This is a genomic window from Pseudomonas sp. 9_2_1 (genome assembly GCF_059295275.1).
In genome coordinates this window covers 3,138,986-3,253,314 of record NZ_CM181239.1, presented here as the reverse complement: position 1 = coordinate 3,253,314, position 114,329 = coordinate 3,138,986, and the positions used below count along the sequence as shown (strand labels likewise).

Sequence of the window (114,329 nt, the reverse complement as noted above, 5' to 3'; positions counted from 1 at the left end):
CTGCTGGCAGCCTGGGCCTACCGCTTCAGTGCCCAGGTCAGCCTGCATTACCCACGGGCGCTGTTGCTAGAGGTGGGCTCCAGCCTGCAACTGTTCGGGCCCTGGCCCTCGTTCGAGGCCCAATTGCGGCAGGAACTCGCAGAGTTGGGCCTGCGTCAGCGCATCGTCCTGGCCAGCAACCCGGTGGCGGCACGCATGCTCGCCAATGGTCACGACGGCCTGGCCGTGCCCGATGCTGACGACACCCGGGCGGCGCTCCTGGGCATGCCGATCGAGCGTGTCGGCTTGCCGGCCGACGCCGCGGATGCCTTCGCTCGCATGGGGCTGCGGCAACTGGGCCAGGTGCTGGCCTTGCCGCGCGACACACTGGCGAAACGCTTTCCTGCCCAGGTGCAGTTGCACCTTGACCAATTGCTTGGCCTGCGCAATTTCGGCCTGGATTTCTACCAGCCGCCGGACCGCTTCGAAGCCCGTCTTGAGCTGAATTTCGACGTCGAATCACACCAGGCCCTGCTGTTCCCGCTGCGGCGCATGCTCAATGACCTGGCCGCCTTCCTGGCTGGGCGCGACTGTGGTGTTCAGCGGTTCTGCCTGCACCTGGAACACGTCGAAGGGCCGGACACCTTGCTTAAGGTGGGGCTGCTGGCGGCCGAGCGGGATGCCGCAAGGCTGTTCGAGCTGGCCCGGGGGCGCCTGGAGCCGCTACGCATTACCGCCCCGGTGCGCAACCTGCGGCTGGTTGCCGAAGACCTGCCAGCCTTTGTGCCGCAGCACCATGCGTTGTTCGACCCACGAGCACAACAGGCGCAACCTTGGGAGCAATTGCGCGAGCGCCTGCGCGCCCGGCTGGGGGATGAGGCAGTCAAGGGCCTGAGCGCCGCAGCCGATCATCGCCCCGAGTGCGCCTGGCAAGCGCGAGAGCAGGGCGCCCAGGGCAGCATGCCGGTCGCCCCCGGTAGCCGCCCTGGCTGGTTGTTTGCCGCGCCTATGGCGCTGGACGAAGCCGGCTACCAGGTGCAGGGGCAGGCCGAACGCATCGAATCGGGTTGGTGGGATGGCGCTGACGTGCGCCGCGACTACTACCGCATCGAAACCCGTGACGGCCTGCGCGGCTGGGCCTACCGCGACCTGAGCCAGGCCGGGCCGCTGTGGCTGCAGGGCTGGTTCGCATGAACACCCAGGGTTATGCCGAGCTGCACTGCCTGTCCAATTTCAGCTTTCAGCGCGGTGCCTCCAGCGCTGACGAGTTGTTCCGGCGTGCGCGTGAGCAAGGCTATCAGGCCCTGGCGATCACTGACGAATGCACCCTGGCGGGCATCGTCAGGGCCTGGCAGGCCGCCAAGGAGCATCAGATGCAACTGATCGTGGGCAGCGAGGTGCAATTGCAGGACGGCCCCAAGCTGGTGCTGCTGGTGGAGAACCTGGTCGGCTATCAAAACCTCTGCGCCCTGATCACCCGGGCCCGGCGGCGGGCGCCAAAGGGTGAGTACCAATTATTCCGTGACGACGTGCTGCACCATCATCAAGGCTTGCTTGCCCTGTGGGTGGCCGATGACAGCGGCGATACCGCTGCTGGCCAGTGGCTGCGCAGCGTGTTCGATAACCGCCTGTGGCTGGCCGTGCACCTGCACCGGGGCAGTGACGATGCCTTGCGCCTGCAGCATTCGCTCGCCATGGCGACCAGGCTGGGTATCGGCGCGGTGGCCTGCGGCGACGTGCACATGCATGTGCGTGGCCGGCGTGCGCTGCAGGACTGCATGGCTGCCATCCGCCAGCATTGTCAGGTGGCCGAGGCCGGGCGCTTTCTGTTTGCCAATGGCGAGCGGCATCTGCGCAGCCAGGCACAACTGGGCGAGCTGTACCCCGGCGACCTGCTGGCCGAGACGCTCGCCATCGCCGAGCGCTGCCGGTTCGACCTGAGCGAGTTGCACTACCAGTACCCGCGCGAATTGGTGCCTCAAGGCCATACACCAGCGACCTGGCTGAGTGAGTTGTGCGAACAAGGCTTGCCGTTACGCTGGCCGGGCGGGCCAAGCCGCAAAGTGCGGGATGTGCTGGCCAAGGAGCTGGCGCTGATCGAAGAGCTGGGCTACGAGAGTTATTTTCTGACCGTGCACGACATCGTCGCCTTCGCGCGCAGGGAGGGCATCCTGTGCCAGGGGCGTGGTTCGGCGGCCAACTCGGTGGTGTGTTTCGTGCTGGGCATCACCGAACTCGACCCCATGGAGCACCGCCTGCTGTTCGAGCGCTTCCTGTCACGCGAGCGCAACGAGCCGCCCGATATCGATGTGGACTTCGAGCATGACCGGCGCGAAGAAGTGATCCAGTACGTGTTCCGCCGTTATGGCCGACACCGCGCGGCGCTCACTGCGGTGGTGAACACTTATCATGCTGCGGGTGCTGTGCGGGATGTGGCGCGGGTGCTGGGGTTGCCCGCCGACCAGGTGGATGCCCTGGCCAAATGCTGTGGCCGCTGGAGCGACCGTATTCCCGATGCGCAGCGCCTGGCTGAAGCCGGTTTCGAGGCCGGCAGCCCTTCGCTGCGGCGGGTGCTGGTGCTGGCCGGTGAGCTGATCGGCTTCCCCCGGCACCTGTCGCAGCACCCGGGTGGTTTTGTCATCTCGCAGCAACCGCTGGACCAGCTGGTGCCGGTTGAAAATGCCGCGATGGCAGAGCGCACGGTCATCCAGTGGGACAAGGATGACCTGGACATGGTCGGCCTGCTCAAGGTCGATGTGCTGGCGCTGGGCATCCTCAGCGCCCTGCGCCGTTGCTTCGACCTGCTCCAGCGCCACCGCGGTCGGCACCTGACCCTGGCCACCATCCCCAGCGAAGACCCGGCCACCTACGCCATGATCAGCCGCGCCGAAACCATGGGCGTGTTCCAGATCGAGTCACGCGCGCAGATGGCCATGCTGCCCCGGCTGCAGCCCAACACGTTCTACGACCTGGTCATCGAGGTGGCCATCGTCCGCCCGGGGCCGATTCAGGGTGACATGGTGCACCCGTACCTGCGCCGGCGTCTCAAACAGGAGCCGGTGACGTACCCTTCGCCGCAGCTCAAGGAAGTCTTCGAGCGGACCCTGGGGGTGCCGCTGTTTCAGGAACAGGTGATGGAACTGGCAATGGTCGCAGCCGACTACAGCCCCGGTGAAGCCGACCAGCTGCGCCGCAGCATGGCGGCCTGGAAGCGTCACGGCGGCCTGGAACCGCACCGCGAGCGGTTGGTGCAGGGCATGCTGCGCAATGGTTACGACCTGGCGTTTGCCGAGCGCATCTTCGAACAGATCAAGGGCTTTGGCAGCTATGGCTTCCCGGAGTCCCACGCCGCCAGCTTTGCCTTGCTGTGTTATGCCAGCAGCTGGCTGAAGTGCCATGAGCCGGCGATATTCACCTGTGCGCTGGTCAATAGCTGGCCGATGGGTTTCTACAGCCCCGACCAGTTGCTGCAAGAAGCGCGACGGCAAGGCATCGAGGTTCGGCCGGTTGATGTCTGCCACAGTGAGTGGGACTGCACCCTCGAGCCGGATACCCAAGGCGTCCTGGCCATTCGCATGGGCATGCGCCTGGTGCGAGGGCTGGCTGAGGCCGATGCCAGGCGCCTGGAGCAGGCGAGGGCGCAGCGACCCTGGCGCGATGTCGAAGACCTGTGCCGGCGCGCGCGGCTTGATTCGCGTTCCCGTGCACGCCTGGCCGATGGCGGGGCACTGCGTGCCTTGGCCAGCGACCGCCACCAGGCACGCTGGCAGGTGGCAGCGGTGCAGGCACAACTGCCTTTGTTCGCCGAGGTTGAGGCCTTGCCTGAAACGCCAGTGCAGCTGCCAGTGCCCTCGCTGGCCGAGGACCTGGTGGCCGATTACCAGGCCTTGGGTACCACGCTGGGGCCGCACCCGTTGGCCTTGCTGCGCACACGGCTGCGGGCGCTGGGCTGTCGCAGTTCGAGTGAGCTGGAGGGTGTCGAGCATGGCGACAGCATTGCCGTGGCCGGGCTGGTGGTCGGCCGGCAGCGGCCGCAGACTGCCAGTGGCGTGACATTTGTCACGCTTGAAGATGAGCACGGGATGATCAACGTGGTGGTGTGGCGCGACCTGGCCGAGCGGCAGCGGCGGGCGCTGGTAGGGTCACAGTTGCTCAAGGTCAGCGGGCGGCTGGAGCAGGAAAATGGCGTGCGTCACCTGATTGCCCGGCGGCTGGAGGATGTGACTTTGCTGTTGCAGGGGCTGGATGTGCGCAGTCGGGATTTTCATTGAGTATGTCCGCTTGCACAGGGATCGCATCAAGGCTGACAGGCGCTGAAAATGCTGTGGCGAAAACTGCCAGCCCTGATGCAACCAGCCAAAGCTCATAGAATCTCCCCCAGATCACACCATCGCCAGCCGCTGCTTGCGCGTCGGCGCCGGAAACGCCCGGTCGATCGCCCGCAGGTCTTCGCTGGTCAAACTCAGCGCACCCGCCGCCGCATTCAGGCGCACATGCTCGGGCGTGACAGCCTTGGGAATGGCGATCACCCCGCTATGACGGGTTACCCAGGCCAGGCTGACCTGGGCCGGTGTCGCACCATGGCGCTCGGCAATCTGCGTCAGCACCGGGCTTTGCAACAAGCGCCCGGCCTGCGCCAGCGGGCAGTAGGCCATGGTCGGCAGCGCGCGCTTTTCGCACCACGGCAGCAGGTCGAACTCGATGCCGCGCTCGGCCGGGTTGTACAGCACCTGGTTGGTAGCGCAATCGAGATTGTCCAGCTCACGCAGGTCATCGACATCGAAATTGGACACCCCCCAGCGCCTGATCTTGCCTTGCTCGCGCAAGCGCTCGAAGGCCTCGACGGTTTCATCCAGCGGGTGCTGGCCACGCCAGTGCAACAGGTACAGGTCGATGCAGTCGGTGCCCAGGCGCTTCAGGCTGCGCTCGCAGGCGGCCGCCATGCCGCTGCGGCTGGCATTGTGCGGGTAGACCTTGCTGACCAGGAACACCTGGTCGCGGCGCCCGGCAATGGCCTGGCCAACCACGGTTTCTGCACCGCCTTCGGCATACATTTCGGCGGTGTCGATCAAGGTCAGCCCCAGCTCGATGCCCTGCTGCAGGGCCGCCACCTCGGCAGCCTCGCGGCCTGGGTCTTCGCCCATGTACCAGGTGCCTTGACCGATAACCGGAACGTTCGAACCTGCCAGTTTCACGTAACGCATGTCACCTCCGGGATGTGGGTATTGGAAAGCAGTACTTCAAGCAATGCTTGCGCTGCAGTGGACAGCTTGTGCTCGCTGAGGGCGATCACGCCGATACGCCGCTCGACGGTGGGCTCGACCAAGGTCACGCAGCGTGCGCCCAGCTCCTGCATCTGGTTGATGCACAGCGCGGGCACGGCACTGACCCCCAGGCCGCTGGCAACCATGCGGCCGATGGTCGCCAACTGATGGCTCTCGAACGCTACCGTGAGCTTGCCGTGGCAGGCAGCCACGTTCTGCTCCATCAGCAAGCGTACGGCTGATGGGCGCTGCAACGCCACAAAGTCTTCGGCCATCAGCTGCGTCCAGCTGACCTGGGGCAGCAGCGCCAACGGTGAATCGGCGGGCACCACGGCGACGAAGCGGTCCATGTACAACGGATAGAAGCTCAGCCCGTCGATGTTGTCCGGCTCGAAGCCGATGCCCAGTTCGACGCGGCGATGGCGCACCAGTTCCTGTACCTGTTCGTTGATCACGTCATGCACGGTGACATTGACCTTGGGGTAGCGTTGCCGAAACACCTTCAGTGATTGCGGCAGCAAGTTGCCAGCAAAGGCCGGCATGGCCGCTACCGACACCCGGCCCAGCTGCAGGGTGAAACGCTGGCGCAGCATTTCTTCGGTGTCGTCCCAGTCGGCCAGCAGGCGCCTGGCCAGTGGCAGCAGCACTTCGCCTTCGGCGGTCAGGCTGACGCTGCGCGTGGTACGGCTGAGCAGGGCGCCGCCAAGGTTTTCTTCCAGTGCCTTGATGGTCAGGCTCAAGGCCGGTTGGGAGACATGCAGGTGCTCACCCGCCTGGGCGAAGCTCTGGTACTTGGCCACGGTGACAAAGGCACGCAGTTGCTTGACGTTCATGACAGGCCTACAGTTTGTTTTGTAAAAGTTATCAATCGATGATTAAAACAAAATTAACAAATCAGTCGCTTGCGGTGAAGATGTCTACGCACGCTCACCGACAGCATCGTCGGTTCAACACCTACAAAAGGCGGATCAGCATGGCCGGACTGGACAAGCGCGTTGCAACCTACGAACAGGCCCTCGAAGGCTTGACCGACAACATGACGGTACTGGCCGGTGGCTTCGGCCTGTGCGGCATTCCGGAAAACCTCATCAGTGAAATCAGGCGGCGTGGCGTCAAGGGCCTTACGGTGGTTTCCAACAACTGCGGCGTCGACGGCTTTGGCCTCGGTGTGCTGCTGGAGGACCGGCAGATCCGCAAGATGGTGGCGTCCTATGTGGGCGAAAACGCCGAGTTCGAACGCCAGCTGCTCAGCGGTGAACTGGAAGTCGAGCTGACCCCGCAGGGCACCCTCGCCGAGAAGATGCGCGCCGGCGGTGCCGGTATCCCGGCCTTCTATACGGCCACCGGTTACGGCACCCCGGTTGCCGATGGCAAGGAAGTGCGCGAGTTCAAGGGCCGCAAGTACATCCTCGAAGAATCCATCACCGGTGACTTCGCCATCGTCAAGGGCTGGAAGGCCGACCATTACGGCAACGTGGTGTACCGCAACACCGCGCAAAACTTCAACCCGCTGGCGGCCACCGCCGGCAAGATCACCGTGGTCGAAGTGGAAGAGATCGTCGAACCCGGCGTGCTGCTGCCCAGCGAAATCCATACCCCGGGCATCTTCGTCGACCGCGTCATCGTCGGCACCTTCGAAAAGCGTATCGAAAAGCGCACCGTCAAGGCCTGAGCGCCATCACCAGAACAACAAAGAGATCCTGACCATGGCACTGACCCGCGAACAGATGGCACAACGCGTTGCCCGTGAACTGAAGGACGGCTACTACGTCAACCTGGGCATCGGCATTCCGACCCTGGTGGCCAACTACGTGCCCGCCGACATGGATGTAATGCTGCAATCTGAAAACGGCCTGCTCGGCATGGGCGAGTTCCCTACCGAAAGCACGCTCGACCCCGACATGATCAACGCCGGCAAGCAGACCGTCACTGCCCGCCGTGGCGCCTCGATCTTCGATTCGGCGCAGTCGTTCGCCATGATTCGTGGCGGCCACGTCGACCTCACCGTGCTGGGCGCTTTCGAGGTGGACGTGCAAGGCAACATCGCCTCGTGGATGATCCCCGGCAAGCTGGTCAAGGGCATGGGCGGTGCCATGGACCTGGTCGCTGGCGCCGACAACATCATCGTCACCATGACCCACGCCTCGAAAGACGGCGAGTCCAAGTTGCTGGCGCAGTGCAGCCTGCCGCTGACCGGTGCCGGCTGCATCCGCAAGGTGTTGACCGACCTGGCCTACCTGGAAATCGAAGACGGCGCCTTCATCCTGCGCGAGACCGCACCTGGGGTGAGCGTCGAGGAAATCATCGAGAAAACCGCCGGCAAGCTGATCGTGCCGGATGATGTCAAGGAAATGACCTTCTAAGCATCACCTCAATCCCTGTGGGAGCGGGTTTACCCGCGAATGCGGCGGTGAATTTACCGAAGCATTCGCGGGTGAACCCGCTCCCACAGGGATTTTGCGTTATTCGGCAAAACTGCCCCCTCATAAAACCAATAAAAGGAATTGCCCTGTGGCCGCTGAAATCCAAGACAGCCGTTCCGCCCGCTTTGCCTTGCGCTGTTCCAACTGGGCCGAACGCTGGTTCCCCGATTCCTGGGTGTTCGCCGCATTGGCGGTACTGCTGGTGTGCCTCGGTGCCCTGGCAATGGGCGCCAAACCCACCGACACGGCCAAGGCCTTCGGCGATGGCTTCTGGAGCCTGATCCCGTTCACCATGCAGATGGCCTTTGTGGTCATCGGCGGCTATGTGGTGGCCAGCTCGCCGCCCGCCGCGCGGCTTATCGACCGCTTGGCGCGCATCCCCGGCAATGGTCGCTCGGCCGTATGCTGGGTGGCGCTGATCTCGATGCTGGCGTCGCTGCTCAACTGGGGCTTGTCGCTGGTATTCGGCGGGCTGCTGGTACGCGCCCTGGCGCGGCGCACCGAGCTGAAAATGGACTACCGTGCCGCCGGTGCGGCAGCCTACCTGGGCCTGGGCGCCGTATGGGCGCTGGGGCTGTCATCCTCGGCGGCGCAGCTGCAGGCCAACCCGGCCAGCCTGCCACCGTCGATCCTGTCGATCACCGGGGTCATTCCCTTTACCGAAACCATCTTCCTGTGGCAGTCGGGCGTCATGCTGGCAGCGCTGATCGTGGTCTCGCTGGTGATTGCCTATGCCACGGCGCCAGGCCCGAACAGTGCGCGCAGCGCCGAGGACTGCGGTATCGACCCCAGCTTCACCGCGCCTCCTGCGCCCCAGCGCACCCGCCCGGGTGAGTGGCTGGAGCACAGCCCGATCCTGATCCTGTTGCTGGTGGCACTGGCTGCGGGCTGGCTGTACCAGGAGTTCGCGACCAAGCCGGCGATTACTGCGATTTCCGGGCTGAACACCTACAACCTGTTGTTCATCATGCTTGGTGCCTTGCTGCACTGGCGCCCGCGCAGTTTTCTTGACGCTGTGGCGCGTGCGGTGCCGACCACAACGGGCGTATTGATCCAGTTCCCGTTGTATGGCTCGATCGCTGCCATCCTCACCCAGGTGAAGGGCGTCGATGAACAGACCCTGGCCCATCACATCTCGCTGTTCTTCACCCAGATTGCCACCCATGACACCTATGCCTTGTTGATGGGCGTGTACTCGGCGGTGCTGGGCTTCTTCATCCCTTCGGGCGGCGGCAAGTGGATCATCGAGGCGCCTTACGTGATGCTGGTGGCCAATGACCTGCAGTATCACCTGGGCTGGGCGGTGCAGATCTACAACGCTGCCGAAGCCTTGCCGAACCTGATCAACCCGTTCTACATGCTGCCGCTGCTGGGCGTGCTGGGGCTCAAGGCGCGTGACCTGATCGGGTTTTCGTTCGTGCAGTTGCTGGTGCATGCGCCATTGGTGCTGGTGTTGCTGTGGGCCTTGGGCACGACGCTGCAGTATGCGCCACCGGTAATGCCGTAACCGCTGCGCGGTTGAGCCCGCGCCCAAGGTTTGGCGCCGGGCTCAACACGCGTATCATGGCTGCCTTCGCCTGGGAGCCCCGCGCCACATGTCTATCCGATTGAAACTGCTGCGAAAGAAACTGGGCATGACCCTGGAACTGCTGGCCGAGAAAACCGGCATGACCAAAAGCTACCTGTCCAAGGTCGAGCGCGGCCTGAACACGCCGTCGATCGCCGCCGCCTTGAAGTTGGCGCGGGCGCTGAACGTCAACGTCGAAGAACTGTTCGCCGAAGAACAGCACCGCCAGAGCCGTTACAGCCTGGTGCGCAGTGGCCAGCGCCAGGCCCTGGTCGGGGATGGGCAGGGCCCCGGCTACGCGGCGCTCACCAACCAGGTGGGGCAGCGCAGCCTGTTGCCGTTCCTGATCCAGCCACCGTCAGAATTCAGTGACCCCACGTTCAAGGAGCACCAGGGCGAGGAGTTTCTGTTCGTGCACGCCGGTCAGGTGGAGGTGGACTTCATGAACGAGCGGGTGCTGCTGGAGCAGGGCGATGCCCTGCATTTCGACGCGCAAACACCGCACCGCCTACGCTCGGTGGGGGCGCTGCCGGCACAGTTGCTGGTCGTGGTACACCACGGGGAAGCATAAAATGCCGGGGGGTCGCAGTGCGGCCTCAGCGCCAGTGCCGGCTATCTCATCGGTGAAACGCTACAGCGAACATCCCCACCCGCCTGCGCATATTCTGCATGTCGATATTTTGACGAACTCGCCTATCACCCATTGAATTTTATTATGGTGTCGGATCATTGACGTAGTGTCACTGTGCCCATAAGCTCAATTCAACAGCAATACAACTCCCGCCACACCGCGCCAATAACTCATTGATTTTCCTCTTTAAAGGAAGGGCGTATGCGCACGACTCTGATTATCAAATCGATGTTTCTGATGGTGCTTCTGAGTGGCGCGGCTCGCGCGGCGGACTCGTATATAAACCAAAACAGTATCATTCCTGTTTCAACCGCAGTCTGGTTCTTTGCTTTTGCAGTTGTCGGTTTTGTGGCCGTGGCCAACCGTAGAAAGATCTGAACCTGATTGCACGCTGGAGGGTTGATCACCCCGCCGTCGGCTTGTCAATTCCCCAACCGTTGCTATATTCCCTGTAGCCCGTGAACGTCCACGGTTGCAGGCAGCGCAGGGTAGCTGCGCAGCGTCAAGGTAAGGGCCTGCAGAAAGGTCCAGGCCATCGCGGCAGCAGTCCGTCGCGAAGCGGAGCGAGAGTTGGTGTGTTGTTCTCATTCAGTGCTCTTTGTCGGGCCATTTGGCCGGAGGGACCCTCATGATGCGTTCAATGTTTGCCGCGTTCTGCATGCTGGCGGCGTGGTCTGGTGTGACCAATGCCGATCAGTCCGGTGCTACCTACCTGCTCAGCCCTGGCGATGTGGTGATGGTTTCGGTATGGCAGGAAGACAGCCTGCGTCAAGAAGCCACCGTACTTCCCGATGGCAGCATCACCTTCCCACTGGCCGGGCGCATCAATGTCGCCGGGCTGGATGTGACCGCAGTTGAAAAACAAGTTGCCAGCAAACTCGAAAAATTCCTCCCCGACCCGAATGTCAGCGTTGTCGTCAAGAGCATTGCCGGCAACCTGGTGTATGTCCAAGGCAAAGTGATCAAGCCCGGACCGGTACAAATGGCAGGCCCGACCGCCGTGCTGCAGGCCCTGAGCATGTCGGGCGGCCTGGACAAGTTTGCTGACGAAAGCGATATCAAGGTGGTCCGCGGCACTGGCACTTCCCAAAAGATCCTGCCCGTGCGATATAAGGACCTGGTGTCTGGGCGGGACATGTCCACCAACATCCAACTTCAGGCTGGCGATACGCTGGTCGTTCCTTGATCTTGCCTTTAATAAGAACACTTAATGCCTCTTCTAAGAACAACTCGCATTGCGACGGCAATCCTGGTATTGCCGTTCACGGACGCGGTCCTGGCGGCAAATTGGCAGTCTACGGTGGTGGTACCGACATCCGTTGAATACGACAGCAACCCGTTGTTGCTGTCGTCGGGGGAGAAAGGTGTAACGCGCACGATCATCGCGCCCGATTACACCCTGATCGGCACCTTCGACCGTGACGAATTGAGGTTGGGGCTGGGCATGCATGTATTGCGCTCATCCGACACGGATATCGTCGATGACCGTGAAGACCCCGACATCAGCCTGGGCTGGCAACGCACCACCGAACGCGGGCGTTTCGGCCTGCTGGCGCGTTACAACGAGAGCTCGACGCTGTCGGGGACGGTGCTGGACACGGGGGTGATCACCACCGACGGTACGCAGAAGCTGTACACGCTGACCGGCAACTGGAGCCAGGCAGTCACTGAGCGCAGCACCCTGAGCAACGAAACCACCTACAACCGTGCCCGTTACGACATCAGTACCCTGACGGGCTACGAAGAACTGGCAAACGTATTCACCTGGACCTATGCCTGGAGCGAGCGCGCCGATGTGTATGCCCGCTTTGGCGCCCGGCGCTACGAGCCCGAGCAGGACCTGACCGCGACGGCCTCCAACAGCTACACGCCCGCAGTTGGCATCAAGTACCAGCTGGCTGCAGGCTTGAGTGCCGATGCCCACGTTGGCGTCAATGAAGTGTCGGGTGACGACGGCGGGCGGCGCGGGGAGGGCGGGGTTTCGCTGCTGTACACCGGTGTGCGCTCCGATGCCAGCTTCACGGCTGAGCGCAGCACGGTGGCCAGCGCCGAAGGCGGCTTCGCCGAGCTGGACCAGGTACGCGGTGTGTGGAGTTACGCGGTGGGCGAGCTGACCCGGGTGGGCGCGGACGCCGCCTGGCAAGACAGCAAGGGGCAGTCGCCCAACACGCTACAGACGTACAGCGTATGGGCCAGCCGCCAGTTTTCGCCGTACTGGGACCTGCGCCTGTCGCTGATGTACAAGGAACGGCAGCAGGACCACGAAGCCGATGCAACCGCGACGATCGTTGGTCTGACGTTGACGTACAGGTATCCCGACATCTGAACTTCAGGCAGGTGGCCCCATGAAGTCTGACTACGAACTCTCGATCAGAGATTACATCGCCATTATCAAGGACAGGGCCCTGGTGTTAGGGGTGAGTGCCGTAGTCATTCTTGCCGCGACCGTGGCGGTCGCGTTGATGGTGCCGCCGATCTACCAGTCAACCGGCACCATCCTGGTGGAATCACAGCAGATTTCGCCCGAGCTGGTGTCGACCAACACCACCAGTTTTGCCGATGAGCGCATCGAGGTGATTCGCCAGCGGGTGATGACCCGCGAAAACCTGCTGCGCATCATCGACAAGTACAGCCTGTTCGCCGACAAGCGCCTCAGCGAAAGCGACAAGATCGACCAGATGCGCAATGCCATCGTGGTCGAAACCCTCACCACCTTTGTGCGCGGGCGCGGCGAAGCGACCGTTGCCTTCAATGTGTCCTTCGAGCACAAGCAGGCGCAAGTGGCCAAGGAAGTCGCCGACGAGCTGGTGACACTGTTCCTTAACGAAAACCTCAAGCAGCGCACCGAACGGGCCAACGAAACCACCGAATTCCTTACCCAGGAGGCGAACAAGCTGGGCGCCGAACTGGCCAGCCTGGAAAACCAGCTGGCCGATTTCAAGCAGGCCCATGCCAACGCCTTGCCGGAGCACCAGACCCTGCGCATGAACATGCTGTCGCGCTCGGAGCTGGAGTTCCGCGAGGTCGACCGTGACTACAAGGCGGCCCAGGAAGAACTGCGTTACCTGGAGCTGGAACTGTCTGCCGCCAACGCCGGGCTAGGCACCAAGGCCACAGAAGGCAGCAAGCCTGCCAGTGCCGACCAGCCGCAGGACCTGCCCAGCCTGAAGGCCGAATACGCGCGGCTGCTGAGCCGCTACAAGGACGCCCACCCGGACGTGGTCGCGGTCAAGCGCAAGATCGATGCATTTCAGGCCACCGGTGGCCGCACTGCAGTGGCCTCCACGGTCAGCCTCGACGTCGCCCGGGTACGTGCCAAGATGAGCGCTGCCCAGGAGCGGATCAGTTCGCTGGCCGAGCAGAAGCGCGAATTGACCCGCAAGATGGAAGGCTACGAGGCCGAGATCCTCGAGGCGCCGCAAGTGGAGCGTGGCCTGGTGACCTTGATGCGTGACCATGACAACGCCCGCAAGAAGTACGAAGAAATCCGCGCCAAGGAAATGGGCGCGAAGATTACCGAAAGCCTGGAACAGGAGAACAAGGCTGAACGCTTTGTACTGCTGGAGCCACCGCTGATGCCCGAGAAACCGATCAAGCCGAACCGCAAGAAGATCGCCGCACTGGGCCTGGTGCTGGCACCGGCCGGTGGCGGCGCACTGGTGATGCTGCTGGAAATGCTCAACCAGCGCGTGCGCGGCGTCGGGGCCCTGGAAAGCCTGCTGGGCAAGCGGGTGCTGGTAGCGCTGCCCTACATCGATACCCGCGCCGACGTGGCCAGGCGCAAGCGCTGGCGCAACTGGCTGATTCTGGCGGCACTGGCGCTGGCGGCTATCATGATAGTGCTGGTACACATGTTCTACATGCCACTGGATGTGCTGTTGTTCAAGGCCATGTCTCGGTTTGCATAGGGAAAGCAGTGATGGACAGGATCAAGCCGGTTGTAGGCAACACGATTCACCAGGTTACCCCGGGCACTCCCCAGGTTGTCTCAGCCCCCTCCGGCACGGCCCTGGCCGAGGTGCCTGGCCAGTTCGACTACGTGAACACCAAGGTGGTGTCGCTGCGCGCAGACCACCTGGAGCGCAACCGCATCGTCGCCTATAACAAGAACTCCAACATGAACGGGCCGATCGACCTGCTGCGCACGCAGGTGCTCAGGATCATGGAGGAGAACGGTTGGCGTACCCTGGGCATCACCTCGCCAACCCCTGAGGCGGGCAAGACGGTGCTGGCAATCAACCTGGCCATGAGCATCGCCCACTACACCACCAGGACCGCATTGCTGGTGGACTTCGACCTGCGTCGGCCCAAGGTTGGCAGCACGCTGGGCCTGCCGATGGAGCAGGCACTGAACGAGTTTCTGAGCGACAAGGCTGACTTGCAGGATTGCCTGGTCAACCCGACCCTGCCGCGTTTTGTGGTGCTGCCGACGCGGGTGCCGGTGCCGTTGTCGACCGAGATGCTGTCCTCGCCGAAAGTGCACAACCTGATCGGCGACTTGCGCAACCGTTACGAGTCGCGCATCTGCATTTTCGATTTGCCACCGTTGCTCAGCTCGGACGATGCGATCACCGTGATACCCAAGTTCGATTGTGTATTGCTGGTGGTCGCCAACGGCATGAACAACAAGAAGGAAATCGAGGACTGCCTGCATCACCTGGCCACGGTGAACCTGGTCGGTACGGTGTTGAACAAGGCCGACGAGCAGCCGCGCACCTATTACTGAGGCTTCCTCCATCGCCGGCAAGCCAGCTCCCACCCAGACCGCATCGAATTCAAGCCATGCGCCGTACTCGTGGGAGCCTGGCTTGCCGGCGATGGGCCGCAAAGCGGCCCCAATTGCTTACTGACTGGCATTGCGCAAAGCGCCCCCAAAATGTCAGCCCTGGCACTTGCTCCACGGATACTGCAATTCCCACTCCCAGGCATGGCGCACAATTTCCTCCAGTGATGCAAACTCCGGCCGCCAACCCAGCACATCGATTGCCTTGCTCGCATCTGCCACCAACCGCGGCGGGTCGCCGGCGCGACGCGGCGCGTCGAGGGTATTGATCTGCCGGCCAGTCACCGACCGGGCGGTATCGATCACCTGCTGCACCGAGAACCCCAGGCCATTGCCCAGGTTGAACGCGGCCCGTTCACCGCCCGCCAGCAGGTAATCCACCGCCAGCGCATGCGCCGCGGCAAGGTCAGCCACATGCACGTAGTCGCGTATGCAGGTGCCATCTGCGGTGTCGTAGTCGCGGCCGAACACCGTCACCGCCTCGCGGCGGCCTGATGCGGCCTGCAGTATAAGCGGGATCAGGTGGGTCTCCGGATCGTGACGCTCCCCGAGCTGGCCTTCCGGGTCGGCACCCGCTGCATTGAAGTAGCGCAGGCAAACCGACTTCAGGCCATAGGCCCGGTCGAAGTCCTCGAGGATCTGCTCGACCATCCATTTGCTCAGCCCGTAAGGGTTGATCGGCCCCTTGGCGTGCGCTTCGTCGATGGGGACATACTGCGGGTTGCCGTAAACGGCGGCACTCGAAGAAAACACCAGATGCCTGATGCCGGCATTGACCATGGCCTGCAACAGAGAGAGGGTGGCCGCCACGTTGTTCTGGTAGTACTTGCCTGGCGCGCTCACCGACTCGCCCACCTGGATGAACGAGGCAAAGTGAAACACGGCGTCGAAGCGGCAGACGCCAAACAGCACATCCAGTGCGGGTTCGTCGGCAATGTCGAGTTTGGCCCACTGGATGCCCGGGCCGGGTGATACCAGGTCCGCCACCACCACCTCATGGCCGCTGCCCAGCAGGTGCTTGACCATGTGCGAGCCAATGTAGCCCGCGCCACCCACTACCAGAAACTTCATCCGCACCTCCTGTGTTCTGCTGTGTTGTACAGACGCAGTGAACCGTCCCTGAAACGTGCAGGTGGGATGATCAGCTACCGGTGACCTGAGCGTAGATGGCCATATGCTCTATTTCAAGAACAGCCAGTTGGACATGTAGTTGCCATCGAAAGTGACGGTGTAATGCCCATCCTTGTAGGCTGCCGGCAGGGCCTTCAGTTGCGCCTGTGCATCGCGGGCGAACAGTTTCAGGCCTGCAGGCGCCTTGATTGTCAGGCTGCCTTGCAGCGGTTCTACGTTGAACGGTGTCTTGTCATCGGCCTTGGGCATGGCACGGGTGCCGAGTGACAGCAGCAACTCGCGCGACTGGCCCAGGGGTTTGCCGTCCAGGCTTTGCAGCACCACGCTGGCGTAGGGTGTCTGCGTTTGCACCTCAAGCGCGCCCAGGCTGATCGAGCGGCCACCCAGCCAGCCGCTGGCGGCCTGGGTCAGCGGTGTGTCGATGGTGTAGATGCCTTGTTGCCAGTTGCGCTTCAGTTCGCCGGTGTCGGTCACCGACTCGCTGGCATCGGCGGCCAGCAGCGATTGCTGCGGGTCGTGCAGCACCTGCGCGTCAGCGGGGAGGGCGGCGGGCTTCAGCCAGGGCAGTTGTGGGGTCTGCGGCAAGGCAATCTGCAGCCGGCCTTTCTCCATGGCGGTGCGCAACAGTGGCGAATTGCGCGGGGTGATTTCCTGGTCGTACAGGGTGGCAGGCGTGGGCGCGAACACGTAGTGGGTGGTTGCCGGCTTCACGTCGCCGCGCCGATAAAGCAGGGCGGCAGCGGGCAGGGTGGCGAGCATGGCCGGATCGTTGTACGCGTGCCAGTTGTCTGCGGTGCGCCAACCTGGGTTGAAGCCTTGCTGGCTGTAGGCGTACTGCATCATCGCGTCCCAGCCCTGGTGGCTGGCAGTGCCGGCCACGTACAGCGGCAGTGAGTGGCGGTCAGGCAGCGGGAATGGTTCGGCGTTCCACTCGGTCACGGTCAGTGGCTTGCCGACCACCTGGGCGGCAGCGATCCAGTCGATCATGCCGTCGCTGGTCAGCGGGTTTTTCTCCAGCTGGCCAATGGCACCGTAGCTGTGGGCGTCGATCACATCGCCCACCGTCAGGGCAGGCAGTGCGCTCAGCCCATTGCCGCCCCAGGTGCTGGTGGTGGCGATCGGCACCTTGACCCCAAGGCCGCGCAAGTGCGCGATCATGTCGGTGTTGAAGCGTTGCTCCAGTTCATTGAGGAACAGCTTCGACGGGCCATGCTCCCAGGCCCGCCAGGTCTGGTCGACGGGCAGGTCGTACTGCCTGGCGAAGGCTTCGGCCGCTTTCATGTAGCGTTTGCTGTGCTGCGGTACATCCTTGTTCGGCATCAGGGCGTTGCCGTAGTGTTGGGTGATGTCGTTCTCGTTGGTGATGAGCACGGCGGCGATGGCCGGGTCGTCCTTGTAAGCCAGGCCGGTGTATTCATTCACATGGGTCAGGTACTGCTCGGCGAACCGTTTCATCGCTTTCTGGATACTGTCGTTCACGTAGGCGTAACCCTTCAGGTCGACGCGACCTTCCTTCTCGGGTAGCTCATTGAAGTCTTCAATATTGTCGTCGGCGGTAAACGCACGCTGCACGTGCATGTCCAGCCAGATGTAGATGCCTTCATCCTTGAGTGCCTTGATCCACAGGTCGAGCTTGCGCAGCGACTCGGCGCTGAGCTGCTGGGTATCACGCACCAGCGTACCGTCGCCAAACACGTTGGGGCTGACCCACGGCGAATCGTGGTGGTGCAGGCGCACCAGGTTGAAGCCCAGTGCCGACAGGCGCCTGGCCTGTTGGCGGATTTCTTCGTCGGGGCTTTTGAACAGCGCGTAGGCGGACATGTTGGTGCCCCAGAAGCGCACTGATGTGTTGTCGTCGAACATCAGCTGTTCACCGACCGCCTTGACGAATCCGCGTTTGCCGGCGGGCTTTTCTGCCGCATTGAGGAACGACAGATCCACCGGCGAGGTGCGCCAGTCCAGCTGGTCATCGGGCCAGCTGGCGGGGTCGGCCAGGCCAAAGCGTTCGGTGGGGGTCGGCCCCAGGTCGATGTCGCCGGTCACGTTCAGCACCGCTTTGATCTGCTTGCGCCCGGCGTTGATCGGGTTGTCGTACAAAAAAGCGCGCAACTCGGAAGGGTTGCCGCGTTCGAAATACACCTTGGCCAGTGGCGGGTCGAAGCGCATTTCGATGCGTCGGCCCTGGTCAACCTGGCCCCATGACCAGCCACGATTACCCGGCAGCAGTTGCGGGGCGCCCATGCCTGCGGCGATCTGCGCCGGGTCGAACTGGAACACCATGCCGCCGCCAATCACCCCGCTCTGACGGCTGTGGGCGTCGAGGTCGAAGGCCCAGCTCAGGGTTTGCGGCTGCTCCTTGCGAATGTCGGCTGCCAGGTCGAAGTCCAGCTCCTTGTTCTTGCCCTGCAGTGTGTAGTGGTAGGGGCCATTGACCTTGAATGTCGTGTAGAAGCCGGTCCAGCTCCAGTTGGCGGCCCAGAAGTCGAACTTGGCCTGCATCACCGGCCCACCACCACGGGTCACCGTGGGCAGGCCATTCTGCTCATCGACACTGACCTGCCAGGCCGACGCCCAGCCTGCCAAAGGCAACAGGGCCAGGCCGGCCAACGCCGACAAGCGCAGCAGGTGACGTAGATCAAGCACGGTCATGGAGATTACCTGGGTTGAGGCCGGGGTCGGCCAGTTCGATGGCCTGGCTGCTGTGCAGCCTGCGCACCATCTGGATATAGGCCACGCCCAGCCCGGCGATCGACCAGTACACGACCGGGATGAAGGTGATGCTGCTGACGGTGAAGATGATCATCAGAATGCCGATGAGCGTTGCCAACAGCACCCGGCCAAGCTGTCGTCGCTCATCGTCCTTGTCGGCAAAGCTGAGCATGGCCTTGCGGATGCCGAACAGCACCACGGCGAAAAACGCCACGAACAGGCTTAGCCCGACCAGCCCGACGCGCAGTGCCAGGTTGATGTAGGTGTTGACGATGTCGATGATGCCTTCGCCCTGGATCATCGATTGCATTTCCGGGGTGTTACGGAAATCGAACGAGCCGAACAACGGGTTGCGTTGGATGACGATCCAGGAGTTGTCCATCAAGCGCTCGCGGTAGGTGATGTTCTCTTTTTCGATGTTGCCGATGTAGGGCAGCAGGTCCAGCACCTTTTCACCGCCTGGCACCACGGTCAGCAGGGGCAGGGCCAGCATGCCGGCTGCACCCAGCAGCGCCAGGCGCCTGACCGCCCCTTTGCCAAGGGCGATGAACACCACCACGATCACCACCGCGCCGATCCAGGGGCCGCGCGACAGCGGCGCGAACAGGCCGGCGGCCAGCAGCAGGGCGCCCATGGCGCGATGCAGCGGCCGTTGCACATAGCCCTGCACGAACAGGAACAAGCCAATCGCCACGCTCATCACATAGCCCAGCGCAATGGCTTGCCCGGTGGTGGCACTGGCGCGCAGCGAGCCGCCCCGGCTCAGGTAACCGGACATGCTCCATGGCACGCCCATGGCGTCGACCAGGGCGCTGTACAGCAACCAGTGACGCACGTACTCGGCCACGGCGATCAGGGCCAGCACGAAGGACGCCAGGACGAACGCCAGCAGGGTGTCCTTGAAGTCGCTGACCTGGCGCAGGCCCCGGCTGGCGACGTAATACGGCAGGAACACGTCGACGTACAGGTACAGCGCCTGGCGCAAGGTGTCGGTCAGGGTAGTCTCGCGCAGGTACAGCACGCTCATCAGCACCAGCCCGGCGGCCAGCAATCTGTCGGGCCAGGTACGACCGAAGCGCAGGGTGTCGCCTTGCTGGCGCAAGGCCAGTGCCGCCGGCAGCAGCACGCACAGGGTCAGCAGGCGAATGTGGTTGAGGTCGACCAGGTAATTGACCACGCCAAACCCGGGCACTTGCACCGATGCCGGCGGAATCAGGAACAGCAACATGTAGAACAGCGCCATGGGGTTATGTTCACGGCGCCCGGCGATGAACAGGATTACGCCGCCGGCGGCCAGGTACAGCCAGAAGCTGTGCGACACGAAGGCCAGCACAGTCAGCAGGAACCACAGGTTGCGCCGGCGCTTGTAGTCGCCCAGCGGGATCAGGTCGGTGGCAGGGCGGCGCGACAGCACGAACACCACGCTTGCCAGAAACAGAATGACGATCAACGCACGAAAATGTTCAGGCATCGGCTATGTACACCTTTCCCTCGGTGGGCAACGGCTAGCATCGTGGCTAATTGAAACTATAGTGACTTTTAGCCAATCAGTCAGAGATTGAAGTCATGCCGTCGATTGATGTGACAGCTGCCGCGAGCCTGCGCGACCGGGCTCTGCGAGCCGGGTCCTGGAACCTGCTCTCGCAGGTCGCGTCGCAGGTGATGCGCCTGGGCGGTAACCTGATCATGGCGCGCTTGCTGCTACCGGAAATGTTCGGGGTAATGGTTATTGCCACCACGGTTTCGGTACTCCTTCACCTGCTGTCGGACGTCGGGCTGCGGCAGAACATCATCCAGAGCCACCGGGGTGATGACCCGGACTTCCTCAATACCGCCTGGACCGTGCAGATCATCCGCGGCTTCCTGTTGTTTGGCCTGACCCTGCTGCTGGCCTTTGGCGCGTGGCTGGCCCAGGTGGCCGAACTGTGGCCGGCCGACTCCACCTATGCCGCGCCGGTGCTGCCGATGGTGCTGGCAGTGACCGGGCTGTCGGCGCTCATCTGGGGTTTCCAGTCCACCAAGATAGATGTCGCTGTCAGAACTTTCCAACAGAAGCGCGTGGTGCTGGTGGACCTGGCCTCGCAGGTCGCCGGTCTGGTGGTGATGCTGGTAATGGGCTTGCTGACCCACTCGATCTGGGCGCTCGTTATCGCCGGCCTGGTATCGGCCGTGGCCTGGACCGTACTGGGGCATACCGCCCTGGAAGGCCCCGGCAACCACTTGCGCTGGGACCGCACGGCGCTGACCGAGCTGATCGTGTTCGGCCGCTGGATCCTGCTGTCGTCGATGGTGGGTGTGCTGGCCATGTACGGCGACCGGATCCTGTTTGGCGCCAGTATGTCGGCGGCGCAACTGGGCGTGTATTCGATTGCCGTGCTGATTCTGGGCGCGGTGCAGACCGCGCTGATGAAAGTGGTCGGCGCTGTGGCACTGCCCGCGTTCAGCGAAGCGGCGCGGGCCGATGACAAGGCACGCCTGAAGGCGCTGTATCACCGCTTCCGCCTGCTGGTCGACCTGCTGGTGTTGTTCATCTGTGGCGGTTTTTTGACCGCCAGCCCGTTGCTGATCGGCTGGATGTACGACGAGCGCTACCAGGAAGCTGGCCCTATGCTAGCAATTCTTTCACTCTCGTTCCTCACATTGCGCTATACATTGGCACATCAGGTATGGATTGCCTTGGGCCTGACCAAGTACCAGGCCATGGACAACATCATCCGCCTGGTCTCACTGTGGGGGCTGCTACCGCTGCTGCTGGCGCTTGGCGGTGTGGAGTGGGCGATCTGGGGGGTTGCCCTGCATACCGTGCCGACGCTGGTGCTGGTCGTGTATGTGAATTGCAAACTGGATATATTCAGCCTCAAACGTGAGCTGGTGGTGCTGCCTATGCTACCGGTCGGGGCGCTGTGCGGGGCGCTGCTGACAGCCTTCTTCAACTGGCTGTGACGCAGCTTGCAGGGTAAAACTTTCAACGGTACAGGTCACGGGATCATGGGGAAGCTTACGTTTTGTACTGCGCAGTTGGGTCGTCGGGGCTTTCTTCAGAGTTGTGTATTGCTGGGCGTGGGGGGCGCGGTGTTTGGCGCTTCGTCGGCGCTCGTTGGCAAATCCGCTGAAAAGCCCGGTTTTGTGGTGATCAACGGCTGGGTCCTGCCGTCCCGTTACTTCCGGAACGCGCAAGCATGATCAATGACTATCAGCAGCAAAAGACGCTGCGCGACAGCTACGATTTCTGCATTGTCGGTGCCGGGCCTGCCGGCATCACGCTGGGCCTGCGCCTGGCCGCCGCTGGCTGGAGCGTGCTGCTCGCCGAAGGCGGGGGGCGCGAGCACGCGCTGCAGTCGCAAGGCTTGTATGCCTGTGAATCCACGGGCCTGGAACTGTATGCCGAGGAAACCCGCCTGCGTTACCTGGGTGGCACCTCCAACCACTGGGCCGGCCGTTGCCGGCCATTCACCCCCTCCGACTTCACCCTCGCCCCGCCTGGCGAGCTGCCTGGCTGGCCGATCCCCTATTCGGAGATTGAAGGCTACCTGCCAGCGGCCATGGAGATCGTCGACCTGCCCAGCGGGGCGGAATTCCATGCAATGAATACCGGGCTCAACGGCGGCGATTTCGAGCCTGATCGCTTCCTGCTCAGCCCGCCTACGCGTTTCGCGCAGAAATACGCCACGGCCCTTGAACAGACCAAGGGCCTGGACGTGTTCATCAACTGCAATTGTGTCGACCTGGAGTTCGACACGGCTTCCGGCCGCCTGGCTGCGGTGGTGTTGTCCGACTACCAGCACAACCGTCAGCGCCTGGTGGCAAGCAACTTCATCCTGGCCACCGGCGCCATCGAGAATGCCCGGCAGTTGCTGAACAGCCAGTCACTGCTGGCGGCAGGCGTGGTGAGCAAGGAGGGGCTGGTCGGTGGGTGTTTCATGGAACACCTGAACATCGAGCTGGGCACTTTCATCCTCAAGTCAGGGCAGGACCCGGAGCCCCGCCAGTACTACACCACCGATGCCTTCGTCGACGAGTACAAGGCCGGTAAAGGCAATGTCACGGCCGTATTGCTGGCCGACGTGCAAACCTATGGGCGCACGGCCGAGGTCAAGCATTTTCTGGAGAACCTGGCCTGCGACATGGGTATTTCCAGCAAGGTCGAGTTCGTCGCCAAGTTCAGCTGCCCCGGTGACGGCGTGATCAGCACCATGATCGAGCAGTTTCCCAACTTGCAAAGCCGCATTTCGCTGCTGGACGAGAAGGACGCGCTGGGTGTGGCCAAGGTCAATGTCAATTGGGCCCTGAGCGCTGATGACCGGCATACCATCAAATGCATCGGCAGCGAACTGGCCCAGCAGTTTGCCGAAATGGACCTGGGCTTCGTCAAGCTCAACGACTTCGTCTATGACACCTCGATACCGCTGAAAATGGCGCCACATGCCCACCACATGGGCACCACGCGCATGGCCGCCTCGCCGCAGTACGGCGTTGTCGATGCCAACTGCAAGGTGTTCGGTACCGAAAACCTGTACGTCGCCGGCAGCAGTATCTTTGCCAAGGGCGGCGCCTCCAACCCGACCATGCCGTTGTTGCAGTTTGCCGTGCGGCTGGCCGACCACCTCGATGCCAAGATGAGAGCGGCCAGCGGCGCCGCAGCGTGAAGCATGTTGTACATGGGTTGAGTGCGCGGCGGTCAGTACCTAGAAGAACGAGACCCGAAGCGCCTCAGGGACAGTCCAGATTGCAATGATTGCGAGGCCAGGCAGTATGAAGGGATGGATACGTAGTGCCGTGACGCGTTATGTCCACGCAACCGGGCGGGGAACCTCGTTCTACAAGAGGTTCTTCAACCCAACAGGCCTGGAGTGGGGCGCCTACCTGGCCCGCTGGGGCGGTTTCCACTCGGTGGGCAGCAACTTCTTTGTCAACCAGGGGTGCAACATCACCGACCCGTCGCTGGTACGCATCGGTAACAGCGTGGGGTTGTCCGACTGTACCTTGATCGGTCATGACGGCGTGGTATTGCTGATCGAACACCGCTTCGGCAAGCACCTGGACTCGGTCGGTTTCATCGACATCAAGGACAACTGCTTCATCGGCCACGGTGCCATCGTCATGCCCCGCGTGACCATCGGGCCGGAGTCGATCGTGGCGGCTGGCGCGGTGGTTACCAAGGACGTACCGCCCGGGACTGTCTATGGCGGCAATCCGGCCACCTTCATCTGCACCACCGAGGCGTTGATCCAGCGGGTGGAGGCACGCTGCGAAGCCTACCCGTGGATCGACATTGTCAAGCAACGCAAGGGTGCTTACGACCCGGAGGTGGAACCGATGCTCAGGGCGCAACGGCGCCAGTATTTCTTCGGGGACAGCAATAATGGCTAAGCCTGTGGATGTGATGGTGGTCAACTTCAACACCGCCGGGTTGTTGCAGCCCATGTTCGATGCGCTGCGCCAGGCCGACAGCGAACGGCTGGCCAGCTACCTGGTGGTGGACAACGCCTCGGCCGACGACTCGGTGCAGCGCCTGGCCGAGGTGTGCCCGCAAGCGCTGTTGCTGAGCAACAAGCAGAACATCGGTTTTGGCCGCGCCAACAACCAGTTGCTGGCGCACTTGCAAGGCAAGTACGCCTTGCTGCTGAACACCGATGCATTCGTCGCCGCCGACTCCCTGCAGAAAACCGTCGACTACATGGATGCCCACCCGGAGTGTGGCGTGCTGGGCGTGCGCCTGGAGGGCCGCGATGGCGACTTGCAGCCCAGCTGCCGCTACTTCCCGACCCCCCTCAACGTGTTTGTCGGGCGAACCGGGCTGGGGCGCTTTTTCCCCGGCTTGAAAATGGTCGACGAAATGAACTGGGACCATGCCTCGGTGCGCGAATGCGACTGGCTGCCTGGCTGTTTCTACCTGGTGCGCCGCGAAGTGCTCGACCAGGTCGGCCTGTTCGACCCGCGCTACTTCCTTTATTACGAGGAGGTCGACCATTGCAAGCGGGTCAAGGAGGCGGGCTGGAAGGTGGTGTTCTACCCGCATACCACGGTGGTGCACATCGGCGGTGAAAGCTCCAAGTCGGTGGCCGAGCTGGAGGCGGCCAGCCGGCAGATTTCGTCATACCAGATCGAAAGCGAGTTGCTGTACTTCCGCAAGCATCATGGCGTGGCGGGCCTGGCCCTGCACATGCTGCTCGTCACCCTGGGGGACCTGGTGCTGGCACTCAAGGCGCTGTTGAAACGACGCGGATGGGGCGCGATCCAGGCCTGCTGGCGGCATTGCCGGGCGACCTGGTCACTGCTGCTCAAGACCCGCTACGCCAGCCAACCGACAAGGTAGGTAGAGCCATGTTCGAGAATATCCGTGCCGATTTGCGCGCCCATGGCGGCGACTGGGGCGCCCAGGGTTTCTGGGTACTGCTGGTATATCGCTTCGGCCGCTGGCGCTACCACGTTCGCCCTGCACTGCTGCGCAAGCTGTGCTCGTTCATCTACAAGGTGCTGTTCAAGTTCGTGCAGATCATCACCGGTATCGAGCTGCCCTGCGAGGTAGAGATCGGGCGCAACTTTGTCATCGACCATTTTGGCGGCATCGTCGTCAGTGGCTATGCCCGCTTTGGCGATGACTGCCGCATCCGCAACGGCGTGGTGGTGGGTTTGAAAAATGTCGACGAACCGATTGCCCCGGTATTCGGCAACAATGTCGATATCGGTACCGGAGCCAAGGTGCTGGGCAGCATCCGCATCGGCAACAACGTGATCATCGGCGCCAATGCCGTGGTGCTGGTGGATGTGCCGGACAACTCGCTTGCAGTGGGGGTGCCGGCCACCATCAAGGCGCGGCAACCGGCCGCCACGGCAGAGGTGGAGTGACACCCATGGCGACAGGGATCGGGGTGGTGGTTATCGGCCGCAACGAAGGCCAGCGCCTGGCGCGCTGCCTGGGTTCGCTGGCGCAGGGTGCGGACCAGGTCATGTATGTCGACTCGGGCTCCAGCGACGGCTCGCTGCCGCTGGCGCGCAGCCTGGGGGTGGAGGTAATGGCGCTGGACATGCGCCGCCCGTTCACCGCTGCGCGCGCACGCAACGAAGGCTTCGTCGCCTTGCGGCAGCTATCGCCTTCGATACAGCTGGTGCAGTTCGTCGATGGCGATTGCGAGGTGGATGCAGGCTGGCTGGCCACGGCGCAGGCGTTTCTGCATGACCACCCCGACGTGGCGGTGGTGTGTGGCCGCCGGCGTGAGCGCTTCCCGCAGCGCTCGGTGTACAACCTGCTGTGCGACCTGGAGTGGGACACCCCCATCGGTGAGGCCAAGGCCTGCGGCGGCGATGCACTGATGCGCGCGGACGCATTTGCCGCGGTCGGCGGTTTTCGCCCCGACCTGATCGCCGGCGAAGAGCCAGAACTGTGCGTGCGCTTGCGGGCCAAAGGCTGGAAGGTCTGGCGCCTGGCCGCCGAAATGACCCTGCACGACGCCGCCATGACCCGTTTCAGCCAGTGGTGGCGGCGTAGCCTGCGCGCTGGACATGCCTATGCCGAGGGGGCTTACCTGCATGGCCGGCCGCCGGAGCGGCACTGGCTGCGCGAGTCACGCCGGGCCTGGTTGTGGGGCCTGGGCATACCGCTGGCCATCGTCCTGGCCTGCCTGCTGCTGGGCAGCTGGGGCCTGCTGTTGCTGTTGATCTACCCGCTGCAGGCAGTACGCCTGGCCCGCCGTGGTGGCAAGTCGGCGCGCGAGAACTGGCTGCAGGCGGTGTTTCTGGTGTTGGGCAAGTTCCCGGAAATGCTCGGCCAGCTGAAATTCTTGCGCCACCGCTTTGCGGCCGGCAAATCGGCGTTGATCGAGTACAAGTGAGAGAAACCCATGATGCTCGGCACCCTCGTGAAAAGCGTGTTCACCTTGCAACCGGGCTACTCGTTGCGGGCGTTGAACAACAAGTACAAGCTGACGCTGCAGATTGCCAGGCAATGGCCTGAGCTTGAGGCGTTCAGCCGGCGCATGACGGTGGCCCTGGGACGGCAAGGTCTGCAGCGGCTGGGCGTGGACTGCATCGGCGTGGTGCAATGGCCCTACATCAGCCAGCGCTGGGAGCCGCCCGAGCGCCTGGAGGTGGTGGCGTCGCACTTTGAAGTGCTGGCCGGGCAGTTTCCGGCACTGTTGCTGCTGGGGCGCGACGAAAGCCTGACGCTGTGCGATCTGGCGGCGCATTCGCCAGGCTGCCGCCTGGTGCTTGACCGGCCGATCTGGTTCAAGCGCGAAGGCGAGCTGGTGCTGAACCTGTTCCAGGGCGACCTGCGCGTGGCCTCCCTGGCATTCACCCTGTGCCGTAGCCAGGGTGAGCTGTGCCTGTTCATCGGTGCCGTGCAGGGCATTCACAAAGGCATCGACAGCGAAACCTCGCTGGCCATCTACCGCGACCTGACCAAGGACTTCGAGGGCCTGCGCCCGCGCAGCCTGCTGCTCGAAGCCTTGAAGTGCCTGGCCAGGACGTTGGGCGTGACGCACCTGTATGCCGTCAGCGATGCCTGCCGGCATCACCGCCACCCGTATTTTGGCAACGACAAAGGCCAGGACCTGGCGGCCAACTACGACGTGATCTGGCAGGAAAACGCCGCCACAGCGTCGAATCGCGAAGACTTCTTCGCCATCCCGCTGGCACCCGCGCAGCGGGCAGAAGCGGACATTCCGGCGAAGAAACGGGCGATGTATCGCCGCCGCCAGGCGTTGCTCGACGATCTTTTCAACCGCTTGCAGGCAGCATTGCCAAGCAGCGGGAGCAACCTTGGACTACAAGGAAAACAGGGGGATGCATTTGTCGTGAGTGCATCAGCAGTGGATCGACCACCTGTAGTCGACAGCCTGAAGTGAAGGTTGCCTGAGGCGGTAGGTCATCAAGCGGGTTTGGATGTGGATTCGTATGCGCATTGCTTACTTCATCAATCAGTACCCGAAAGTCAGCCACAGTTTCATCCGTCGCGAGATCCTGGCGCTGGAGCGCCAGGGGGTAGAGGTGCAGCGCATCGCCCTGCGCGGGTGGGACGCCGAGGTGCAGGACGCCGAGGACGTGAGCGAACGGGACAAGACCCGCTATGTATTGCAAGGCGGGCTCAAGGGGCTGCTGGCGCCGACGTGGCAGGTGCTGCGGGCACAGCCTGGACGGTTTTTCCGGGCGCTGCGGCTGGCCATGCGCCTGGGCCTGCGAGCCGACCGCAGCTGGCCTTACCACATGGTCTACCTGGCCGAGGCTTGCCAGGTAGTGCAATGGCTGCAGGCAGGGGAGGCGAAACACGTGCACGCCCATTTCGGCACCAACTCCACCGAAGTCGTGATGCTGGCCAACGCGCTGGGCGGGCCGGCGTACAGCTTTACCGTGCACGGGCCGGAAGAGTTCGACAAGCCGCAGTTTCTGCATATGGGCGAGAAGGTGCGGCGTGCGGCTTTTGTGGCGGCGGTGAGCTCTTACGGGCGCAGTCAGCTGTTCCGCTGGGTGGCGCACGAGCACTGGGCCAAGGTCAAGGTGGTGCATTGCGGCCTGGAGCGTGGTTTTCATGAGGTGCCACCGGTTGCCGTGCCCACGGCGCCGCGGCTGGTGTGCGTAGGGCGCCTGTGCGAACAGAAAGGCCAGCTGCTGCTGCTGGAGGCGGCGCGCAGGCTGGCCGCCGAGTCGATCGCTTTCGAGCTGGTACTGGCCGGTGACGGCGAGATGCGCGGGGAGATCGAGGCCTTGATTGCCCGGCATGGCCTGCAGCAACACGTGCGCATCACCGGCTGGATCAGCAGTGCCCAGGTGCGCGAAGAAATCCTCGCCGCCCGCGCGCTGGTGTTGCCCAGTTTCGCCGAGGGCCTGCCGGTGGTGATCATGGAAGCCATGGCCCTGCGCCGGCCAGTGCTGACCACCTATGTAGCGGGCATCCCCGAACTGGTGCGGCCGGGCGAAAACGGCTGGCTGTTCCCGGCCGGAGCCGTGGACGAGCTGACCACCGCCATGGCCGACTGCCTGGCGCAGCCCGCCGAGGCCCTCCAGCGGATGGGCGAGGCGGCCTACCAGCGCGTGTTGCAACGGCACGATATCGACACCGAGGCGGCCAGGCTGGCCGGCTACTTCAAGGCATTCGCATGATAAGTGTATTGGGTTGGTTGCTGGGCCTGCTGACGGTCATCGTCCTGGTGCCGGTGTTGGTGTTGCTGGTGCAGGTGCTGATGGCGTGCCTGCCGGTGCGGGTGCGGCCGCTGGGTAGCGGCGATCGTCCGCGGCTAGCGGTGTTGGTGCCCGCCCATGACGAGGCTTCGATCATTCGTGCCACGCTGGCGAGCGTTGTTCCGCAATTGCGCGAAGGCGACCGCTTGCTGGTGGTGGCCGACAACTGCACTGACGACACCGCGCAGCTGGCCCGCGAAGCCGGCGCCGAAGTGGTGGAGCGCCACGATGCGTTGCTGCGCGGCAAAGGCTACGCCCTGGATTTCGGCGTGCGGCACCTGGCCGAGCAGCCGCCTGAGGTGGTGATCGTGGTCGACGCCGATTGCCTGGTCGCGGCAGGGGCCATCGACTGCCTGGCGCGGCGTTACCGCGAGGCCGGTCGGCCGGTACAGTCGCTGTACCTGATGCGCGCCCCCGCCGGTGCCGGGTTGAAAGTGCAGGTGGCCGAGTTCGCCTGGCGGGTCAAGAACCTGGTACGCCCACGCGGCTGGTCGCGTTTGGGGCTGCCGTGCCAGCTAATGGGCGCAGGCATGGCCTTCGGTTGGGACGACCTGGCCTTGATCAACCTGGCCAATGGTCACCTGGTCGAGGATGTGAAGCTGGGCCTGGACCTCTGTCAGCAGGGCAAGCCGCCACTGTTCTGCCCGGAGGCCCTGGTCACAAGCCAGTTCCCGCTCAGCCAGCAAGGCCTCACCAGCCAGCGCACCCGCTGGGAGCATGGCCATCTGGGCCTGATGCTGGCAGACGCCCCTAAACGCGCGGCGGCCGCCTTCAGGCAGCGCAACGGCAGCCTGGCGGCGATGACCCTGGACTTGCTGGTGCCGCCGCTGGCGTTGCTGGTGCTGACGTTACTGGGGCTCAACCTGCTGACCTGGCTGGCGTACCTGCTGTTTGGCCTGGCCACACCGGCGTGGCTCGCCCTGGGTGCACTGGCATTGCTGGGCTTGGCGGTGGTGCTGGCCTGGGCGCGCTTCTGTCGCGAGTTGATCCCGTTTTCGGTACTGCTGTATGCCCCGTTCTACGCCGCAAGGAAAATTCCCTTGTACCTGAGTTTCCTGATCAGGCGCCAGGTCGAGTGGGTGCGTTCAAAAAGGGATGACGACTGATGGCTCAGTGGCTGTGGCAGGAACGCTGGAAGCGCATTATCTGCCAGCTGGAAGTGGTGGCAGACGGCGCCTCGGCGCAGCACCTGCTGGACCGCCTGGCGACCCCCGAAACGGCCACGGTGCTGGGCTTCGTCAACGCCCATGCGATGAACCTGGTGGTGCGTGATGGCGCCTATTGCCAGGCACTGTCGGCTGCCGATGTGCTGCTGCGCGATGGCTCGGGAATGGCGATGCTATACCGCCGCCTGGGGCTGGAGCCCGGGCTGAACATGAATGGCACCGACTTCATTCCAACGCTGATGGCGGCCTACCGTGGGCGCCGGGTGGCGTTCTGGGGCACCCGACAACCCTTCCTGGACCAGGCCGCGAAACGCTGTGAAAGCCTGTTTGGCGTAGTGCCGGTGTCCGTTCACGACGGTTTTGCCAGCGTCGAAACCTACCTGCAGCTGGCCCGCGAGCAACGTCCCGAACTGATCGTGCTGGGGATGGGGATGCCCAAGCAGGAAGCCGTGGCCGCACGGTTGGCGGCCGTCGGCGGCCCGTGCCTGATCGTGTGCGGCGGAGCCATCCTGGACTTTCTCGGTGGCAAGGTCAGCCGCGCTCCTGGTTGGCTGCGGCGCTTGGGTGGCGAGTGGCTGTACCGGCTGGTACGCGAGCCCAGGCGCTTGTTCATGCGTTATGTGGTGGGCAACCCATTGTTCTTGTTGCGCACCCTGCTGTACCGCCGAGCCGTGGATTCGGCCAGGCGCACCGTATAAATCGGCCAAAATGCGCGTGCTGGGTGATTCCCGGCTCGCCAGCAACGGGCGGCTGCTACAGTGATATCAATGGCTTGGGCGCGGCACTATCCTGCTCCACTGGCTTTGCAAAAGCTGTTTCAAGACTGGCTGTTTGATGAAAGGCATTCGCTACGCTCAAATTCATGAGGTCTGAGATGGTTTTCGAACCCAGAAGCAGTCGCTCCTTGCTCCAGAGAAGAAGCAGCGTAAGCAACGCCATCCAGGCGGGCCTCGATGGCATCGCCGTGACCGGCATTGCCTGGTACCTGATCTACGACCAGTTCGGCTACATCACCTCCGATTACGTGATCATGCTGCTGTTGCTGATTGGTGCATTGGCGGTCATTTACGACCATTATGCGATCTACCGCACCAACGTCGGGCTTTCCATCAAGGCCTTCCGGCTGTTCAAGGCGTGGTCGGCAACGTTCTGTTTCCTGGTGGTGATGGCCTTCCTGACCAAGCAGAGCGAAACCTATTCGCGGCTATTGGTCGGGCAACTGTTCGTCATTGGTTACGTGGCCCAGTTGTTCCTGCACTTTGCGGTGCGTGAGTTGCAAAAGCGCTTTACCGCGCATGCGCGCCTGGACAATGCCCTGATCATTGGCGCCGGTGACCTGGCCAACTTTTTGTATCAGAAGATCAGCAACAACCCGTGGTTCGGCGAACGGGTGCTGGGTTGCGTGCTGATCGACAACGCTGACGATCAGGGCCGCGAGAATACCGAGGGCAAGCAGCGGCTGCCGGTGCTGGGGCATGTTGCCGATCTGGACGAGCTGGTGGCCAAGCACGCTATCCGCACCGTGTACCTGGTCACGCCATTGGGTGGCTCCGAAGTGATCAATGACGTGTACTTCAAGCTGCTCGACAAGTGCATTGCCGTGAACTGGGTGCCGGATATCTTCTCGTTGCGCCTTATCAACCATAGCGTGCGGGAAATCGCCGGTATCCCGGTGCTGACGCTGTCGGAAACGCCGTTGACGGGCATGAGCCTGTTCTTGAAAAACCTTGAGGACAGGGTGCTGGCGGCGCTGATCCTGCTGTGTGCGTCACCGGTGTTGCTGGCGGTGGCCCTGGCCATCAAGATCGATAGCCGCGGCCCGGTGTTCTTCCGCCAGGAACGCACGGGCTGGACCGGCGAATCGTTCCGCATCTGGAAGTTCAGGAGCATGCATGTTCACCAGCCGGAGCAGGGCGTGGTGAAGCAGGCGCAGAAGAATGACCCGCGGCTGACCCGGGTCGGTGCCTTCATTCGCCGCACCAGCCTGGATGAGCTGCCACAGTTGTTCAATGTGCTGACCGGGGAAATGTCGCTGGTCGGGCCCCGGCCGCATGCCTTGCAACATGACACGTTGTACTCGCAGGACATCGTCGATTACTTCGCCCGCCACAACATCAAACCTGGCATGACCGGCCTGGCGCAGGTGCGTGGCTTCAGGGGCGAAACCAGGGATATCGAGCAGATGATCCAGCGGGTTGACTCGGACATCGAGTACATCAACAACTGGTCGCTGTGGCTGGATTTCGTGATTCTGGTGCGCACATTGAACGCCTTCACCGGCAAGCAAGCGTATTAGGATCCGCGAGCATTCTGGGGAGCCGCTACTCCTTGTTTAGCGGATGCAGCTCCCTGAATCCCCGGGCTTCCTCCACCAGCCAGTCATGCACCGCCCGCGCCCCCGGCTGGTTCAACCCCCCTGGCGGGTAATGCACCACGTAACGCTTGTGGTTGGCGATAGGCACGCCGAACGGCACGATCAGCGCCCCGCGTTCCAGTTCATCGTTAAGCAGCGTGCGTCGGGCAATCGCCACACCAATGCCGGCAATGGCGGCCTCGATGGTGAGGTGGTTGCGGTTGAAGGTATGCCCACGCCGCACATCCAGGCCCGCGGCACCGATGCCCTCGAGGTAGAACTCCCATTCCGCATATTCCGAGCTGCCGCGCCAGGCGGTGATGTCGTGCAGCAGCGGGTAGTGCGCCAGGTCGGCCGGCCCATGCAGGGGCGGCCGACCGCGCAGCAGGCTGGGTGAGCACACCGGAAAGATCTGTTCATCCAGCAATGGTGTCGAAAGCATGCCTGGGTAACTGCCATCGTTCAGGTCGATGGCCAGGTCGAAATCACCAGGGTTCAGCGCCTGCGCACTGTCTTCAGCCACCAGCCGCAGCTCGATGTCCGGGTAGCGCTGCTGAAAGCGCGGCAGCCGTGGCGTGAGCCATTTGGCCAGGAACGACGGGATCGAGCGCACGCGCAAGGTGCCCCGGATTTCACCCGCGTCCAGGCGCAGCAGCTCGGCCTCGATGCTGCCGTAGGCCTCGGCCACCGTCTGCGCCAGGCGCTGCCCCTCGGCGCTCAGCTCCACCCCACGCGCCCGGCGCAGGAACAGCCGGTAACCCAGGCGTTCTTCCAGCTGGCGCATCTGCTGGCTGACCGCGCCCGGGGTAATGTGCAGCTCTTCGGCGCAGCGGGTAAAGGACAGATGCCGGGCTGCACAGGCGAACACGTGCAGCCAGACGAACACCTGACCGTTGAGTTGTCCTTTCATCGTTTAGTACCACTAAAGGCTTGCTTAGAAAGTTTCGTTGGTCATCCGTTACCCAGGGCGTCAGTATCACGCAAAATCGCGTCAAAGCTCAATTTCTCTAGATACCCGTGCTTTGGATACATATCAAGGTACGGTCAGGCATTAGTATGGCTATCAGTGTTTTCGACCTCTTCAAAATCGGCATCGGGCCCTCCAGCTCCCACACTGTCGGCCCCATGCGGGCAGCGGCGACATTTGCCCAGGTCCTGCGCGAGCAGGGGCTGCTGGCAGGGGTAACGCGCGTCGAAGTGCGGCTGTATGGCTCGCTGTCGGCTACCGGGGTGGGCCATGCTACCGACCGTGCCTGCCTGCTGGGGCTGATGGGCCAGTGGCCAGACCGTATCGACCCGGCCACCATCGAGTCACGCATCGGTCAGGTGCTGCAGGAGCAGTGCCTGATGCTCGATGGCAGCCACCCGCTGGCGTTCGAGTACGCACGCGACATGTTGTTGCTCGACGAGAACCTGCCGTATCACCCCAATGCCATGAGCCTCGAAGCCATGGGCGGGCAGGGCAGTCTGTTGCGCCAGACCTACTATTCGGTGGGTGGCGGCTTTATCGTCGAGCAGGCCGAAATCGATGCGCCGGCGGACGCTGCGAATGCAGTGGCATTGCCTTACGAGTTCGACAGTGCTGCCCGGCTGCTGGCGTTGTGCAAGGCGCACAACCTGAGCGTGGCGCAACTGATGATGGCCAACGAATGTGCCTGGCGCCCGGAAGCCGAGGTGCGTGAAGGCCTGCTGCGTATCTGGGCTGCAATGCAGGATTGCGTAGATAACGGGCTGCGCAACGAGGGCATCCTGCCTGGCGGTCTGCACGTCAAACGTCGCGCGGCCCGGTTGCACCGCAGCCTGCAGGAGCTGGGCAAACCCAACGTGATCGGCTCGACGCTCAGCGCCATGGAATGGGTCAACCTGTTTGCCCTGGCGGTCAACGAAGAGAACGCCGCCGGTGGGCGCATGGTGACCGCGCCTACCAACGGTGCTGCCGGTATCATCCCGGCGGTGTTGCACTACTACATGAAATTCAACCCGACCACGAGCGATGCCGATGTGGTGGATTTCCTGCTTGGCGCAGCGGCTGTCGGCATTCTCTGCAAGAAGAATGCATCGATTTCCGGCGCCGAAGTCGGCTGCCAGGGCGAGGTGGGATCGGCCTGTTCGATGGCCGCTGCCGGCCTCGCCCAGGTGCTGGGTGCCACGCCACCCCAGCTGGAAAACGCGGCCGAGATCGCCTTGGAACACAACCTCGGGCTGACCTGCGATCCGGTCGGCGGACTGGTGCAAGTGCCGTGCATCGAGCGTAACGCGATTGCTGCGGTGAAGGCGATCAACGCCGTGCAGATGGCGCTGCGTGGGGATGGTGAGCACTTTATTTCACTCGACCGGGTGATCCGCACCATGCGTGACACCGGCGCGGACATGCATGCCAACTACAAGGAAACCTCTCGGGGCGGCCTGGCGGTTGCGTTCGTCGAGTGTTGATTCTGCCGTAGGAGCAGCCTAGCGCTGCGAAGAGGCCGGTAGCTGAAGTAGTTTCTGCATTCCTGAACCGGCCTCTTCGCAGCACAAGGCTGCTCCTGCAGTGTCCGCTGCAAGGCTTAGCGGGCTTTCTGCTTCGCCTCGATGAAGCTGGCGCGCATGTCCTTGGCCCAGCCGTCCAGTACTGGCTTGACGTCATTCAAGGTCAGTTTCTGGGTATCGTTTTCAAGTTCCTGACCCGCGCCTTTGCGCACCACCTGGGCCAACACCTTCTGATTGGCGCCATCCAGGAAGGCAGCCTCCACACCCACATCCACATCCTGGTCACGGCCACCGGTGGCCGTGTTCACGCCTGCCGCAATCAGCGCGATGGGGATCACCTCATACGGCCTGAGCCCCTCGTTGCTGGTGGACACCGCAGTAATTGCCGGGCGCACCACGATTACCCCCGGGCCGGGGCCCTTGGCCAGTGGCATCACGCTACCGATTTCACGGCGCAGCGCTTCATTGAAGTAGCGGGTGATCTCCTGCAGCGTCTGCGCCGAGATGACGGCTGTCGGCTGCGGCTTGGGGTAGAACTGGCTGGGCTCGACGAACACCTGGCTGTACTGGTTGATGTTGGCCTTGGGGTCGATCCAGCGCATTACCGGGTCACCCGACGGGCTCTTGGCTTCTTGCAGCCGGCTGTAATCCTTGAGGAAGCCGGAATAGTCCTTGGGGTCAACGCTATGGCTGGAGCAGGCGGCTACGGCAAGCAGCGCGGCGCACAACAGGGTAAGGCGGGGCAGTGATTTCATGATGAAGAGGCATCCATGAGAGGTCGGCCAGAACAACGCTAGCAGGTGCGAGACGGTTGGCCAGTGGGCATCGCGTGTCCAGGCGGCGAAATTTCCTACCGATACATAGGATCACGCCAACTAGTCAATGTGCAGAGGCCTGGTCGATGCAAGCCTGGGTGGGGAGTTGTTCAAAAAACGCGTAGCTGCGCAGGGTATGGGCAAGCGTGGTGGTTATCGAACCCTGGTTTCCGCCCGCATCGGCAATCGCTGTGTGTTCCTGTATGGTTTCGCCAAAAGCGACAAGGCCACTATCACGCAGGAAGAGCAAAAGGCGCTGCAATTCGCAGGCAAGGTTTTTCTGGACTTATCACCGTTGGCGCTTGGCCGGGCGATTCTAGCGGGTGTGTTGATGGAGGTCTGCTGTGAGCAGCAAATTGATTGAATCGTTACGTGAGGACCTTGTTGCGCTGCACAAGGCCGGGGCAGTCGGCAAAGTCACCCTTCGCGATTACGAAGCGCTGTGTCCCGCGCCCGTGCGGGATTTCAGCGCGCTGGACATCCGTCGATTGCGCGAGGCGCTCAACTTCAGTCAACCGGTCTTTGCGATGCATTTACATACCAGTGCGTCGACGGTTCGCAAATGGGAGCAGGGCGAGACAAGCCCTTCCGGGCCTGCCTTGAAGTTGCTGAATGTCATTAAAGACAAAGGCCTGCAGGTTCTTCTTTAAGCCTCCATTTGCCCCGAAGCGGCTGCCTGGCTGCTACCCCAGCACCTCGCGCAACCGGTACCACAACATTCCCAGGGCCAGCAGCGGCGAGCGCAATGCCTTGCCGCCAGGGAAGGTCAGGTGTGGTACGGCGCTGAACACATCCAGGCCCTGGCTATGGCCGACAGCAATGCCTTCGGCCAGCAGCTTCGCCGTCCAGTGGGTCACGTTCAGGCCATGCCCGGAATAGCCTTGAGCGTAATACACGTTCGGGTATTGGCTGAGTCGCCCGACCTGAGGGAAGCGGTTGGCGGTAATGCCGATCATGCCGCCCCATTGGTAGTCGATGCGCACATTGGCCAGTTGCGGGAACACCTTCAGCACCTTTGGTCGCATATACGCGGCAATGTCCTTGGGGTCGCGCCCGGAGTAGTGGCAGGCGCCGCCGAACAGCAGGCGGCGGTCTGCGGTGAGGCGGTAGTAGTCCAGGCCGACCTTCTGGTCGCACAGCGCCATGTTCTGCGGGATCAGGCTGCTGGCCAGTGCCTTGGGCAATGGCTCGGTAGCGACCACGTAGCTGCCGGCCGGTAGCACCTTGCCGCTCAAGCGCGGTTCCAGTTCATCGAGGTGGGCGTTGCAACCCAGCACCAGGCTGCTCGCCCGTACCTTGCCGCGTGCGGTATGCACGGCAACGCTGGGGCCGTGCTCGATGCGCAGTACCGGGCTCTGCTCGAAAATGCGCACACCCAGGCCATGGGCGGCGCGGGCTTCGCCCTGGACCAGGTCCAGCGGGTGGAGGTGGCCCGAGCCCATGTCGACCAGGCCGCCGGCATACTGGTCGCTGGCAACGATCTCATGCAATTGGCCGGCGTCGACCAGGCGGGTTTCAGGGCGGTAGCCCAGCGCGGCCAGGTCATCCTGTTCATCCTTGAAGGCCTCGAACTGGGCGGGGGTGTTGGCCAGCTCACAGAATCCCCAGCGCAGGTCGCAATCGATGCCGTACTGGGCGATGCGGCTGGCGACCAGCGCCACAGAGTCGATGCCGGCCTGCTTCAGGTAGCGCACGCCATCCTGGCCGACATGCCGGGCGAAACCGCTGACGTCGTGGCCGATGCCGCGAATCAGCTGGCCACCATTGCGCCCGCTGGCGCCCCAGCCGATGCGTCGGCCTTCCAGCAGTACCACCGACAGGCCGCGCTCGGCCAGCTCCAGGGCCGTATTGACGCCGGTCAGCCCGCCGCCGACCACGCACACGTCGGCCGTCAGTTCGCCGTCCAGGCTGGGGTAGGGCGCTGCATCGCGAGCCGTGGCGGCGTAGTACGATGCGGTGTGTTGGGTATCGAAAGACATGGGCGTTCTCGGCTCAGCGATTGGACTTGATCTTGCTCCACGAGCGGGTCATGAGGCGCATGATCTTCGGGCTCGGGGTGCTGGAGATGTACAGCTTGTCCAGCACGTCCTGGGGTGGGTAGATCTCGGCGTTGTGCACCAGTGATGCATCCATGTAGGCCTTGGCGTCCGGGTTGGCGTTGGCATAGCCGACCGTGGCGCTGACCTTGGCGATCACCTTGGGGTCGAGCAGGTAGTTGATGAAAGCCAGGGCCTGGTCGGGGTTGCTGGCGTCCTTGGGGATGGCCAGCAGGTCGAACCACAGGTTGCTGCCTTCCTTGGGAATGCTGTAGGCGATGTTCACGCCGTTGTTGGCCTCCACGGCGCGGTTGGCAGCCTGGAACACGTCGCCGGAGTAGCCGAAGGCCACGCAGACATCGCCGTTGGCCAGGTCGGAGACGTACTTGGAGGAATGGAAGTAGGTGATGTACGGGCGCAGCTTGAGCAAGCGGTCTTCGGCTTTGGCGTAATCGGCCGGTGATTCGCTGCCCGGGTCCAGGTCCAGGTAGTTGAGCATGGCCGGGAACAGTTCGTCGGGCGAGTCCATGAATGCCACGCCGCATTGCTTGAGCTTTTTCAGGTTCTCGGGCTCGAACAGCACCGCCCACGAGTCGATATGGTCGACGCCCAGCGCCGCCTTGACCTTGTCGACGTTGTAGCCGATGCCACTGGTACCCCACAGGTAAGGCACGGCGTACTGGTTACCCGGGTCGTTCTGTTCAAGCTGCTTGAGCAGTTTGGGGTCCAGGTGCTGCCAGTTCGTCAGCTTGCTGCGGTCCAGCGGCAGAAACGCACCGGCCTGGGCCTGGCGAGCGAGGAAGTGGTTGGACGGCACCACCACGTCATACCCGGTACGCCCGGCCAGGAGCTTGCCTTCGAGGGTTTCGTTGGAGTCGAACACGTCATACACCACCTTGATCCCGCTGCTGGCCTGGAAGTCGGCCAGAGTGGTGTCACCTATGTAGTCGGTCCAGTTGTACACGCTGACGCTGGGGACGGCGTGGGCGGTGGTGGCGAACAGCAGGGTGAATGCAGCGGGTATCAGGGTTTGCAGATGACGCATGGGGACACCTCGTTGGTCTTGTTCTTCGAGTTCGGTGTTAAAGGGGGCTGCTTCGCAGCCCAATCGCCGGCAAGCCAGCTCCCACAGGTACAGCGCTGGCTTCAGGCTCATGGGTAACCTGTGGGAGCTGGCTTGCCGGCGATTGGGGTGCAAAGCACCCCCAGACGGTCAGACGCTCATCATCAGGAACTCGCGTTCCCACGAGCTGATCACCCGCTTGTAGTTCTCGTGCTCGGCACGCTTGACTGCCACGTAGCCCTGGACGAACTGCTTGCCCAGGTACTCCTGCACGGTCTCGCAGTCCTCCATGTGCTGCAGCGCGTCCTCGATAGTGATCGGCAGGCGCAGGTTGCGCCGCTCGTAGGCACGGCCCTGCACCGGGGCACTGGGGTTGATCTGCTCGACCATGCCCAGGTAGCCGCACAGCAGGCTGGCGGCGATGGCCAGATACGGGTTGGCATCGGCGCCCGGCAAGCGGTTTTCAACGCGCATTGCCTCGGGGCTGGAGGTGGGCACCCGCAGGCCGGCCGTGCGGTTTTCTTCACCCCACTCGACATTGACCGGTGCCGAGGTGTCCGGCAGGAAGCGGCGGAACGAGTTGACGTTGGGGGCGAACATCGGCAGCAGCTTGGGGATGTACTTCTGCAAGCCGCCGATATGGTGCAGGAACAGCTGGCTCATGCTGCCGTCTTCATTGGCGAAAATCGGCTTGCCGGTCGCGATGTCGACCACGCTCTGGTGCAAGTGCATGGCACTGCCCGGCTCGTCGGTGATCGGCTTGGCCATGAAGGTGGCGGCCACGTTGTGCTTGAGCGCCGCTTCGCGCATGGTGCGCTTGAACACGGTGATCTGGTCGGCCAGGTCCAGCGCGTCGCCGTGGCGGAAGTTGATCTCCATCTGCGCCGGGCCGTCTTCGTGGATCAGCGTGTCCAGGTCCAGGCCCTGGATTTCGCACCAGTCGTAGACGTCTTCGAACAACGGGTCGAATTCGTTGGCGGCATCGATCGAGAACGACTGGCGGCCGCTTTCGGCACGCCCGGAGCGCCCCAGCGGGACTTGCAGCGGCAAGTCCGGGTCTTCGCAGCGTTTGGTCAGGTAGAATTCCATCTCGGGCGCGACGATCGGCTGCCAGCCTTTTTCGGCGTACAGCTTGAGCACCTTCTTCAGTACGTTGCGCGGCGACAGCTCGATTGGGTTGCCTTGCTTGTCGAAGGTGTCGTGGATCACGATCGCGGTCGGCTCGATGGCCCACGGGATCTGGTACACGGCGGTGGGGTCGGGGCGGCAGACCATGTCGATGTCGGCGGCGTCGAGCAGGTTGTAGTAGATGTCATCGTCCACGTAATCGCCAGTGACCGTCTGCAGCAGCACGCTTTCGGGCAGGCGCATGCCACGTTCGTGGAGGAACTTGGCGGTCGGCGCGATCTTGCCCCGGGCAATGCCGGTCAGGTCGCTGATCACGCATTCGACTTCGGTGATGCGGTGTTCTTTCAGCCAGGTGGACAGCTGATCGAAGGGGGCGTTCATACAGACCTCTTGGTTGGGTTTTAGTGTGGGAGCGCGGTGCCTGTGCCAGCCGTTGCACGGTTTCGAAGACGTTGCGCTTCCCAGGTGACGCACTGGAGACTATCTTGGTCGCAGCCCCCAGGGGCGATCTATCCACTTTCTTCGGCATCGAATGCACCATAAGAGTGCACACAGGACAATGCGTGACAACCGCCAATGCGTTGCAGGTCCAGGCTTACCACACCACCGACGTTACCGAGCAAGTGCGGGCCACCCCTGGCTGGCAGCAACAGTACCGGCAGATGTCGCCGGGGCATTTCAGCGGCGAGCTGCGTTGCCTGGGGCTTGAGGGCGTGGAGGTGTACGAAGAAAGGCTGAATACTCGCGTCGAGCAGTTTTTTCGCGCGCCAAGCGGCTCACTGGCGTTCTGTTTCGACCGCAGCGAAAACAGCCTGTACCTGCTGAACGAACAAAGCCGCAATATCTGGATCACCCCGGAGAACTACCAGGAAGTGGCCGTGGTATTCGACCAGGGCTTCCTGGCCGACCATGGGCTGGACCCGCAGCGCCTGGAAGGGTTGTTCATGGTACCGCTTGGCAGCGGGCAGAATGCGCTGTTCGGCAGCTGGTTGAGTGCCACGCTGACCCGCCTCAGCCAGGCCGATTGCCCGCTGCAGGGGCAGGCCTTGGCAGAGCAACTGCTGGAGGACTGCCTGTTCATCCTCGACAACGCCTGCCAGCGCTTGCAGGGCGTGGCGCTGGGGCGACGTGACGAAGAACGGGCGATCATGCACCGGGTCAGTGAATGGGCCGCCGATTGCCCGGAGGAAACGCTCAACCTGGTGGAGCTGGCGGAGGTTGCCGGGGTTTCCCTGCGCCAGCTGCAGCAGGCGTTCAAGGCATTTACCGGCATGCCGCCGGCGCAATGGCTGCGATTGCGCAGGCTCAACGGTGCGCGGCGTGATTTGTTGCGCGGTGGGGACGTGACCGTAGCCGAGGTGGCGATGCGCTGGTCTTTCTGGCATTTGGGAAGGTTTTCAGAGAGTTACCGGCAGTTGTTCAAGGAGTTTCCGAACGAGACGTTGAAGCGCGGCAGGGGTTGAACCGGGTGCCCGTGCTACCTGCCTCTGCGCGTTACATTCAGGAGCGGTTTCACCCGCGAAGAGGCCGCCCCGGGCAACACTGAGACCAGCATTGCACCGCGAAAATTGCTATGGTGCCGTCCTGTTTCCACCCGAGGTGCCGATGTTCTACCTGCCTTTGCCCAGCGACCAGGCCGACCGCCTCGCCAGCGAACCCACCACTGACTTTTTCACCACCGCCAGCGTCCTGGACGCTGCCGCCGTGCTGTTCGTGCAAAACCTGCCGCGCCAGCCCGCCACCGCCTCGGCAGATGCGCAAGAGCGCCGTTTCGCCGAAATCGTGCGCATCGCCAATGAAGTCGAAAGCGCGGCACCCGGGCGCTTCCAGGGGCAGGTGGCGCAGCACTTCGATCACGAAGCCTTGGCCATGGGCCTGGGCATGCTGGGCGAAAACGGTATCGCCTTGCTGTCCCCCGAGGTGCAGTACAAGGCTGAAGAGTTGCTGGATGCCGAGGGCCAGTGGAATTTCCAGTTCGCTGACCTGTACCGCCAACGCGCCACACCGCTGCACCCTGTGTCCCTGCCGGCCTTGGCCAGTGACCTGAAACTCAGCGACCAGCAGAATCGATTGTTACGCGAATTTCTCAGTGGTATCGACGAGTCGGTGGCAGTGCAGGGCTTCGCCGGCACTGGCAAGACCTTCCTGATCCACCAGTTCGCCCGCCTGCTCGACCCGCAGCGCACGTTGCTGCTGGCCCTTACCGAGGGCCAGTTGCGGGCGTTGCAGGCGCGGGTCAAGGACGCCACAGCGTACACCGCGCTCACCTTCGGTCAGCTGGCGGACGAGCTGCTGAACCGTGACCTCACCAGCAATGGCTGGCGCCTGCGTGACCCTTACCGCACAAAGCGCTCGTGGCGCCCGCAGGACGCGCAGGTGGCGCAATGGCTGGCGATTCCTGATATCGGGCCACTGGCCGCTCGCGATGTGGTTGGCTTGTGCATCCGCGCCGTGCGCACGTTCTGCCACAGTGCTGACACCCAGTTGCAGTTGCACCACCTGCCATGGGCCGGGCCGGGCACGCACCCACTGGACCAGGAAGTGCTGCTGGAGAAGGCGCGGCAGTACTGGCAGGAGCTGATTCGCCCGTCGGCGCGGGAAATCCAGCTGCCGGTGCGCGATTATCATCGGGTCAAGCTGCTTGCACTGACGGGCTATGTGATCGACAGCCGCTACAGCCATGTCATCGTCGACGAGGCCCACGAGCTGTCGGCACCGATGCTTGCCGTGCTCGACCGCAGCCCGCAGTCGATCATCGCTCTGGGCGACGAGTTGCAGAACCTTAATGGCCTCAGCGCGCACCATGGCAGCTTCATCCGGCAACGCTGCATCGACCACTCACTGCGTGCCGGCCCGGCGATGGACAATGTGCTGAACCCACTGATTCAGGCACATCCGGCGGCGATCCAGGCGGCATTCAGTGGCAGCGCCGAGCATTACACCCGGGTCAGTTTCTTCGACACGGTGACGGTGCCGGAGCAGCCCACGGCGCTGATTGTCGATGACGAATGGGGTTTGTTTGGCTGGTTTCAGCGCCTGACTCACCAAGGCGTGCCGTTCGTGTTGCTGCAAAGCGCCCGCAAGGACTTCGAACTGTTCGTCGAGGACTGCATCGAGCTGTACCGGCATGGCACACGGCCGCGCCATCCGATGCTGTTTCGTTATGCCAGCTGGCAGGCGCTGGAGCAGGACAAAGGTGATGACAAGGCGTTCGTTGCCGTGGCCACCATGCTGCGCAAGGGCTATACGCCGGAGCACTTTGCCAAGGCCAAGAGCCGCTACCGCTGGGACAAGGCGCCCAAGCTGTTCCTGGGGCGGGTACGGGATGTGAAAAACATGGAGTTTGCCCGGGTGATGGTGTCGCCAGAGCTGATGGTGCCGCCGCAGGTGGCGGGCAACCGCAATGAACGGGCGCGGATGCTGGCGGGCTTGTATACCGCCTGTTCGCGGGCGCGGCATGAGCTGATCGTGCCGGGGGGGATGCTGGACTGGGTCAAGGACCAGGTTCGGGATTGAGGTCCTGGGGGCCTCGCAGCTTCACATAACTTACTGATTCAGCAGGGTACGCGGAGCGCCCAGCATCAGTGTCCTGTAGGAGCGGCCTTGTGTCGCGATGGGCCGCAAAGCGGCCCCCTGGCCTTGAATCAGTTACGATCCAGCCACACCGTCTGGGCATTGGTGAACTCACGCACACCAAAGTGCGACAGCTCCCGCCCGAACCCGCTCTTCTTCACACCGCCAAACGCCACGCGGGGGTCGGAAGCGCAGTAGCCGTTGATGAACACGCCACCGGTATCCAGCGCTGCCGTCATGCGCTCGGCCAGTGCATAGTCGGCGGTGTAGATGGTCGAAGCCAGGCCGAACTCGCTGTCGTTGGCCAGCTCCACGGCATGCTCGGCATCCCGCGCGGTGATGATCGCCGCCACCGGCCCGAACAGCTCCTGCTTGAATGCTGTCATTTCTGGGGTGACGTTGGCGAACACGGTCGGTGCATAGAAGTTGGCCACGCCTTCGACCTTGCTGCCACCCAACAGCAGGGTGGCGCCTTCGGCTAGGGTCGCCTGAACCTGGCCATCCAGCTCGTCGCGCAGGTCATAGCGGGCCATCGGGCCGATGTACGTGTCGTCTTCCAGCGGGTTACCCAGTTTCAGCTGGCGCGTGGCTTCTACGAACTTGCGCGTGAATTCATCGACGATGCTTTCTTCGACGATCAGGCGTTTGGCCGCAGCGCAGACCTGGCCGGTGTTCTGGTAACGGCCAATGACTGCCGCCTGCACGGCAGCATCCAGGTCAGCGTCAGCCAGCACGATGAACGGGTCGGAACCTCCCAGCTCGAGCACGCACTTCTTCAGCGCGGCACCGGCCTGGGCGCCAATCGCCATGCCGGCGCGCACGCTGCCGGTCAGGGTCACGGCGGCGATGCGCGGGTCGTTGATGGCGCGGGTGACGCCGTCCGGGGTCACGTTCAGCACCTCGAACACGCCTTCCGGCAGGCCGGCATCCTTGAACAGCTCGCCCATCAGGTAAGCGCTGCCCATCACGTTCGGTGCGTGCTTGAGCACGTAGGTGTTGCCGGCCAGAATCGCCGGCACAGCGCCGCGCAATACCTGCCAGACCGGGAAGTTCCACGGCATCACGGCAAGGATCGGGCCCAGCGGGCGGTATTCGATGCGGGCTTTTTCAACCTGGGTCGGCTCGGCGGCGAGCATGGCCGGGCCATGTTCGGCGTACCAGCGGCACAGGCCGACGCATTTGCTGACTTCGCCACGGGCCTGAGCGACGGGCTTGCCGATTTCGCGGCTGATCATTTGCGCGAACGCTTCGGCCTTGGCTTCGAGAGTGCTGGCCAGGGCCAGCAAGTACTCGCTGCGCTGACCCAGCGACACCTGGCGCCACTGGCGGTAGCCGACCTTGGCACGTTGCAGCGCCGCCTCCAGTGCGGCGTCGGTGTCGAACGGGTAGGCGCCGATCTGCTCGCCGCTGTACGGGTCGAGGGAGATGGCGTGGGTCAGGCTGCTGATCGCGCTCATGGCGGGACACTCTCGTTGTTGTTAATCAGGTGACGCCAGACTAGTGGGCTATGGGTTTAATGAAAACTGAATAATAATGAGCGAAACATTCACGTTTGGAGAAAGGCCGTGGACCTGGTGCAACTCGAGATTTTCAAGGCCGTTGCCGAGCACGGCAGCATCAGCGCCGCCGCACAGCACATCCATCGGGTACCGTCGAACCTGACCACGCGCATCAAGCAGCTGGAAGAAGACCTGGGCGTGGAGCTGTTCATTCGCGAAAAGAGCCGTCTGCGCCTGTCGCCTGCTGGCTGGAATTTTCTCGAGTACACCCGGCGCATCCTCGACCTGGTGCATGAAGCACGGCTGAGCGTGGCCGGTGATGATCCGCAGGGCACCTTCGCCCTCGGCTCGCTGGAAAGCACGGCGGCGGTGCGCATTCCAGCCTTGCTGGCGGCGTATAACCAGCGCTACCCCAAGGTTGACCTGGACCTGTCCACCGGGCCTTCCGGGACCATGCTCGAAGGCGTGCTGTCTGGTCGGCTGGTGGCGGCGTTCGTCGATGGCCCCGTGCTGCACCCCACGCTGGAAGGCATGCCGGTGTTCGAGGAAGAGATGATGGTCATCGCGCCGCTCAACCACGCACCCGTCACCCGCGCCCAGGATGTGAACGGCGAAAGCATCTACGCTTTTCGCGCCAACTGCTCCTACCGCCACCACTTCGAAAGCTGGTTCGTGCAGGACCAGGCGGTGCCGGGCAAGATCCACGAGATGGAGTCTTATCACGGCATGCTGGCCTGCGTCAGCGCTGGCGCAGGCCTGGCCATGATGCCGCGCAGCATGCTCGACAATATGCCAGGGTGCAGCACGGTCAGTGCCTGGCCGATGTCGGAGGATTTCCGTTACCTGAAAACCTGGCTGGTCTGGCGCCGGGGCACGGTGTCGCGCAGTTTGAGCATGTTTGTGAAATTACTTGAGGAAGATCGCGTAGCTTTATGATTTAAAGCATTATTTTTCTTAAAGTGCGAATTTCATTCAGCTGACCCTGCATCCCCACGAACACCGCTGCGCCTGGAGGATCAGATATTAGGTAAGCCATCCTCGAAAGGAGGGTCATACCATGCGTAACCATCACTATGCCCTTGGCGCGGCGCTGCTGATCACCCTGGCCATGCCATGGACCCTGGCCGCCGCTGCCGACCTCAATGCGCCCATCGACATGCAGGCGGTGCAACTGCAACCGCAGGAACAGCACGGCGTGCGCTATGTGCAAGGCGGTATCGGCCAGGATGAAGCCAATGCCCTGCGCAAGCTGCCGGGCTATGACCTGCACGTGGAACTCTCTACCGGGCCGGAAGGCAAGTTCCAGAGTGGCGCCACGGTCGATATCGACAATGCCCAAGGGCAAACCGTGCTCAGCGTCAGTGATGCCGGGCCTTTGCTGTATGTGCAGTTGCCACCAGGCAAGTACAAAGTCACCGGCAACGCCCAAGGTCAGACGGTACAGCAACAGGTGAGCGTGAGCGGCAAGGCGCCTGCGACCGTGAACCTGAACTGGCGTTGATCATCGCCATCTTGCGGGGCAGGGGCTTGGGTGAATGCCAGACCGTCAAGCAAAGGGGCCGCCTTGCGGCCCATCGCCGCGGTTCGTCGCCACGACAAGCCAGGCTCCCACAAGTACGGCGCATGGCTTGCCGGCGATGCGGGGCTTGGGTGGTGAATTCGCCAATAGTGGCAATTCACTTTCAACTTTCTGTTTATCTGGTCAATAATCGGAAAAGTATTACTCCGTGTGACTGGTCGGGATGCGCCAGTCACCGCATAAGACCGAGGGGCCAGAGCCCCCGCTTGCCGTGTAGACCATCAGGAGAGTCGTTGATGAAAACCCGTCTCGCAGCTTCGCTGGCCGCTGCAGTGCTGGCCTGTGTCGGGGCCAACCTGGCCCAGGCCGCGCAGGTGTCCGGCGCCGTAGGGGCCACCAGCCAGGGCGACATGACATACCGTATCGGCCTGTCGTTCGACTGGGACACGAAGTGGCTGGAAAGCAGTACCGGGCATGTGACCGGTTACTGGGATGCCGGCTATACCTACTGGGAGGGTGGTGACGCCAGTGGCGCGCATTCGCTGTCGTTCAGCCCGGTGTTCACTTACGAGTTCAGCGGTTTCACCTACACCCCGTATATCAAGGCCGGCATTGGTCTGGCAGCGTTTTCCAAGACCGAGGTGGGTGACCAGCGCCTGGGTTCGTCGGTCAACTTCGAGGACCGTATCGGTTTTGGCCTGAAACTGCCGGGGGAGCAGAAGGTGGGGATCCGCGCGATGCACTACTCCAACGCAGGGATCAAAGAGCCTAACGACGGCATCGAGTCGTACTCGCTGTTCTACAGTAAGGCTATCTGAACAACCGGGGCCGCAAAGCGGCCCCACCTGCATCAGAAGGTGTAGGAAATCCCTGCCTGCACCGTCCGCGGTGCCCCCGGATAGGCGTAAAGGTTGAACGCCCCCTCGTCATACTCCTTGTTGAACACATTCTTCACGTCCAGGTTCAGGCGCACGTGCTCGTTGACTTTGTAGAAGGCCAGCAGGTCGACCACGGTGTACTGGTCCATGTTGTAGGTCACTGCCTCGGTCTGGCCATTGCGGTCGTCCACGTATTTCACTCCCATCCCCAGCCCAAGGCCCTTGGCGAAGCCGTCCTGGAACTCATAGGTGTTGAGCAGGCTGAAACTGTTGCGCGGAATGTTTGCCAGGCGCGTGCCGGTAGGCAGGCGGTTGTCCTTGGTCACTTCGGCATCGACATAGGCGTAGCCGCCGATCACACGCCACTCGGGGGTGATGTTGCCAGCGATGTTGATATCCAGGCCACGGCTGCGCACCTGGCCGGCGGCGACACTGAAGTTGGGGTCGACCGGGTCGCGGGTCAGCACGTTTTCCTTGACGATGTGATACACCGCCGCATCGACGCTCAGCTGGCGGTCAAGCGCCTCCCACTTCACGCCCAGTTCGTATGACTTGCCCTTTTCAGGGTCGAAGCCACCACCGCCGGCCGGGGTGCCAGTGTTGGGCTTGAACGAGCGCGCGGTGTTGGCATAGACCGCGACCGTGTCGGTCAGGTCATACAGCAGGCCGAAGCGCGGGGTCACGCCGTTTTCGCCCTTGTCGAAATCACCGGCATTGTTCAGCTTGTTGTCGTAGTCATGCTCGAAGCGCTCGAAGCGCACACCCGCCAGGGCCTTGAGGCGCTCGGTCAGCGCCACCTGGTCCTGAATGAAGAAGGCCCAGGTCTGCAGGTTTTCCTTGTCCCAGGTGGTGGTGCGCACCAGTGCCGGGCGGGGCTGGCCCAGCACCGGGTTGTAGATGTCTATCGGGTAAGGAGCAGAGGAGCGGCGGATGATCGAGTTGTAGTCGTAGTTCTCGTACTCCACGCCGGTCAGCAGGGTGTGGCTGAACGCACCGGTATCAAAGTGGCCGGTCAGGTTCAGTTGCCAGTCGCGGTCGGTCCATTCCAGCTTGCGGTAGTTGAAGTTGCGTTGCAGGGTGCGGCCGTCTGCCGGTGCGCCATCGGCTTCCACGGCGTTACCTTTGAGCGAGCCATCGAGGAACTGGAAACCACCGCCCAGCGTCCAGTTGTCGTTGAGCAGGTGCTCGAAACGCACTTGGGCCATGTTGTTGTCGTTGTGCAGCAGGTTGTCGCTGCCTTTTTCCCAGATATAGGTGTCGCGCGATGCGCTGCCGGTCTGGGTGGCGTAGCGGGTGAGGCCGCGGTCCAGCGGGTGGTTGTTGCGCATGAAATCGCCCTCGAAGACGATTCTGGTGCTGTCATTGACCTGCCAGCTGAGTACCGGCGCCACGTCATAGCGCTCGCTTTCCACGTCGTCACGGAAGCTGTCGCCGCCTTCGCCCAGCAGGTTCAGGCGGTAGGCCAGCGAACCGTCCTGGTTCAGCGGCCCGGTAGCGTCCAGGGTGGCCCGGTGCATGCCCTGATCATCGAACTGACTGCCCAGGGTCACCTTCGACTCGGGCAGCGGTTGCTTGCTTACCACGTTGAACGTACCACCGGGGTCGCCACGGCCGTACAGGCTGGTGGCCGGGCCGCGGATCACTTCCAGGCGCTCGACGGTGTTGGCGTCCGGTGCGTTGGGGTAGCCGCGGTTGATCGGGAAGCCGTTGCGGTAGAACTCGCCTGTGGTGAAGCCGCGCACGGTGAAGGTGGTCAGGCCCTGGCCGCCGAAGTTGTTGGCGCGGCCGACACCGCCGGCGTAGTCCAGGCCATCTTGCAACCGTGTCGCGCCGGTGTCGGTCAGTACATCCTTGGGCACCACGCTGACCGACTGCGGCGTTTCGTGCAGGGCGGTGTCGGTGCGGGTGGCGCTGGCCGAGCGGGTCGCCATGTAGCCATCGACCGGGCCGTCGGCGCGCTCGCTGTCGGCGCTGCCGGTGATGCTCAGGGCCTGGAGTTCTATGCGGGCGGGGTCGCTGAGCGGCTCAGGCTCGGCAAAGGCCAGCGGGGAGACAGCGTGCAGCACGCAAAGCGAAACGAACGTTCGACGCATCGACGGTACGATCCTGAAGTAGGGCGCTAGGGGAAGGGTGGAATAGTGCCGGGAAACTACTACGAATCATTATCAAATGCATTCTTTTTAAGTGGCACTGGTGTGCCAGATACCAAGCAGCGGGATTTGGGTTTTATTGGTCGCGGGGGCGGGGCGTTTTCGCGGGGATTGCATCAGGGCTGACAGGTGCTTGCCACAGCATTTTCAGCGCCTGTCAGCCCTGATGCAACTCGCCAAAGACCCCAGAATCGGCAGCCTGTAACCCCACTCCCTTACCGACCCCCCTTTATCGCCAGCACATTGCACAGCGGATGCTCCAGCACATGCGCCGTGGTCCCGCCCAGGAAGGTATGCATGGCGTCATGCCGATGGCTGCCCATCACGATCACATCCACCCGGCTGTGGCCAACAAAATGTGCAATCGCCCTGATCGCAGCCCCTTCCAGAAAATGCCGGCGTTCCAGCGGGATCTGGTGATGGTCGCCCAACCGGTTGAACGCTGCCCGCTGCGCCGTCCGCACGCTGCCCTCGAAGCCGGGCATGGTCACCGTACCGGCACCGAAGTCGGCGATGTGCGTCCTGGCCGCATCGCACACATGCACCAGGTGCAGCTCCCCGTTGCATTGCAGGGCCAGGGCATGGGCGCAGTGGATCACCTGCTCATCCAGGTGTTCGCCAGCGCCAAGGCTGTTCAAGTCCACAGCGGCGGCGATCTGCCGGGGCAGGGGCAGGCGGATGTCACTGACCAGGTGCACGGCGACCGGGCTGTCCTTGAGCAGCTGCCAGTCCAGCGGTGTTACCAGCAGACGCTTGAGCACCGGTTCGTGTTGCACATCCTTGACCAGCAGGTCGCACCCCAGCAGTTCTATCCGTTGCAGCACGCTGCCCAGTGGGTCGCGGGTCAGCAGCAGTTCGGTGGACACGTCCAGGCCGGCATTGCCCAGCTGCTCGGCCTGGTCCGCCAGCCACTGGCGGTTATCGCCCAGCAGCCGTTGACGTTCGTGGCCGTCACTCATCAAGCCAAAGGTGTCGACATCGTCGACGACTACGTTGATATCCAGCAACGCACCGCAAGATTCCGCCAGCGCCGCCGCGCGTTGCAGCGCTGGCGTGTGGCGCATCTGCGGGCCGAGCATGACAAACAGACGCTTGAACTGGCTCATCTCACACCTCCACGTGTGGCAGCCCCCCGGTTACCTGATCCTGTTCAGTCTAGACCCTGCGCGCCCGGTAAAACCGCTCACGCTTTTTTTCACTACGCACTGGTATCTCCCACAGGGAGCGCCCCTGCCACCAGTAAAGAACGGCAGGCTGATCTGCGACTGGAACAACCACGTGCCTGAGCCCGCATCGAACAAGCCATTTAGCTCGGGGCTGGTACTACCGGCGTTGGCGGTCAGGCTGATGCTAGGGAAAACGCCGCCCGCGCCACGCCGATGTTGGCGTTGGCCGCCCGCAGCTGGTATTCCGCCGGAAGAATGTCTGGCCGGCTTCGCTGCAGATCGGAAGGTAGCCCGCCGGGCAACCCGGCAATCTGCTCGTCGGCCACGGGCAGGGCCGCCAGATTGTCGGCAACGGTTGCCCCCACCAGCAGCGTCAGCTGGTTGATGTCCTGGGCGACTTGGCGCTTGTAGCGGGCCACCGCAGCCCGGGTCCTGTCGACGCTGGTCTGCGCCTGGCTGGTCGAGCGGCGACACCGCACCGGCGCGGCGCTGGTTGCGGGTCAGGGTTGCAGCGCATCGATATGCTTGTCCAGCATCGGCGCAGCGGTAATGGCATTATAGTGGCTCTTGCCGTGTAGTGACTGGCGCAGTGCGGGTTGTCGGGTATGATGCGGGCCCCATCATTGCCACGAGGCCTGCCCCATGTCCCTGAGTGCTGAACAGATCGGCGAATTCCGTGCCTTTGCCGAGCAGCTGGCCGATGCTGCCGCTGTGGCGATTCAGCCATATTTCCGCGCCAGCCTGGATGTCGAGGACAAGGGCGGGCGCCTGTATGACCCGGTGACCGTGGCCGACAAGGCGGCCGAAGACGCCATGCGTGCGTTGATCCAGGCCCGTTACCCCGAGCATGGCATCCTCGGCGAAGAGGCTGGCGTGGCAGTTGGAAGCAGCCCGCTGACCTGGGTACTCGACCCCATCGACGGCACTCGCGCCTTCATTACCGGCCTGCCACTGTGGGGCACGTTGATCGCCCTGAACGATGGCGAGCGCCCGGTGATCGGGGTGATGAACCAGCCGTTCACCGGCGAGCGCTTTGTCGGCACGCCGGAGGGCGCATGGCGCAGCGGTACACCGCTGAAGACCCGGGCCTGTGCCGACCTGGCCACGGCCACGTTGATGTGCACCACGCCAGACATGTTCGACAGCGCCGAGCGCAAGGCCGCGTTCGAGGCCGTGGCCGGCAAGGCACGGCTGATGCGTTATGGCGGCGATTGCTATGCCTACTGCATGTTGGCGTCGGGCTTTGTGGACGTGATCGTCGAGGCCAGCCTGCAGCCGTATGACGTGCAGGCATTGATGCCGATCATCGAAGCGGCGGGTGGGGTGATCACTGCCTGGGATGGCAGCAGCGCGCAGAATGGCGGGTGTGTGGTGGCCTGTGGCGACCCGGTGCTGCATGCGCAGGTGGTGGAGCTGTTGCGTCACGCCATGTAAGGAATGTGTGTCTGAACAGGCCAGCACAGGTTGCCAATATCTCCAACCACTGCACTTTTTCCGATTTCCGGGCTCTATGCTTGGCCAGGCTGCTCTGATCCCCAGTACAGCCGCCGAATATCGACCCGGTGCCGATGGTTGCAAGCTACCTGAACGTCCTCCCGCGCCTGCTGCTGGCAGGCGCTCTCACATGCCTGGGCGCCTGCACCCACGAGCAAGGCCGTGACATCGTCAGCCAGTTCGGCAACGGCAAGCCCAGCGAGCTGTTCCAGACCAGCGTCGACCGCCTGGCCACGCTGTCGATGCGCGACAACCTGCAAAGCCTGTACCTGCTGATGAACAAGCTGTACCTGCGCAACCCCAACCAGTGGAAGATGTCTGGCTACGTCGACGCCGCCACCGCAGAGCGGCAGATCCGCATCGCCATCGAACAGCGGCAACCCTTGCCGCAATTGGGCAATCGCCGCGACCTGGCGGCCTTGAGCTACGCCCTGAGCCCGGAGTTTCGCGGTGACCGCGTCGGTGCTTTCATCTACGCCATCGGCAGCATGCTGATTACCGCGCACGGTGGGCGTACCGAGTTCTACATGACCGATACCATTGACCCGCTGTTCATCAACAACGCGGCGCGCAATATCGAGAAGGCGACGTGGATGCTCAGCCAGCGGCAGGATGCCAATGGCGTGCTATTGCTGTTCTCCAACGAGATTTCGGAGGAGGGCAGCAACCTGAGTTTTGCGGTGGAGTTCGGCAAAATCGTCGCGCGGCTGGATTTGCTGGCCGAGTTGCTGGATGAGCGCTATCGGCGGATCGGGTTGAATTACGCGCAAAGCCTGCTGTTGATGAACTTTTTGCCGGTGCAGTGACTTCAGAGCAATGCCTGGATGGCACGCCGGTAGCGCTGACCGGCCAGGCTCATGCTGTTGTTGTGCGTAGCCCCCGGCACCAGCAACAGCGTTTTTGGCTGGTGGGCGGCATCGAACAGCTGCTGGCTGAAACGCGGCGGCACGAAGCGGTCATCCAGCCCATGTACCAGCAAAACCGGCAGGCCGACATCCTTGATCTTGTCCAGCGAGTCGAACTTTTGCGACATCAACCAGCGTACCGGGAGTGAAGTATTGGCGACCGCAGCGGCGGCGTCGCCCAATGAGGTGAAAGTGGATTCAAGGATCAGGCCGCGTGCAGGTGCCTTGGCACCGTTTTCTTGCGCCTCACGCGCCAGCTCACTGGCCAGTTCCACCGCCACTGCGCCGCCCAGCGAATGGCCGAAGATCAGGCGCTTGCCGGCATCCGGCTGGAGCTGGGCGAAGCGTTCCCAGGCGATGCGTGCATCCTCGTAGACTGTTGCTTCGGATGGCAGGCCGCCACGGCTCTGGCCAAAGCCGCGGTAATCCACAGCCAGCACCGAATAGCCCATGGCATGCAGCTGCTCGATACGGAACAACTGGCCGGTAAGGTTCCAGCGCACGCCGTGCAGGTAGAGGATAGCCGGGGCATTGGCGCGTTTGGCCGGCCACCACCAGGCGTGCAGGCTCTGGTTGTCAGTGAAACTGCGCGGGCGCAGGTCGAGTTCCTGCACATCGTTGGGCAGGCCGCGGAACCAGCTGGCCTGGCCGGGTTCGATGCGAAACACCAGTTCGCGTTCCTTGTGCTGCAGGACCGCGCAACTGGTGGGCAGGCCGATGACCAGCAGGCTGGCGCACAGCCAGGTAAGCCAGCGGCGGCGCAGGTGGATGAGGAAGAGGGTGGACATGGAAGCTTTTTTAGCAGATGCGCTCGGGTTGATGTGGGAAAGCAGCCGAATGGCGGGGAGGGTTTGATAACAAGTTGTTTCTGGGGTTATGGGTTCAAAGGCTGCGCAAAGATTCCAGCAACGGCCGAAACTCATCCAGCAACCAGTCACGCAACCGCCGGCAGCTGGACTCATGTTCCTTGTCCTCATTGAAGGCCAGGAAATGGAAGGTGTCCTTGAGTACCAGTTCCTCTTCCACCGGCCTCACCAGCAGCCCTTGGGCAACCAGCGGCGCCACCAGGTGGTGCCAGCCCAGCGCCACGCCCTGGTTGCCCAGGGCCAGCTGTACCAGCAGGTTGTAGTCGTTGGCATTGAAAAAGTGCGGCGCCGTGTTGGCGCGGCTTTTCAGGTCGACGTCATGGAAGGCCAGCCATACGTTCCAGTCCACATGCTCGGCCACCTGCGAGCGCCCATAGGGGCTGAGGTTAAGCAAAGTGCCATCGCGCAACCCCTGCAAGGTGCGCACTTCCGGGTGCTGCGCCAGATACTGCGGCGTGCACACCGGGTAGATCACGTCATGGTTGAGCGGGTGCGAGCGATAGCCCGCCTGCACTTTGCCCAGCTTGGTGATGTAGATGTCCGGGCGCACGCCAGGCTCCATCGACAGAAAGTTCTGCGTGGTGACCAGGTTGATGTCGATGTCCGGGTTCTCGTCGAAGAACCTGGACATGCGGGGGCCCATCCACAAGGCCGCGAACGCCGGGGAACAGCACAAGGTGACCACGTGCTTGGTGTTGGTATTGCTGCGGATGCGCTCGGCCGCCTGGGAAATGTTGACGAACGACAACTGCACCGCATCGAAAAAGATCGAGCCGGCCACCGTCAGCTCCACCGCGCGCCCGACGCGGGTAAATAACTCGGCGCCCAGGTAGGTCTCCAGCTCTCGGATCTGCCGGCTGACCGCCGCCTGGGTGACGCACAGCGCTTCGGCCGCGCGGGTGAAGTTCTGGTACTTGGCGGCAGCGACGAAGACTTTGACCGCGCGCAGCGAGGGCATCTTGATCAGCGTCTGATCGGGCTCGGAGTGTCTGACCATGTCGGTAGTGGGAGGTTCTTCGTAGGAGCAGCCTGGTGCTGCGAAAAGGCCCGTACAGGCACCACGGCGCCAGTGTATGAGCCGGCATCTACGCAGCACAAGGCTGCTACCGCATTCAAGGGTGCGGCGGCAGGCTCTGCGCAGGGCCTTTCACGCCGATTGATAACTTCAGGTAATGGTTAGCGTAAATCAAATGTCGTTGGACCCGCTCTGGTTCAGGGCTTAACGTTAAAGCCACGGCGCGACATTGGTGACATCGATGTCGAATAATTTTGAAGCAGGTCATTCTGCGTGCCGGTTTTGACTCACGTTCGAATTTGAACGGACTGCCAAGCGTACTCGCACTGATCTCTACCCGCCTTATTGAAAGTGCGATGTTGAAAGATTGGTTAATAAGCATAATAAAGAGGGTCGTATGAGCCATGCCGATGAGATTCTTTCGGTAAAAAACATCTTCAAAGTGTTCGGGCCTAATCCGAACATGGCCATGGAGATGCTCCGCAAGGGCGCCGACAAGAACGAAATTTTCAGCAAGACCGGCCACGTCGTCGGCGTGTTCGATGCAAGTTTCTCCGTCAAACGCGGCGAGATTTTCGTCATCATGGGCCTTTCCGGGTCGGGCAAGTCGACAATGGTGCGGCTGTTCAACCGCCTGATCGAACCTACCTCCGGCAGCATTCACCTCAACGGCAAGGAAATTACCGGGCTCTCGGACAAAGCCCTGCTCGACGTGCGCCGCAAGGAAATGGGCATGGTGTTCCAGTCCTTTGCCCTGATGCCGCACATGAGCGTGCTGGAAAACACCGCCTTCGGCCTGGAGATTGCCGGCGTGCCTGAAGCCGAACGGCAAAGCCGTGCCCGCGAAGCGCTGAGCCAGGTTGGCCTGGCTGGCCACGAGCACAGCTACCCGCACCAGCTGTCCGGCGGCATGCAGCAGCGGGTGGGCCTGGCCCGGGCGCTCGCCAACGACCCGACCATCCTGCTGATGGACGAAGCGTTCTCGGCACTCGACCCGCTGATCCGCAGTGAAATGCAGGGCGAACTGATGCGCCTGCAGGCCGAGCAGCAGCGCACCATCATCTTCATTTCCCACGACATCGAGGAAGCCATCCGCATCGGCCATCGCATCGCGATCATGGAGGGCGGCCGCGTGGTGCAGATCGGCACCCCGCAAGAACTGATCAACCAGCCGGCCAACGATTACGTGCGTACCTTCTTCAAGAGTTTCGACAGCTCACGGGTGCTCAAGGCCGGTGATGTGGCCAAGTGGGACCCGGCAGTGGTGTGCAAGGTCAACGGCAAGGCGCCGAGCTTTCAGGCCGGCGTGCCGTTCGGTTACCTGGTCGACGACCGCGGGCAGCTGCTGGGCGTGGTCGACACCGACGCCAACGGCGCCACCGCCAGTGATCGCTACAGCCTGCACGAGCAGCGCCCGGTGTACACCGACACACCGCTGCACGAGGTACTGGGCATCGCCGCCGACCTGCCTTACCCGGTACCGGTACTCGATCGCCAGGGCGCCTTCAAGGGCACGCTGTCGAAGAACGAGCTGCTGCAGACCCTGAGCCGCAACTAAAACAACAAAGAGGTAAGCCCTCATGTCCGAATTCAGCCTTCTCGACCCGTTCCAGGCGGCCACCATCCCTTTGGGTGACTGGGTCACCGCCACCCTGAACTTCCTGGTGCACAACTTCCGCGAGGTGTTCCGCGCCATCCGCTGGCCGATCGACCAGGTGCTCAACGGCATCGAGTTCACCCTGCAGAGCATTCCACCCACTATCGGCATCATTCTTTCGTCGCTGCTGGGCTGGCAACTGGCAGGCAAGCGCATGGCCTTGCTGTGCTTCGTAACCCTGACCCTGCTCGGGCTGATCGGGGTGTGGTCGGAGTCGATGACCACCTTGGCGCTGGTGCTGACTTCGGTGTTCTTCTGCGCGGTCATCGGTATCCCGCTGGGTATCGTCTGCGCCCGCAGCAATCGCCTGGAAAGCATCATCCGCCCCGTGCTGGACGCCATGCAGACCCTGCCGGCGTTCGTCTACCTGGTACCGGTGGTGATGCTGTTCGGCATTGGCAACGTGCCCGGGGTGCTGGTCACCATCGTGTTCGCCCTGCCGCCGCTGGTGCGCCTGACCAACCTGGGTATCCGCCAGGTGCCGGAAGACAAGATCGAAGCCGCCCGGGCCTTCGGCTGCACGCCACGGCAGATGCTGACCCGCGTGCAACTGCCGCTGGCCACCTCGACCATCATGGCCGGCCTCAACCAGACCCTGATGCTGTCGCTGTCGATGGTGGTGATTGCCTCGATGATTTCCGTGGGCGGCCTTGGCCAGATGGTCCTGCGCGGCATCGGCCGCCTGGACATGGGTCTGGCCACCGTAGGCGGGGTGGGGCTGGTGCTGCTGGCGATTTTCCTTGACCGCCTGACCCAGGCCATGGGCGCGCGCACCAGCGCCGACCCGAGCCTGCGCTGGTACCACACCGGCCCGGTAGGCGTGGTGATGCGCCTGTGTGGCGCAGGGCAACCGCAAGGGCGGCGCAAGACTGCCTGAGCACTGCAAGACTTTTGAAGCGTTCGATCTGCCGCACTTGAAGATAAAAATCAGAAGAAGGTAAGCGACGATGCACGAATCCAAGTTCTCCCGCAGCATCCTCAAATGCGCCACGGCGCTGACCCTGATGGCCGCCGCGCTGGTCGCTCACGCCTCGGCGGAAAAACCCGGCGATGGGGTGAAGGTAACGCCGATTTTCCCCTCCATTGCCGAAGAGCGCTTCCGTGGCGAAGTGGCCATGGAAGGCCTGCGCGAGCTGGGCTACAAGGTGCAGGAGCCGAAGGAGACCGAGTACGGCGTGATGATGGTGGCGCTGGCCAACGGCGATGCCGACTTCACCGTGCACCTGTGGGAGAAACTGCACGACAAGTTCTACCAGCAGGCCGGTGGTGACGACGTGATGGTCAAGACCGGCAACATTCTGCCGGGGGTTGCCCAGGGCTACCTGATCGACAAGAAAACCGCTGACCAGTACAACATCAAATACATCACCGACCTGAAGAAACCGGAAATTGCCAAGCTGTTCGACACCGACGGCGACGGCAAGGCCGACATGACTGGCTGCAACCCGGGCTGGGGCTGCGAGCTGGTGATTTCCCACCATATGAAGGCCTATGACCTGGACAAGAGCGTCACTGTCAACCAGGGTTCGTATTTTGCGCTCATGGCCGACACCATCACCCGTTTCAAGGAAGGCAAGCCGATCCTGTACTTCAGCTGGGTGCCGCAGTGGATCGCCAGCGTGCTGGTCGAGGGCAAGGATGTGGTCTGGCTGGAAGTGCCGAAAACCGATTTGCCTGACGGCAACAACGATGTCGATACCACGTATCACGGCAAGAATCTGGGCTTTGCCATCGACAAAGTCGTGGCTGTGCTGAACAAGGACTTTGCCGACGAGAACCCGGCTGCGGTGAAGTTCCTGTCGCTGGTGCAGATCAGCACCGATGACGAAAGCAACCAGAACCTGAAGATGCAGAAGGGCGAGAAAAAGCCTGCCGACATCACCCGCCATGCCAAGGAATGGGTCGAGGCGCATCGCCAGCAGTTCGACCAGTGGCTGCAAGCCTCCCGTGATGCGGCGGCGCAGGCCGGTAAGTAACCTGATCCATCAGCGTTGGCTTCTTCGCGGGCTTGCCCGCTCCCACAGGTCCGCCACAGGTTTTTAAAACTGTGCAACACCTGTGGGCGCGGGCGAGACCGCGAACAAGCCAACGCGACTTTTCGCTGTTGAGTAAAACCATGAGCCACTTCGAAAGCATCCTCAAGAACTCCAACCTGGCCCACCTGGACCCTGCCATCCGCACCACCCTGTCAATGCCCTGCCAGCGCGTGGCCTTCGTCCTGCGCGAGCACTTCTCGATGATGGCCTTCACCGCGGCCATGGACAGCCTGGTCACCGCCAACCTGATGAGCGCCACGCCGTTGTTCCAGATTCAGGTAGTGGGCGAGGGTGAGCAGGTGATGAGCGACCTGGGTATCGCCTTGCCGGTGAGTACCCAGCTGTTCGACCTGGACCTGCAAGGGCTGGACTGCCTGTTGGTATGCGGCGGCTTCCGTGTGCGCCTGGAAACCGCGCCGCAACTGCGCGCCAGGCTGCGCCAGGCTGATCAGCACGGTTGCCAGCTGGGAGGCTTGTGGAACGGCGCTTACTTCCTGGCCGAAGCCGGCCTGCTCAACGACCACGACTGCGCCTTCCACCCGGATGGCCGGGCGATGATGAGCGAACTGTTCCCCAAAGTGCGCATCAGCCGCCAGGCCCATGTGCTGGACCGCCGGCGCATGAGCTGCGCGGGTGCCAGCAGTGCGTTGGACATGATGCTGGCCATGCTCGAACAGCGCGGCGGTGTACCGTTGCGCCGCGCCGTGGAGCAGATGCTGGCCTGTGATCGGGCACGGGTGATGAGCGATGCACCGGCCAGCGCGCCGGAAATCGACCCCAGCCTGCCGAAAGGTGTGCGTCTGGCGCTGGAACTGATGCACGCCAATATCGAAGACCCGATCGGTATCGACGAGATCGCCGAGCATGCCGGTTTGTCCCGCCGGCACCTGGAGCGCCTGTTCCGCCGGCATGTGCAGGCCACGCCGCCGCGCTACTATCTGGAGCTGCGCCTGACTCATGCGCGGCAGTTGTTGCAGCACACCAGCAAGTCATTGACCGAAGTGGCGGTGGCCAGCGGGTTTGTCAGCTTCCCGCATTTTTACCGGCGTTTTCGTGAGTTGTTTGCCATTGCCCCCCGGCAATACCGCGCGCGTAGCCAGGGGTGGGCAGGGCGGCAGGATGTGGCTGTGCATTGAGTGGTGTGCTGCCTGTGCTGGCCTATTCGCGGGTAAACCCGCTCAAGGATTTGCACAGTTTTCAGCACCTGTGAATAGGCCTTTGGGGGAGGGCCGAAGCAGGTATGCAGATTGTTGATGGATTGTCAGCCTGTGCAGTAACAGGTACGCGGAGTTAACTGATAGTTTTGCTAGTTTACATTTAGTTTTGTCATTGATAGCGTGATGAATTGGGCTTGGGAGAGGCAGTCATGAAGACTTCGCCAGCTTATGCGCCTTACGGATTTACTGTGGGTATGCTTCAGCACTTGTCACTCCATTTCAATGGTGAGGTGCTGGATGGTTGGATCGGTGGTTATCACCTTGGTAACGGTAAAAGAGTGTATTGGCCGAGACTGATGCGGTTTACATCGCCTGACGATTTAAGCCCTTTCATGGCTGGCGGTATTAACCCCTATGCTTATTGCAAGGGGGATCCAGTAAATCTAAGGGATCCCTCGGGGTAGGCCCCCTCGGTGAAGGTTCCCACACTGTTCTCTCAGGCGCGAACAGCGTTGATAAAACAGAGAGTCATTACATTCGACGATGTAACAATTCCAAACGGTCCCCCAGGGCTCAGATTGGCTGAACCGGGGGTTTTGACGTTGCTTGAGGCTCACCGGCCGGGACGAATGTATCATGAACGGTTAAGCGAAGGGAGGATAACTCCCGATCAGTTTCTTGCTGACCATCCTTCTACTAAAAAACTCGTAAAGTATTATTCGCGACAGCAGGCACTCAGGGAGATTGTGATGGGTCGTACCCCTCCTTCACTCGCCTTGTTGAGCAAGCACCGAGCCATAGTCAATCGAGCGAGTCTGGCAATTGAAAAAGCCAAAACAAAGCCTGGCGTGACTGGGATAGATAATGGGGGGGATGTATTGGATCTCCTTTTGAAAGCTCGTTCAGATTTCGGCTTGTCAGCGCAGGATATGTCTAAGATTTTAAGGTGGGGGTTTAGAGAGTATGTGGATTGGGGGTATAAGTGTTTCTCAATGACCCCCTTCATGCCCGATTGACTTCACCTTACTTGGTGGCATAAAATAAAAAACATAAACCACAGCTGCCTTGCATCAATTTGTCTGTCAGCAACACCTACACTGCGGCAATGCACTATTGCGTGCCGTAGCGCACATATTTCGTACAAAGCCTAGGCTCTTTCTGAAAATTGCATCGGCCCTATCGCCGGCAAGCCATCTCCCACAGGATCGAGAGGCCTGTAGGAGCTGGCTTGCCGGCGATAGGGCCAGACCTGCAGAATGTGTTCGATTACCGAACGAAAATCAAAACTGACCTGTCCGCTATCCGCCCATCCAATCCGATCGCCGCATTGCCCATCCCCCGCCTTTTTGCTTAAGTGTCCCCATCCACCGGTTGTCACCTGCCCCCCGTGACCCGCAGCCGGCGCTATACAATAACCGTGAACGACCGCGGCCACCGCCCACAAGGCGGTAGGCAGCGGCGAACAGAACAATAACGATGCCGAGTGCCTTGCCTATGGAAAGCCGCCTGCTGAGCGAGCGCAGTAGCGTGTTCCACCACGCCGACCCTTATGCTGTGTCCGATTACGTCAACCAGCATGTAGGCCAGCATTGCATCGGTCTGTCGCGCACCACCCACCCCCAGGCCAGCCTCAGCCACCGCAAGTTCGCCGAACTCGACCTGTGCCGCATCAGCTACGGCGGTAGCGTGCGGGTCACCTCGCCAGCCCTGGAGACCATCTACCACCTGCAGGTACTGCTGAACGGCAACTGCCTGTGGCGCGGGCACAAGCGCGAGCATCACCTGGTGCCGGGGGAACTGCTGCTGATCAACCCCGACGACCCGGTTGACCTGACCTACTCGGAAGACTGCGAGAAGTTTATCCTCAAGGTGCCCACCCGGTTGCTGGATTCGATCTGCGACGAACAGCGCTGGTATCGCCCCGACGGCGGCGTGCGCTTCCTGCGCAACCATTACCGGTTGGACGAGCTGGACGGGTTCGTCAATTTGCTGGCAATGGTGTGCCAGGAGGCGGAGGTGACGGATTCGCTGCCCAGGGTGCAGGGCCATTACAGCCAGATCGTGGGCAGCAAGCTGTTGACTCTAATGAGCACCAATATCCGTCGCGAAAGCCTGAGCGCACCGCAGGCGGGGCTTGAGCGCATTCTTGACTACATCGAGCGCAACCTGAAACTGGAGCTATCGGCTGACGTGCTGGCAGAGCAGGCCTGCATGAGTTTGCGCTCGTTGTATACCTTGTTTGATCAGCACCTGGGTACTACACCCAAGCATTACGTGCGCCAGCGCAAGCTTGAGCGGGTGCATGCGTGCCTGAACGACCCGACTTGTGGTGTGCGCAGTGTGACGGAACTTGCCCTGGATTATGGATTCCTGCATCTGGGACGGTTTTCTGAAGTGTACCGCCAGCAGTTCGGCGAGCTGCCTTCGCAGACGTTCAAACGCCACAGATGAGGCGCGTTAGCGTGGTCACCTGACATTTCCACCAGTTGCTTACATTTCATGTACGTCCCACCATTTGATTTATTTCGATGAGAAGGTGGGTCCATGTCAACGTCGCGAAATTCCTCTGGTTCACGGCAGTACACGGTTTATGGGCATGACGGCGGTGAGCAATTTGCATCCATGCTGGGCTTCGGCGGAGAGAGAATTGAGCCTACTACAGGGTGCTACTTACTAGGGAATGGATACCGCGCGTTCAATCCGGTCTTGATGAGGTTTCACAGTCCTGACAGCTTGAGCCCGATGGGGCTTGGAGGAATAAACTGTTATGCCTACTGTGGTGGGGATCCGGTTAATTATGCTGATCCTAGTGGGCACCGTAAGTTTTCTAAGATTTCAAAAGCCCCTGCGCTTCGGAAAATTTGGGAAACGCCTGAAGCGCCAAGACCTCAGAAACCAGTGCAACTGTCAAGTATTCGAAAACATGCCGGAGTCGTTGGCTATACTGTGAGTAATCAAGTCGTAGAAACTATCAACAATCTCGGGCGTGGTTACGGGGATCAAATACAACCCATCATGAATTCATCGCATTGGTCAGATGCTCAAAAATTATTAGTGCAAGGCACCGCAGTGAAGCTATCAAGCAACATCGGAGAAAATTTGAAGAGAGCCGCTGGCGATCCTGTCAATGCGGCTGCGACTCCGATATCGTCCAACAGTCACTTGATGGAGGCGTTCGCGGTAGTCGCACCACTTAACGAAATAATGCAAGCGGCAGGAAGCGTGAACACTCTTGTGAACGATGTTGTTGCAAGCTGGCTCCATGACCCCAAACGGCTGGTTCCAAAAGTGCGAGATCCCGGTAAAGCTGGATAACACTCTGCACAATCCGGATAGTCCCCCGCCAGCGGTCTCCCTAACCTGACCAGGTCTGAACAATAACAATGGAGACCCTGGCCATGTTCCTGGGATTCGACTACCTCAATGCCATGCTCGAGGACGACCGTGAAAAGGGCATCTACCGCTGCAAGCGCGAGATGTTCACCGACCCACGCCTGTTCGACCTGGAGATGAAACACATCTTCGAGGGCAACTGGATCTACCTGGCCCACGAAAGCCAGATCCCCGAGAAAAACGATTTCCTCACCCTGACCATGGGGCGCCAGCCGATTTTCATCGCGCGCAACAAGGACGGTGAGCTCAATGCCTTCCTCAACGCCTGCAGCCACCGCGGCGCCATGCTGTGCCGGCACAAGCGCGGCAACCGCTCCAGCTACACCTGCCCGTTCCACGGCTGGACCTTCAACAACAGCGGCAAATTGCTAAAGGTCAAAGACCCGAGCAACGCCGGCTACCCCGACAGCTTCAACTGCGACGGCTCGCACGACCTGACCAAGGTCGCGCGCTTCGAGTCTTACCGTGGCTTCCTGTTCGGCAGCCTGAATGCCGATGTGAAACCCCTGGTCGAACACCTGGGTGAGTCGGCCAAGATCATCGACATGATCGTCGACCAGTCGCCTGAAGGCCTGGAGGTGCTGCGCGGTGCCAGCTCGTACGTTTACGAGGGCAACTGGAAACTCACCGCCGAGAACGGCGCCGACGGCTACCATGTCAGCTCCGTGCACTGGAACTACGCCGCCACTCAGAACCAGCGCAAGCAGCGCGAGGCTGGTGACGAGATCAAGACCATGAGCGCCGGCGCCTGGGCCAAGCAGGGCGGTGGTTTCTATTCCTTCGACCACGGCCACCTGCTGCTGTGGACCCGCTGGGCCAACCCCGAAGACCGCCCGGCCTACGAGCGTCGCGAGCAGCTGGCCGCTGACTTCGGCCAGGCGCGTGCCGACTGGATGATCGAGAACTCGCGCAACCTGTGCCTGTACCCGAACGTGTACCTGATGGACCAGTTCAGCTCGCAAATCCGCGTCGCCCGGCCGATTTCGGTGAACAAGACCGAAATCACCATCTACTGCATCGCCCCCAAAGGCGAGAGCGCCGATGCCCGCGCCAAGCGCATCCGCCAGTACGAAGACTTCTTCAACGTCAGCGGCATGGCCACCCCGGACGACCTGGAAGAGTTCCGTTCGTGCCAGACCGGCTATGGCGGCGGTACCGGCTGGAACGACATGTCCCGTGGCGCAGCGCACTGGGTTGAAGGCGCCGACGAAGCGGCCAGGGAGATCGAACTGCAGCCGTTGCTGTCTGGCGTGCGCACCGAGGACGAAGGCCTGTTCGTGCTGCAACACAAGTACTGGCAGGACACCATGATCCAGGCGCTCAAGGATGAGCAGCAACTGATCCCCGTGGAGGCCGTGCAATGAGCCTGTACGAGACCGTGCGCGACTTCCTCTACCGCGAAGCGCGCTACCTGGACGATGCCCAGTGGGACCAGTGGCTGGAGCTGTACGCCAGCGACGCGACGTTCTGGATGCCCAGCTGGGACGATGACGACACCCTCACCGAAGATCCGCAAAGCGAGATCTCGCTGATCTGGTACGGCAACCGTGGCGGCCTGGAAGACCGCGTGTTCCGCATCAAGACCGAGCGCTCCAGTGCGACCGTGCCCGACACCCGCACCTCGCACAACATCAGCAACATCGAGATCGTCGAGCAGGGCGAGGGCAGCTGCCAGGTGCGCTTCAACTGGCACACCCTGAGCTTCCGCTACAAGACCACCGACAGTTACTTCGGCAGCAGCTTCTACACCCTCGACCTGCGCGGCGAGCAGCCGCAGATCTTGGCCAAGAAGGTGGTGCTGAAGAACGACTACGTGCGTCAGGTCATCGACATCTACCACATCTGATCCAGTGTTTTGCGAGCACTGCCCGGTGTGTCAGCCGACGCGCCGTGGTCAGGCTCGCCCGCGAGGTGCAACATGAGTTTCCAGATCGCACTCAATTTCGAAGACGGTGTTACCCGTTTCATCGAGGCCAGCGGCCATGAGACCGTGGCCGACGCTGCCTACCGCCAAGGCATCAACATTCCGCTGGACTGCCGCGACGGCGCCTGCGGTACCTGCAAGTGCAAGGCCGAGGCCGGGCGCTACGACCTGGGCGACAATTTCATCGAAGACGCCCTGAACGAAGACGAAATCGCTGAAGGCTATGTACTGACCTGCCAGATGCGCGCCGAAAGCGACTGTGTCATCCGCATTCCGGCTTCATCGCAACTGTGCAAGACCGAACAGGCCAGCTTCGAGGCGGCCATCAGCGACGTGCGCCAGTTGTCGGCCAGCACCATTGCCCTGTCGATCAAGGGCGAGGCGCTGAGCCGCCTGGCTTTCCTGCCAGGGCAGTACGTCAACCTCAAGGTCCCGGGCAGCGAGCAGAGCCGCGCCTATTCATTCAGCTCGCTGCAGAAGGACGGCGAAGTCAGCTTCCTGATCCGCAACGTGCCGGGCGGGCTGATGAGCAGTTTCCTGACCAGCCTGGCCAAGGCTGGCGACAGCATGAGCCTGGCCGGGCCCCTGGGCAGCTTCTACCTGCGGCCAATCCAGCGCCCGCTGTTGCTGCTGGCTGGCGGCACCGGCCTGGCACCGTTCACCGCCATGCTGGAGAAGATCGCCGAGCAGGGCAGCGATCACCCGCTGCACCTGATCTATGGCGTGACCAACGACTTCGACCTGGTCGAGCTCGACCGCTTGCAGGCCTTTGCCGCGCGTATCCCCAACTTCACCTTCAGCGCTTGCGTGGCCAGCCCGGACAGCCAGTACCCGCAGAAGGGCTACGTGACCCAGCACATCGAGCCACGCCACCTCAATGATGGCGACGTGGACCTGTACCTGTGCGGGCCGCCGCCGATGGTCGAGGCGGTCAGCCAGTACGTGCGCGAGCAAGGCATTACCCCGGCCAACTTCTACTACGAGAAGTTCGCCGCAGCGGCCTGATTCCTTCACCCGAACATAGCACCGCCCCTTGTGGGAGCGGGTTCACCCGCGAAGAGGCCGGCCGGTACAACGACATTGCCTGGTCGGACGCATTCGCGGGTAAACCCGCTCCCACAGGGATCGCGGGCAGGCGGAGATTTGAGTATGAACAACAGATTCCAAGGCAAGGTCGCCCTGGTCACCGGCGCCGCGCAAGGCATCGGCCGGGGTGTGTGCTGGCGGCTCAAGGCCGAAGGCGCGCAGGTGGTGGCGGTGGACCGCTCCGAACTGGTTCACGAACTGGCCGGCGAGGGCATGCTGACCCTCACCGCCGACCTGGAACAGCACAGCGACTGCGCCCGGGTCATGGCCAGTGCGGTAGAGGCCTTCGGCCGCCTCGATATCCTGGTCAACAACGTCGGCGGCACCATCTGGGCCAAGCCCTTCGAGCACTACCAGGTCGAGCAGATCGAAGCCGAAGTACGCCGCTCGCTGTTCCCCACCCTGTGGTGCTGCCACGCCGCGCTGCCGTACATGCTTGAACGCGGTGCCGGCGCCATCGTCAACGTCTCGTCCATCGCCACCCGTGGCGTCAACCGTGTGCCGTATGGCGCGGCCAAGGGCGGCGTCAACGCGCTGACCGCGTGCCTGGCGTTCGAAACCGCCGGCCGTGGCATCCGCGTCAACGCCACCGCACCCGGCGGCACCGAGGCGCCACCGCGGCGGGTGCCGCGCAACAGCGCCGAGCAGAGCGAGCAGGAAAAACACTGGTACCAACAGATCGTCGACCAGACCCTCGACAGCAGCCTGATGCACCGCTACGGCAGCATCGATGAACAGGTCGGGGCGATTCTGTTCCTGGCCTCGGACGAGGCGTCCTACATCACCGGCGTGACCTTGCCGGTAGGGGGCGGCGACCTCGGCTGAGCAGCCCCCCCCCACGGCAACAGCTTTTCACCACAACAAAAACAAGAGCGATAGATGCCATGCGAACCCTCGACGTACATCCGATCATCGATAACGCGCGCTTTACCCCGTTTCACTGGATGGTCATGGCCTGGTGCGGCCTGCTGCTGATCTTCGACGGCTATGACCTGTTCATCTACGGCGTGGTACTGCCGGTAATCATGAAAGAGTGGGGCCTTACCCCGTTGCAGGCCGGTGCGCTGGGCAGCTACGCGCTGTTCGGCATGATGTTCGGCGCGCTGGCGTTCGGCAGCCTGGCCGACCGTATCGGGCGCAAGAAGGGCATCGCCATCTGTTTCGCCCTGTTTTCCGGGGCGACCATTCTCAACGGCTTCGCCAGCAGCCCCAGCGAGTTTGGCATCTACCGCTTCATCGCCGGCCTGGGCTGCGGGGGGCTGATGCCTAACGCCGTGGCCCTGATGAACGAATACGCGCCCAAGCGCCTGCGCAGCACGCTGGTAGCGATCATGTTCAGTGGCTACTCGCTGGGCGGCATGCTCTCGGCAGGCGTGGGCATCTTCATGTTGCCGCGGTTCGGCTGGGAGTCGATGTTCTTCGCCGCCGCCGTGCCGCTGCTGCTGTTGCCGGTAATCCTTTACCACTTGCCGGAATCGATTGGCTTTCTGGTGCGCCAAGGCCGCACCGAAGAAGCGCGCAAGCTGCTCAAACGACTGGACCCGACGTGCGACGTGCAGGCCGATGACGTGCTGCAGGCGGTGGACCGCAAAAGCAGCGGGGCGTCAGTGCTCGACCTGTTCCGCGACGGCCTGGCCATCCGCACCCTGGCCTTGTGGCTGGCGTTCTTCTGCTGCCTGCTGATGGTCTACGCGCTGAGTTCCTGGCTGCCCAAGCTGATGGCCAACGCCGGCTACAGCCTGGGCTCAAGCCTTTCGTTCCTGCTGGCGCTGAACTTCGGCGGCATGGCCGGGGCAATTCTTGGCGGCTGGCTGGGCGACCGCTACAACCTGGTCAAGGTCAAGATGGCGTTCTTCATCGCCGCTGCGCTATCGATCAGCCTGCTGGGGGTAAACAGCCCAACGCCGCTGCTTTACCTGCTGATCTTCATTGCCGGTGCCACCACCATCGGTACGCAGATCCTGCTGTATGCCGGCGCCGCGCAAATGTACGGCCTGTCGGTGCGCTCCACCGGTCTTGGCTGGGCTTCCGGTATCGGCCGCAACGGCGCCATCGTCGGGCCGCTGCTGGGCGGTGCACTGATGGGAATCAACCTGCCGCTGCAGCTCAATTTCATCGCCTTCGCCATCCCTGGTGCCATTGCCGCACTGGCCATGGCTGTGCACCTGGCCAGCGGCCGGCGGCATGCCCAGGCCATTGCGGCCCAGGCCTGAATCGAACTGCGCGAGGTGCCATGAAAACCCTGATCAAGGACAGCTCGCTGTCCGCCATCGTCGCTGGCTGCATCGCCACGATGATCTCTTATGCCGGCCCGCTGGTGATCATCTTCCACGCCGCGGAGGCCGCCGGCCTGTCTCACCAGCAGCTGTCGTCCTGGGTGTGGGCGGTGTCCATGGGCAGCGCCGTGCTTGGCGCGCTGCTCAGCCTGCGTTACCGGGTGCCGGTGGTCATCGCCTGGTCGATCCCCGGCTCTGCGCTGCTGGTAACCGCCTTGCCGCAGCTCGGCCTGGAACAGGCAGTGGGTGCCTACCTGGTGGCCAACCTGGTGCTGCTGCTGATCGGCATCAGCGGCGCCTTCGACCGCATCATTGCGCGCCTGCCAGGCTCCATCGCCGCCGGCATGCAGGCGGGCATCCTGTTCAGCTTCGGTACCGAGGTGTTCCGCGCCTTGCCGCTACAGCCGCTGCTGGTAATGGCGATGTTCGTCACCTACGTGCTGATGCGCCGGCTGCAGCCGCGCTATGCAGTGGCAGCGGTGCTGTGCGTCGGCACGCTGGTGACCGTGGCCAGCGGTGCGTTGCGCAGTGAAGCACTGGTGCTGGAGCTGGCTTCGCCGCAACTGATCACCCCGCAGTTCAGCCTGGCGGCGGTGTTCAGCCTGGCGCTGCCGATGGTGCTGGTGGCACTGACCGGGCAGTTCATGCCGGGCATGGCGGTGCTGCGCAACGCCGGATACGCAACGCCTGCCAGCCCGCTGATCAGCGCCAGTGCCTTGGCCGGTGCGGTGCTTGCGCCCTTTGGTTGCCACGGGCTGAACCTGGCGGCAGTTACCGCCAGCCTGTGCACCGGCCACGAAGCCCATGCGAACCCGCGCCGCCGCTATGTGGCGGCAGTGGCCGGCAGTGCACTGTACCTGCTGCTGGGCATTGCCGGGGCCACGCTGATGTCGCTGTTTGCAGCCTTTCCCGCCGCACTGATCGCCGCCCTGGCCGGGTTGGCCCTGTACGGCGCGATCGGCGAAGCCCTGGCCCGCAGCCTGGCCGAGCCGGCCGAGCGCGATGCCGGGCTGTTCACATTCCTGGTCACCGCTTCGGGGGTGGCCTTCCTGGGCCTGTCGGCGGCGTTCTGGGGCTTGGTGTTCGGCCTGCTGGCCCACGCGCTGCTGCGGTTGCGCCGGCCACAGGCACGGGAGGTGCTGCGCCGTAACCCATGAACCGCTGCTGTTCCAACGCTTTATCCATAAAAACAAGATCAAGAGAGCTTCGGAATGAACCACACCCCCTGCGTCGCCTTGGGCCTGACTTTGCTCAGCCAACCGTTGCTGGCCGCCGAAGGCGGTTTCTTCGAAGATTCGAAGGCCAGCCTCAGTGCCCGTAACTACTACTTCAGCCGCGACTTCTCCGACATTGTCGGGGCCAACCAGCAGTCCAGGGCCGAGGAGTGGGCCCAGGGTTTCATCCTCGATTTCAAGAGCGGCTACACCCCAGGCACGCTCGGCTTCGGCGTGGATGCCCTGGGGCTGCTGGGGATCAAGCTCGACAGCAGCCCGGACCGCGTCAACACCGGCCTGCTACCGGTGCATGGCGATGGTCGCGCTGCCGACGAATACAGCCGCCTGGCGCCTACCTTCAAGGCACGGCTGTCAAAGACCGAGCTGCGCGTGGGCGAGCTGCAACCGAACCTGCCGGTACTGACCTTCAGCGACATCCGCCTGCTGCCGCCGACCTACCAGGGGGCGAGCGTGAGTTCGGCGGAAATCGACGGGCTGACGGTGCAGGCCGGTCACCTGAAAAGCACCCACCTGCGCAACGAAGGGGGCGACGGCAAGATGAACGCCATGCTCGGCCATGTGCCGATGCGCCAGGCACAAAGCGATGCGTTCAACTACGTGGGCGGCGACTATGCGTTCAACGCCAACCAGAGCAGCATCAGCCTGTGGTACGGGGAACTGGAAGATATCTACCAGCAAGGCTTTGTCGGGCTCAAGCACAGCAAACCGGTAGGGGATTGGGTACTCAGCGCCAACCTGGGGTATTTCACTGCGCGTGAAGCGGGCGAGGCGCTGCTCGGCAACATCGACAACCAGGCGTTCTTCTCGATGTTCACCGCCCGGCATGGCGGGCACAGCTTGCATGTCGGCTACCAGGGTATCTACGGCGATAGCCCGTTCCCACGGCTATTCGCCAACATCTCGCCGCTGGGCAACGAAGTCCCGACCTACGAGTTCGCCTACACCGACGAGCGCTCCTACCAGGTGCGTTACGACTACAACTTCGCAGCCATGGGCGTGCCGGGGCTGACCACGACGGTGCGCTACATCACCGGTAACAATGTAGATACCGGGCAGGGTTATGAAGGGCGTGACCGCGAGCGCGACCTGGATATCGGCTATGCGGTGCAGAGCGGGGTGCTGAAGGGCCTGGGGATTCGGCTGCGCAACGCCATGGCCCGGTCCAACTACCGCAGTGACATCAACGAGAACCGCCTGACCCTGGTGTACACCTGGCAGTTGCTGTAGCCCGTGCACCCACAATCGCGATTGCGTGTCAGCGCCGGATGAGGGTAGCGTCGGCAAACCACCTTTTCAGGAATGCCACCCTTGGACTCCATCACCCAAGCCGTTCTCGGCGCCGCCCTGCAAGGTACCGTGCTGGGCCGCATCCAGGGCCGCCGCTCGCTGCTTTACGGGGCGGCGCTGGGCACGCTGCCCGACCTGGATGTGATCATCCGCTACGCCGACCCGGTGTCGCAGATGACCTACCACCGCGGCTTCTCCCACTCATTGTTCGTGCTCACCGGGCTGGCGTTGCTGCTGGCGTGGCTGGTCGGCAAATGCTGGCCCGGCAAGGGCTACACCCTGCCCAGGCTGTTCCTCGCGTTCTGGCTGGTGCTCATCACCCACCCGCTGCTCGATGCCTTCACTGTGTACGGTACGCAGCTGTTCTGGCCACTGCAGACAACCCCGCAGAGCTGGGCTGCGGTATTCATCATCGACCCGGTCTACACGGTGCCGCTGCTGGCAGCGGTGGGTTACGCCATTTTCAAGGGCGTTACGCAGAGGGCTACTCGCCTGCTGACCCTGGCGCTGGTGTTCAGCACTGCCTACCTGGGTTTTGGCCTGGCCGGGCGGATGGCGGCCGAGCAGCGCTTCCAGGCGGCGTTGGAGCAACAGGGTGTCGTCGCCAGCGAGGTACGTGCCGTGCCCATCGCCTTCAACAGCCTGGTCTGGCGGGTGCTGGCCAAGACCCCGGATGGCCACTATTACGAAGGCATCAGCAGCGTACTCGACCGCCAGCCGCCAGAAATGCAACGCCTGTCGCGCAACCTTGATCTGGCCGAAGCACTGGCCGGGGCGCCGCTGCACCAGCGGCTGCGCTGGTTCACCGATGACTGGCTGCGCTACGACCAGGTCGGCGACGCGCTGGTGGTCACCGACCTGCGCATGGGCATCCCGGGCAACTACACCTTCCGTTTCAACATGGCGCACCGCGACAGCCAGGGGCGCTGGACAGTGGATGTGCCTTCGGTATGGCAAGGCAGTGGGCCTGGGACGATGTTCAATGGCGCTGACCTGGCGCTGATCTGGCGACGCATCGTCGAACAGCAACCGCCGTTGCCGCTGGCCGTCTGGACTGACCGCTACCTGGGTGTCAGCCCGGTCGAGGGCAGGCGCTAAGGCATGCGCTCGGCGGGGCTGGACCTGGTCAAGTGGACGGCGATGCTGACCATGGTCGCCGACCACCTGCGCTTTTTGTGGCCGAGTGCCGATGGCCTGTTCGTGCTGGGGCGTTTGGCATTTCCGCTGTTCTGCCTGGCGATCGCGGTGAATGTTGGGCGCGTCAGGGCAGGGGCGCTGTATACCCGCGTCAACCTGCGCTATCTGGGGCTGATGCTGCTGTTCGCGGTGCTGTCGGAACCGGCGTATCGCTGGCTGGACAGTGGCTCGCCGACCTTCAGCGTGATGCCGACACTGGTGTTGGGGTTGCTGGTAGCCTGGGGTGTGCATCACCCACTGATCTCGGCCCGGGTGCTCGGCCTCGCCGGGCTGGGAGTGGGGTGGCTGTTCAGCGAGCAGCTGATGTATGGCCTGCCGGGGGTGTTGCTGCCGGGCGCCTGGCTGATGGCACGCCGGCAGGGCGGCGTGGCCTGGTGCTTGCCTTGCCTGTTGGCCATGGGCGGGAACCTGACCAACAGCTGGCTGCAGGCGCATCTGTTGGCGCCTATTACTTTGTTGACGCTGGCTGCAGCAGCCTTGGCGATCCCGGTTGGCTGGGGGTTGCTGCGCCATGATGATTGGGCGGTGCCTGCTGTCGGGCGTTGGGGTTACCTGTTTTATCCGGTGCATTTGCTGGTTATAAGGGGGTTGGTTTGAGGTCGCAATGGGGCCGCTTTGCGGCCATTCGCGAGTAAACCCGCTGCTTCAGGACCGGTTGCAATCGGCCAATTCATACCCATTTAAAGCGGTCTTAATCGAGGCAGGATCAACCCATGGAACCCAACCGCTTCGGCGATATCGCGGCCTTTGTCAGTGCCGCCAAGGCCGGCAGTTTCACTGCCGCCGGCGCCAGCCTGGGGCTGACGCGCTCGGCGGTAGGTAAAAGCATTGCCCGCCTGGAAGCACGCATGGCGGTGCGCCTGCTAAACCGCACCACACGCAAACTGAGCCTGACCGATGAGGGGCTGGTGGCCTTCGAGCGCTGGCGGCAGATTCTGGATGACCTGGACGAGGTGGAAAGCGCCATGGCCCAGCGCCGCGGCAAGCCCACCGGCACCCTGCGCCTGACGGCGCCGTTGTCGCTCGGCCAGCGGCATGTGTTGCCGATCCTCGACCAGTACCTCAAGCAATGGCCGGAACTGCGTGCAGATATTCGCTTCACCGACCGTTTCGTCGACCTGGTCGAGGAGGGCGTCGACGTTGCCGTGCGCATCGGTGCGCCAAAAGAAGATTCGCAGCTGTTGACCCGCACCGTAGCCTGGCAGCAGTTTGTCACCTGTACCTCGCCGGCCTATCTGCAAGCGCGTGGCGTACCCGAGGTCCCCGCCGACCTCTACGGGCACGACAAGATCGCCTTCCTCGCCGGCGAAAAGGCCATGCCCTGGCGCTTTCACAGCGAAGCGGGGCTGCACCTGTGCGAAGACCCCGGGCGGCTGAACATCGACAGCTCGGAAGCGATGCTGGACGGCGCCCGCGCAGGTTTCGGGCTGATTCACCTGCCCACCTACATCACCGGCGACGATTTGCGTGCGGGCACGCTGGTAGAAGTGCTCCAGGCCTACCGGCCACCGGCAGATCCGATCCGCATCGTCTACCCGAGCAAGCGCCACCTGTCGCCGCGGGTTCGCGGTTTCATCGACCTGCTGGTGGCCAGTTGGGAAGCGGGTGTGCCCTGGGAATACTGACTGGGTGGCCGGCAAACGGCTCTGGCGCGGCAACGTTCGCACGATTCGAGGGCGTTGCAGATAGCTGCCCCGCAGTTGTGGCGCTCAGTGTCCAGATATTTTTATGCGAATTAGCAGAAATGCTAGTAGCTAGATTGCTCCGGATCGCCCAAGATGTACCGTGCAGAGGTTGGTCGAACGACACAGCCGCTTCAACTTTCACTGAAAACGCACCAATCAGCATTGAGGATTCAGAGCATGTCCAACAGACAAACCGGTTCGGTTAAATGGTTCAACGACGAAAAGGGCTTCGGCTTCATCACCCCGGACGGCGGTGGCGACGACCTCTTCGTTCACTTCAAGGCCATTGAATCGGACGGTTTCAAGTCGCTGAAAGAAGGCCAGAAGGTTTCTTTCGTTGCTGAAAAAGGCCAGAAAGGCATGCAGGCTGCTCAGGTGCGTCCAGAGTAAGTCGGCTGTGTGTCGAATACGCTCAGGCGTGATCGACCACTGAGAAACGGAGCCCTCAATGGCTCCGTTTTTTTTTGCATGAAATCCGGGTTGCGGGGATTCACGCCTGCTGCAGGAACGGGTAGTCGGTATAGCCTTCAGGCCCATTGGCATAATCGAACTGCGGCCTATGCGCGTTCAGCGGCGCCTGTTCACGCAACCGCGCTACCAGGTCGGGGTTGGCAATGTAGCTGCGCCCGAATGCCACGGCATCGATCAGGCCGCGCCCGATCAGGTCTTCGCCTTTGGCGGCGGTGTAGGCGCCGGCAGCAATGATCACCCCCGGATAGGCGGCGCGGATGGCTTCACGGAACCCGTCACGCAGCGGCTTGCCACCGGCCCAGTCAGGCTCGGACAGGTGCAGGTAGGCGAGGTTGCGTTTGGCAAGCTCGCGGATCAGGTACAGGCCGGCAGCCTCCTGGTCCTCGCCATTGTCGACGCCATTGAAACCACCCAGCGGGAAGACGCGGATGCCGACGCGCTCGGCGCTCCAATTGGCGATTGCTGCGTCCACGGCTTCCAGCACGATGCGCGCGCGGTTCTCGACGCTGCCGCCGTAGCGGTCTTCGCGCTGGTTGGCGCTTGGGGTGAGAAACTGGTGCAGCAGGTAGCCGTGGGCAGCGTGCAGTTCGATGAAGTCGAAACCGGCTTCCCGGGCATTGGTCGCAGCCTGGCCAAAATCGGCGACGATGTCGGCAATTTCGCTCTCACTCAGAGCACGCGGCGCAGAAGTTTCGACACGCACCAGGTTGCCTTGCTGGTCACGCAAGGTGGTACGTGCTCCGGCCGGCACTGCCGAAGGAGCCACCGGCGCCTCGCCGCCAGGCTGCAGGGAGGTGTGTGAAACCCGCCCGGTGTGCCAGACCTGCACGGCACTGTGGCCGCCTTCGGCGTGAATGCCTGCGTTGATGCGCTGCCAGGCCGCAATCTGCTCGGCGCTGTGAATACCAGGCGAACCGGAATAGCCCTTGGCCTGGAAGGAAATCTGCGTGGCTTCGGTGATGATCAGCCCGGCGCTGGCGCGCTGGCGGTAATACTCGGCCATCATCGCGGTCGGCACGTCGCCCGGTTCAAGGCTGCGCAAGCGGGTGAGGGGCGCCATGAATACGCGGTTGGGCAGGGTGAGCGGGCCGATTTGCAGCGGTTGTAGCAGTTTCATTGCAGCTCCAGAGGTCAAAACCAATGGTGCGCACGATACCGAGGTGATTGGGGAAAGGGGGGACCGGGAGCCCGGCGTAGAGCTCCCCAATGGTTCTTGAACGTTGTCTGGAGGGGCTTTTCGCGGGTAAGCGCCACAGGGATCGCGTGGGGGCTCACAGGTGCCTGCCATAACATTTGCAGCGCCTGAGAGATCAAGCGCCGCCCGCGCGGCGCTTCGCAGCACAAGGCTGCTCCATCTGTTTCGGGCCAGTTACTCCTGAGGTCGAGGCACTCGGCCCCTTGGCGCCCGCCTTGATATCGAGTTGGAACGACGAGGCGGTCGCGCACGATTGGCACAGGCCTCACTGGTTCGGTACAGCATTGGCGGCAGCGATACCCCGTGCTGCTGGGCCAGGCGCCAGTGCCCGATACGCCATGGGCGATAAGCAATTCAGATCGGACAACCTGACATTTTTGCCAGTAGCAGGTTGCAGCGTGATCGCCGATGATCCTGAACATGAAACTCTGGAGCGCCAGCATCATGCCGGCAACACAACGGGAACTCTATTTCTACCAAGGCAGGCGTATGTCTACCACCATTGGAGGCGCAAGCGCACGCGTGGTCTGGGGCGCTTCGATCGCGTGCGCACAGTTGAACATCCATGATCCGATCATTTCAGTGCTGCAATGTGACCAAGCAAATACGGTCATGAAAAACGGCCGAACGGCCTATTTTCAGATTTACACCCCTTACGGGTTTTCAAAATCACAAGAACCGACGACGTTGGTAACATTCGTGGGCCAGCGTCGCGACAAGGCAACGGGGAATTATCCTCTTGGCAACGGGCAGCGTGATTTTAATCCGCGCACGATGCGCTTCAATCAGCCGGACGCGCTGTCTCCATTTGGGAAGGGCGGGATCAATGGATATAGCTATTGCCAATCTGATCCCGTGAATCGAAATGATCCTGGCGGACGGTTCTGGGAGCGAATTAGAAATTTTCTAACTCGAACTTTCGGACGTCGCGCTCAACCACAGGATGTCGATGTGGAAATGAACCCTTTGCGACCCTCCGCCCCCACTCTGGATCAGCAGTCAGAGCCCCTGCCCAGCCAAGCTACCAGGCAGATAGCTGCATCAAGCACTGAGGCAACCTCTACTCATTCCTCTCTTGCAGGCAGTGGCAGCACTTCAAGCCCCGCTACAGTGCGCACGGCAGGCGTCGAATCTTCATCCCGGATAATGTCGGCCGAAACCAGAAAATTCCTGCTGAAGCTACCGGTTGCTTATGCAACGCAATACGTAGTTCAAATTACCGCTGCAGAAGCTTTGGGGAATAGTCCTGCCGCCCGTGGAGTGGCGGCAGTATTTGGTGTAACAGCGGGAGTCGGTTTGGTTTATGTACTGAATAGAAAATATATGCATGACGCTTTCTATTACGCCAGAAATCTTGTAAGGCGCTAATGAGCCTGATTCGAACGTTTTGAATCGACTCAAGTGTGCTCGTTAGAATGGGTTGTGAACTTGGGGGGGCGAGAGCTGAGCCAACAACTATAAATCGTCTTAACGAGCACAATGGAAAGGTTCGCCAATCCGTTCAAGCGCGTCTTTCAGGCTCAGGGAACGCTTCATTAGCAGAGACAGCATGGCCATGGCATCTGAATACCCCCTTGCTACCACTGCCTCAACCTGATCACCAACGCATTGCAACGCAATGAAGTCGCCTTCCTCCGGCTCACCGACAAATTCAATACGATCCCAGTCCCGCGCATCCCCCAGCACTTCGTAAGTGCGCCCATGCTGGTATGTCCAGAAGAACGGCACATCGGCGTAGCGGCGCTGCTCGCCGAGCATATTGGCGGCGGCGATCACCCCGTGCTGCTGGGCCAGGCGCCAGTGCTCGATGCGCACCGGCCGCCCCGCAAGCGGGAAGGTCACGATGTCCCCTGCGGCCCACAGACCGTCGGCGGCGCGCATTTCGGTATCTACCCGCAGCGATTTGTCTTCGGTCAGGGGCACGCCCTGGAGGAAGCCGGTGGCCGGCTTTACCCCGGTGCCCAGTAGCACCAGTGACGTTTGCAACCGTTCACCGTTGCTCAGCAACACGGCTTCCACCTTGTCTTGGCCCTCGATCCGCTCGACCTCGGTGGGGCCATGAAAGGTAACGCCTTTACGTTCGTGCAGCGCGCGGATGCTGCGGCCAATGCGCTCCCCCAACTGCCTGGCCAGGGGGATTTCATGGCGTGTGACCACGTGTACGTGTACGCCGTACTTACGCAGCGCCGAGGCGGCTTCCAGCCCGATGAAACCGTCGCCGACGATCACCACTGGCTGGCCAGGTTCGGCCGCGTCGAGCAACTGCGCGGCATCCTCCCTTGAGCGCAGGGTGAATACCCCAGGCAGGTCGACACCCGGAATGTCGGGGCGGATTGCTTTGCCACCTGTGGCCAGCAGGCAGGCGTCATAGTCGAACTGCTGGCCGTCGGCGAGGGTGAGTTGGCGTTTTTGGCTGTTCAGGGTGCGCACCTTGCCGTGCTTGCGTTCCAGATGGCCTTTGCGCAGGGCGTCGGCTTCGAGCAATGCGGGCACTTCGTCGGCGGGCATCTCCCCGGCAATCACGAATTTGCTCAGGGCGGTGCGGTCGTACGCTGGCTGGCGCTCCTGGTCGATCCACAGCAGCCGGCCCGCAAAGCCGTGGGACAGCAGGGTGGCAACTGCGGCGCTGCCGGCGGCACCGGCGCCGACCACGACGAAACAGCGGGCATCGCTGTGCCTGGGCGGCTCGATCACGGGCAGGGGTTGATCTTCGACCCAGACTTCGTCGCCCTTCACCCAGGCCTTGTAACGCCGCAGGTCAGCCAGGGCAGGTGGCTCGCAGACCACACCGTCGTCAACGGCGAACGCAGCTTTGTGCCAAGGGCACACCAGCAGGCCAGCGCAGACCACACCTTCATCGAGCGGGGCGCCCGCATGCGGACAGGTGGCCTGGTAGGCATGCACCTGGTCGCCTTGGCGGATCAGGATCAGTTCTTCGTTGCCGGCTTGTACGCGTAGGGGACGGTGTTGATCGAGCTGGGCCAGGCGGGCGACGGCGTGCTGGGTCATCGGGCTTCTCCAAAGGGGGCCTTTGCAACCATTTGACGCCTGGGGTCGGGAGTAAGTGCACCTATCTGACGATCGGAGTGGTGTATGTGCAACTGGCATTTTTATCAGTTTCAGTATGCCCCGCGTTTGCCCATCCTTTCACTGAGCGCCGCTATCAGGAGCCGGCATGCTACTCACAGTGGATATACAACAGTCGGTAATGGGCGCCACGCCTCACACTGCGTATGGGTTCAACCCGCGGAGCAACGCTGCTTTGGGCTTTGTCGGCGAGTGGCGAGACATTGCCACGGGGGGCTATCTGCCTGGAAATGGCCAGCGCTTGTATCGTTCGAATTTGATGAGATTCTGCAGCGCTGACTCATTTAGCCCCTTTGGTAAAGGAGGACTGAACAGCTATGCCTACTGTCAGGACGACCCCGTAAACCATGTCGACAGAAGCGGTCATGATTTTGTGCGTACCCTGCAGCAGTTCTTCAGTGGCTTCACTGGGTTGATAAACACCGGCATGTCAGGGCTCAAGGTTGCTACACCCATTATCAAAAGGTCAGTTCATGCCGCGCAGTTGAACATGACAGCAGAGCAGTACCTCGCCTTTCCCACGCGTATTCCCGAATACCCTAAGCTGGCTCGCGCCGGCAATTCAATTGCAACGGTATCGGGGGTGGCCAGTGTGATCCTGGGCACGCCAACCGGAATCGTAGCGGCTTGGCAAGCGCAATCGTCATTGTCTTCGATGTTTTCGTCGGGGACGCGGCTGGGAACTGGTGCATCGGGCATGACAGGGCGGGCGATGCAGGCCTGGAGTTCCTCGAAGCGTACACTCGCAGACATCTCGCAGTACAACATCAGCTACGCGCAGATTGCGAGTGAGGTGGCGCAGGAAATGTTCGGTGTGAATATGCTACGCGGAAGGGAATCGGGCATTGTTCGCATTGAACTGCCCGATGAAATGCGCAACCTCCGGAACATGCCGGCAACTAAAGAGCTGTTGGAGGTAATGGTCAGCACCGTTTAGCGACAATGTCAGGCTGACGAGCGGCGGGGATGGTTCTTTTATGTGGCCTGGGCGGACCTCTTCGCGGGTAAATCGAATCGCGCACCGCCGCTCCGATTTACCCCCGAATGAGTTCAACTGGCTTTAGCAGAACTCAACGCACCCGCACGGGTGATGCGCAAGGCCACCAGGCTACCGACCACGATCAGCGCCGCCAGCGAGTACAGCGCGGCATCGGTGGAACCGGTCTGGTCCTTGATGAACCCCACCAGGTACGGGCTGAGGAAGCCCGCCATCTGGCCCACCGAGTTGATGATCGCCAGGCCCGCCACCGCTGCACCGGCGCTGAGCAGCGCAGTGGGCATCGGCCAGAACATCGGCAGGCCGGTAAGGGCACCCATGGTGGCGATCGACAGGCCGAGGATGGCGATGGCAGGGTTGCCGGCGAAGTTGACCGCAATCAGCAGGCCGATGGCACCCATCAGCATCGGCACCACCAGGTGCCAGCGCCGCTCGTTGCGCAGGTCAGCCGAGCGCCCGCAGAGGATCATGAACACACCGGCCAGCAGGTACGGGATGGCGCTGAGCCAGCCGATCAGCAGCGGGTTGTCGAAGCCCATGCTCTTGATGATCGAGGGCAGCCAGAAGTTGATCGCGTATACGCCGCTCTGGATGCAGAAGTAGACGAAACCGAAGGCCCAGATCAGCGGGTTGGTCAGCACGGCCAGCACGCGGTCACCGCTGGTGCCGGGCTTGCCGGCGGCATCGGCCTCCAGGTCGCTGGCGATCATCTGGCGTTCTGCCGGGCTCAGCCAGGCGGCTTTCTGGTAGCCGTCGCTGAGCAGGAACACGGCCAGCACGCCAAGGGCAACGGTGGGCAGGCCCTGGATCAGGAACATCCATTGCCAGCCGGCCAGGCCGTGCTGGCCTGCAGCGAAGTGCTGCAGGATCCAGCCCGAGAACGGCCCGCCAAGCAGGCCGGACACCGGGATCGCCGACATGAACAGGGCCATGATGCGACCACGGCGGGCAGCCGGGAACCAGCGCGAAAGGTACAGCACCACGCCCGGGAAGAAGCCGGCTTCGGCAGCGCCGGTGAGCAGCCGCAGGGTGTAGAACTCGGTGGGCGTGGTGACGAACAGCAGGCAGGTGGAGAGGCTGCCCCAGGCGATCATCATCAGCGCAATCCAGCGCCGCGGTCCGAAGCGGTTGAGCGCCAGGTTGCTCGGCAAGCCGCAGAGCACGTAGCCGATGAAGAAGATGCCGGCCCCCAGGCCGTACACCGTTTCGCTGAACTTCAGCGCGTCGAGCATCTGCAGCTTGGCAAAGCCGACGTTGACGCGGTCAAGGTAGTTGAACAGGTAGCAGATGAAAATGAACGGAATCAGCCGCAGGGTGATGCGCCGGTACAGCGCGTTGCGGGTGGAGTCCGTGCCTTGGTCAGGGGCGGGGCTGTGTGCCATGATCGGGTTCTCTGTTGTTATGGTTGTCGCCGCGTCGCCTGTTTCGGCGCTCGCCCTGACGAGTCTCGGGGACGGCGGCGTACCTGTCTTTGTGCTTTTGCACAGCGCTTGGGCCAGCCTGCTGTGCCCGGGCCCAAAAGCCTAACACCCCTAAGGACCCTGCAATGTTCGAACTCGACCATGACCTGGCACAGGATATCGTTGACCGGGCCATGGCGATCTTGCCGTGCAACGTCAACGTGATGGACAGCCAGGGCTTGATCCTGGGCAGTGGCGAACCGGAGCGCATCAACACCCGCCATGAAGGCGCGCAACTGGTGTTGGCCAACGGCAGGATCGTCGAGCTGGACAGCGACGCGGCCAAATGCCTGAAGGGCGTGCAGCCGGGGGTGAACCTGCCGCTGATGCTCGATGGCCGGCTGATGGGTGTACTGGGCCTGACTGGTGAGCCGCAACAGGTGCGTACCTATGGCGAGCTGGTGCGCATGACCGCTGAAATGCTGCTGGCCCAGCGCCATTTGCAGGCCGACCAGCAATGGCGTCGGCAGCGCTGTGACGACCTGCTGGCGCTGTTGCTCGGCGGCAGCGGCGACTCCCCACGGCTGCTCGATGAAGCCCGGCAACTGGGCCTGAAACCCCAGTTGCCGCGGGTACCGTGCCTTTTTGAACTGGCCTCGGGCCCTGCCGCCGAGGCGCTGTCGGCATGGTTGATGAGCCGTTACCCGGACAGTTGGTGTGTCAGCCCGGCTCGCCAGTCGTTGCTGTGGTGTCGCCCGGCCGGCGCGGCGCTGGACGAGCCCCGCCTGCTCGAGCGCCTGCAACGCCATGGCTGGGAAGTGGAGCGGCTCGCCGTGGGCAGTGCTGCGCAGAGCCTGGAGAAACTGCGCCGAGGTTATCGCCGGGTGCGTGACTTGCTGGCATACGGGCGCGAGGTACTGCCCGGCGAACGGTTGCTCAGCCTGCAGCGCTACCGGTTGCCGGCCATGTTGTGGCGGCACCGCAACGATGATGCGCTAGATGAGCTGCTGGAACCGTTGCAGCGCATCCGCGCCAAGGACGGCAGCGGCCAGTTGCTGACCACCCTGCGCACCTGGTGCGCGCATGACGGCCAGAGCCAGGCGTGTGCCGATGCCCTTGGCATACATCGCAACAGCCTGCGTTACCGGCTGGAGCGGATTGCCGAACTGGGCGAGGTTGATCCGTTGCGCATGGAAGGGATGCTCAGCTTGTATCTGGGGTTGCAGTTGTTGCCGGCTGGGTGATGGGGTGAGCTGCGGCGGGCGTCGGCGGCAGCTGGCCTGCCGCAAATAGCCCCGAAGCAGGCACAAATGCATCTGCCCAAACAACCCGTCCCGCGTTTTGTGCATTTGACCGAGGCCCCCCAGGCGCACAACTGTCAGCATGCCGCTCATCAGGACAGGAGAATCCCCATGAAAATCGTCATTGCCCCCGACTCGTTCAAGGACAGCCTCGACGCTGCCGGTGTCGCCCGCGCCATCGCCGCCGGCCTGGCCGAGGCCTGGCCGCAGGCCGAGCTGGTCGAGTGCCCGATGGCCGATGGCGGGGAAGGCACCATGGAGGCGATCCTTGCTGCCAGCCACGGCGAACTGCGCCGCCAGGCCGTACGCGGCCCGCAGGGGCAAAGTGTCGAAGCCGGCTGGGGCTGGTTGCCGCAAAGCCGCACGGCAATCATCGAAATGGCCCAGGCCAGTGGCCTGCAGCTGGTGCCAACCAGCCAGCGCGACGCCTGCCGCAGCAGCACCTGGGGCACCGGCGAGCTGATTGCCGCCGCCCTGGCCGCCGGCGCGCAGCGGGTGGTGCTGGCCATCGGCGGCAGCGCCACCAACGATGCCGGCAGCGGCATGTTGCGGGCGCTGGGCTTGCGCCTGCTGGATGCCGAAGGGCAAACGCTGGAAGAGGGCGGCCTGGCCTTGGCCAGGCTGGCCCGCATCGATGCCAGCGACCTCGACCCGCGCCTGGCCGAGGTGCAGTTTGAAGTGGCTGCCGACGTCGATAACCCGCTGTGTGGGGCCAATGGTGCATCGGCCATTTTCGGCCCACAGAAGGGTGCGAATCCGCAGCAGGTTGATGCGCTCGACCATGCCCTGGGGCATTTTGCCGACCATTGTGCGCAGCTGCTGGGCGAGGATATGCGTGACTACCCTGGCTGCGGTGCTGCCGGCGGCATGGGTTTTGCGGCCCGGGCATTCATGGGTGCACAGTTCCGCCCGGGGGTAGAGGTAGTGGCTGAACTGGCCGGTCTCGATGCGCTGGTACAAGGCGCTGATCTGGTGGTGACTGGCGAAGGGCGCTTCGATGCGCAGACCTTGCGCGGCAAGACGCCAATGGGGGTAGCCCGGGTTGCCAAGCGCCATGGTGTGCCGGTGGTGGTACTGGCCGGGACCTTGGGTAAGGGCTATCAGGCCCTGTATGCCCATGGGATAGATGCGGCCTTTGCCCTGGCAAGTGGGCCGATGAGCCTGGAGCACGCGTGTGCCAATGCTGGGGAGCTGTTGCAGGCACGGGCTTGTGATATCGGGCGGTTGTGGCGTTGTTCGAAGCGGGTCTGAAGGTATTGCCCCGGTGGGGTAGCGCAGGCCATGTGGGGGGTGGCCTCTGGGAGGTTGCATCAGGGCTGACAGGTGTATGCCTTGGTATATTCAGCGCCTGTGAGATCGAGCGCCGCGCGGGCGGCGCTCGATCTGAGGGTGTCAGAAATTTTGTGTTCGGGCATAACATGAGTAAGAGGTGCATGTATGCCAACCAAAAAAAAACCGCTCCGAGAGTTACCAAAGGTTCCGCAAGAGCTGCTGGAACAGTTTTCCGCTGTTCCGCTGATGACCGCAGAAGCCATCGAAGAGGCCTCTGCGGCATTCAAGAAGGCGCTGATAGAGCGAGCCTTGAATGCCGAACTGGGTCATCACCTGGGCTATCCACCGGGCGCGCAGCGCCCGGAGGATGAAACAAACCAGCGAAATGGGAAGAGCGGCAAAACGGTACTCACTGGTGATGGCCCGCTAAGGCTGGATATCCCTCGTGACCGGGATGGCAGCTTTTCGCCCATTTTGATCCCCAAACATGAGCGCCGTTACACCGGTTTTGACGACAAGATCATCGCCATGTATGCCCGCGGTATGACGGTCAGAGAAATCCGTGCCTTTCTCTCCGAGCAGTATGGAACAGAGGTCTCGCCCGACTTCATCAGTTCCGTGACCGACGAGGTCATGGAGGAGATTGGCGCGTGGCAACAGCGGCCTCTGGAACCGATGTATCCGGTCATTTTCTTTGATGCTCTGCGGGTCAAAATTCGCGAAGAAGGCTTGGTTCGCAATAAAGCGATCTACTTGGCACTGGGCGTTTTGCCAGATGGAACGCGCGATATTCTTGGCATCTGGATTGAGAACACCGAAGGTGCGAAGTTCTGGATGAAGGTGTTCAATGACCTCAGGACGCGCGGCGTCGAGGATGTGCTGATTGCCGTAACCGACGGCCTCAAAGGCATGCCGGAAGCGCTCAGTGCAGTATTTCCGGAGACGACACTGCAGACCTGCATCGTCCACCTGATCCGCAACAGCCTCGCTTATGCGGCCTGGGACAAGCGTCGAGCCTTGGCCAAGGCTCTCAAACCGATCTATCAGGCCATCAACGCCCAGGCGGCTGAACAGGCACTGGATGAGTTTGAAAGCGGGCCTTGGGGCACGCAATATCCAACAGTGGTGACTGCCTGGCGACGGGCGTGGGATCGAGTGATTCCGTTCTTTGCTTTCCCACCGGCCATCCGGAAGGTGATCTACACCACCAATGCCATCGAGAGTATCAACGCTCAGCTACGCAAGATCATCAAAACCCGCGGTCACTTCCCGAACGACGACGCGGCGACCAAACTGATCTGGCTGGGGCTGCGCAACATCACAGCGAACTGGGGGTCAGCGGCGCATGACTGGAAAAGTGCGATGAATCAATTTGCGATTCTGTACGGAGATCGGTTCATCAGGCCAACCTGGTGAAATCAAGGCCTGCCGTGCGGCAGGCCGTTACCGGCCCGCACACAAAAAACCTGACACTCCCCTCGATCTCCCTGGCGCTACAAATGCAGCGGCAGGCACCTGTCAGCCCTGATGCGATCCCTGCTGGCCCAACCTGCCACCAATAACCTCAAGACTCTCCAAACATGGCAATAAAGTTGGCCAGCGCTGGCGATGCATTCTGCCCGCTCCATTTCATGTACAACCCAAGCCCTGGCACAGGCTGGTCACCGATAACCCGGATCGGCCGAAACTGCACACGTTCGCCAGGCGTGGAACTGGCAAACGAAGCCGGCACCAGTGCCACGCCAAACCCACAGGCCACCAAGCCAAGCAGCGTGTGAATCTGCGCAGCCTCCTGCACCACCTTGGGGTAAAAACCCGCCGCTTCGCACAACGCGATCAACTGCGCGTGATAGCCACCGCCAAGGTTTTGCGGGGTGAACACGAAATCCTCATCGGCAAACCCGCGCAGGTCCACGTCGTATTCCTGGGCCTTCGCATGACGGGCGGGCAACGCCATGACGATCTGCTCGTCAAGCAGCAGTCGCGACTCAAGGGTTCCGGCCGGCAGCGGCAACCTGCGCATGAAGCCGACATCTGCCTCGCCGGCCAGCAGCGCCTTGGCCTGTGAGGCCGACGGCATCTCGCGGATGGTCAGTTGCACGTTCGGGTAGGTCTCGCGGTAGCGGCGCAAACTGTTGAGCAGCGAGTCGTAGTAGGCGATGGAAATGGCAGTGATGGCGAGCTTGCCGCTGACCCCGGCAGACACATTGCGGGCGTACTCGATGCCCTGTTCCAACTCGGCCAACGTGCGGTAAGCCGTGTCGAGAAATGCCGTGCCGGCGGCGGTCAGGTGCACCCCGCGCTTGTTGCGCAGGAACAGCTTGAACCCGAGCTTTTCCTCAAGTCGACCAATCGCCTGGCTCAGTGGCGGTTGCGCCATGTGCAGGCGCTCGGCCGCCTTGTGAAAGTGCAGCTCTTCGGCCACGGCAATGAACTGCCGCAGCAAACGTGTCTCGATCATCCAGCATTCCTTCAGTAAAGCTGACCCGGCGGTGATATCTTTCAGATATCAAACTTGCATGCTTTTAATATTAAGCCATTGATTTTTTTGTTGATATCTTAAAAAGGAGATTTGAAGGTACCCAGCAAATGCCCGTTACAGACCCTTTCCACGACAAAGTTGCGGTGATCACCGGCGCTGCACAGGGCCTGGGCTTGTCCTATGCCATGGCACTGGCCGAACGGGGCGCTAGGGTGGTGATCAGTGACCTGGGCACCGATCGTTCCGGGCAGGGGCAGGATACCTGGGCCCTGGATCACGCGCTGGCGGCCATGCGGGCCAAGGGCTTCGCGGTTGTCGGTCACACCGGCCGGCTGGAAAACGAAGACGCATGCAAACAACTGGTCGAGCTGGCCATCGAGCATTTCGGTGCACTGGATATCCTGATCCATAACGCCGGCTGGGTCGATTACCAGCGCATCGAGGCGCAGGATGACGCTTTTCTGCAGCGCGCGCTGGGCATCAACGTACAGGCACCCGTGTGGCTGGCCAAGCATGCCTGGGCCCACCTGAAGCGTTCCACGGCCCCGCGCGTGGTGCTGACCACCTCGGACCGTGCCATGTACCAGCGCTATGCGCAGCCCGGCCTGGTGGCCTACGCTGCCGGCAAGATGGCCCAGGTCGGCATCATGAATGCCCTGAGCATGGAGGGCCAGGAGCACGGCATCCTGGTCAATGCCATTTCACCCGTGGCCAAGACTCGCATGTGGGGCATTACCCAACCCCCGGAGGAGCTGAAACCCGAGTGGGTCACGCCCGGGGTGCTGTACCTGGCCAGCGCGCTGTGCCATGACACCGGCTACATCCTGCGCGCCAGCAATGGCCAGTTCACCGCCACACGCTTCAACGAGAACAGCGGCGTCAGCTACCCTCGGGACCTCGGCCGTGTGCAGGCGGGCAACCTGGCCGAGGTGGCCGAACGCTGGAACCGCATCAAGGAATGCAACTATGTGCCAGTCAAGGTCGCCAATACCCGCGCCGACCTGGGCGAAAGCCTGGTGTGGGACGAGCACAGCAGCACTTTGTACTTCGTTGATATTTCTGGCGGGCGGATCAACCGGTTGGCGGCCGACGGCGAAGTCGAGAGCCTGTACGAGTCCGCCGCACGCATCGGCGCCCTGGCGTTGACCGACCACGGCAACCTGATTTTCACCGAGGATGCCAGCGTGGGCATCTTCAATGTGCCGTCGCGCACGGTGAGCCAGCATTCGGCGGCGGTGCATCCCCGCCCGACCTACCGTTTCAACGATGGCGCATGCGACCCGCAAGGGCGTTTCGTGACTGGCTTGATGGACGAAACCCCCAGCGGCAAAAGCGGGGCGTTGTTTCGCTTTGACGGGCAGTTGTGCGATCAGGTGATCCACGACGACATGGCGTTGCCCACCGGTATTGCCTGGTCGCAGGACGGCCGCACGGTGTACTTCGTCGATTCGGCGGCGCGCGCAATCTATTGCGCCGACTACCTGGCCGAAGGGCGGCTGGGCGCCGTCACGCTGTTTGCCGAAACCCCTGCCGAGCTGGGGCGCCCGGACGGGCTCGCCCTGGATCGCGAAGGCGGCCTGTGGGTGTGCCAGTACCATGGCAGTTGCCTGCTGCGCTATGACCGCCAAGGCCACCTGACCGACCAGGTGCTGATGCCGGTGCCATGCCCCACCAGTTGCTGCTTCGGCGGCCCGGGGCTTAATACCTTGTACATCAGCACCGCGCGCTACGACATGAGTGCCGAAGACCTGCACCATTATCCGGACGCCGGCGACCTCTACGCTATCCGCCCGGAAATCGGCGGCGTCGCCCGACACTGCTTCAAGGAATAAGCACCTGGGCCTGACTGGCCGGTAACACGGCCAGTTCACCAAAGCGTTGCGCCGAATCGATATAGCGCAGCGCAGACTTTGCGTCTTTCCAGCCCACATAGCTCATCAGCGACTTCAATTCCCACCCATTGGCCGTGGCCCAGGTGGCAAAGCCACGGCGCAGCGAGTGGCCGGTGTACAGCGCTGCCGGCACCCCGGCGCGCTCCAGCATGCGCCGCAGCAGGCCGACCAGGCTGTTGCTGTTGAGTGCGCTGTCGCCGAGGTTGCCCCAGCGGTCTAGCTTGCGGAACACCGGCCCGTGGGCAATGCCGGCGACCTCCAGCCACTGCAGGTAGGCAGTGACCGGGCACAGGGCCTTGAGGGCAGGGGTGCGGTGCTGCACGCCCAGGGCCTCGCGGTCACCCTTGCTGCGTGGCAGGAACAGGGTGATGCCGACACCCGCTTCGGCCTGGATGTGTTCGATGCGCAGACGCGCCAGTTCATCGCCGCGAAAACCGCGCCAGAAGCCCAGCAACAGCAGCGCACTGTCGCGACGGGCGCGGCGCAGGGCGGCCAGGTCGTGATGCTCACGGGCCTCACGGGCTTCCTCTTCAAAGCAGGCCACGGCGGTTTGCAGGTGCTGCAGCAACAGCGGGGCTGCCTGTTTTGGCGGTGTCGGGTGCAGGGTGCGGATGCCACGCAGCACCTGACGCACCAGCGGCGCCTTGGTCGGATCGGGAAAGCCCTGGGCGACGTGCCATTGGCTGAGCGCGGCCAGGCGCTGGCGCAGGGTGCTGACGGCATGCTGGTCAGCGTGGTCGGCCAGGTAGCGGGCAATGCTTTCAGCGGTGGCCGGAAGGAAGCCGCCCCAGTGGGTTTCGAAGTGTTCGATGGCAGCCTGGTAGCTGCGCCGGGTATTGTCACGGGTGGCGGCGCGCAGGTAGCGCTCGATATCGGTCATGGTGCGGGTGTCGGTGGGTGATGGGCACACCATACCCGGTATCAGGGCGCAATGCATGCCAACGGGGTCGCGCAGGCAGGCTCAGGGCCGCAGCGCTGCGTCCATCATCTGCTGCAGCGGCGCATAGTCCGCCTGGCTGACGGGGACCAGGCCGCTGGCATCCTGCGAAGCAACGAACGCCGCCAGCGCCTGCGGGTCATCGAGCATGGCACTGCGAATACGGCTTCTCAGCGCCGGACACAGGCTGGCACTGAACACATACGGGTCGTAGTAGATTGGCCGTGACCGCCATTGTGCCTTGAGCTGCGCCGGTGCAATGGCGTGCTGGGCGAGGTACGCGTCGGTGCGCTCGCTGGCGACGAACGCGGCATCGACCCGGCCTTCCAGCAAGGCTTGCAGTGCATTGTCGTGGTTGCCGGCATACACCAGCGCACCAAAAAACTGCGACAGTGGCATGCCCACCCGTTCGGCGAACTCGACGCTGGGCACCAGGCTGCCGGAAGTGCTGGCCGGGTCGGTCAGCGCCACACGCTTGCCGCGCAGCGCCTCGATGCCATCAGGGCTTGCACCCCGGGTCAGCAGCAGCGCCTGGTAATGATTGCCCGCCGGGGTGTAGGGGCCAGCGCTCAAGGTGAGGGTGGCAAACGGCTCGATGCGCGGATCGCGGCGGTGGGCCAGCACGTACGAGGCGGGGCCGAGGCGGGCGATGTCCGCTCCACCCGAGACGATGGCATCGACCACGCTTTCGTAGGAGCTCGCGATCACCAGCTCCACTGGCACCCCCGCCGCCACGCTCAGGCGCTGCAGCAGCGACTGATGCTCGCGGATCATCTGTTCGGCGCTTTTGATCGGGATCACCACCAGGCGCAGGCTGCGTGGCGTACAGTCCGCCGGCGCACCATTGCCAGGGGGGATGCCGAGCAGGTTGACCAGCAGCAACCCGGCCAGGGTTTTCAATACGCGCATGCCTTGTCCTCGACGCCGTTGAAAGGCGGGTATTCGCGCAACTGCGCCAGCGACAGCGGCCGGCTGAAGTGGTAGCCCTGGGCAATATCGCAGCCCGCCAGTTTCAGGCACACCACCTGTTCACGGGTTTCCACGCCCTCGGCCACCACTTCCAGCCCCAGGCGCTTGGCCAGGATGATGGTGGAGGACACGATCGGGCTGTCGTCATGGCTGTTGGACAGCGGCGCGATCAGCGAGCGGTCGATCTTCAGCTTGCTCAGTGGCAGTGAGTGCAGGTGGGCGAAGCCTGCGTAGCCGCGGCCAAAATCGTCCAGGCTGATACCCAGGCCGGCGTTGCGCAAGGTATGCAGGTGCGTCACTGCCGTGCCTTCGGCGTCAAGGATAGTGGTTTCGGTGATTTCCAGCTCCAGCCGATGGGGCGCGAGGCCATGCTGCAGCAACTTGCGCAGTAGCCGCGCGGCGAAGTCGGCCTGGCGCAGCTGCAGGGCGGAAACATTCACTGCCAGCCGCGTCTCCCGGCCCTGGGCATCCCAGCTGGACAACGCCTCACAGGCCAGGCGCAACACCTCCCAGCCCAGCTCGACAATGAAGCCGCTGCGTTCGGCCAGGTCGATGAAACGGTCCGGGTACAGCAGCCCGAATTCGGGGTGGTCCCAACGCACAAGCGCTTCGTAGCCCAGCACTTGCTGAGTATCCAGGCGTATCTGCGGCTGGTAGTGCAGCACGAACTGGCGCTCGGCCAAGGCGCTGCCAAAGGCCTGCTCCAGGGTGAACGCCTGAATGTCAGCCAGGTTCAGCGAGGGGTCGAAGAAGCGATACTGCGCGCGCCCGGCCTGCTTGGCCGAGTACATGGCGGCATCGGCGGTACGGATCAGGCTGTCGATGTCCTGGCCATCGCGCGGGCAGATGCTTACGCCCACACTGGGGCTGGTGTTGACCTCCTTGCCGTCCAGGGCGTAGGTGGCCGACAGCTTCTGGACCAGTTCACGAACCCAGCCATTGATCTGTTCTTCACTGCGCTCGCCGGCAAGCAGCACCACGAACTCGTCGCCGCCAAAGCGCGAAGCCTCGTCGCCAGGCTCCAGCAGGCGCTGGATACGCCCGGCCACGGCCTGCAGCAGCAAGTCGCCGATCTTGTGCCCAAGCGAGTCGTTGATCGACTTGAAGCGGTCCATGTCGATGAACAGGATCGCCATCAGCCGGCGCTTGCCGCGCTGCCTGGTCAGCGCCAGGCCGGCCACTTCGACGAACTGGCGGCGGTTGTGCAGGCCGCTGAGGTGGTCGGTGGCGGCGGCGTGGCTGCTGCGCCGGTGTTCGTCCTCCAGGCGGCCGATCAATTGCTGGTTGACCTGCTGGGCATGTTCCAGCGCGCTGAAGGCCTCCTGGCGCTTGCGCAACAGGCGCAAGGTCCACAGCAGGCTGGCGAGGATCATCAGGGTCATGCTGAGGTTCAGCCAGAACTGCCGGGAATAGGCCAGGGTCGAGGCCGCCAGGATTTCATCCTGGCGCTGGCTGACCACCACGCTGAAGCCCCGTTCAGGGACGCGCCGGTACAGGCTCTGGTACGCCTCGCCAGCTGCGTATTGGGCCAGCAAGCCCGCTTCGTTGCCGCTGTTCGGTAGCTCGGGCTGCAGCGTATCGCCCGCCACCACCACGCCACTGGTGTCGATGCGCAACCGCTCCAGGCCGTCATCCTGCAGCAGCCGTACCAGGCCACTGCTGCCCAGGTCGATGTGTTGGAACAGCACCGCCAGGTAGCCGATGTCCAGCTGGACCACCAGGATATGGTCGATTTCGCGCCCGGTCAGGTCGGTCAGTGGCAGCACAAAGGGCAGGCGCCAGTCAGGCAGGGCGGCTGGCGGGCGGGCGGCTTGAACGCTGGGCAGGAAAGGTTTGAAACCATAGCGGGCAATGTGTTGCTGCAACTGCCGCAACCAGTCTTCGGGCAGCCCGCGGGCCTCGTCGGCATGGCTTGCCGACAGCAGCCGGCCTTGCCGGTCGTACAGGCTCATGCGCTTGAACACCGGGTCTTCGGCGAGTATCCGCGCCAGGCTGAAGTTGCCCTGGCGCAGCATCTTCATGTCGTCCTGGGTGACCCGGCCCACGGCCTGGGCGCGGTCGACAAGCTGGCGCAGGCTTTCGCCGACGATACTGGCCAGGTTCAGGTGCTCGGCGGCCTTGGCCGACAGCGCATCTTGCCGAGCGGCAGCTTTTTGCGTGACGTGCAGCCCCCAGAGGAAGGCCAGGGTCGCTGCACAGAGCATCAGGATCAGCAGCCGCAGAAGGCTGGCGGAGGAAAGCGAACGGCGAATCACTGCTGATAGTTCCCGACCCTGGGTGATGTTTGAAAAATACGACAGTCAGATGACAGCCTAATGACTAGTGGCCAATAGCCTCTAAGGTTTTCCCCGGTCAGCTACTGGTGTCTGCAAGCGCGCGGTTTCTTCCTCGATATAACTCATCAACGCGCTGACCTCGGCATCGCCCAGGCGCATGTTGGGCATGGCCAGGCGGTTGTACTGCTTATACAGCAGCATGGCCAAGGGGTCTTTTTCGGCCAGCATCTGGTCGGGCTCTTTCAGCCAGCGGGTCAGCCAGTTGGCATCACGCTGGCGGGTCACGCCCAACAGGTCGGGGCCGATACCGGGTTGCCCGGGTTCGCTGCGGCCCAGGGTGTGGCAGGACGAGCAGCGTGTGCGGAAGATCTGCTCGCCACTGCTGGGCGGGCGTATCACGGGGGCCTGGGCATAGTCGTTGTGCATGGCGCTGGCCTGCTTCCAGTTGTGCAGGCTGTTGCCCAGGCGGTCGGCGAGGATGTACGGGCTCTCGAAGGGCGAGGCCTTCATCCAGCGGCCGGTGGCCTGGTTGCCGATGATCAGGCTCAGGTTGTGGTCCTTGGAACGGCCGTTTTCCAGGCCGTCGATCCACAGCCCAAGGCTGCGGCGCAATTTTTCGATATCGTCGGGTTCACCGGTGAGCAGCGTCCAGCCCGGGCCAATGCCGAACTTTTCGGCGTAGCGCTTGAGGGTGGCGGGAGTGTCGTTGTAGGGGTCGATGCTGATGGAATAGAGGAAGATGTCCTTGCCGATGCGGTCCCCCAGTATTTTCTGCACCTGCCGCAGGCGGGCGGTTTCCACCGGGCAGGAATCGGTGCAGCCGGTGAAGATGAAGTTGATGGCCACCACCTTGTCCTTGATCAGGTCGTCGAAGAAATGCACCTTTTCGCCGTCCTGGGTCAGCAGCGGGATGTTGGGGAAGTAGTCCGCCCCCCAGGGGGTGGCGGCTTCATCGGCCACCGGTTGTTGCGGCTGCAATGGCCAGAATGGAAGGCTGGCGGCGAACAGCGCGAGCACCAGCAGGAAACGCCATGTGCCGGGCATGATGCGGTCCTCTTTGTGGGGATGCTGCACACAATCTTTGCAGGAGCAGCCTTGTGCTGCGAAGCGGCCATTACCGACGTGGCGGCTGCCTGCACCGGCCTCTTCGCAGCACAAGGCTGCTCCTACAGTCGTTACCATTGCCCTGCTACTTGATGCTGATCGGCACTGTCACGCTCTGGCCCAGGGTCGACTTCACGGTCACCGTTGCCGGCGTGGCCGGGCCGTTGCCGGTGGTGGTTACCGACAAGCGCCAGCGGGCACCGCTGGTGGCGGCGGTGAGTGTGGCCGTGCCCAGGTTCAGCGGCCCGGCGGTGGTTGCAGCGGTCACGCTGATGCTGTTGCCAGTGGCCACCGAGGTGGTACCGGCCAGGTCCCAGGTGTAGCGGTTGCCACTGCGTACCTGCACCGTGGCACTGGTGACCTGGATCTGGTCGACTGGCGCCGCCGGGTTCACCACGATGCTGACCGTGGCGGGCGCTACCGACTCGGCACCCTTGGCATCACGCGCCGTGTAGTTGAAGCTGGCGGTGAACGGTGTGCCTACCGTGGCCGGTGGGGTGTAGGTCACGGTAGTCCCGTCGGTGCTGGTGGTTCCCTGGCCAGAGTCCGGCTGGCTGAGGCCAGTGACGGTCAACGGCAGGTTGCCTTCCGGGTCGGTGTCGTTGGCCAGCACATTCAGGCTGACGGCCTTGCCTGCGGTAGTGGCGGCACTGTCGTTGTTGGCGACCGGTGGCTTGTTGGCCGAACTATCGTCATCGCCATCATCATTACCTTTGGTACGGAAGGTTGGCAGGCCCACCGAAGCCATGTATTCCACCCCGTCCCAGCCCGGCAGCGGGGTCGGCATCACCTGGAACTGGCCCGGATGCTCGAGGTCCCAGCGCAGCAGCATCGACGAGTCCTCGTGCTGGGTGTTGTGGCAGTGCTCCATGTAGGTGCCAGCGAACTCGCGGAAGCGGATGGCCATTTCCACTTCTTCCGACGAATCGGTATCCGGCCCGATGCGATACACATCCTTGCGGGCCCATTTTTCCCACTCTGGCGGCGCCTTGCCGTCGCGGCTCAGGATCACGCCTTCCTCGAAGTGCACATGCACCGGGTGGCTCCAGCCGTTGCCGCCGTTCTTGATTTTCCACACCTCCAAGGTCCCGTCGCCGCTGAACCCGGCATCGGTGGACTGGTTGGCCAGTTGCGGTGCTGCACTGATGCGGCGTGGGTCCATGCTGTAGCCGAAACCACCGTCGGTCTTGATCGTCCACGGGGTGGTGTCGGTGCCGTCCGAGCGGCCGAAGATGAACTCGCGGTGGCGGGCATCCTTGATCTTGGCCTGGTCGGTTGCCGAGTTGCGGTCGATTGGCAGCGGCAGCATTTTCAAGCCTTCAGCCTTGCCCGGTTTGGCCGGTTCGTAGGCCACCGGGTCCATGCTCAGGTCCTGACCGGCGTACGGCTGTACCAGCAGTTGCAGGAACTTGCCGACTGCAGGGTCGCCGTTGTCCCACTGCGGGCCGTTGCTGGTCTGCTTGATCACTGCCTTGTATTTTCCCGACAGCACATCGGCCAGCGAAATAGTGCCTTCCGGGCCCTTGCCGGTGCGGTGCTCCTCAAGGTTGACGAAGTACAGCTTGTCGCCGGCCTTGATGCCGTTCTTGGCGAAGTTGATGATGATGTCGTAGCGTTCGGCGATGCCTTGCAGCGGCAATATACCGTTGTTGTCCTGCAGGTTACCGTCGGCATTCAGGTCCATGGTGCCGTCGAACGGCACGGCGTGTTCCATGATGTTGCCGTCGTTGGCGATCATGTGGAACGGCACTCGCGCATACGACACGTTGGAGCCGGACGGGCCTTTGAACTCACCGCTGGTGCCCGCAATTTCACGTACCACGGCAAACTTGAAGTAGCGCGACACCGAGCCGTTGAGGATGCGGAAGCGGTAGCTGCGCGCACGCACCTTGAGCTTGGGCTGGTATTGCCAGTTGACCAGGATCTGGTCACCCAGGAAGCCATCGGTGTTGAACGGGTTGAACCACAGCTGGCCGTTGGCATCCCAGGCCTTGTCGGCGATCACCAGGTTCACGTCGTAGTCGCGGTTCCCCCATGGCATGCCCGAGCCGCTGGGGAAGCGCAGGTTGACGCCATCCTGCAACGCCTCGTTGCCGCGGTCCAGGGCGCTGTAGTAGTTCATCATCACGGCGTTGCCCTTGTAGACGTTCTGCGCCGTGAAATCCATCATATGGTCGTGGAACCAGTGGGTGCTCATGGTTTCACGCCAGTCGCCACGAATCTTGATGCTGCCGTTCTGGCAGGTTTTCAGGCCTGGCGAGTCATCGTTGACGAACAGCGTTTCACCTGGCGCGCAGGGGAACGCCGCACGCGGGTCCTGGGCACGCGTGTTGATGGTGTCGTAGCCGGCCAGCTGCACGGGCCAGCGGTAGTCGTAGTACTGACCGGGGAAGAAGTAGGCGTTGGCGAAGCCGTCGCTTTCAGCCGGTGAGTGGCCGTTGTGCTCGTGGGTCGAAATGGTATGCAGGCCAAAGCCCCCGTTGGCCGAGGGGTCGATCGGCAGGGCGTTGTAGTGGCGCATCAGGATTGGCTGGCCGTAGCGCACCATCAGCAGCTTGGGCGGGAAGGTGCCGTCGAACGTCCACAGTGACTTGTGGTTCTGCAGTGGGAAGTTGGGGTGGAATCGGGTATCGATGCCTTTGGTGGTACCCAGCGTGGTCGGGATATCGGACGTCTGGTAGTACAGCCCGCCCGGCGCGAACTCACCGGCAGCATAGTTGTGCAGCTGCTTGCGATCGCGCAGGCCCAGGTTTATCCGCGCCCCGGCCTGGGCGGTCTTGAACGCCGCCTGCGGGTAGAACTCGTTCCAGCGCTGGTGCGACCAGCCTTTTCCTGGTGGCCGGCCTTCTGCCGGCGAACCCACCGGGTGGCGGTTGAGGAACATTTCGATCTGCGCCTTCCACGGGTTGCGGTCCAGCACGTTGGCGTACTGGGTGGGGAAGGGGTACAGGCCTGGCTGCTTGAGGAATGCTTCCAGCGCGGTGCCGCTGGGGCCGCTGCGGGCCACCACGTTGGGGTCCTGTGCAGGGGCGGCGCCGAGCGTGGGGACCGGGAATGTCAGGTCGGGCGGAGGCAGTGCCGGGTCGAGTTTTTCCGGCCCGAATTCTTCAAACAGCAGCAGTTGCTGGGTGAAGGGTTGGGCGCCGAACAACGGGCTGGGCTTGCCGTTGGTAGGGTACCGGTCCGAGGTTTGCAGCGCGGGAGGCAGCACGTTGTCTATACGCACCGTCGAACGGTCGCCATACACGCCATCAGTGAGTTCCAGCGAGCCCTCGTTGGCTTCTTTCAAGGTATTGAGGTTTAGCAGAGCCGGCGTGGGGTCGTCGGGCTGATCAGAGTAATAGGACGGATCGGTCGGTGGTGGCTGGCTATTGTCATCCAGCGGCGAGGCCACTGCTGTGATCAGCCCGAGGCTGAGCATCAGCGCTGTGACGGTAGATAGCTGGAATGCATGCCTGGCAGGGTGGATCATGGCAGGTGTTTTCATTGCCTTGTGCCTCGCTCACGGCTATATGGCTGGGAGCCATCAATGGCGTTTTGCCTGGTTCAAGGGCCTGAGCAATGGTTGTGCCAACAGATATTTCTGTAATGCTTTGTTAAACAAATCCTTGCGGCGCCTGAAGCGCGCTAAATAACCGCGCGTCAATAATGGGGATAAGTCCCCAGTAGCGGGGCACCGGTTGCCCACGTTTTGGGGAGTGGGGGAGTGACAGCCGGGGCGCCCTGGGGTATACCTGAACGCCACCAAGGGGAGCCCGGCAACGGGCTGAGAAACCGCTGAGCTCTGCAGCGCGGTGACCCTTCGAACCTGATCCGGATCATGCCGGCGAAGGGATGGGATTCAAAACCTGCCTTTTTGCCGGCCTCACTGCGGGGCCTGTCCATGCCAACTTCCAAGGTCTCGCTGTCACCCCCTTCAAGGACAGCAACATGACCGAACGCTTCAGCCAGTTCCTGCGCCGCCAGAGCGAGCCGACCTGGTCGGCGGCCGTTGGCCACCGTTTCGTGACCCAATTGTGCGACGGCAGCCTGCCTGACCCGATCATGGTCGACTACCTGGTGCAGGATCACCGCTTCCTCGACAGCTTCCTGGCCTTGCTGGGCGCGGCCATCGCCAGCACCGACAGCTTCGAGGCGCGCCTGCGCTTCGGGCGTTTTGCCGGAATGATCAGCAGCGACGAGAACACCTACTTCCTGCGCGCCTTCGAGGCCCTCGACGTCAGCCCTGCACAACGCAGCGAGCCGGCCGATAGCGCGCCAACGGCGGGCTTCAAGGCAATCATGCGCGAAGCGGCGGCGACCCGCTCCTACGCGGCGGCGCTGGCCGTGCTCAACGTTGCCGAAGGCCTGTACCTGGACTGGGCGCTGAAAGCGCCGAAACCCATGCCGGCCAATTTCGTCCATGCCGAGTGGATCACCTTGCACGACAACCCGGCGTTTCAGGCGTTCGTCGCCTTCCTGCAAAGCGAGCTGGACCGCGTCGGCCCGCAGGAGGCGGCACTGGCGAGTGACTTCTACCAGCGCACCGTGGCGCTGGAGCTGGCCTTCTTCGACGCCGTGTACCCGGAGGTCAAATGAGCATGGACATCTTCCAGCGCCTGAAGACGGCTGCCGAGCCCCAGTGGCACAGCTATGTCGACCATGATTTCGTGCGGCAGATGGGCGAGGGCACGCTGAGTGAGGCGGCGTTTCGGACGTACCTGGTGCAGGACTACCTGTTCCTTGTCCAGTTCGCCCGCGCCTGGGCCCTGGCTGCCTACAAAAGTCGCCGCCCGGCCGACATCCGCGCGGCACAGGCGGGGCTGGCGGCGATTCTGGATGAAACCGAGCTGCACTTGCGCCTGTGCGCGCGCTGGGGGCTGACCCAGGCCGACATCGAGGCGGCACCCGAGCACCAGGCCACCGTGGCCTATACCCGTTATGTGCTGGACTGCGGTGCAGCGGGCGACTTGCTGGAGCTGCACGTGGCACTGGCGCCGTGCGTGATCGGTTATGCCGAGATCGGCCGGGCCCTGGCAGAGCAGATCGGCGACTTGAGCAACCACCCGTACCGCGAGTGGATTGGCGAGTATGCCGGGGACGGGTATCAGGGCGTGGCAGCGGCAGCGCGCAAGCACCTGGATGAGCTGGCGGCGCGGAGCATGACCGAGCAGCGGTTTGGCGAACTGGTCGGTATTTTTGGCCAGGCGTCGAGCCTTGAGGCTGATTTCTGGCAGATGGGGTTGGATGGGGGGTGATTGGGGGCTGAGAGGTGTTTGCCCCAGGATTTTCAGCGCCTGTCAGCCCTGATGCAAATCTCCCAAATCAAAGGGCTCGAACCGCTATGATGTGTGAGCAATGCAAAGCCCAAGGAGATCCTCGATGAACATCCTCAACGCCCGACTGCGCGGCAAACCCGGCCTGTTCCGCATCGAACTGAACGCCGAGCGCATCGCCGCCATCGTGCCCCAGCCCGAGCCGGTGACACCACGCGCCGCCGATGACCTGGACGCTGGGCAAAACCTGGTGGTGGCGCCTTTCATCGAACCGCATATCCACCTGGACGCCACGCTTACTGCCGGCGAACCAAGGTGGAACATGAGCGGCACCCTGTTCGAAGGCATCGAATGCTGGGCCGAGCGCAAGGCAATCACCACCCACGATGACATCAAGACCCGCGCGAAAAAAACCATCGGCATGCTCGTGGACCACGGCATCCAGCATGTGCGCACGCATGTCGATGTAACCGACCCCGCGCTCACCGCGCTCAAGGCCATGGTCGAGGTGCGTGACGAAGTGCGCGAGCTTGTCGACCTGCAGATCGTTGCCTTCCCGCAGGAGGGTATCGAGTCGTATGCCAACGGCCGGGCGCTGATGACCGAAGCGGTGGCGATTGGCGCCGACGTCGTCGGTGGTATTCCGCATTTCGAAAACACCCGCGACCAGGGCGTGTCGTCGGTGAAGTTCCTGATGGACCTGGCCGAGCGCAGCGGCTGCCTGGTGGATGTGCACTGCGACGAAACCGACGACCCGCAATCGCGATTTCTCGAAGTGCTGGCCGAAGAAGCCCGGGTACGCGACATGGGCAGCAGGGTAACGGCCAGCCATACCGTGGCCATGGGCTCGTATGACAATGCCTACTGCTACAAGCTGTTCCGCCTGCTCAAGCTGTCGGGCATCAACTTCGTGTCGTGCCCGACCGAGAGCATTCACCTGCAAGGGCGCTTCGACAACTACCCTAAACGACGCGGTGTCACCCGCGTGGCCGAGATCGATCGTGCCGGCATGAACGTGTGCTTTGGTCAGGACTCCATCGTCGACCCGTGGTACCCGCTGGGCAACGGCAACATCCTGCGCATACTCGAGGCCGGGCTGCATATCTGCCACATGCTCGGCTACGACGACCTGCAGCGCTGCCTGGACCTGATTACCGACAACAGCGCCCGCACCCTGAACCTGGGCGAGCGCTACGGCATCGAGGTCGGGCGGCCGGCGAACCTGTTGCTGCTCTCGGCCCCAGACGATTACGAGATGGTGCGCAGCCAGGGGCATGCGCTGGTGTCGGTGCGCCATGGCAAGGTACTGATGCGGCGCACCCCGGCGCAGGTGCAACGGTTGCTCTAAAGTTGGCAGGGCACAGCTGAATGCCAGTCAGTTAAGCAATTGGGGCCGCTCTGCGGCCCATCGCCGGCAAGCCAGGCTCCCACAAGTACGGCGCATGGCTTGAATGCGATGCGGTCGGATGGAGCAGGCATCCAGCAAGCTTGGCTCCCACAGGTACGGCGCATGGTTTGAATGCGATGCGGTCGGATGGAGCAGGCATCCAGCAAGCTTGGCTCCCACAGGTACGGCGCATGGTTTGAATGCGATGCGGTCGGATGGAGCAGGCATCCAGCAAGCTTGGCTCCCACAGGTACGACGCATGGTTTGAATGCGATGCGGTCGGATGGAGCAGGCATCCAGCAAGCTTGGCTCCCACAGGTACGGCGCATGGTTTGAATGCGATGCGGTCGGATGGAGCAGGCATCCAGCAAGCTTGGCTCCCACAGGTACGGCGCATGGTTTGAATGCGATGCGGTCGGATGGAGCAGGCATCCAGCAAGCTTGGCTCCCACAGGTACGACGCATGGTTTGAATGCGATGCGGTCGGGGTGGGAGCTGGCTTGCCGGCGATGGGCTGCACAGCAGCCCCATTAGCCTTGACTGACTGGCATCAGGGCTGAATGGCCTTCAAAAACTTCCCTGCAAGATGTTGCGGCGGCACACGATCACCGCAACACCCCGCTGCTGCAATAGCAGCGGCACCTCCGATACTCCTCCGTTAGCTGTGGCCGATCTCCGCTCTCGTTGGCGCCGTTGCGTCCTCCCCATTTCTTCGATCACGAACCCGTCACCGGCTGGTGCTGGAATGCGTTAGCGATGCGCACGTGTGTACGGCTGCGTCGTAAAAACGCCTGAAATTTCACCTCACATGCGATAAGCCGTGATTATTCCACCTTAATCAAGCATTGCGGGGCAGCCCAACTATCGTCATAATTGGTATGTAATTACATGGTACATAACACAGTACAAAATCGTAGGAGCAAGCATGGCCCGGGGCGGTATCAACAAGGTCGTAGTGCAGCAGGCACGTCAGGCGCTGATTGCCCGGGGCGAAAACCCCAGCATCGACGCCATACGTATAGAGCTGGGCAATACCGGGTCGAAGACCACGATTCATCGCTATTTGAAGGAACTGAACGGCCAGCAGCCGGTGGCGTCGGAAGGGGGCGTAGCGCTGAGCGAAGTGCTCAGCCGCCTGGTCGGCCAACTGGCCACGCAGCTGCAGGACGAGGCGGACCTCAGGATCGAGCAAGCCGAAAGCACATTCACCGAGCAGCGCGAACAACTGGAAGCGCAGCTTGCGATCGCGCAACAGGCGCTGGCTGCAGCCCATCAGCAGCACCAGATCGACGTGACTGCGCTGGCAGCCGAGTCGCAAAAGCTGCTGTCCACCCAGAGCACGCTGCAGGCCGAACAACTGCGCAGCGCCAGCCTCAATCAGTCGCTGGGTGAAATGCAGGTGCGCCTGGCCGACAAGGACGAGCAGGTCAAATCGCTGGAGGACAAGCACCGCCATGCCCGCGATGCGCTGGAGCACTACCGCACGGCCAGCCGTGAACAGCGCGATCAGGAGCAGCGCCGCCACGAAGCGCAGCTGCAGCAGTTGCAGCTGGAACTACGCCAGTTGCAACAGGGCATGATCGTCAAGCAGGACGAGCTGACCCGCCTTCACCGCGACAACGAGCGCTTGCTGGGCGAACACCGCCAGGCCGCCAATGAGTGCCGGGCGCAAGACCAGCTGCTAGAGCAGCGCGACGCACAAATACAGGGGTTGCGCACGATGCTCGCCCAGGCCCAGGGCGCCAGCGACGAAATGCGCCGGCAGCTGGATGTGCAGACCCAAAGCCTGCAGGACAGGCGCGACCTTTGCGCCGAACAGGCTCGCCAGTTGCAGCGGCTGGAGGAGCACCTGAGGGAGCGGGACGAGGCACTTGCGCAGTGCAGGGCGCAACTGCCTGCGGTTGCAGATTAATCAAACTTTCGCGGACGGCTGCTTTCTTCTGTGGACACTCACGGGAGATAGCCATGCCTGAATCTAAAGCGCCAAACAAAGAAGGACCTCACTCGTCCGAACAGTCAGATAAGCCGAATGACCTGGGGTTCGACCCCGATTCGCCGGATGCCGATGACCCGCAGGTCGACCCGCAAGGGCCGGCCAAACCGCCAAGGGATGTGGAAAAGAAACAGTGAAGGCTAGCGTCACTCGACGTCATCAGGGACCGCAAAGCGGCCCCTGATTTGCCTGACTAGCGGTGTGCCCCCAGGATTGTCAGGCCTCGGCCTGTCTGGCTGCCTCGACACCCGCAGCAGACAACTTGATCGGATAGCTCACGCTGATCTGGTGGTCATTGCCCACCGTCACGCTGCCATCATGAATCAAACCCGCCTCCTGCAACGTCTTGAGCATGCCGGCCACGGCCTTCTCGCCGCGGTAGTTATCCAGCACTTCCTTGCCCAGCCCTTGGGGGTGCGCATGTAACAGGCGGGTCAGTACTTCGGTTTTCAATGCATCGTTAGTCATGCTGGGCCTCACTTGCCGTGCTTGGTCTGAAGCGCTTTGGCGTGTTCCAGGTGCTTTTCGAGTTTCGGCAGGGTCTCGCTGGCGAAGGCCTTCAGCTCCGCCTTGTCGGACGAAGCAGCTTCTTTCTTGAACAGCTCCACTGCTTTTTCGTGGGCGTCGACCTGGTTGTTGATGTACGACTTGTCGAACGACTCGTCGCGCCACTCCAGGATCATTTTCTTGACCTTGTCGGTCATGGCCGCCTCATCGGGCACTGAGATATCCAGCTTGCGGGCAATGTCGCCGAGTTTCTGGTTGGCCTGGGTGTGGTCGGTGACCATCTGCTGGGCGAATGTATTGATCTCGGCGTCCTGGCTTTTTTCCAGGGCCAGCTTGCCGGTTACCACCTCGGCAATGCCAGCTTCGGTGGCCGCGTCGACAAAATCATCTGAACTGGCTGCCATCGCCTGGACCGATGCCAGGCCCAATACCATGGACAAACCAACGCGCTTGATGAAGAGACTGCTCATGCTTCACTCCTTAAACCGTGGCGCGACGTCAGTGTCGCGTACGGTTGAGGGTGCGGGCGAGGTAAAGGTTTAATCTTTTTCGCGACGGGTTTGGCTCCGGCGACCCTGAACTATAGTGAAAGGCGGCAGATGCCGTATGGCTAGGGATTTGAATGTGCGCAGCCAGGAAACAGGATGATGACGGGCTTATCGCGGTAGCCAGCGAGGGGCGCGCTGTGGCGTTGTTCCGCCTGGTATTGGCATTCATGCTGGTGGTGATGCTGGCCTTCGCGCTGGTGGAAGGCTGGCGTATCTGGCGCGACTACCGGCACGCCTTCAGTAATGCCGAGAACATCGTCACCAACCTGGCCCGGGCCACGGCCCAGCATGCCGAAGACGCCATCCGCCAGGTCGACGCCATCACCGCTACGCTGGCCGAGCGCCTTGAAGGCGACGGTTTCGAGCACATCAACCGGCCCCGGCTGCATGCACTGCTGGCCAAGCAGAAAAGCATCATGCCGCAGTTGCACGGGCTGTTCGTGTATGGCCCGGATGGCCACTGGATCGTTACCGATCAGGCGCTTATCCCCGCCAATGCCAACAATGCCGACCGCGATTATTTTGTCTATCACCGTGACCATGCCGACCGCGGTGTACGGGTCGGTTCGGTGGTGCGCAGCCGCTCGACGGGCGACCTGATCATTCCCATTTCCAGGCGCCTGGAGTACCCCGACGGCAGCTTCGCTGGCGTCCTGCTGGGCACCATCAAAGTGCAATGGTTCGTGCAGTATTACGGCGATTTCAAGATTGACGAGCGTGGCGCGCTGGTGTTGGCCAAGCGTGACGGGACCATCCTGGTACGGCGACCGTTCGTCGAGCCGGCGGTAGGCCGAAGCCTGGCCAACAGCGAGATCTTCCGTAACCACTTGCCTTACGCTGCGGAGGGGGTAGCAGAGGCAGTAGCGGTGGTAGACGGGACGGCTCGGCTATACGCCTACCGCGCGCTGTCGAGTTATCCGCTGGTGGTTGAAGCAGGCTTGTCGCGTGAATCCATCGTCGCGCCCTGGCGCCACGATGCCATCAAGTCGCTGGCGGTGTTGTTGCTGTTGTTGCTGGGCCTGGCAGCATTTGCTGGGGTGGTGCTGCGCCAGTTACGCGAACGAATAACCATCGAGCGGGCGCTGCACCAGGCGCACCAGACGCTGAAGGCGCTGGCCTTGACCGACAGCCTGACTGGATTGGGAAACCGTCGTCGCCTGGATGCGGTGTTCGAGGCAGAATTGAAGCGTGCGCGGCGACAGGGCTACCCGGTGGCATTGGTGATGCTCGATCTGGATTACTTCAAGGCCTATAACGACCTTTACGGGCATCCTGCGGGCGACCAGTGCCTGCGGCGCTTCGCTGAAGTCTTGCAACAGGCCCTGAAGCGGCCAGCAGACCTGGCAGTGCGCTATGGAGGAGAGGAGTTCACGCTACTGTTGCCCGATACCGATACACACGGCGCAGAGGTGCTGGTAGTGGAAGTGCAGCAATTGCTGCGGCGCCAGTTGCTCGAGCACGGCGGGAGCCCGCTGGGGCGCGTGTCGTTCAGTGCCGGGATTGCGGTCGGTGATCTGGCGCGGGAAGGGGTGACGGCCGAGAGGCTGATGGCGGCCGCCGACGGCGCGTTGTACCAGGCCAAGCGGCAGGGCCGGGATGGATTTTGCGTAGCGGCAAATGCAGGGGTTGGCGTGGCGCCATAAGGCCTGAAGCCTCAGTTGAAGACGCATGGCGCAGCGCCCGCTGCTCCCGCTCGTTGCGCAGAACCCCGCACAACCGCCAACCCAGATCCTTGTCGAACGCTTGATGCCGGGCAGCCACTGGATGTCGTGCTCAAGGGTAGGGCCAATGCGCATGCGTCTGTCCTGTTGTTTCAATCTGCTGTCAGTACCTGTGGCTGCAGCTGCCAGCGCACCGAGCTTACACCTTTCTCCAGGCTGACCCGGCTGACCAAGCGCTCCAGTTGCCCCGGTGCCTGCGCCGTGCCCAGCAGCTCGGCGCGCACTTCCAGGCGGGCCGGGTTGGCCAGGTCTTCGCTTTGCAGCGACTGCAGGCGCAGCTCAGGGTCGGCCAGGCTATGCAGCATCAAGCTGCGAACCTGGATCTCGTCCTCGGCACGGCAGACGATGCGCACTTCAAAGTGCTGTTCCACTTCGCTGGCCGGCACCACGTCCTGGCGGTCCAGGCGCTGGGCGATGTCGCGTAGCAGGATGTTGGCGCACAGAATCACCAGGCTGCCCAGTGCCGCCTCCAGCAGCAGCCCCAGGCTGCACAGCACGCCGACCGCCGCCGTGCACCACAAGGTAGCGGCGGTGTTCAGGCCGCGTACGTTGAAGCCGTCGCGCATGATCACACCTCCACCCAGAAAGCCGATGCCCGAGACCACATACGCGGCAACCCGCGAGGCGTCGGCAGGGAGCATGCCTGGCACCGCCTGGGTCATGAGGACGAACAGGCAGGCACCGGTGCTGACCAGCGCGTTGGTGCGCAGTCCGGTCAGGCGTTGGCGCAGTTGGCGCTCGGCACCGATCAGCGCCCCCAACATCAGGGCGATGCTGACGCGCAGCAGAAATACTTTCCAATCCATAGCAAACCTCTTCCACGGGCAAATGCCCGCACGTACGCCATCAGGTGGCGCGGTTGAAAAACCAGAAAATGCGCAGGACCACGGGGGAGGGGAAGAGAAGAGGGGGTTACAAGAAACCACCGTCTTGCCATTGCGGCCAGACAGTGCAGGACACTGCCAGGCTAGCGCGCCACGTGGGCCTGTCGCAAGCGACTGGGGCTACTGTCCAATGCAGGTCTCCTGTTCAGGGAAGCAAAATTGCGTCGCGCACCTTACGCCCCGGGACAGACGAGGTCAAGGGTGAAAAGATGACAATGGCTTCATCGGCAAAGGGCCTGCAGCCGGCACGCCTGCATGGCAAAAAACGCAGCCAGTGGGTACCCTTGCACTTTCCTTGGCCATCACCTGGACCGTTCCATGCTGTTCAATCTCGCCATCTTGTTCGGCACCCTGGTGACCATGGAGGGCGTTGGCACGCTGGCTCATAAATACATCATGCATGGTTGGGGCTGGTGGCTGCATCGATCTCACCATGAGCCACAGCTGGGCATGCTCGAAACCAACGACCTGTATCTGCTGGCCCTGGGGCTGATCGCTACCGCGCTGGTGGCATCAGGCAAGGCGGGGTATGCACCGTTGCAGTGGGTGGGCGCTGGTGTGGCGGGGTATGGGGTGCTGTATGTGGTGGCCCACGACGGTTTCTTCCACCGGCACTGGCCGCGCAAGCTTCGGCCGGTCAACGGTTACCTCAAACGCCTGCACCGGGCGCACCGGTTGCACCATGCGGTGAAGGGGCGGACCGGGTGTGTTTCGTTCGGTTTTTTCTACGCGCCGCCGTTGAAGGTGTTGAAGCGGCAGTTGCGCGGGAAGAGCGGCTGAAGGTGGCTGTGCTGGGTCGGGGTTGTTGGTTGGGCATGTTCCAAGAGGGATAGCATCCGGGCTGAAAGGCGTTTGCCATAAGAGGTGCAGCGCCTATGAGATCCCCCGCAACCCCATGACCTGCCAGCAAAAGCACCATGGCCTCCCCTCAATTCACCGTCTCCCCCTCAGCCCGCGCCGCCACATGCCCGCGGCTCACCCACCAGCCAAACCCCGCCGCAGTAAAGAACATGATCAAGCTGTACAGCGCCGCCGGCACGGCCATGGTCGGGTTGTTCAGCAGCGAAGGGCTCAAGGCCAGGGCAATCGCCAAGGTGCCGTTGTGAATACCGATCTCCATGCCGATGGCGATCGCCTGGCGTTTGGGAATGTTCAGCAGGCGCGGTACAAAGTAGCCAACTGCCAGGCTGAGCAGGTTGAACAGCAACGCCGCCAGCCCCACCACCGGCGCGTACTCGGCCACGGTCTGCCAGTCCTTGGTCAGGGCCAGCACAATGGTGAACGCCAGGAACAGCGCCGCCACCAGCTTCATCGGTTTCTCCATGCGCCCCGCAAAGCCGGGGGCGAAACGCCGAATCAGCATACCCAGGGCCACCGGCAGCAAGACAATGGCAAACACCTGCATAACCTTGCCAAACTGCAACGGGATGGCCTGGTCCGATGCCATGAACCAGCCCAGCGACAGGTTCACCAGCAACGGCATGGTCAGGATCGCAATCAGCGAGTTAACGGCCGTCAGGGTGATGTTCAGCGCCACGTCGCCATGGGCCAGGTGGCTGAACAGGTTGGCCGTGGTGCCACCCGGTGATGCTGCCAGCAGCATCAGCCCCACCGCCAGCGCCGATTCCAGGCCAAAGCCATTGGCGATCAGGAAGCATACCAGCGGCAACAGCAGAATCTGGCAGGCCAGGCCGATCACCACCGGCTTGGGATACTTCACCACCCGGGCGAAGTCGGCCAGGGTCAGCGACAACCCAAGGCCGAGCATGATGATGCCCAGGGCAAGCGGCAGGAACGCGGTAAGCAAGGGCGAGGCGGTCATGGGCGTGTCTCTTGGGCGAAGGATCCCGACGAGTGTAGGACGGCCTCGATTGATAGCTAATTGCAAAGAGCCAGCTCTTGGTAACTGTTTGTTACCGGCAAACCGGCCATCGCGCCCGCATGCCGCGTTGCAGCAGGCCTGCAGGCACAGTAGCATTCCCGCTTTTACCGAGGATTAGCCTTTCATGCCGTTCCAGCAAGGTCTGCTTGCCACTCCGGTGCCGGCGCACGCCCGTCACCTGTTCTTCACCCTGCAGTCGCCCGAGGCGTTGCCTGCCGCTCTCGATGCCTTGCTGCCGCAGATCGATGGCGTACAGCTGATCCTGGGCGTCGGGGCACCGCTGGCCAAGGCCATGGGCCGCGAAGTGCCGGGCCTGCGTGCGTTTCCGCAGCTGGATGCCGCCGTGGAAAACCCGAGCACTCAGCACGCCTTGTGGTTGTGGCTGCGCGGCAACGAGCGCGGCGATCTGTTGCTGCGTGCCCAAGCCCTGGAACAGCTGCTGGCGCCGGCCCTGCGCCTGGCCGACAGTGTGGATGGCTTCCTGCACCGTGGCGGCCATGACCTGACCGGCTACGAGGATGGCACCGAAAACCCGGTGGACGAAGACGCCGTGCAGGCAGCCATTGCGGCAGACGGCTCCAGTTTTGCAGCCTTTCAGCTGTGGAAGCATGACCTGGAATACTTCAAGTCGCTGCCGCAGGCGGACCAGGACAACATCATCGGCCGTCGCCTGAGCGACAACGAGGAGCTGGAAGACGCGCCCGAATCAGCCCACGTCAAGCGGACCGCCCAGGAAAGCTTCGAACCTGAGGCGTTCATGGTGCGTCGCTCGGTGGCCTGGGCCGACCCACGCGGTGCTGGCCTGGCCTTCGTCGCCCTGGGCCACAGCTTCGACGCGTTCGAAGTGCAATTGCGGCGCATGAGCGGACTGGAAGACGGGATCATTGACGGCCTCTACCGCTTCAGCCGGCCATTGACCGGCGGCTATTACTGGTGCCCGCCGATCGCTGAGGCGGGTGTCGACCTGAGCCAGCTGCTGCAGGGCTGATCACTAAACATCCAGACACAGAAACACCTGCCAACGCAGGCCAGAGCGGCTAGCATTGAAAGTTTCCGGTTCATGACGGGGGCTTTTCCATGTACGCACGTCGTGATGTCCTACGCGCAGGTGCCGCCTTGGGTTTGCTTGCCGCGAGCCCTTGGTTGCACGCCGCTGCCCCGACCGGGCTGCTGACGCGCAAAGTCCCTTCCACCGGCGAGGCGCTGCCGGTGATTGGTGCCGGCACCTCCGGCAGTTTCGAAGTGGAAGCCGGCTCGGCTCAGTACCAGCAGCTGAAAACTGTCCTCAAGGCCTTTTTCGAGGGCGGCGGGCGGGTCATCGACACTTCACCCAACTACGGCGGCGCCGACCGTATTCTTGGCCAATTGCTGGAGGAGGGCGGCTGGCACCGACAATGCTTCATTGCCACCAAGATCGCCGCCAACAGCCGCGCCGATGCGCAAGCGCAATGGGCTGGTAGCCTCGAAAGCCTGCGTACCGACAAGGTCGACCTGCTGCAGATCCACAACCTGCGCGACTGGCAGCGGCAACTGCCCTATGCCCAGGAACTGAAGCAGCAGGGCAAGACCCGCTACGTAGGCATCACCCATTACCTGAACAGTGGGCAGGACGAGGTCGCCAGCATCGTCCGCAGCCAGCCGCTGGACTTCATTCAAATCAACTACTCGGTCAACGCGCCCGAAGCCGCCCGCGAGTTGCTGCCGCTGTGCCAGGACAAGGGTATTGCGGTGCTGATCAACAGGGCCTTTGACGATGGCCGCCTGTTCGCCAAGGTAAAGGACCAGGCCTTGCCCGCCTGGGCTGCAGACGCGGGTATCGGCAGCTGGGCGCAGCTGTTTCTCAAGTTCGCCATCAGCCACCCGGCGGTGACCACGGTCATTCCTGCCACCAGCCGCCCCGACCGCCAGCTCGACCAGCTGAAGGCCGGCCATGAGCCGATGCTTACCCAGGCGCAGCAACAGGCGCTGATCAAGCTGTTTGCCTGACGCCATGCAGGCCTGGCGGCGGCGCCTGGACCAAGGGCTGAACATCCAGCCTGGCGAGGGGCCGGCGGTCGTCGCCGGCCTGCTGCTGTTCTACCTCCTGTTCACCGGCTATTTCATGCTGCGCCCGGTGCGCGAAACCATGGGTGTCGCCGGTGGCGTCGACAACCTGCAATGGCTGTTCACCGGCACCTTCATCGCCACCCTGGCGTGCCTGCCGCTGTTCGGGTGGCTGGCGTCCAGGGCGCAGCGCCGGCATATCCTGCCGTGGACTTACGGCTTCTTCGCCAGCAACCTTGTGCTGTTTGCCGTGCTGTTTGCCCGCGCGCCCGACGATGTGTGGGTAGCTCGGGCCTTCTATATCTGGTTGTCGGTGTTCAACCTGCTGACCATTTCGCTGGCCTGGAGCGTGCTCGCCGACCTGTTCTCCACTGTGCAAGGCAAGCGCCTGTTCGGCTTGCTGGCGGCCGGGGCCAGCCTTGGCGGGCTCAGTGGCCCGATCCTGGGCACGCTGCTGGTGGCGCCACTGGGGCATGCCGGGCTGCTGCTACTGGCGGCCGCCTGTTTGCTCGGCAGCATCGGCGCGACCCTGTACCTGCAGCGCTGGCGTGCCCGCCAGCCATTGCCAACGCAAGCCGGCCACCCGGACGCGCGGCCGCTGGGCGGCAACCCGTTTGCCGGTGCTACCGCCGTGCTGCGCTCGCCGTATCTGCTGGGCATCGCGTTGTTCGTGGTGTTGCTGGCCAGTGTCAGCACCTTCCTGTATTTCGAGCAGGCGCGCATCGTCAGCGAAACCTTCACTGACCGCACTCGACAGACGCAGGTGTTCGGCCTGATCGACAGCGTGGTCCAGGCCCTGGCCATCATCACCCAGGTATTTCTTACCGGCCGCCTGGCGCGGCGCCTGGGGGTTGGCATATTGCTGGTGGCGGTACCGCTGGTAATGGCGGCTGGCTTCTTGTGGCTGGCACTGGCACCCGTGTTCGGCGCATTCGTGGTGGTGATGGTGGTACGGCGCGCCGGTGAGTACGCGCTGGTGCGCCCCGGCCGCGAAATGCTGTTCACGGTGCTGCCCGCCGAGGACAAATACAAGGCCAAGAACTTCATCGACACTGTGGTCTACCGCGGCGGCGATGCCTTTAGCGGTTGGCTGAAGCGGGCGCTGGACGTGATGGCCGAACACCCGCAGCTGGCGATGCTGACCGGCACACTGATTGCGTTGTGCTGGGCGGCTACCGGGAGTTGGCTAGGGCGCCGACAGGCTTGCCTGGAACGCCCGCTGCGCGACTGACAAGCGCACCAAATATGGCGCCGCCGCTTATTTAACGCCGCCGGTCCGAACGCTTCGCAATAAACCGAATCCCTTCATATGCCGGAACTCCGAACAGGTGTACGGCGAAAAAGCCGTGCATTCCGAAGTCATATGAGGTTTGAGACCATGGCCAACAAAGAGAATAGCCGCACCGGCAATCAACAAGGCAGCCAGGGTGGTAGCAAGAACCCAGGCAATTTCGCCAATGACCGCGAGAAAGCTTCCGAAGCAGGGCGCAAAGGCGGCCAGCATTCCGGTGGCGGCCAAAGCAGCGATACCAGCCGCAAGGGCGGCCGTTCGTAAGTGAGGCTACGCAGTGCCAGGGCAACCTGGCACTGCGATTTTATTAAGCAGGAGCTCCTTATGCGACTGACTCCCCTGATCGCCCTGATGGGCGCCCTGACTTTGGTCGGCGGCTGCTTCGACCGCGACAACGACCACCCGGGCAAGGATTCCGATCCCAGCAAGCCTTCTCTGCAGATGCAGCAACCCGCTGATAAACCCGCTCCCCAACCTGCGCCAGACCCTGAGCCGATGCCAGGCCAGAAAACCAGCCCATAACACGCGCATGAGGAACACGCCATGACGGTCACGACCTGCAAGACCGCCGTGAAGGGTAAGGCCTTGGCGACCGTGCCCAGCCTTCACGCTCGTTACCACGAACTGCTCGAAGGCCGTGACACGAGCAGCGCCGCGTGGTTGAACGAACAGCTGGCGCACGCTCGGCGCTTGCCGGACGACCTGCCAGCTGATCCCGCCCGGTTGCAAGCCTGGAGTGCCCAGCATGCCGCTCAGGTGGCCGAAGCCTATGCGGCGTATCTGCAGCAGCGTCGACAAGGCGCGCCACGGCGCTATTTTGCCAACCGTGCCCAGGCCTTGTGGTTTCTCCAGCAAGTGGCGCCCACCAAGGCAGTAGACGGTGCATGGCTACACAGCACCTTGCGCCACTGGGGTGATCCGCGCTTCCACGGCCTGATCCGTACCTACCTGGAAGAACTGGGCAGCGGCGACCCGCGCTGTAACCACGTGCTGATCTATCAGCGGCTGATGAGCCGCATCGGCTGCCCAGGCCAGGCCGAACTTGAGGACGAACGCTACCTGCAAGGTGCTATACAGCTCGCGCTCGGGCAGCACGGCGACACATTCCTTGCCGAGATGATCGGCTACAACCTCGGCTACGAGCAACCGCCGTTGCACCTGCTGATTACCACTTACGAGCTGGCCGAGCTGGGCATCGATGGGCAGTACTTCCAGCTGCATGTCACTATCGATAACGCTGCCAGCGGTCATGCCCACCTGTCCACCCAGGCAGTGCGCCAACTGTGCCCCGCCCACGATCAGCATGCCTTCTATGAGCGCGTCAGGCTCGGTTATCGCCTCAATGACCTGGGTGTCGATACGCCAAGCCTGATCAGCCGCTTCGACCTGGAGGCCGAGCTGCTGCGGGCACTTGAGCACAAGCGCAATTTCGGCCAGTTCATGCATTCGGACCACTGCCGCCTGCAGCAGCGTACCGTCAACCAGTGGCTGGCCGAGCCGGGCGCCATGCCAGCGTTTCTGCAGGCGCTGCAGGCCCAGGGCTGGATCCGCCGTGGCGAACAGCCGGCCCAGAGCCGTTGGTGGGCGTTGATCGAAGGGCCGTCGGCACCCATGTACGGCGTATTCAACGCTTACGAGAAACAGCTGTGGCACGACTGGATCGCGTCGGGCTGGCAAACCCGGGTCAGGCGCGTCATGCCGGGCAGCTGGGATGTTCCTGTGCAGCCGGAGGACGCACCTCTCGGCAGGTCGCAGGATGAAAATGAAAATATCGATGCATTGATTGAGAAAATGGCCGGCAATCGCCATGCCGCACCGGAGGGTCTGATCGCGACCCGTGCGTACCTGCGCGCCACCGGCCTGATTCAGGAGCAACCCTGCTGATGATGCTCGACCCACAACATCTGGAAACCGACCGGGCTTTACTGCAGCTAGGGAAGCGCCTGCGCGCCGACGGCTACCGTTTTACCTGTGTCACGCCCGCTACCCACGCCCGCGTCAACAGCCGCCAGGGGGCGGAACAGGCCCGCACCTTGCGCGATGTGTTCGGTTGGAGCCGCCCGTTCTCGCCAGCCTTGCTGTCTGCTGATGAACTGGGCCAACTGCAGCGCGGCCATCTTGTCACCGAACAAGGGCAAATGCTGCACAGTACCGTGCGCTGGTCGACCCTCGATGACCTGCTACTGGTGCACTCGGCGTACCCCACCGACGCCAGCGATGCAGTGTTTTTCGGCCCGGACAGCTACCGCTTCGCCCAGGTCATCCATGACCACCTGCAACGCACCCCGCAGCGGGTCGAGCATGCGGTCGACATCGGCTGCGGCAGCGGCGTCGGTGCACTGCTGATTGCCCGGGCCGCGCAGCATGCTCAGGTCAGCGCTGTCGACATCAACCCGCTGGCGCTGCGCTACACCGCCATCAATGCAGCACTGGCCGGTGTCAGCAATGTTTCGGTCGAGCCCAGTGACCTGCTTGACGGCATTACCGGCACGTTCGATCTGATCGTGGCCAACCCACCCTATATGCTTGACCTGAGCGAGCGCACCTATCGGCATGGCGGTGGATCACTGGGCGCAGCGCTTTCGCTGCGCATCGTCGAGCAAGCCCGCGAACGGCTGAGCCCAGGCGGATCGCTGCTGCTGTACACCGGGGTCGCGATGGTCGAAGGGCGGGATGCCCTGTTGGAAGCGGTCCGCCTGCGGCTGGCAGGGCCTGAATGGTCGTGGGTATACCGGGAAATTGACCCGGATGTTTTCGGCGAGCAACTGGATGAGCGTGGCTACGAGCACGTGGAACGCATTGCGGCCGTGGCGCTTACCGTCACCCGTAACGGGTAATCCGACTATGGCCAGGTCGTGCACCTTCGGCATCGAAGAAGAGTACCTGTTGATCGACCTGGCCACTGGCCGGGTGCCGGTGACCCCGGCGCTGGGCGTGACCAAGCGTTGCCGCGATGCGCTAGGCAAGCATTTTGTCCAGGAGATGTTCCGCAGCCAGATCGAGGTGGCTTCCCCGGTGTTCGGCAACCTTGACCAGGCGCGGGAATTCTTCGCCCAGGGCCGCCAGCGCCTGGCCGCAGCCGTGGCCCAGGAAGGCATGGGCCTGTATGGCGCCGCGAGCCATCCGTTCGCCCAGTGGCACAGGCAGAAACCCGCCGCATCGGCGCATTATCGGCAATTGTTCGATGACTACCAGCACGTGGCGCGGCGCAGCTTGCTCAACGGCCTGCATGTGCATGTGGGCGTGCCGGCAGAATGCGACCGGATGCAGTTGATCAATCGGCTGGTACCCTGGCTGCCGCTGCTGCTGGTGTTGAGCACATCGTCCCCGCTATGGACCGGCCAGCACACGGGCTACATGAGCTACCGCAGGGTGATTTGCGCTGAATGGCCGCACATGGGCTTGCCTGAGCCATTGCCCGACTGGCCCGCCTACGAAAGTTACCGGGCGTTGCTGCAGCGCACCGGTGTGCTGGCCGAGGACGGGGATTTCTGGTGGGCGATCCGCCCCTCGCGACGCTATCCGACCGTAGAACTGCGCATCTGTGATGCCTGCCCCGACCTGGAGGATGCGCTGTGCATCGCCGGGCTGTTTCGGCACCTGGTGGAGCACAACCTCGATCCTGGGCTCGACCGCGCGCCCCCGGCACGGGAGCTGCGCTGGGTAGCGCAGGAGAACTACTGGCGCGCCATGCGCCATGGTCGCCACGGCTCATTCATCGGCCAGCAGCAACAACAGGCG

General features: G+C 62.8%; 98 protein-coding genes, 4 pseudogenes and 1 riboswitch (2 of these 103 running past the window's edge). Of the genes and pseudogenes, 73 read left to right on the top strand and 29 right to left on the bottom strand.

All coding sequences use genetic code 11. From position 1 onward, the window contains the following. Together AC5O5I_RS14610 and AC5O5I_RS14605 are read left to right on the top strand one after the other, a co-directional pair. A protein-coding gene (locus tag AC5O5I_RS14610) for a Y-family DNA polymerase (protein ID WP_494511017.1) crosses the window boundary here: on the top strand, positions 1-1,173 show its 3' portion. 246 nt of this gene lie to the left of the window's left edge; the window shows 1,173 of its 1,419 coding nt (coding positions 247-1,419); its start codon lies off the left edge, out of view; it ends in the stop codon at positions 1,171-1,173. After that, positions 1,170-4,250, top strand: a complete 3,081-nt coding sequence (locus AC5O5I_RS14605; protein WP_494511016.1) for an error-prone DNA polymerase — start codon at positions 1,170-1,172, stop codon at positions 4,248-4,250. The genes AC5O5I_RS14610 and AC5O5I_RS14605 overlap by 4 nt, the downstream gene beginning before the upstream one ends. A gap of 111 nt (positions 4,251-4,361) precedes the next feature. Here the strand turns inward: AC5O5I_RS14605 and AC5O5I_RS14600 are convergent, their stop codons facing one another. Further along, positions 4,362-5,183, bottom strand: a complete 822-nt coding sequence (locus AC5O5I_RS14600) for an aldo/keto reductase (protein WP_172225086.1) — start codon at positions 5,181-5,183, stop codon at positions 4,362-4,364. Further along, complete coding sequence (locus tag AC5O5I_RS14595; protein ID WP_172225083.1) at positions 5,171-6,076, bottom strand: LysR family transcriptional regulator; 906 nt, start codon at positions 6,074-6,076, stop codon at positions 5,171-5,173. The genes AC5O5I_RS14600 and AC5O5I_RS14595 overlap by 13 nt, the downstream gene beginning before the upstream one ends. Positions 6,077-6,216: 140 nt before the next feature. Between AC5O5I_RS14595 and AC5O5I_RS14590 the strand changes: the two genes are divergently transcribed. From AC5O5I_RS14590 to AC5O5I_RS14550, 9 genes are all read left to right on the top strand, one after another. Next, positions 6,217-6,915: a CoA transferase subunit A gene (locus AC5O5I_RS14590; RefSeq protein ID WP_172225080.1), complete on the top strand. Its 699-nt coding sequence runs from the start codon at positions 6,217-6,219 to the stop codon at positions 6,913-6,915. Positions 6,916-6,949: 34 nt separating this feature from the next. Further along, positions 6,950-7,606 (top strand): CoA transferase subunit B, encoded by a 657-nt coding sequence (locus tag AC5O5I_RS14585; RefSeq protein ID WP_172225077.1) that lies wholly within the window; start codon positions 6,950-6,952, stop codon positions 7,604-7,606. Between the two features lie 148 nt (positions 7,607-7,754). Beyond that, positions 7,755-9,173: a short-chain fatty acid transporter gene (locus AC5O5I_RS14580; RefSeq protein ID WP_172287065.1), complete on the top strand. Its 1,419-nt coding sequence runs from the start codon at positions 7,755-7,757 to the stop codon at positions 9,171-9,173. A gap of 88 nt (positions 9,174-9,261) precedes the next feature. Next, a complete protein-coding gene (locus tag AC5O5I_RS14575) occupies positions 9,262-9,804 on the top strand; it encodes a helix-turn-helix domain-containing protein (protein ID WP_494511015.1) in 543 nt (180 codons plus the stop codon). Positions 9,805-10,065: 261 nt separating this feature from the next. Then, positions 10,066-10,242, top strand: a complete 177-nt coding sequence (gene eppA / locus AC5O5I_RS14570; protein WP_172225069.1) for an EPS-associated small membrane protein EppA — start codon at positions 10,066-10,068, stop codon at positions 10,240-10,242. 250 nt (positions 10,243-10,492) lie between these two features. Further along, positions 10,493-11,050 carry a polysaccharide biosynthesis/export family protein gene (locus AC5O5I_RS14565; RefSeq protein WP_172225067.1) on the top strand — a complete coding sequence of 186 codons (558 nt, stop codon included), beginning with the start codon at positions 10,493-10,495 and terminating at the stop codon, positions 11,048-11,050. Positions 11,051-11,074: 24 nt separating this feature from the next. Continuing rightward, positions 11,075-12,190, top strand: a complete 1,116-nt coding sequence (locus AC5O5I_RS14560) for a hypothetical protein (RefSeq protein WP_172225064.1) — start codon at positions 11,075-11,077, stop codon at positions 12,188-12,190. A gap of 19 nt (positions 12,191-12,209) precedes the next feature. Further along, positions 12,210-13,772: a GumC family protein gene (locus tag AC5O5I_RS14555; RefSeq protein ID WP_172225061.1), complete on the top strand. Its 1,563-nt coding sequence runs from the start codon at positions 12,210-12,212 to the stop codon at positions 13,770-13,772. Positions 13,773-13,783: 11 nt separating this feature from the next. Beyond that, positions 13,784-14,590, top strand: coding sequence for a CpsD/CapB family tyrosine-protein kinase (locus AC5O5I_RS14550; protein WP_494511014.1), 807 nt, complete (start codon positions 13,784-13,786; stop codon positions 14,588-14,590). A gap of 153 nt (positions 14,591-14,743) precedes the next feature. Here the strand turns inward: AC5O5I_RS14550 and galE are convergent, their stop codons facing one another. The 3 genes from galE to AC5O5I_RS14535 form a co-directional block, all read right to left on the bottom strand. Continuing rightward, positions 14,744-15,718 (bottom strand): UDP-glucose 4-epimerase GalE, encoded by a 975-nt coding sequence (gene galE, locus AC5O5I_RS14545; RefSeq protein ID WP_172225055.1) that lies wholly within the window; start codon positions 15,716-15,718, stop codon positions 14,744-14,746. Positions 15,719-15,826: 108 nt separating this feature from the next. After that, on the bottom strand, positions 15,827-18,427 hold the full coding sequence (locus tag AC5O5I_RS14540) for a glycoside hydrolase 5 family protein (protein WP_494511013.1): 2,601 nt from the start codon (positions 18,425-18,427) through the stop codon (positions 15,827-15,829). Continuing rightward, positions 18,414-19,958 (bottom strand): O-antigen ligase family protein, encoded by a 1,545-nt coding sequence (locus tag AC5O5I_RS14535; protein ID WP_172225049.1) that lies wholly within the window; start codon positions 19,956-19,958, stop codon positions 18,414-18,416. The genes AC5O5I_RS14540 and AC5O5I_RS14535 overlap by 14 nt, the downstream gene beginning before the upstream one ends. Positions 19,959-20,053: 95 nt before the next feature. Between AC5O5I_RS14535 and AC5O5I_RS14530 the strand changes: the two genes are divergently transcribed. The 11 genes from AC5O5I_RS14530 (at position 20,054) to AC5O5I_RS14480 (ending at position 32,125) form a co-directional block, all read left to right on the top strand. After that, the gene (locus AC5O5I_RS14530; RefSeq protein ID WP_172225046.1) at positions 20,054-21,430 is read left to right on the top strand and encodes an oligosaccharide flippase family protein; all 1,377 of its coding nucleotides are present in this window, start codon (positions 20,054-20,056) and stop codon (positions 21,428-21,430) included. A gap of 236 nt (positions 21,431-21,666) precedes the next feature. Further along, positions 21,667-23,133, top strand: a complete 1,467-nt coding sequence (locus AC5O5I_RS14525) for an FAD-dependent oxidoreductase (RefSeq protein ID WP_172232424.1) — start codon at positions 21,667-21,669, stop codon at positions 23,131-23,133. Positions 23,134-23,239: 106 nt separating this feature from the next. Continuing rightward, on the top strand, positions 23,240-23,857 hold the full coding sequence (locus AC5O5I_RS14520; protein WP_172286220.1) for an acyltransferase: 618 nt from the start codon (positions 23,240-23,242) through the stop codon (positions 23,855-23,857). Then, a complete protein-coding gene (locus AC5O5I_RS14515; protein WP_172286228.1) occupies positions 23,847-24,803 on the top strand; it encodes a glycosyltransferase family 2 protein in 957 nt (318 codons plus the stop codon). Before AC5O5I_RS14520 ends, AC5O5I_RS14515 begins: the two co-directional genes overlap by 11 nt. Before the next feature lie 8 nt (positions 24,804-24,811). Then, positions 24,812-25,336, top strand: coding sequence for a serine O-acetyltransferase (locus tag AC5O5I_RS14510; RefSeq protein WP_494511012.1), 525 nt, complete (start codon positions 24,812-24,814; stop codon positions 25,334-25,336). 5 nt (positions 25,337-25,341) lie between these two features. Then, the gene (locus AC5O5I_RS14505) at positions 25,342-26,319 is read left to right on the top strand and encodes a glycosyltransferase family 2 protein (RefSeq protein WP_494511011.1); all 978 of its coding nucleotides are present in this window, start codon (positions 25,342-25,344) and stop codon (positions 26,317-26,319) included. A 9-nt stretch (positions 26,320-26,328) separates the two neighbouring features. Next, the gene (locus AC5O5I_RS14500) at positions 26,329-27,333 is read left to right on the top strand and encodes a VirK/YbjX family protein (protein WP_494511010.1); all 1,005 of its coding nucleotides are present in this window, start codon (positions 26,329-26,331) and stop codon (positions 27,331-27,333) included. Positions 27,334-27,382: 49 nt separating this feature from the next. Continuing rightward, positions 27,383-28,585, top strand: a complete 1,203-nt coding sequence (locus AC5O5I_RS14495; RefSeq protein WP_172229165.1) for a glycosyltransferase family 4 protein — start codon at positions 27,383-27,385, stop codon at positions 28,583-28,585. After that, complete coding sequence (locus tag AC5O5I_RS14490; protein ID WP_172229167.1) at positions 28,582-29,769, top strand: glycosyltransferase family 2 protein; 1,188 nt, start codon at positions 28,582-28,584, stop codon at positions 29,767-29,769. Before AC5O5I_RS14495 ends, AC5O5I_RS14490 begins: the two co-directional genes overlap by 4 nt. After that, on the top strand, positions 29,769-30,527 hold the full coding sequence (locus tag AC5O5I_RS14485) for a WecB/TagA/CpsF family glycosyltransferase (RefSeq protein WP_494511009.1): 759 nt from the start codon (positions 29,769-29,771) through the stop codon (positions 30,525-30,527). The genes AC5O5I_RS14490 and AC5O5I_RS14485 overlap by 1 nt, the downstream gene beginning before the upstream one ends. Before the next feature lie 176 nt (positions 30,528-30,703). Further along, positions 30,704-32,125 (top strand): undecaprenyl-phosphate glucose phosphotransferase, encoded by a 1,422-nt coding sequence (locus AC5O5I_RS14480; protein ID WP_172286224.1) that lies wholly within the window; start codon positions 30,704-30,706, stop codon positions 32,123-32,125. A gap of 25 nt (positions 32,126-32,150) precedes the next feature. Here AC5O5I_RS14480 and AC5O5I_RS14475 read toward each other — a convergent pair whose 3' ends face one another. Beyond that, positions 32,151-33,092, bottom strand: a complete 942-nt coding sequence (locus tag AC5O5I_RS14475) for a LysR substrate-binding domain-containing protein (protein ID WP_172229180.1) — start codon at positions 33,090-33,092, stop codon at positions 32,151-32,153. Positions 33,093-33,238: 146 nt separating this feature from the next. Between AC5O5I_RS14475 and AC5O5I_RS14470 the strand changes: the two genes are divergently transcribed. Continuing rightward, a complete protein-coding gene (locus AC5O5I_RS14470) occupies positions 33,239-34,615 on the top strand; it encodes an L-serine ammonia-lyase (RefSeq protein ID WP_494511008.1) in 1,377 nt (458 codons plus the stop codon). Between the two features lie 116 nt (positions 34,616-34,731). Here the strand turns inward: AC5O5I_RS14470 and AC5O5I_RS14465 are convergent, their stop codons facing one another. Next, complete coding sequence (locus AC5O5I_RS14465; protein WP_172229915.1) at positions 34,732-35,409, bottom strand: DUF3313 domain-containing protein; 678 nt, start codon at positions 35,407-35,409, stop codon at positions 34,732-34,734. A gap of 127 nt (positions 35,410-35,536) precedes the next feature. On the opposite strand from AC5O5I_RS14465, the gene AC5O5I_RS14460 reads away from it, so the two are divergent. Next, the gene (locus AC5O5I_RS14460) at positions 35,537-35,833 is read left to right on the top strand and encodes a type II toxin-antitoxin system RelE/ParE family toxin (RefSeq protein WP_494511007.1); all 297 of its coding nucleotides are present in this window, start codon (positions 35,537-35,539) and stop codon (positions 35,831-35,833) included. Next, on the top strand, positions 35,814-36,119 hold the full coding sequence (locus AC5O5I_RS14455) for a helix-turn-helix domain-containing protein (protein WP_172229921.1): 306 nt from the start codon (positions 35,814-35,816) through the stop codon (positions 36,117-36,119). The genes AC5O5I_RS14460 and AC5O5I_RS14455 overlap by 20 nt, the downstream gene beginning before the upstream one ends. Before the next feature lie 33 nt (positions 36,120-36,152). Here AC5O5I_RS14455 and AC5O5I_RS14450 read toward each other — a convergent pair whose 3' ends face one another. The 3 genes from AC5O5I_RS14450 to AC5O5I_RS14440 all read right to left on the bottom strand — a co-directional run bounded on the left by AC5O5I_RS14450 (position 36,153) and on the right by AC5O5I_RS14440 (position 40,077). Beyond that, positions 36,153-37,448 (bottom strand): NAD(P)/FAD-dependent oxidoreductase, encoded by a 1,296-nt coding sequence (locus tag AC5O5I_RS14450; RefSeq protein ID WP_172229924.1) that lies wholly within the window; start codon positions 37,446-37,448, stop codon positions 36,153-36,155. A gap of 13 nt (positions 37,449-37,461) precedes the next feature. After that, positions 37,462-38,550 (bottom strand): polyamine ABC transporter substrate-binding protein, encoded by a 1,089-nt coding sequence (locus AC5O5I_RS14445; protein ID WP_494511006.1) that lies wholly within the window; start codon positions 38,548-38,550, stop codon positions 37,462-37,464. Positions 38,551-38,718: 168 nt separating this feature from the next. Then, entirely contained in the window at positions 38,719-40,077 is a 1,359-nt protein-coding gene (locus AC5O5I_RS14440; protein WP_172229930.1) for a glutamine synthetase family protein, read from the bottom strand. 182 nt (positions 40,078-40,259) lie between these two features. Here AC5O5I_RS14440 and AC5O5I_RS14435 point away from each other — a divergent pair, with 182 nt between their 5' ends. Together AC5O5I_RS14435 and AC5O5I_RS14430 are read left to right on the top strand one after the other, a co-directional pair. Then, positions 40,260-41,159, top strand: coding sequence for a helix-turn-helix domain-containing protein (locus AC5O5I_RS14435; RefSeq protein WP_172231716.1), 900 nt, complete (start codon positions 40,260-40,262; stop codon positions 41,157-41,159). Between the two features lie 142 nt (positions 41,160-41,301). After that, the gene (locus AC5O5I_RS14430; RefSeq protein WP_494511005.1) at positions 41,302-43,212 is read left to right on the top strand and encodes a DEAD/DEAH box helicase; all 1,911 of its coding nucleotides are present in this window, start codon (positions 41,302-41,304) and stop codon (positions 43,210-43,212) included. Positions 43,213-43,340: 128 nt separating this feature from the next. On the opposite strand, the gene AC5O5I_RS14425 is transcribed toward AC5O5I_RS14430, so the two are convergent. Continuing rightward, positions 43,341-44,726 carry an aldehyde dehydrogenase family protein gene (locus tag AC5O5I_RS14425; protein ID WP_172288362.1) on the bottom strand — a complete coding sequence of 462 codons (1,386 nt, stop codon included), beginning with the start codon at positions 44,724-44,726 and terminating at the stop codon, positions 43,341-43,343. 108 nt (positions 44,727-44,834) lie between these two features. On the opposite strand from AC5O5I_RS14425, the gene ptrR reads away from it, so the two are divergent. The 3 genes from ptrR (at position 44,835) to AC5O5I_RS14410 (ending at position 47,105) form a co-directional block, all read left to right on the top strand. After that, complete coding sequence (gene ptrR, locus AC5O5I_RS14420) at positions 44,835-45,704, top strand: putrescine utilization regulator PtrR (RefSeq protein WP_494511004.1); 870 nt, start codon at positions 44,835-44,837, stop codon at positions 45,702-45,704. Positions 45,705-45,825: 121 nt separating this feature from the next. Beyond that, positions 45,826-46,269, top strand: coding sequence for a flagellar hook assembly protein FlgD (locus AC5O5I_RS14415; RefSeq protein ID WP_172230206.1), 444 nt, complete (start codon positions 45,826-45,828; stop codon positions 46,267-46,269). Between the two features lie 314 nt (positions 46,270-46,583). Continuing rightward, positions 46,584-47,105 (top strand): acyloxyacyl hydrolase, encoded by a 522-nt coding sequence (locus AC5O5I_RS14410; protein WP_494511003.1) that lies wholly within the window; start codon positions 46,584-46,586, stop codon positions 47,103-47,105. Positions 47,106-47,137: 32 nt separating this feature from the next. Here the strand turns inward: AC5O5I_RS14410 and AC5O5I_RS14405 are convergent, their stop codons facing one another. The 3 genes and pseudogenes from AC5O5I_RS14405 to AC5O5I_RS14395 all read right to left on the bottom strand — a co-directional run. Then, positions 47,138-49,258 carry a TonB-dependent siderophore receptor gene (locus AC5O5I_RS14405; protein WP_494511002.1) on the bottom strand — a complete coding sequence of 707 codons (2,121 nt, stop codon included), beginning with the start codon at positions 49,256-49,258 and terminating at the stop codon, positions 47,138-47,140. A gap of 272 nt (positions 49,259-49,530) precedes the next feature. Continuing rightward, a complete protein-coding gene (locus tag AC5O5I_RS14400) occupies positions 49,531-50,421 on the bottom strand; it encodes a universal stress protein (RefSeq protein ID WP_172286444.1) in 891 nt (296 codons plus the stop codon). A 126-nt stretch (positions 50,422-50,547) separates the two neighbouring features. Further along, positions 50,548-50,955, bottom strand: a pseudogene (locus AC5O5I_RS14395) (TolC family protein); the annotation flags it as partial. A gap of 168 nt (positions 50,956-51,123) precedes the next feature. Here AC5O5I_RS14395 and hisN point away from each other — a divergent pair. Both hisN and AC5O5I_RS14385 read left to right on the top strand, forming a co-directional pair. Further along, entirely contained in the window at positions 51,124-51,915 is a 792-nt protein-coding gene (gene hisN / locus AC5O5I_RS14390; protein WP_494511001.1) for a histidinol-phosphatase, read from the top strand. Between the two features lie 134 nt (positions 51,916-52,049). Then, positions 52,050-52,781, top strand: coding sequence for a hypothetical protein (locus AC5O5I_RS14385; RefSeq protein WP_172233025.1), 732 nt, complete (start codon positions 52,050-52,052; stop codon positions 52,779-52,781). Between the two features lie 2 nt (positions 52,782-52,783). Here the strand turns inward: AC5O5I_RS14385 and AC5O5I_RS14380 are convergent, their stop codons facing one another. Both AC5O5I_RS14380 and AC5O5I_RS14375 read right to left on the bottom strand, forming a co-directional pair. After that, entirely contained in the window at positions 52,784-53,668 is an 885-nt protein-coding gene (locus AC5O5I_RS14380) for an alpha/beta hydrolase (RefSeq protein ID WP_494511000.1), read from the bottom strand. 94 nt (positions 53,669-53,762) lie between these two features. After that, entirely contained in the window at positions 53,763-54,743 is a 981-nt protein-coding gene (locus AC5O5I_RS14375; RefSeq protein WP_494510999.1) for a LysR substrate-binding domain-containing protein, read from the bottom strand. A 415-nt stretch (positions 54,744-55,158) separates the two neighbouring features. Here AC5O5I_RS14375 and AC5O5I_RS14370 point away from each other — a divergent pair, with 415 nt between their 5' ends. The 19 genes and pseudogenes from AC5O5I_RS14370 to AC5O5I_RS14280 all read left to right on the top strand — a co-directional run bounded on the left by AC5O5I_RS14370 (position 55,159) and on the right by AC5O5I_RS14280 (position 74,084). Beyond that, positions 55,159-56,319: a quaternary amine ABC transporter ATP-binding protein gene (locus AC5O5I_RS14370; protein WP_494510998.1), complete on the top strand. Its 1,161-nt coding sequence runs from the start codon at positions 55,159-55,161 to the stop codon at positions 56,317-56,319. A 22-nt stretch (positions 56,320-56,341) separates the two neighbouring features. Further along, positions 56,342-57,295: a glycine betaine/L-proline ABC transporter permease ProW gene (gene proW / locus AC5O5I_RS14365; RefSeq protein WP_494510997.1), complete on the top strand. Its 954-nt coding sequence runs from the start codon at positions 56,342-56,344 to the stop codon at positions 57,293-57,295. Between the two features lie 70 nt (positions 57,296-57,365). Then, entirely contained in the window at positions 57,366-58,394 is a 1,029-nt protein-coding gene (gene proX / locus AC5O5I_RS14360; RefSeq protein WP_494510996.1) for a glycine betaine/L-proline ABC transporter substrate-binding protein ProX, read from the top strand. A gap of 140 nt (positions 58,395-58,534) precedes the next feature. Continuing rightward, on the top strand, positions 58,535-59,590 hold the full coding sequence (locus AC5O5I_RS14355; RefSeq protein WP_494510995.1) for a GlxA family transcriptional regulator: 1,056 nt from the start codon (positions 58,535-58,537) through the stop codon (positions 59,588-59,590). A 230-nt stretch (positions 59,591-59,820) separates the two neighbouring features. Then, on the top strand, positions 59,821-60,075 hold the full coding sequence (locus tag AC5O5I_RS14350; RefSeq protein WP_494510994.1) for an RHS repeat-associated core domain-containing protein: 255 nt from the start codon (positions 59,821-59,823) through the stop codon (positions 60,073-60,075). A gap of 285 nt (positions 60,076-60,360) precedes the next feature. Then, entirely contained in the window at positions 60,361-60,627 is a 267-nt protein-coding gene (locus AC5O5I_RS14345) for a hypothetical protein (RefSeq protein WP_494510993.1), read from the top strand. 478 nt (positions 60,628-61,105) lie between these two features. Next, complete coding sequence (gene benR / locus AC5O5I_RS14340; protein ID WP_494510992.1) at positions 61,106-62,062, top strand: benABC operon transcriptional activator BenR; 957 nt, start codon at positions 61,106-61,108, stop codon at positions 62,060-62,062. Positions 62,063-62,191: 129 nt separating this feature from the next. Further along, positions 62,192-62,428, top strand: a pseudogene (locus AC5O5I_RS14335) (RHS repeat-associated core domain-containing protein); the annotation flags it as partial. A 581-nt stretch (positions 62,429-63,009) separates the two neighbouring features. Continuing rightward, a complete protein-coding gene (gene benA / locus AC5O5I_RS14330; protein WP_172286439.1) occupies positions 63,010-64,368 on the top strand; it encodes a benzoate 1,2-dioxygenase large subunit in 1,359 nt (452 codons plus the stop codon). Continuing rightward, the gene (benB, locus tag AC5O5I_RS14325) at positions 64,365-64,850 is read left to right on the top strand and encodes a benzoate 1,2-dioxygenase small subunit (RefSeq protein WP_172229734.1); all 486 of its coding nucleotides are present in this window, start codon (positions 64,365-64,367) and stop codon (positions 64,848-64,850) included. Before benA ends, benB begins: the two co-directional genes overlap by 4 nt. Positions 64,851-64,922: 72 nt before the next feature. Beyond that, positions 64,923-65,933 carry a benzoate 1,2-dioxygenase electron transfer component BenC gene (gene benC, locus AC5O5I_RS14320; RefSeq protein ID WP_172286438.1) on the top strand — a complete coding sequence of 337 codons (1,011 nt, stop codon included), beginning with the start codon at positions 64,923-64,925 and terminating at the stop codon, positions 65,931-65,933. 144 nt (positions 65,934-66,077) lie between these two features. Continuing rightward, complete coding sequence (locus tag AC5O5I_RS14315) at positions 66,078-66,839, top strand: 1,6-dihydroxycyclohexa-2,4-diene-1-carboxylate dehydrogenase (RefSeq protein ID WP_172229738.1); 762 nt, start codon at positions 66,078-66,080, stop codon at positions 66,837-66,839. A gap of 59 nt (positions 66,840-66,898) precedes the next feature. Beyond that, positions 66,899-68,227, top strand: coding sequence for an MFS transporter (locus tag AC5O5I_RS14310; protein WP_494510991.1), 1,329 nt, complete (start codon positions 66,899-66,901; stop codon positions 68,225-68,227). A 20-nt stretch (positions 68,228-68,247) separates the two neighbouring features. Beyond that, a complete protein-coding gene (locus AC5O5I_RS14305) occupies positions 68,248-69,447 on the top strand; it encodes a benzoate/H(+) symporter BenE family transporter (RefSeq protein WP_494510990.1) in 1,200 nt (399 codons plus the stop codon). 54 nt (positions 69,448-69,501) lie between these two features. Continuing rightward, positions 69,502-70,752, top strand: a complete 1,251-nt coding sequence (locus tag AC5O5I_RS14300) for an OprD family porin (RefSeq protein WP_494510989.1) — start codon at positions 69,502-69,504, stop codon at positions 70,750-70,752. An 81-nt stretch (positions 70,753-70,833) separates the two neighbouring features. Next, entirely contained in the window at positions 70,834-71,910 is a 1,077-nt protein-coding gene (locus AC5O5I_RS14295) for a metal-dependent hydrolase (RefSeq protein ID WP_172227455.1), read from the top strand. A 3-nt stretch (positions 71,911-71,913) separates the two neighbouring features. Further along, positions 71,914-72,606 (top strand): TraX family protein, encoded by a 693-nt coding sequence (locus AC5O5I_RS14290; RefSeq protein ID WP_172227457.1) that lies wholly within the window; start codon positions 71,914-71,916, stop codon positions 72,604-72,606. A gap of 116 nt (positions 72,607-72,722) precedes the next feature. Then, the gene (locus AC5O5I_RS14285) at positions 72,723-73,634 is read left to right on the top strand and encodes a LysR family transcriptional regulator (protein WP_494510988.1); all 912 of its coding nucleotides are present in this window, start codon (positions 72,723-72,725) and stop codon (positions 73,632-73,634) included. 237 nt (positions 73,635-73,871) lie between these two features. Then, positions 73,872-74,084, top strand: coding sequence for a cold-shock protein (locus tag AC5O5I_RS14280; RefSeq protein WP_172227461.1), 213 nt, complete (start codon positions 73,872-73,874; stop codon positions 74,082-74,084). Positions 74,085-74,184: 100 nt separating this feature from the next. On the opposite strand, the gene AC5O5I_RS14275 is transcribed toward AC5O5I_RS14280, so the two are convergent. Further along, entirely contained in the window at positions 74,185-75,282 is a 1,098-nt protein-coding gene (locus tag AC5O5I_RS14275; RefSeq protein WP_494510987.1) for an alkene reductase, read from the bottom strand. Positions 75,283-75,780: 498 nt separating this feature from the next. Here AC5O5I_RS14275 and AC5O5I_RS14270 point away from each other — a divergent pair, with 498 nt between their 5' ends. Further along, on the top strand, positions 75,781-76,728 hold the full coding sequence (locus AC5O5I_RS14270) for an RHS repeat-associated core domain-containing protein (RefSeq protein ID WP_494510986.1): 948 nt from the start codon (positions 75,781-75,783) through the stop codon (positions 76,726-76,728). Between the two features lie 99 nt (positions 76,729-76,827). Here the strand turns inward: AC5O5I_RS14270 and AC5O5I_RS14265 are convergent, their stop codons facing one another. After that, positions 76,828-78,369: an FAD-dependent oxidoreductase gene (locus tag AC5O5I_RS14265; protein WP_494510985.1), complete on the bottom strand. Its 1,542-nt coding sequence runs from the start codon at positions 78,367-78,369 to the stop codon at positions 76,828-76,830. A gap of 166 nt (positions 78,370-78,535) precedes the next feature. Between AC5O5I_RS14265 and AC5O5I_RS14260 the strand changes: the two genes are divergently transcribed. After that, positions 78,536-79,384, top strand: coding sequence for an RHS repeat-associated core domain-containing protein (locus AC5O5I_RS14260; protein WP_494510984.1), 849 nt, complete (start codon positions 78,536-78,538; stop codon positions 79,382-79,384). Between the two features lie 113 nt (positions 79,385-79,497). Here AC5O5I_RS14260 and AC5O5I_RS14255 read toward each other — a convergent pair whose 3' ends face one another. Beyond that, positions 79,498-80,826, bottom strand: coding sequence for an MFS transporter (locus AC5O5I_RS14255; RefSeq protein ID WP_494510983.1), 1,329 nt, complete (start codon positions 80,824-80,826; stop codon positions 79,498-79,500). A 164-nt stretch (positions 80,827-80,990) separates the two neighbouring features. Here AC5O5I_RS14255 and AC5O5I_RS14250 point away from each other — a divergent pair, with 164 nt between their 5' ends. The 3 genes from AC5O5I_RS14250 to AC5O5I_RS14240 all read left to right on the top strand — a co-directional run bounded on the left by AC5O5I_RS14250 (position 80,991) and on the right by AC5O5I_RS14240 (position 84,833). Next, the gene (locus AC5O5I_RS14250; RefSeq protein ID WP_494510982.1) at positions 80,991-82,088 is read left to right on the top strand and encodes a sugar diacid recognition domain-containing protein; all 1,098 of its coding nucleotides are present in this window, start codon (positions 80,991-80,993) and stop codon (positions 82,086-82,088) included. A gap of 168 nt (positions 82,089-82,256) precedes the next feature. Further along, a complete protein-coding gene (locus AC5O5I_RS14245) occupies positions 82,257-83,396 on the top strand; it encodes a glycerate kinase (protein WP_172227475.1) in 1,140 nt (379 codons plus the stop codon). Between the two features lie 186 nt (positions 83,397-83,582). Continuing rightward, positions 83,583-84,833 (top strand): IS256 family transposase, encoded by a 1,251-nt coding sequence (locus tag AC5O5I_RS14240; protein WP_494510981.1) that lies wholly within the window; start codon positions 83,583-83,585, stop codon positions 84,831-84,833. A gap of 148 nt (positions 84,834-84,981) precedes the next feature. Here AC5O5I_RS14240 and AC5O5I_RS14235 read toward each other — a convergent pair whose 3' ends face one another. Continuing rightward, positions 84,982-85,878: a LysR substrate-binding domain-containing protein gene (locus tag AC5O5I_RS14235; protein ID WP_172285367.1), complete on the bottom strand. Its 897-nt coding sequence runs from the start codon at positions 85,876-85,878 to the stop codon at positions 84,982-84,984. A 128-nt stretch (positions 85,879-86,006) separates the two neighbouring features. On the opposite strand from AC5O5I_RS14235, the pseudogene AC5O5I_RS14230 reads away from it, so the two are divergent. Then, positions 86,007-86,615: pseudogene (locus AC5O5I_RS14230) on the top strand (SDR family NAD(P)-dependent oxidoreductase); the annotation flags it as partial. Positions 86,616-86,621: 6 nt separating this feature from the next. Further along, entirely contained in the window at positions 86,622-87,731 is a 1,110-nt protein-coding gene (locus tag AC5O5I_RS14225) for an SMP-30/gluconolactonase/LRE family protein (RefSeq protein WP_256676235.1), read from the top strand. Here the strand turns inward: AC5O5I_RS14225 and AC5O5I_RS14220 are convergent. The 5 genes from AC5O5I_RS14220 to AC5O5I_RS14200 form a co-directional block, all read right to left on the bottom strand. Continuing rightward, positions 87,721-88,728, bottom strand: a complete 1,008-nt coding sequence (locus tag AC5O5I_RS14220; protein WP_172228767.1) for a site-specific integrase — start codon at positions 88,726-88,728, stop codon at positions 87,721-87,723. The genes AC5O5I_RS14225 and AC5O5I_RS14220 overlap by 11 nt on opposite strands. Before the next feature lie 24 nt (positions 88,729-88,752). Further along, positions 88,753-89,637 carry a phosphate/phosphite/phosphonate ABC transporter substrate-binding protein gene (locus AC5O5I_RS14215; RefSeq protein ID WP_494510980.1) on the bottom strand — a complete coding sequence of 295 codons (885 nt, stop codon included), beginning with the start codon at positions 89,635-89,637 and terminating at the stop codon, positions 88,753-88,755. Beyond that, positions 89,625-91,952, bottom strand: coding sequence for a putative bifunctional diguanylate cyclase/phosphodiesterase (locus tag AC5O5I_RS14210; protein WP_172285365.1), 2,328 nt, complete (start codon positions 91,950-91,952; stop codon positions 89,625-89,627). Before AC5O5I_RS14210 ends, AC5O5I_RS14215 begins: the two co-directional genes overlap by 13 nt. 81 nt (positions 91,953-92,033) lie before the next feature. Further along, positions 92,034-93,017 carry an SCO family protein gene (locus AC5O5I_RS14205; protein WP_494510979.1) on the bottom strand — a complete coding sequence of 328 codons (984 nt, stop codon included), beginning with the start codon at positions 93,015-93,017 and terminating at the stop codon, positions 92,034-92,036. A gap of 145 nt (positions 93,018-93,162) precedes the next feature. Next, the gene (locus tag AC5O5I_RS14200) at positions 93,163-96,564 is read right to left on the bottom strand and encodes an Ig-like domain-containing protein (protein WP_494510978.1); all 3,402 of its coding nucleotides are present in this window, start codon (positions 96,562-96,564) and stop codon (positions 93,163-93,165) included. 250 nt (positions 96,565-96,814) lie between these two features. Then, positions 96,815-96,929, top strand: a riboswitch (TPP riboswitch). Positions 96,930-97,007: 78 nt separating this feature from the next. On the opposite strand from AC5O5I_RS14200, the gene AC5O5I_RS14195 reads away from it, so the two are divergent. From AC5O5I_RS14195 to AC5O5I_RS14175, 5 genes are all read left to right on the top strand, one after another. Continuing rightward, a complete protein-coding gene (locus tag AC5O5I_RS14195) occupies positions 97,008-97,655 on the top strand; it encodes a TenA family protein (protein WP_172232144.1) in 648 nt (215 codons plus the stop codon). Further along, positions 97,652-98,314, top strand: coding sequence for a thiaminase II (tenA, locus tag AC5O5I_RS14190; RefSeq protein WP_172285362.1), 663 nt, complete (start codon positions 97,652-97,654; stop codon positions 98,312-98,314). Before AC5O5I_RS14195 ends, tenA begins: the two co-directional genes overlap by 4 nt. 124 nt (positions 98,315-98,438) lie before the next feature. Next, positions 98,439-99,680 (top strand): cytosine deaminase, encoded by a 1,242-nt coding sequence (gene codA / locus AC5O5I_RS14185; RefSeq protein WP_172229029.1) that lies wholly within the window; start codon positions 98,439-98,441, stop codon positions 99,678-99,680. Positions 99,681-100,644: 964 nt separating this feature from the next. Next, a complete protein-coding gene (locus AC5O5I_RS14180; protein ID WP_172285360.1) occupies positions 100,645-101,631 on the top strand; it encodes a DNA-binding protein in 987 nt (328 codons plus the stop codon). A gap of 53 nt (positions 101,632-101,684) precedes the next feature. After that, a complete protein-coding gene (locus AC5O5I_RS14175; protein WP_172229025.1) occupies positions 101,685-101,849 on the top strand; it encodes a DUF6021 family protein in 165 nt (54 codons plus the stop codon). A gap of 79 nt (positions 101,850-101,928) precedes the next feature. On the opposite strand, the gene AC5O5I_RS14170 is transcribed toward AC5O5I_RS14175, so the two are convergent. Both AC5O5I_RS14170 and AC5O5I_RS14165 read right to left on the bottom strand, forming a co-directional pair. Next, positions 101,929-102,180, bottom strand: a complete 252-nt coding sequence (locus AC5O5I_RS14170; RefSeq protein ID WP_172229023.1) for a hypothetical protein — start codon at positions 102,178-102,180, stop codon at positions 101,929-101,931. A gap of 8 nt (positions 102,181-102,188) precedes the next feature. Then, on the bottom strand, positions 102,189-102,689 hold the full coding sequence (locus AC5O5I_RS14165; protein ID WP_494510977.1) for a DUF4142 domain-containing protein: 501 nt from the start codon (positions 102,687-102,689) through the stop codon (positions 102,189-102,191). A 152-nt stretch (positions 102,690-102,841) separates the two neighbouring features. Between AC5O5I_RS14165 and AC5O5I_RS14160 the strand changes: the two genes are divergently transcribed. Next, a complete protein-coding gene (locus AC5O5I_RS14160; protein WP_494510976.1) occupies positions 102,842-104,410 on the top strand; it encodes a sensor domain-containing diguanylate cyclase in 1,569 nt (522 codons plus the stop codon). Between the two features lie 170 nt (positions 104,411-104,580). On the opposite strand, the gene AC5O5I_RS14155 is transcribed toward AC5O5I_RS14160, so the two are convergent. Beyond that, the gene (locus tag AC5O5I_RS14155; protein ID WP_494510975.1) at positions 104,581-105,294 is read right to left on the bottom strand and encodes an MgtC/SapB family protein; all 714 of its coding nucleotides are present in this window, start codon (positions 105,292-105,294) and stop codon (positions 104,581-104,583) included. 396 nt (positions 105,295-105,690) lie between these two features. Between AC5O5I_RS14155 and AC5O5I_RS14150 the strand changes: the two genes are divergently transcribed. Then, positions 105,691-106,152, top strand: coding sequence for a sterol desaturase family protein (locus AC5O5I_RS14150; RefSeq protein ID WP_172229016.1), 462 nt, complete (start codon positions 105,691-105,693; stop codon positions 106,150-106,152). Between the two features lie 148 nt (positions 106,153-106,300). On the opposite strand, the gene AC5O5I_RS14145 is transcribed toward AC5O5I_RS14150, so the two are convergent. Beyond that, the gene (locus AC5O5I_RS14145) at positions 106,301-107,194 is read right to left on the bottom strand and encodes a bile acid:sodium symporter family protein (RefSeq protein ID WP_172285356.1); all 894 of its coding nucleotides are present in this window, start codon (positions 107,192-107,194) and stop codon (positions 106,301-106,303) included. A 184-nt stretch (positions 107,195-107,378) separates the two neighbouring features. On the opposite strand from AC5O5I_RS14145, the gene AC5O5I_RS14140 reads away from it, so the two are divergent. The 8 genes and pseudogenes from AC5O5I_RS14140 to AC5O5I_RS14105 form a co-directional block, all read left to right on the top strand. Continuing rightward, positions 107,379-108,242 (top strand): Dyp-type peroxidase, encoded by an 864-nt coding sequence (locus AC5O5I_RS14140; protein ID WP_494510974.1) that lies wholly within the window; start codon positions 107,379-107,381, stop codon positions 108,240-108,242. An 89-nt stretch (positions 108,243-108,331) separates the two neighbouring features. Next, positions 108,332-109,240, top strand: a complete 909-nt coding sequence (locus AC5O5I_RS14135; RefSeq protein WP_172227392.1) for an aldo/keto reductase — start codon at positions 108,332-108,334, stop codon at positions 109,238-109,240. A 4-nt stretch (positions 109,241-109,244) separates the two neighbouring features. Continuing rightward, positions 109,245-110,528 carry an NTP/NDP exchange transporter gene (locus AC5O5I_RS14130; protein WP_494512764.1) on the top strand — a complete coding sequence of 428 codons (1,284 nt, stop codon included), beginning with the start codon at positions 109,245-109,247 and terminating at the stop codon, positions 110,526-110,528. A gap of 204 nt (positions 110,529-110,732) precedes the next feature. Beyond that, positions 110,733-110,852 (top strand): annotated as a pseudogene (locus AC5O5I_RS14125) (KGG domain-containing protein); the annotation flags it as partial. Positions 110,853-110,912: 60 nt separating this feature from the next. Continuing rightward, entirely contained in the window at positions 110,913-111,110 is a 198-nt protein-coding gene (locus AC5O5I_RS14120; protein ID WP_494510973.1) for a hypothetical protein, read from the top strand. Positions 111,111-111,131: 21 nt separating this feature from the next. Beyond that, entirely contained in the window at positions 111,132-112,472 is a 1,341-nt protein-coding gene (locus AC5O5I_RS14115; protein ID WP_494510972.1) for an iron-containing redox enzyme family protein, read from the top strand. Continuing rightward, a complete protein-coding gene (locus AC5O5I_RS14110; RefSeq protein ID WP_494510971.1) occupies positions 112,472-113,425 on the top strand; it encodes a methyltransferase in 954 nt (317 codons plus the stop codon). Before AC5O5I_RS14115 ends, AC5O5I_RS14110 begins: the two co-directional genes overlap by 1 nt. A 7-nt stretch (positions 113,426-113,432) precedes the next feature. After that, positions 113,433-114,329, top strand: the 5' portion of a protein-coding gene (locus tag AC5O5I_RS14105) for a carboxylate-amine ligase (RefSeq protein WP_494510970.1). The gene runs 261 nt beyond the window's last position; the window shows 897 of its 1,158 coding nt (coding positions 1-897); its start codon is at positions 113,433-113,435; its stop codon lies beyond the right edge, outside the window.

Coding starts and splice junctions, on each gene's coding strand:
- AC5O5I_RS14505 (WP_494511011.1), top strand. CDS start 25,342: ATGGCGACAGGGATCGGGGTGGTGGTTATCGGCCGCAACGAAGGCCAG.
- AC5O5I_RS14520 (WP_172286220.1), top strand. CDS start 23,240: ATGAAGGGATGGATACGTAGTGCCGTGACGCGTTATGTCCACGCAACC.
- AC5O5I_RS14575 (WP_494511015.1), top strand. CDS start 9,262: ATGTCTATCCGATTGAAACTGCTGCGAAAGAAACTGGGCATGACCCTG.
- proX (WP_494510996.1), top strand. CDS start 57,366: ATGCACGAATCCAAGTTCTCCCGCAGCATCCTCAAATGCGCCACGGCG.
- benR (WP_494510992.1), top strand. CDS start 61,106: ATGGAAAGCCGCCTGCTGAGCGAGCGCAGTAGCGTGTTCCACCACGCC.
- proW (WP_494510997.1), top strand. CDS start 56,342: ATGTCCGAATTCAGCCTTCTCGACCCGTTCCAGGCGGCCACCATCCCT.
- AC5O5I_RS14475 (WP_172229180.1), bottom strand. CDS start 33,092: ATGAAAGGACAACTCAACGGTCAGGTGTTCGTCTGGCTGCACGTGTTC.
- AC5O5I_RS14380 (WP_494511000.1), bottom strand. CDS start 53,668: ATGTCCACCCTCTTCCTCATCCACCTGCGCCGCCGCTGGCTTACCTGG.
- galE (WP_172225055.1), bottom strand. CDS start 15,718: ATGAAGTTTCTGGTAGTGGGTGGCGCGGGCTACATTGGCTCGCACATG.
- AC5O5I_RS14370 (WP_494510998.1), top strand. CDS start 55,159: ATGAGCCATGCCGATGAGATTCTTTCGGTAAAAAACATCTTCAAAGTG.
- AC5O5I_RS14375 (WP_494510999.1), bottom strand. CDS start 54,743: ATGGTCAGACACTCCGAGCCCGATCAGACGCTGATCAAGATGCCCTCG.
- codA (WP_172229029.1), top strand. CDS start 98,439: ATGAACATCCTCAACGCCCGACTGCGCGGCAAACCCGGCCTGTTCCGC.
- AC5O5I_RS14595 (WP_172225083.1), bottom strand. CDS start 6,076: ATGAACGTCAAGCAACTGCGTGCCTTTGTCACCGTGGCCAAGTACCAG.
- AC5O5I_RS14535 (WP_172225049.1), bottom strand. CDS start 19,958: ATGCCTGAACATTTTCGTGCGTTGATCGTCATTCTGTTTCTGGCAAGC.
- AC5O5I_RS14410 (WP_494511003.1), top strand. CDS start 46,584: ATGAAAACCCGTCTCGCAGCTTCGCTGGCCGCTGCAGTGCTGGCCTGT.
- AC5O5I_RS14235 (WP_172285367.1), bottom strand. CDS start 85,878: ATGATCGAGACACGTTTGCTGCGGCAGTTCATTGCCGTGGCCGAAGAG.
- AC5O5I_RS14560 (WP_172225064.1), top strand. CDS start 11,075: ATGCCTCTTCTAAGAACAACTCGCATTGCGACGGCAATCCTGGTATTG.
- AC5O5I_RS14310 (WP_494510991.1), top strand. CDS start 66,899: ATGCGAACCCTCGACGTACATCCGATCATCGATAACGCGCGCTTTACC.
- AC5O5I_RS14400 (WP_172286444.1), bottom strand. CDS start 50,421: ATGAGCCAGTTCAAGCGTCTGTTTGTCATGCTCGGCCCGCAGATGCGC.
- AC5O5I_RS14195 (WP_172232144.1), top strand. CDS start 97,008: ATGACCGAACGCTTCAGCCAGTTCCTGCGCCGCCAGAGCGAGCCGACC.
- AC5O5I_RS14215 (WP_494510980.1), bottom strand. CDS start 89,637: ATGCGCGTATTGAAAACCCTGGCCGGGTTGCTGCTGGTCAACCTGCTC.
- AC5O5I_RS14245 (WP_172227475.1), top strand. CDS start 82,257: ATGAAAATCGTCATTGCCCCCGACTCGTTCAAGGACAGCCTCGACGCT.
- eppA (WP_172225069.1), top strand. CDS start 10,066: ATGCGCACGACTCTGATTATCAAATCGATGTTTCTGATGGTGCTTCTG.
- AC5O5I_RS14355 (WP_494510995.1), top strand. CDS start 58,535: ATGAGCCACTTCGAAAGCATCCTCAAGAACTCCAACCTGGCCCACCTG.
- AC5O5I_RS14150 (WP_172229016.1), top strand. CDS start 105,691: ATGCTGTTCAATCTCGCCATCTTGTTCGGCACCCTGGTGACCATGGAG.
- AC5O5I_RS14225 (WP_256676235.1), top strand. CDS start 86,622: ATGTGGGGCATTACCCAACCCCCGGAGGAGCTGAAACCCGAGTGGGTC.
- AC5O5I_RS14280 (WP_172227461.1), top strand. CDS start 73,872: ATGTCCAACAGACAAACCGGTTCGGTTAAATGGTTCAACGACGAAAAG.
- AC5O5I_RS14260 (WP_494510984.1), top strand. CDS start 78,536: ATGCTACTCACAGTGGATATACAACAGTCGGTAATGGGCGCCACGCCT.
- benA (WP_172286439.1), top strand. CDS start 63,010: ATGTTCCTGGGATTCGACTACCTCAATGCCATGCTCGAGGACGACCGT.
- AC5O5I_RS14470 (WP_494511008.1), top strand. CDS start 33,239: ATGGCTATCAGTGTTTTCGACCTCTTCAAAATCGGCATCGGGCCCTCC.
- AC5O5I_RS14165 (WP_494510977.1), bottom strand. CDS start 102,689: ATGAGCAGTCTCTTCATCAAGCGCGTTGGTTTGTCCATGGTATTGGGC.
- AC5O5I_RS14490 (WP_172229167.1), top strand. CDS start 28,582: ATGATAAGTGTATTGGGTTGGTTGCTGGGCCTGCTGACGGTCATCGTC.
- AC5O5I_RS14110 (WP_494510971.1), top strand. CDS start 112,472: ATGATGCTCGACCCACAACATCTGGAAACCGACCGGGCTTTACTGCAG.
- AC5O5I_RS14240 (WP_494510981.1), top strand. CDS start 83,583: ATGCCAACCAAAAAAAAACCGCTCCGAGAGTTACCAAAGGTTCCGCAA.
- AC5O5I_RS14155 (WP_494510975.1), bottom strand. CDS start 105,294: ATGGATTGGAAAGTATTTCTGCTGCGCGTCAGCATCGCCCTGATGTTG.
- AC5O5I_RS14255 (WP_494510983.1), bottom strand. CDS start 80,826: ATGGCACACAGCCCCGCCCCTGACCAAGGCACGGACTCCACCCGCAAC.
- AC5O5I_RS14450 (WP_172229924.1), bottom strand. CDS start 37,448: ATGTCTTTCGATACCCAACACACCGCATCGTACTACGCCGCCACGGCT.
- AC5O5I_RS14175 (WP_172229025.1), top strand. CDS start 101,685: ATGCCTGAATCTAAAGCGCCAAACAAAGAAGGACCTCACTCGTCCGAA.
- AC5O5I_RS14115 (WP_494510972.1), top strand. CDS start 111,132: ATGACGGTCACGACCTGCAAGACCGCCGTGAAGGGTAAGGCCTTGGCG.
- benB (WP_172229734.1), top strand. CDS start 64,365: ATGAGCCTGTACGAGACCGTGCGCGACTTCCTCTACCGCGAAGCGCGC.
- AC5O5I_RS14265 (WP_494510985.1), bottom strand. CDS start 78,369: ATGACCCAGCACGCCGTCGCCCGCCTGGCCCAGCTCGATCAACACCGT.
- AC5O5I_RS14170 (WP_172229023.1), bottom strand. CDS start 102,180: ATGACTAACGATGCATTGAAAACCGAAGTACTGACCCGCCTGTTACAT.
- AC5O5I_RS14460 (WP_494511007.1), top strand. CDS start 35,537: ATGTGCAGAGGCCTGGTCGATGCAAGCCTGGGTGGGGAGTTGTTCAAA.
- AC5O5I_RS14350 (WP_494510994.1), top strand. CDS start 59,821: ATGAAGACTTCGCCAGCTTATGCGCCTTACGGATTTACTGTGGGTATG.
- AC5O5I_RS14590 (WP_172225080.1), top strand. CDS start 6,217: ATGGCCGGACTGGACAAGCGCGTTGCAACCTACGAACAGGCCCTCGAA.
- AC5O5I_RS14120 (WP_494510973.1), top strand. CDS start 110,913: ATGCGACTGACTCCCCTGATCGCCCTGATGGGCGCCCTGACTTTGGTC.
- AC5O5I_RS14530 (WP_172225046.1), top strand. CDS start 20,054: ATGCCGTCGATTGATGTGACAGCTGCCGCGAGCCTGCGCGACCGGGCT.
- AC5O5I_RS14480 (WP_172286224.1), top strand. CDS start 30,704: ATGGTTTTCGAACCCAGAAGCAGTCGCTCCTTGCTCCAGAGAAGAAGC.
- AC5O5I_RS14140 (WP_494510974.1), top strand. CDS start 107,379: ATGCCGTTCCAGCAAGGTCTGCTTGCCACTCCGGTGCCGGCGCACGCC.
- AC5O5I_RS14200 (WP_494510978.1), bottom strand. CDS start 96,564: ATGAAAACACCTGCCATGATCCACCCTGCCAGGCATGCATTCCAGCTA.
- AC5O5I_RS14430 (WP_494511005.1), top strand. CDS start 41,302: ATGTTCTACCTGCCTTTGCCCAGCGACCAGGCCGACCGCCTCGCCAGC.
- AC5O5I_RS14205 (WP_494510979.1), bottom strand. CDS start 93,017: ATGCCCGGCACATGGCGTTTCCTGCTGGTGCTCGCGCTGTTCGCCGCC.
- AC5O5I_RS14135 (WP_172227392.1), top strand. CDS start 108,332: ATGTACGCACGTCGTGATGTCCTACGCGCAGGTGCCGCCTTGGGTTTG.
- hisN (WP_494511001.1), top strand. CDS start 51,124: ATGTCCCTGAGTGCTGAACAGATCGGCGAATTCCGTGCCTTTGCCGAG.
- AC5O5I_RS14315 (WP_172229738.1), top strand. CDS start 66,078: ATGAACAACAGATTCCAAGGCAAGGTCGCCCTGGTCACCGGCGCCGCG.
- AC5O5I_RS14550 (WP_494511014.1), top strand. CDS start 13,784: ATGGACAGGATCAAGCCGGTTGTAGGCAACACGATTCACCAGGTTACC.
- AC5O5I_RS14540 (WP_494511013.1), bottom strand. CDS start 18,427: ATGACCGTGCTTGATCTACGTCACCTGCTGCGCTTGTCGGCGTTGGCC.
- AC5O5I_RS14525 (WP_172232424.1), top strand. CDS start 21,667: ATGATCAATGACTATCAGCAGCAAAAGACGCTGCGCGACAGCTACGAT.
- AC5O5I_RS14220 (WP_172228767.1), bottom strand. CDS start 88,728: ATGCATTGCGCCCTGATACCGGGTATGGTGTGCCCATCACCCACCGAC.
- AC5O5I_RS14250 (WP_494510982.1), top strand. CDS start 80,991: ATGTTCGAACTCGACCATGACCTGGCACAGGATATCGTTGACCGGGCC.
- AC5O5I_RS14495 (WP_172229165.1), top strand. CDS start 27,383: ATGCGCATTGCTTACTTCATCAATCAGTACCCGAAAGTCAGCCACAGT.
- AC5O5I_RS14180 (WP_172285360.1), top strand. CDS start 100,645: ATGGCCCGGGGCGGTATCAACAAGGTCGTAGTGCAGCAGGCACGTCAG.
- AC5O5I_RS14465 (WP_172229915.1), bottom strand. CDS start 35,409: ATGAAATCACTGCCCCGCCTTACCCTGTTGTGCGCCGCGCTGCTTGCC.
- AC5O5I_RS14300 (WP_494510989.1), top strand. CDS start 69,502: ATGAACCACACCCCCTGCGTCGCCTTGGGCCTGACTTTGCTCAGCCAA.
- AC5O5I_RS14510 (WP_494511012.1), top strand. CDS start 24,812: ATGTTCGAGAATATCCGTGCCGATTTGCGCGCCCATGGCGGCGACTGG.
- AC5O5I_RS14485 (WP_494511009.1), top strand. CDS start 29,769: ATGGCTCAGTGGCTGTGGCAGGAACGCTGGAAGCGCATTATCTGCCAG.
- AC5O5I_RS14290 (WP_172227457.1), top strand. CDS start 71,914: ATGCGCTCGGCGGGGCTGGACCTGGTCAAGTGGACGGCGATGCTGACC.
- AC5O5I_RS14285 (WP_494510988.1), top strand. CDS start 72,723: ATGGAACCCAACCGCTTCGGCGATATCGCGGCCTTTGTCAGTGCCGCC.
- AC5O5I_RS14345 (WP_494510993.1), top strand. CDS start 60,361: ATGGGTCGTACCCCTCCTTCACTCGCCTTGTTGAGCAAGCACCGAGCC.
- AC5O5I_RS14305 (WP_494510990.1), top strand. CDS start 68,248: ATGAAAACCCTGATCAAGGACAGCTCGCTGTCCGCCATCGTCGCTGGC.
- AC5O5I_RS14130 (WP_494512764.1), top strand. CDS start 109,245: ATGCAGGCCTGGCGGCGGCGCCTGGACCAAGGGCTGAACATCCAGCCT.
- AC5O5I_RS14500 (WP_494511010.1), top strand. CDS start 26,329: ATGATGCTCGGCACCCTCGTGAAAAGCGTGTTCACCTTGCAACCGGGC.
- AC5O5I_RS14145 (WP_172285356.1), bottom strand. CDS start 107,194: ATGACCGCCTCGCCCTTGCTTACCGCGTTCCTGCCGCTTGCCCTGGGC.
- AC5O5I_RS14585 (WP_172225077.1), top strand. CDS start 6,950: ATGGCACTGACCCGCGAACAGATGGCACAACGCGTTGCCCGTGAACTG.
- AC5O5I_RS14440 (WP_172229930.1), bottom strand. CDS start 40,077: ATGAACGCCCCCTTCGATCAGCTGTCCACCTGGCTGAAAGAACACCGC.
- AC5O5I_RS14385 (WP_172233025.1), top strand. CDS start 52,050: ATGGTTGCAAGCTACCTGAACGTCCTCCCGCGCCTGCTGCTGGCAGGC.
- AC5O5I_RS14405 (WP_494511002.1), bottom strand. CDS start 49,258: ATGCGTCGAACGTTCGTTTCGCTTTGCGTGCTGCACGCTGTCTCCCCG.
- AC5O5I_RS14600 (WP_172225086.1), bottom strand. CDS start 5,183: ATGCGTTACGTGAAACTGGCAGGTTCGAACGTTCCGGTTATCGGTCAA.
- AC5O5I_RS14160 (WP_494510976.1), top strand. CDS start 102,842: ATGTGCGCAGCCAGGAAACAGGATGATGACGGGCTTATCGCGGTAGCC.
- tenA (WP_172285362.1), top strand. CDS start 97,652: ATGAGCATGGACATCTTCCAGCGCCTGAAGACGGCTGCCGAGCCCCAG.
- AC5O5I_RS14605 (WP_494511016.1), top strand. CDS start 1,170: ATGAACACCCAGGGTTATGCCGAGCTGCACTGCCTGTCCAATTTCAGC.
- benC (WP_172286438.1), top strand. CDS start 64,923: ATGAGTTTCCAGATCGCACTCAATTTCGAAGACGGTGTTACCCGTTTC.
- AC5O5I_RS14275 (WP_494510987.1), bottom strand. CDS start 75,282: ATGAAACTGCTACAACCGCTGCAAATCGGCCCGCTCACCCTGCCCAAC.
- AC5O5I_RS14565 (WP_172225067.1), top strand. CDS start 10,493: ATGATGCGTTCAATGTTTGCCGCGTTCTGCATGCTGGCGGCGTGGTCT.
- AC5O5I_RS14270 (WP_494510986.1), top strand. CDS start 75,781: ATGAAACTCTGGAGCGCCAGCATCATGCCGGCAACACAACGGGAACTC.
- AC5O5I_RS14425 (WP_172288362.1), bottom strand. CDS start 44,726: ATGAGCGCGATCAGCAGCCTGACCCACGCCATCTCCCTCGACCCGTAC.
- AC5O5I_RS14415 (WP_172230206.1), top strand. CDS start 45,826: ATGCGTAACCATCACTATGCCCTTGGCGCGGCGCTGCTGATCACCCTG.
- AC5O5I_RS14445 (WP_494511006.1), bottom strand. CDS start 38,550: ATGCGTCATCTGCAAACCCTGATACCCGCTGCATTCACCCTGCTGTTC.
- AC5O5I_RS14555 (WP_172225061.1), top strand. CDS start 12,210: ATGAAGTCTGACTACGAACTCTCGATCAGAGATTACATCGCCATTATC.